The following is a 104,803-nucleotide window of genomic DNA, read 5'->3' as shown; positions in this document are numbered from 1 at the left end:
ATATGTGCTTTGACATAATAATAAACCCCAAAAGTTTTTGTCTAACTTTTGGGGGTCACTTCATATTGATACAGCCTCTCTAAGTATTTAAGTTAATTATGATATAATTAAAGCTTTCTTTTTACTTCTACGTTTTCGTAAGCCTCTACAATATCACCCACCTCAATATTATTGAAGTTATGAATGTTCAACCCGCACTCGTAACCGGTGGCAACTTCTTTCACATCATCTTTGTAACGTTTTAATGAAGCCAGTTCACCTGTGTATATTACTACACCATCACGTACGATACGGATCTTGCTGTTACGGTTAATTTTACCATCCAATACCATACAACCTGCAATAGTACCCACCTTACTAATCTTAAAGGTTTCGCGGATTTCTACATTAGCAACGATCTTCTCTTCAAAAGTTGGGGCAAGCATGCCTTCCATTGCAGCCTTAATCTCGTTAATAGCATCGTAGATGATCGAGTACAAGCGAATATCGATTTGCTCCTGCTCGGCCAGTTTGCGCGCACTTCCCGAAGGACGTACCTGGAAACCTATAATGATGGCATCTGAAGCCGAAGCTAACAATACATCCGATTCGGAGATTTGACCTACGGCTTTGGAAATAATGTTTACCTGGATCTGGTCGGTTGACAGCTTCAACAATGAATCTGACAGGGCTTCGATAGAACCGTCCACGTCTCCCTTAACAATAATGTTAAGTTCCTTAAAGTTACCGATAGCCAAACGACGACCGATCTCATCCAAAGTAATGTGTTTTTGGGTACGTAAACCTTGCTCGCGTTGTAACTGTAAACGTTTATTGGCAATTTCACGTGCTTCTACTTCGCTTTCCAGCGCGTTAAACCTGTCACCCGCAGTTGGTGCGCCTTGCATACCCAACACCTGTACCGGTGTACTTGGTCCTGCTTCGCTTACACGCATACCTCGTTCGTTAGTCAATGCTTTAACACGGCCGCTATAACTACCGGCTAATATTGGATCGCCCACGCGTAAGGTACCTGCTTGTACTAATACTGTAGTTACAATACCGCGGCCTTTATCCAAAGCTGCTTCAATTACATTACCTACAGCACGTTTATTAGGGTTGGCTTTCAGTTCTAATAACTCTGCTTCCAGCAAGATCTTCTCCAGCAGCAAACTTACATTTAAACCCGTTTTGGCCGATATTTCCTGGCTTTGGTATTTACCACCCCATTCTTCCACTAAAATATTCATAGCAGATAATTGCTCACGTATCTTATCGGCGTTTGCACCAGGTCTGTCAATTTTGTTGTAAGCAAATATGATCGGCACTCCTGCTGCCTGCGCATGGTTTATCGCCTCACGCGTTTGCGGCATCACACTATCATCTGCTGCAATAACAATAATAACAATATCTGTTACCTGGGCACCACGTGCACGCATAGCGGTAAACGCTTCGTGACCCGGTGTGTCCAGAAATGTAATTTTACCTTTATCTTCCAGCGTTACTTCATAGGCACCAATGTGCTGGGTTATACCCCCGGCTTCACCGCCAATAACGTTGGTTTTCCGTATAAAATCGAGCAATGATGTTTTACCATGATCTACGTGACCCATAATGGTTACAATAGGTGCACGTGGAATTAATGATTCGGGGCTGTCGGCTTCTTCAAGATTGATCTCTTCATCGGCCAGGGTAACAAACTCTATCTGGTAGCCAAACTCGTCGGCCACAATGCTTAAGGTTTCAGCATCCAAACGTTGATTAATGGATACGAACATACCTAAGCTCATACAGGTAGAGATGATCTGTGTAACCGATACATCCATTAAAGAGGCCAGCTCATTAGCCGTAACAAACTCAGTAACTTTCAGCACTCTTGAGAGGGCATCCTGTTCCATTGCCAGTTCTTCGGCCGTTGCAGCTACATCATCACGTTTTTGACGACGAAACTTAGCCCGCTGTGCAAATTTACCCGATTTGCCGGCACCGCTTAAACGGGCCAGTGTAGCTTTAATCTGATCTTGTATTTCTTTTTCTGTAGGTTCTTCTTTAGGCGCACCCGGTGTTGCCGGGGCATTACGATTTCCAAAAGGCGGACGACCAGCATTATTTCCACCGCCAGCGGGACGATTGCCCTGATAGCCGCCACCAGCCGGACGATTGCCCTGGTAACCGCCACCACCAGCCGGACGATTGCCCTGATAGCCGCCACCTTGCTGACCACCCTGGCTTTGACCACCCTGCTGACCCGGACCGCCTTGCCCCTGGGTTGGCTGTTGCCCCTGGTTAGGCCCATGGCCTTGTCCTGGTGCATTTTCTTTACGTTTACGTTTACGCTTATTTTCGGCGCTGTTAGGATTTGATGAAGCAACAGGCCCGTTACCACCACGACGGTTGTTATCAACCGGTAGCTGGATTTTACCTATTACGTTAGGGCCGGTAAGACGATCTGCCTTAGCGCGGATAACGTCATCTATAGGTGCCGATGCCTCGGTTTCTGCTGCCGGAACAGCCAGTGTAGCCGGAACTGCGGGCGCAGAAGTTACAGTTACTGGTGTTGAAGCCGGAGCAGCAACTGGTACTACAGGAGCAACGGTTGCTAAAGGCTCGAGTTTGGGTTCGGGTATAGCCGCCACAGTAACTGGTGCCGGTTCAGGTGCAATAGGTACCACTGGTGCCGATGCAACCGGTGCAGGTGCTACTGGTTCGGGCTTTGGATCTGGTTTAACAACTAAAGGAACAGGTGCCGGAGTTGGAGCTACCGGCGCTGGCATTTCGGCAACAGGCTCAGGCTTAACATCGGGGCGCGGTGCAGGTTTGTTCAAGTTATTCAGATCAATTTTACCTACTACTTTTACACCTGGCAATGTGCCATCGTTACGCTCCTGATCTTTTTCGGCTTCTTTGGGCCTGTTAGCCGGCGTTGGGCTATATATTCCTGCATTTTTGATAAGGATCTCTTCACGCTCAAATTCTTTAGAACGTGGCTCTGCCGGTTTAGCATCAGGTACAAAACCAGGCTCATCCCTACGGATCTTTCCGATATTGATCTGCTTGGCTTCTTCCTTAATACTTTTGTCTGCAGCAAACTGTTTTACCAGTGTGCTGTACATTTCGCCGTTCAATACAGACATAGGACTTTTATCAACCTTATAGCCTTTAGTTGCTAAAAAGTCAATAATGGTACCCATACCAATGTTCAGCTCTTTTACTGCTTTTATTAATTTTATGCTTTTGTCTTCGGACATTTAATATTTTTTTCTCTGCGTATTATATGCAAAATTACTACTTTTTATCGGCATATATTCAGCTTATTCAAACTCTGCCTGCAGAATTGATAAAACATCTTTAACGGTTTCCTCTTCCAGATCTGTACGTTTCACCAATTCGCCAATACTCAGGCTTAAAATTGATTTTGCTGTGTCTAAACCAACGCGTTTTAGCTCATCAATAATCCAGCCATCTATTTCATCTGAGAACTCTTCAATGTCCACATCTTCCTCATGTTCATCGGCCTCACGGTACACATCTACCTCATAACCGGTTAGCTTACCGGCCAGTTTAATATTATGACCTCCACGGCCAATAGCCAGTGATACCTGGTCGGGTTTTAAATACACAGCGGCTGTTTTGCGCTCATCATCTAATTTAATAGAAGTGATCTTAGCCGGCGATAACGCCCTTTGTATGTATAACTGTATATTATTGGTGTAGTTAATTACGTCGATGTTTTCGTTCTTCAACTCTCTTACTATGCCATGAATACGCGATCCCTTCATCCCCACGCAGGCACCTACAGGGTCTATACGGTCATCAAATGATTCTACGGCAACTTTAGCACGCTCACCAGGTTCACGAACAATTTTTTTGATAGTAATTAAACCATCAAAAATTTCGGGCACTTCCAGTTCAAACAAACGTTGTAAAAACTCAGGAGCCGTACGTGATATAATGATCTTAGGATTGCTGTTCAGCATATCTACTTTATAAACCACCGCTTTTACGCTGTCGCCTTTCTTAAAGTAGTCGGCCGGTATTTGCTCACTTTTAGGCAGCAATAACTCATTGCCTTCATCGTCCAGCACTAAAGTTTCTTTTTTCCAAACCTGGTAAACTTCGCCGGTAATAATTTCGCCAACGCGGTCTTTGTATTTTTTGAAGATCTCGTCTTTCTCCAGTTCTAAAATTTTAGATACCAGTGTTTGACGCGCGGCTAAAATGGCACGACGGCCAAAGCTTTCTAACGTAATCTGCTCTACATATTCGTCGCCAACTTCCAAATCAGGGTCAAGCTTAACGGCTTCGGCCAGTTCGATCTCTAAATCGTCGTCTTCCGAAAATCCATCTTCCATTACCTTACGCGTGCGCCATATTTCTAAGTCACCATTGTCGGTGTTTACAATTACGTCGCAATTTTCGTCATTACCGTATTTTTTACGGATCATGCTACGAAATACATCCTCCAACACACTCATCATGGTTGGGCGGTCGATGTTTTTGAAGTCTTTAAATTCCTGAAAGGAATCTATTAAATTAATATTGCTCATATTTATTTAAACGATATTAAAACTTTGGTTTCTGTTATAGTATCTACCGGAATGGTACTTTCTACCACTTCCGCTTTTTTACCTTTAATTTTTATTGTCTCTTCAATCAGTACGTGGTCGGCGGTTAAAGCCAGTAATTTCCCTTCACGTTTGTTACCATCGGTAGTTTTAATTTCTACCTGCCGGCCTATGTTTTTCACATATTGCCTCGGCAGGGTAAGCGGGGTGTCTATTCCCGGCGATGATACCTCCAGGTTGTAGGCATCGTCAACTACATTTTCCTCTTCCAGATGATAACCTACATGGCGGCTTACATCAACACAGTCGGTAATTCCAAGGCCGTTATCACCATCAATTAAAATGATGAGTTTGCCATTGCTATGCATTTTTAAACTAACTAAAAATACTCCCGGCTTTTCTGCAAGCTTCTCCTCAACCAGTTCTGTTGCTCTTTTTTCAACAGTTGTCATTTGCAAAAATTTGATTGATAAATAAAAAGAGGGGACATAGGTCCCCTCTTTCGATGCGCAAATATAACAATTAAATTTTGATTTTCAAGTGCTTTTGTAAATAGTCGGTGGGTCTGTTAGTCGGAAGTCCGCAAGTGGGAAAGTTGGAAATACTAATTTCGGACTAACGGACTCACCGACTTCCGACTAAAAACTAACGGACTCTAATCAAATAATCATGCGTATAGGCCTGCTTACGGGTAGCGGGGTTTAAAAACTCTTTTGTTAGGCGGGTAATGCCAAAATCAACGTCTGAGTATACCACATCAAATTTCACTCCTTCTTTTTCTAAGTTGGCTTTTGCTTCGGGTGTGGTAAAGATCCAAACTGGTTGTCCCTGTGATCTTTTTTCTTTAATCCCACTCAGGCCTATAAAAGGTGTAAGATTTTGAGCATAGAAATTAAAGCCCGAACTGTGATAGTTAAAATTATAGATGTGCTCTTTAGGGATGTGATTACGGTTAACTACCTGTGCCAGGCCAATACCACCCTGGTAATTTAACAATTGCTGATAAACATTCCCGTTAAGCAACACATTAGTGAGCGATGCCATTAGTACCGATAATACAACCAAACGGGTTAAAACCTTTTGCTCCTTTATAATTACATATACCATTGCTGCCAAAACAATAAGCGCTACCCCAATAACCGACCATGACCGTACCGGGAAACACCAGAAATTAAGCAGTATTAATATTAATACTATTATAGCGATAACCAGGTATTGCACCTTTAAATACATGTTCAAACTTTTTACCTGCTGTGCATCAAATTTAGATACCAGTAACCCTGCCGTAATTAAGGCAAAAAACGGGAACAGGATATTCAGGTAGTGCGGTAACTGGTAACCCGATGAGGAAATAATAATGAAGATAATAATAATGGTACCAACGGTTAAAAACTCATGGTGCTTTATGTACGCAAAACGGTTTTTAATAAAGAAGGCTATCTTATCAAAAAAGGCAATGTAAGTAAGCAGGCAAAAGGGCAAAAAAGCCCAAAGCAACGTATGAAAGAAAAAGAAATAATCTTTATGACCCTTACCCCAGTGCTTACCATCCAGCCGTTCAAAGTTTTGCTGCCACATAATAAATTTCACACCCGATACATGCGTCATGTTACGCACTACCTTTTCGGGGTGCAGGTCATACTGCAAATAATAGCAGTACACGCAAGGGGCGATAAACATTAGCCAAAGCACAAATACCACCAGCCATCGCCAGTTAAACATCATGCCCCAGTTGCGTTGATAAAGCAGGAAGAAGAACAAGGCGGCGCATGGCATTACAAAACCGATCATACCTTTAGTGGTAAAGGCCATAGCCAGTCCCAGCGCGGCCAACACATAATTATACCACTGTTTATTAACGGCCGACTCTACCAGTTGCCAGGTGGCAAATATGATACTGCCGGTAAGCAGGGCATCCATCCGTACATCGTTATTAGCTAAAAACTGCGCTTGGGCGCTGGCATAAATTACCGCAGCCAGCATACCGGCATTGCGGTTATAAAGTAGTTTACCCAAACGAAAAGTAGAAAATAAGCCTAAAATGGTAGCTAATAAAGCTGGGATTTTATAGGCAATAGTGTTAACGCCAAAGATGTTGAATGATAGAGCCGAAAGCCAGAAATGCAAATGAGGCTTATCGAGGTAATCTTTACCGTTATCATCTACCAGGTTCACATAATCATGGTTTTGCACCATGTGCAGGGCAATATTGGCATGATGCGAGGCATCCTCGTTCATGAGCGGCACAAATAAGCCAAATATATAGCCTGCCAGTAATGCTACAAAAAGCCAGAACCAGGTTTGATTATTAATAGGGTTTTGCGTCATGGAAAATTCCGTTTATCAACAGTTGAGCTTGCAAGGCATAGCCGAATGATGTGGTAAAATTACTCATTTTTGAAAACAAGCACACCGGCTCAATGGGAATTAGCTAAAACATTAAAAGAAACGCAGATGTTTAATAAGTATAAAAAGCAAAACTTTATGAAAATCATTAGAAATATAGCAGCCATGGCAATTATCGTAGCCGCGTTAACGGCTTGCGGAAGCAGCGAAAACAAAAGTATTGGCGGCAGTACCGATACCTCGAAAAGCGCATCGGGCCAGGGCGTAAGCAGCGTAGGCGGAGTTGATTCGACAGCGAAAGACACGACAGAAACCGACACAGCCAGTCAGGGTAATTCCACACCTACCGGCAGACCTTAAATAAGGTTTAAAAACTATTTCAGTTTGTGATGGGTAATAATGCCAACCATATTTTGTTTAGTGACTTTGTTTAGTGACAGTGCTGCGTTTTAATTTAAGAAACATTCTTTTTTTAAACAAACAAAGCCCCTCTGGCGTACCAGAAGGGCTTTTACTATAAATTCAAGTTTGTAATTGGTTAATTAAAAAGGAAGATTATCAGCTTCCGTGCTTCTGTCGTAATTGCTGTCGGCAGCTTCACTCTTAACAGTTTGTCTGCTTACATTTTCACTCTCAAAATCTGTTTTACGGCCTAAAACGGTAAAGTTTTCGGCAACCACTTCGGTGGTGTATTTTCTAATGCCGCTTTTGTCTTCAAATGAGCGGGTCCTTAATTTACCTTCAATATAAACTAGTTTTCCTTTTTGCAGGTATTTGGCAGCTACATCGGCCAGGCCTCGCCACATCACAATGTTGTGCCATTCGGTTTGTTCAACTTTACGGCCATCTTTATTAAAACTTTCTGAGGTGGCCAGTGGAAAACTGGCTACCGAAACACCTCCTTCAAGGTAACGCACCTCGGGGTCTTTGTCTAAATGACCCACTAAAATTACTTTATTTATTCCAGACATTTGTTAATTAGAAAAGAGAGAATTATTTTCAAATTTAAAAAAATTAGTTAGAAATAAAAAAACGATTTTAGGTAAAGCTAATTTTTGTACGTTTTCTATTTCAATAAAAAACCAATCCGGCTCCAAAAATTCGGGTAAATTTTTGATCTTAATAAATCGGATTGTTAGCCGCTGATGTGTTAAAATGTGCTTTTGTAATCCAAAAACCTCCTCTGTATGCACATCAGGGCCGAAATATTGTGCAGTATGAGGCAGCGTAATTACTTCATTGGCCGGAAGTAATGTACTGGTTTCCACCAGAGGTAAATCATACAAACCGGTCCATATATCATTACCGGTACGTTTATTCATTAAAATTTTACCATCATCAATTATTAAGAAATAGTTAAAAAAGCGCTCACGTACTTTAACCGTTTTTAGCTTAACAGGGAGATGGGTGGTAGCATTAGTTTTAAAGGCAACACAGCCTGTACGCACCGGGCAAATGCCACATGCCGGATTTTTAGGTTTGCACAGCATGGCTCCAAACTCCATCATGGCCTGGTTATGTGTAGCGGGTTCCTTTTTGTTAAGCACCTCATTAGCCAATTGCTTAAACTGCTTTTTACCTGTGGTGCTGTTAATGGGTTCATTAATGCCAAAGTAACGGGCCAGTACCCTAAACACGTTACCATCTAAAACCGCCCGCGCTTCGTTGGCTGCAAACGATGATATGGCCGCTGCCGTGTAATCGCCAATACCTTTGAGTTTTATTAATTCATCATAACCCGAAGGGAATTTTCCACCGTATTCTTGTTGTATGAGTTGTGCCGTTTTAAGCATGTTACGCCCCCTCGAATAGTAACCTAAACCCTGCCAAAGCTTTAAAATGTCATCTTCACTGGCGTTGGCGAAGTCGTTTACGGTGGGGTAGTTCTCTAAAAAGCGATTAAAATACGGAAGGCCCTGTTCTACCCGGGTTTGCTGTAATATAATTTCAGAAAGCCAGATCACATAAGGGTCGGTTGTGTGGCGCCAGGGCAAATCGCGCTTGTTTTGGTGGTACCACTGTACCAACTCATCGGCAAAATTCATGTGCGGTAAAATTACTAATTAGCCGGATTGTAAGCATTAAAATGTAGCATTGTTTATCATCTTATTAAAGGCTTAATAAAAAAAAACATCTTTTATTTTAAAGTTTACTTTTAAACGCATACTTTTGCAACCCCAAAACAGTTAAGTATTTACATAAATAATTAATAGAAAAACAGATATGACTAAGGCGGAAATTATAGCTGAGATATCAACTAAAACAGGGATTGAGAAAGTTGATGTTCAGGAAACTGTTGAGGCATTTTTTAAAGTAGTTAAAACTTCGATGGTAAGTGGCGAAAATGTTTATGTTAGAGGATTCGGAAGTTTTGTAGTTAAGAAAAGAGCTAAGAAAACTGCCCGTAATATCTCTAAAAACACCGCAATTATTATACCTGAGCACTTTGTACCCAGCTTTAAGCCAGCCAAAACCTTTGTTGAAAAAGTTAGAACAGGCAATAAATCTAAAACAGCCAAAGCTTAATTATGCAAATAAAACAGATAGTTGCAGTAGTGGCCGTATTTGCGGTTATGGGCTATTTGTACATGCAGCCCGTTAAAGGGTTAGTTAAGCCAAAAGAAGAGCGTACCGCTCCGGGCAAAGAGGCAGCAGCGGCCAAGCCAGTAGTTAATGTAAATGTTGATATAGCATCTACATCAGCCAAAACACTTATAAGCTCTGCGTTGTCTACCAAAATTATTTCGCTGGAAGGGTCACTTAAAAAAGCGACCTCGCCAGCTGAAAGGCAAAAGTATCAGTTAGCGCTTGCCCAATTGTGGGATAGTGCTAACCAGCCTGCGCCATCGGCCTTTTACTACCAGGCATTAGCCACTGCCAAAAACGATTTTACCAATTGGCTTACAGCTGGTAACCGCTTTAATGATGCTTACAAGTTTACGCAAGACACTACGGTACAGCCGACTTTTGTAAATTATGCCATTCAGGCATTTAAAAAAGCAAGGGTGTTAAAGCCTGATGATTTAAGTGCGCAAACCGGCTTAGGCGTAGCTTATGTAAACCAAACCAGTTTAGGTATTGCCGATGCAGAAGGTGGTAACCCTATGCAAGGTATTACCTTATTGCTGGGTGTAGTAGCTAAAGATCCTGATAACCGGGCGGCTAATCTTAACTTAGGGCAGTTTGCCATGAAATCGGGTCAGTATCCTAAGGCGGTTGAGCGTTTTAAAAAGATGATCGCCATTAAGCCTGAAGTAGAACCGTATTTTTATCTGGCCGAAAGCTATAAGCAGCTGGGCCAAAAACAAGAAGCTATTGCAGCTTACCAAAAATGTAAGGAACTAATGCCCGACCCTACTTTCGGTCAGCGCATTGATGACTATATTAAAGAATTAAAAAATTAAATAACCCTTTAAAAAAAATTTATTATGCCAAGCGGTAAAAAACGTAAAAGACATAAAATGGCTACCCACAAACGTAAGAAACGTTTGAGAAAAAACAGACATAAGAAAAAATAAGCCGTTTTAACGGTGTATTTGCCTGTTGCCACCTAAAGTAAAGCCGCGACAGGCAAATTTTTTAGTTTGTTTTTATCCTTAGTATGCGGCGCAACCAACGCCGCTTTAAAGAAATGGAGTAGCAGTTGATAAAAGAATTAATTATCGATTCGTCCCCTGCTGGAGCTACCATTGCCCTGTTACAGGATAAACAACTCGTTGAACTTCATAAAGAGCAAATTTCCAACAATTATACCGTTGGCGATATTTACCTGGGCCGTGTTAAAAAAATAATGCCCGGACTTAATGCTGCTTTTATTGATGTAGGATACGAGAAGGATGCTTTTTTGCACTACCTGGATTTAGGTCCGCAGGTGCAAAGTCTGCTCAAATTAACCAAACAGGTACGTGGGGGTAGTTACCAAACCAAATTACTGGACGATCTGAAGCTGGAAGGTGATATTAACAAATCGGGTAAAATATCTGAGGTGTTAGTTAAAAACCAGCTGATACCGGTGCAAATTGCCAAAGAGCCAATATCAACAAAAGGCCCGAGGCTCAGTGCCGATCTTTCTATTGCCGGCCGCTATGTGGTGCTGGTGCCGTTCTCTGATGTTATTTCTATCTCTAAAAAGATAAAGAGCAACACTGAACGTACTCGTCTGCGCAAAATAGTGGAAGGCATTAAGCCAGCCAATTTTGGTGTAATTATTCGTACCGTATCTGAAGGCAAAGGGGTAACCGAAATGCAAAAAGATTTGCTGGATTTAATATCCAAGTGGGAATCTTTTATGACGCGGCTACCTGCTACCGAGCCTGCCAAAAAAATATTAGGAGAAATTGACCGTACCTCAACACTGTTACGTGATATTTTAAATGCCGATTTTCAGCACATTCATGTGAACGAGCCTTCCATTTATGAAGAGATCCGTTCGTATGTGCGTGATATATCACCCGACCTTGAAAATATTGTTCGCCTGCACAAGCACCGCGACCCGATATTTGAACATTACGGCGTAGAAAAGCAGATCAAATCTGCCTTTGGTAAAACCGTAAACCTGGCCGGTGGCGCATATTTGGTTATAGAGCATACCGAAGCATTACATGTAATTGACGTTAACAGCGGCAATCGTACAGCCAACAAGGAGAATCAGGAAGATAATGCCTTCCAGGTAAATAAAGAGGCGGCAAGAGAAATTGCCCGCCAGTTACGCTTGCGCGATATGGGCGGCATTGTGGTGGTAGATTTTATTGACATGCACAAGCCAACAAACCGTAAAGATTTGTTTGACTACCTGCGCGATGAAATGTCGCACGATAGGGCTAAGCATACCATATTGCCACCAAGTAAGTTTGGTTTAGTTCAAATTACCCGCCAGCGTGTGCGGCCCGAAATGAACATTGTAACCAACGAGGTTTGCCCTACCTGTAAAGGTACCGGCACAATACGTTCGAGCATATTGCTGATGGATGATATTGAAAATAATTTCAATTACATATTGGTAGAGCAGAACGAAAAAAGTATTACGCTCTGTGTACACCCGTACATCGAAGCCTATATCAAAAAGGGCCTGGTAAGTAAACAAGTTAAATGGTATTTTAAATACGGACAATGGATTAAGGTAAAGGGCAACCCCGCTTACCAGATCACCGAGTTTCGCTTTTTAAATACTAAAGAAGAAGAGATCAAACTATAAATGTGCAGATGCCGGATGTGCAAATGTGCAGATTACTCAAAGGCTCCGTTTTGCGGAGCCTTTGTTGTTTACGAACTTTCATATAGCCTAAATATACTGGCTAATATTATTAGTATTTTTTTATCTTTATATCATGAAATCATTTGCACATTTGCATATACGCACATTTGCACATCAAATACATGGCTAAAACTAAATCAGCATATTTTTGCCAGAGCTGCGGCTTTGAGGCGCCTAAGTGGCTGGGTAAATGCCCTTCATGTGCGCAATGGAATACTTTTGTTGAAGAGATTGTGGAAAAGCCTAATGCCGCAGCCCCTAACTGGAAAAGTATCAGCAATGGTTCCACTTCGTTGCAGCGGGCCAATAAACCTGTACAGGTATCGGATATCACTTTTTCTGAAGAACACCGCATTTTAACACCCGATAAAGAATTGAACCGCGTATTGGGCGGCGGTATTGTACCGGGTTCGTTGGTGTTAATAGGTGGCGAACCGGGCATTGGTAAGTCGACCCTGATGCTGCAAATTGCCATGAGTATGCCTGCGGCTAAAATACTCTATGTATCGGGTGAGGAAAGCGACCGGCAGATCAAAATGCGGGCGGAGCGAATTAGTACAGTTGAAAGTTCGAAGCTTAACGTTCAAAGTCAGCATCCTGAAATCAAAACCGGTTGCTTTGTACTTACCGAAACCTCAACGCAAAATATTTTTAAGCAGATAGAAGAACTACAGCCCGATTTGGTTATTGTGGATTCGATACAAACACTACATTCGGCTCATATCGAATCCACGCCGGGCAGTGTATCGCAGGTGAGAGAATGTACGGCCGAATTATTACGTTTTGCCAAGGAGAGTTCTACCCCGGTTTTTCTGATCGGGCATATTACCAAGGATGGCATGATAGCAGGTCCGAAAATTTTGGAGCACATGGTGGATACCGTGCTGCAGTTTGAAGGTGACAGGCACCACGTGTACCGGATATTACGGGCCATTAAAAACCGCTTTGGTTCAGCATCAGAGCTGGGAATTTACGAGATGCTGGGTGCCGGTTTACGGGAAGTGTCTAATCCATCGGAGATCTTATTATCACAACGGGATGAGGCATTGAGTGGAATTACTATCAGCGCTACGCTGGAAGGCTTACGGCCCATGCTGATTGAAACGCAGGCCCTGGTGAGCACATCGGCTTACGGAACGCCTCAACGTTCGGCTACGGGCTTCGATACGCGCCGTATGAATATGTTATTGGCCGTATTAGAAAAGCGTTGTGGTTTCCGGCTGGGGAATCAGGATGTGTTCCTTAACATTACAGGTGGTATCAGGGTAGAAGATCCGGCAATTGACCTGGGTTTGGCTGCGGCCATTATTTCATCGCACGAGGACATGCCGATCTCTTCAAAAACCTGTTTTGCAGGTGAGTTAGGTCTATCGGGCGAGATAAGGGCCGTAAACCGGATAGAGCAACGCATTGCCGAAGCACAAAAGTTAGGTTTCGAACAGATCTTTATTTCCAAATACAACCTGCCAGGTAAAAAGGATAAAAACCAGTTAGATCTATCGCACTATAAAATCGAAATCAAAGCCGTAAGCCGGATAGAGGAGGTTTTTGGGTTGCTTTTTGGATAGTTATGGATTTAAAAAGAGTAGCATAACCGAATAGTAGAAATAATTATCCGGTATGTCGATATGGTAACTTGCCTTCGGCAATTTGTTAATGTTAAAAAACTGTTTAACTTAACCCATATAAACCTGTACTAAATTATGGCTCTTATTAATAACACTACCGGGCTGATTACCGAAACTAATACGCCTGGTAAAAAATATCTTATACCGTTCATCCTAATTACCTGCCTGTTCTTTTTATGGGGTATGGCACATAACCTGGATTCGATACTGATACCACACTTAAAAAAAGCTTGCCAGTTAAATAACCGCCAGTCAACACTAATTGATACCGCCGTTTACCTCGCGTACTTTTTAATGGCTATACCTGCGGGTATGATGTTGAAGAAATGGGGCTACAAAAATAGTATCATTGTAGGTTTGCTGTTGTTTGCGTTTGGTGCCATCTTATTTGTACCCGCTGCCGATATGCGGGCCTATACTATGTTTTTGGGTGCTTTATTTATTATTGGTTGCGGCTTAACTATATTAGAAACTGCAGCCAACCCTTATGCTACCATTTTGGGCGACCCGGCAGGGGCAACTACCCGTTTAAATTTAGCTGCGTCTTTCAACGGACTCGCAGCTTCGGTTGCCCCCGTTATTGGAGCATTATTTATATTATCGGGCAAAGAATACACATCGGACCAGTTATCAGCCATGACGGATGCAGCACGATCTGCATACCTGCAAAGTGAAGCATCGGCGGTTAAACTACCCTATATTATTTTAGCTGTTGTGCTGATGCTGGTGGCTATCCTGTTTTACTTCGTTAGTTTCCCCGAAATTAAAGGCCAATCTAAGGAAACATCTACAGGCGGTAGTTTTTTTGGCGTATTAAGGCATAAGCATTTACTCATGGGCGTTATTGCCCAGTTTTTTTATGTGGGTGCCCAAGTATGTGTAACCAGCTTTTTTATACGTATGGCTAACCAGGGCGGTGGCTTGGATGAAAAAACGGCCAGTTACTACTTGGGTTTGTATGGCTTCCTGTTTATGTTGGGGCGGTTTGTAGGTACCGCTCTAATGCGTTTTGTATCGTCGCCTAAATTACTATCCATTTATGCAGTTGTTACAGTGGCCTTGTGTGCAGTTGCCGTTTTAGGCCAGGGAGAGTTTGTAATATATGCGCTGTGCGCACTGGGCTTCTTTATGTCTATTATGTTCCCAACCATTTTTGCTTTGGGTATCAATGGCCTGGGCGAAGACACCAAACCGGCATCGTCATGGTTAGTAATGTCTATTATTGGTGGGGCCATATTACCTTATGTAATGGCCACCGTTATCGATTTTAATAAAGATCAGATCCAACCAGGATATATTATTCCGCTGTTGTGTTTCCTGTTTATCTTGTATTATGGACTGAGCGGGTATAAGATCAAGAAGCAGTTGATCGCTTAAGGTAGATTCAAGATTACAGCGTCAGGAATAAAGACTTAAATAATAACATTAAGCCTCGTTTTAATCATGCTTAAAGCAAGACTTAAATATTGCATCCTAATAATCATTGTTATTATCGTAGGGCTGTTATCGCGCAAAGTATTGTGTATGCCTCAATGGGTGGGCGATTTATTGTGGGCATTTATGGTGTACCTGATGGTAAGGGTACTGTTAATTAAAGCATCCACCAGGCGTGTGGCTATTATTAGCATAGCATTTTGCTTTATTATTGAGTTGAGCCAATTATACCAGGCCTATTGGCTCAACCAGCTACGTCAAACACTGCCGGGCCAATTAATATTAGGTAAAGGCTTTTTGTGGAGCGATCTGGTAGCTTATATAGGTGGAGTTGTAATTGGATTAGTTATCGAGCGGTATTTTATAACCCGTTATTGCCAGGTGCCAGGCCATCTTAGCGTTAAATAAACCGCCTTGTAAAACTAATTTAAAAAGTTGCTCGTTGATAATTGAGTTTTTACAGCCTGGCTTTAAATGCGTTTGTTCTCTAAACATCGGTTATATATTTTAGGCCAGTGATTTATCGGCAGCTATTTAAATACGATTTGAGGGACTTGCCTGGAAACCCATGTAAACAGAAGTTACCGGGGGAACCCGTTCACCCTTTCCTCACCTCCCATATATGCAACCTCTCGAATAACGGCTTTTTAAGATACCGTTAAATATATTGTGTTCGGGATTGAGGTAAAATTCTTATAGTAATTAATCCTTAACAACCCAATTGTCTAAATTCCTGTTATATTTATCACTATAATTCTTTAAAATATATATGAAGAAATTTTTTATGTTGTTGCTTGTTGCTTATGCCACTGGTGTTGATGCCCAAAAGCTGGAAAAGCTGACCATTGAAAAAATCATGAGCGATCCTAAATGGATGGGTACCTCGCCCGATGACGTACGCTGGAGCGATGATAGTAAAAAGATCTATTTTACCTGGAACCCCGAGAACGCAGAACGCGCCACCCTTTACAGCATTAACCCGGGAAACAAAAAAGCGGTTAAGGTTGATTTAGCCGAGCGAAAGGCAATAATGGCAACGGGTACCTGGAATAAAAAACGCAATATTAAATTATTTGAAAACAACGGGGATATTTTCCTGTCGGACCTTAAAACAGGAAACATACTCCCTATCGCCGTAACAACCGACCGAGAAAGTAACCCGGCCTTTAATGCCGATGAAAGCAAAGTGCTTTTTATGCGTAACGATAATTTGTACGCCTTAAAACTAAACGGCGGCCAACTTTTACAACTAACCAACTTCACCCGTACCTCGGCGGGTAGCACACCGGTAGCTACAGCGGGTTTAGGTGTACGGGGCGGCGGCAGTCGGCAGGGTGGTGCATTGGCCGGTGGGCCTCCAAGGCAGGGCGGCAACACCGAAACCGGCAACCCGCAGGAGCGCTGGTTGCGCAATGAGCAAACCGAACTTTTTGAAGTAATACGCCAAAAGGCTAATGACGAAAAACTGAATGCTAATGAACGTAAACTTATGCAACCGGCTAAAAAACTGAAAGACATTTCCATTGGCGATCAATCGCTGAGCTTTGTGCAGCTTAGTCCTGACGGTCGGTACGTAACCTACCGTTTAATTAAACAGGCCGAAGGCACTAAAACTACTATTGTTCCCAGCTATGTAACCGCATCGGGCTTTACCGAGGATATTCCAAACCGTACCAAAGTGGGTGTCGCTCAATCCACTTCACAATCCTATATTTTTGATATACAGCGCGATACCGTGTACAGCATCTCTACCAAAGAAATCCCCGGTATTAAAGACCTGCCCGATTATGTAAAAGATTATCCCAAACAATTAGAAGAACGCACTAAGCGCAACGAAGACCGAAAGGTGGTAATACAAGGCCCGGTCTGGAGCGAGAATGGCCAACACGCCGTGGTTATTGTAACAGCACAAGACAATAAAGACCGTTGGATCATGAAACTGGACCCGCTTACAGGCCAGCTCACCCCGTTAGACCGTCAGCGTGATGAGGCATGGATAGGTGGCCCCGGTATTGGTGGAGGCGGATTTTCGGGTGGTAATACCGGTTGGATGGATAATAGCCATTTCTACTTTCAGAGCGAAGCCAGCGGTTACTCTCATATTTACGTGGTGGATGTAACTACCGCAACTAAGAAACAATTAACCAACGGTAACTGGGAAGTATCGGGACTTAAATTATCTGCAGATAAAAAATCGTTTTACTTTACCGGTAATATGGATCATCCGGGTATAAGCCACTATTACCGCTTGCCGGTAAATGGAGGCACACCTGTTAAGTTAACCAGCATGAAAGGCGGTAACGAGGTCGATCTTTCGCCCGATGAAAAATGGCTGGTTATCCGTCACTCTTATTCTAATAAACCCTGGGAGCTTTACGTACAACCCAATAAGCCGGGTGCTAAAGCCGTGCAGGTTACCAACTCGGCCAGTGCCGAATTTAATTCTTACGCCTGGCGCGATCCTGAAGTGGTAACATTTAAAAACCGTTATGGCAGCAACGTGTATGCGCGGGTATATGCTCCGCAAAAGGCCGATGCTGCCAAGCCTGCCGTAATTTTTGTACATGGTGCAGGATACCTTCAAAATGTGCATTACTGGTGGAGTTCCTACTTCCGTGAATATATGTTCAATAACCTGCTGGCCGAGAACGGCTATACGGTAATTGATATTGACTATACCGGTAGCGCTGGTTATGGCCGCAACTGGCGCACAGGCATCTATCGCCACATGGGTGGTAAAGATTTGGATGACCAGGTAGATGGGGTAAAATACCTGGTTGATAAATATGGCATCAACCCTAAACATGTGGGCTTATACGGTGGTTCGTATGGTGGTTTTATTACCCTGATGGCCCTCTTTACCCAACCCGATGTTTTTGCAGCTGGCGCAGGCTTGCGTTCGGTGACCGATTGGGCACATTATAACCATGGCTATACCAACAACATATTGAACGAGCCATATAATGATGAAAAGGCCTACAAACAAAGCTCGCCAATTTACTTTGCCAACGGTTTAAAAGGCCGCTTACTGATGGCGCATGGCATGGTAGATGTGAATGTGAACTACCAGGATATTATCCGGTTATCGCAAAAGCTGATAGAATTACACAAAGACAACTGGGAATTGGCCTCCTACCCTGTTGAAGACCATGGATTTGTACAACCCAGCAGTTGGACCGATGAATACAAACGTATTTACAAGCTATTTGAAGAAACGCTGAAGAGGTAAAATTGTCAATCACAAGAGCCTTCTTTTACACATTAAATAAATGAAAGAGGACTTTTGTGATTTAAATAAATCAATACCAACTACAAATGAACTTTATATTTCGATATAATTTCCTGAAGCATTGGCCATACAAAGGTTATATCATATTTTTGCGCAAGCTTATCTAAATCGCCGGGTTTAGGGCGGGCGTTATTTATAAACAAATCTGCCAGATCACTCATGTAGGCTTCATGCCCTCCTGGAACATACATTTCAATAAACCGAACGGGGGCTTTGCCGCTATTCCAAAAACTGTGCACAATACTTTTAGGGCGCAGGTGCCAGTCGCCGGCATCAACTTCAAATAGCTCTTTTCCCACCATAATAGTCAGTGTGCCTTCCAGCACCCGGCATATTTCATCAAACCCTTTATGATAATGTGGTGGGGCACCCAATGTACCAGGAAGCAACACGCTTTCGGCAGTACCTAACAAACCCGAGGTTTGCTTCTTATTCAATTTAAAGAAGATATCACCATCGCCAATCTTTCCCCTTTTACCCATGGAGGCCGGGATAAATACGGGCTCGGGCTGACCATGCTCCTCTTTATTTTCAGTGGCAAACAGCGCGCTGCTTGCCACAGCCGTACCTCCCATGGTTAAAGCAAGCAACTGCATCGCTTTTCGCCTGTTTACTGGTTCAAATGCCATCTCTATTTTTTTTCAAGATACCACTATTTACAATATACTCATAACTCCTGAAGAAAATATATCTTTCTAATAATCTCTCCCTCAAATGTTTAAATAAGTGACTACTACCTACCTCCCGGAGGGCAATGTTCTTTTAAATATTTTGTATATAAAGACCGTAAATGTTGGCTGGTGCCCGCGCCTTCGGATATGCCGTGTGTACGGTTAGGGTACGACATTAACTGGAACTGCTTGTTGTATTTTACCAATTCATTGATCAGTTGTTCGGCATTGGAGTAATGTACATTATCATCGCCGGTACCATGTACATATAGCAGATTGCCACGCAGATTTTTAGCGTAAGTTATAGGCGAGCCTTTGATGAAGTACGAACGCCCCTCCTCATTAGTGGGTACACCCATGTAGCGCTCCTGATAAATATTATCATACGATAACTGGTTGCCTACCGCGGCTACGGCAATACCGGTTTTATAAATTTCGGGGTATTGAAACATTAAGTTAAGGGTAGACGAGCCGCCGCCGCTCCAACCCCAAACCGCTACACGCGAAGTATCTATAAAGGCATTCTTTTTAAACAGTTCTTTGGCAGCCATGGCCTGATCGCGAACGTTGACTATGCCAATATTGCGGTAGATAGATTTGCGCCATTCACGGCCCTTAGGCACCGGCGAACCGCGATTATCCATCGATACATAAATATAACCATCGGCAGCCATATCACCGGCGTATTCAAAATTACGACCGGCCCCATACACATCGGCAGCGGTTTGCGAAGCCGGTTCGCCGTAAACATAAAATACTATAGGGTACTTTTTAGCCGGGTCGAAGTTGGTGGGTTTCATCATCCAGCCATCCATGTTCACACCATCGGCCGTGGTAACGGTGAAAAACTCCGGCTTATTTTTAGCGGCAGAAGCATCAGGGTTAATAGTGCTCGGCTTACCATCCAGCGGTTGGTGTGCCGGCAAGCTAATGGTTTCGGTAGCGTAAGGCGTGTAGCTGTTGTTGAACGAGTGGATAGCAACTAAACCATTAGGGGCAATATCGTAACGGTGCGTACCGGGCTGACTGGCTGGTGATACCCGTTGTGCTGCACCGCCGCTTAGCTTAACCCGATACAAGTAACGCTGGGCAGCATTATCGGGCGATGCTATAAAGTAGATAAAACCGTTGGTTTCGTCGATCAGGTTAATGCTTACCACATCGTAGTTACCTTTAGTGAGCAGTTTTTCCTGACCAAAACGGTCGATGCTGTAAGCATGTCGCCAGCCGTCTTTTTCGCTCAGCCAAATAAACTTCTTACCCTTTTCAATCCATTCCCAGCCAATAGGGCTATCTTTAGCATCTATCCAGGCCTTATCGGTTTCCTGGTAAACCACGCGCGATGCATTGCTGGAGATATTGCAAATGAAAAGTTTACTTGCGTTTTGTGCACGGTTTAATTGTTGTAAGATCAACTCGTTGCCATTACCAGCCCACTCCATACGCGGAATGTAATGCTGTACGGCATCGCCCGGCACATTCACTACCATGGTTTTACCATCGGTAACGTTCACCACTTTAATTTTGCAGGAGCTGGGATCAGTACCAGCTACAGGGTATTCAACCGGCACATTAAATGAATAGGCCGAATCGGTTGTATTGAGCATTAAATAATTTCGAATTTTAGTTGCATCAATTTGCCAGTAAGCAATGTTACGGCTATCGGGCGACCAGCGGAAACCGTCGCGGCAATCAAATTCTTCCTCATAAGCCCAATCGAACGTACCATTGATCAACCGCTTGGTTCCATCGGTACTCAATGCTTTAATAGCTCCTGTAGATAAATCTTCCACATAAACGTTATGCTCACTCACATAAGCCGCCTTGGTGCCATCGGGTGATATTTTAGCGAACATCAGCGATGATTCGGGGCGACCCTTACCTAATTGGGTAAAAGTTTTGGCTTTAACATCATAAACCCAGTAGTCGCCACGAGTATCCTGCCGCCAAACGCGTTTGGTGTTGGTATTAATAAGCACCTTTTGCCTGTCGTCCGAAAAAACAAAACGCCTCACCGGGATAGCGCTTTTACCTGCTGGTGTTAAAGCTGCCCGGCTTACAATTACATTCTTTTTAGCCGCATCGCGGATGTCCAGTTCAGCTATTTCGCCATCAACTGTACGGTAATAATGGTAACCATCGGTCGCCCATTGCAGGCCTTGGGCTTTTACCTGGCTTTGTATCAGTATTATAAGCAAACTACACATCACCATTAAAAGCAGGCGGTAAAAATTCTTGTTCATACAATAAGTGTTTTTTAAAACTACCTTAGCCTCATTATACAATGAGGCTATAAAAATTGCGTTAAATTAATATTTAATACGATAGCCTTTTCCTGCATCTATGAAAAAAGTCTACCTCATTTTCGCCCTGTGCTTTTGCCAGTACACCCTGCTGGCCCAAAATGTAAACCGCAACAAGTTTATAACCGATAGTATTGATAACTATATTAACCGTGCATTAACCAACTGGCGTATACCGGGTGCTGCCGTTTGTATTGTAAAAGATGGCCGTATAATATTACGTAAAGGCTATGGTATTAAAGAGTTAGGCCAGGCCACCAAGGTAGACGAAAACACCTTGTTTATGATTGGCAGCAATACTAAAGCTTTTACCGCTACCGCCATGGCCATGTTGCAAACGCAAAATAAGCTATCGCTGGATGATAGGGTGACCAAATATCTGCCCGATTTTAAGCTGGAAAATAAATCCCTCACCGATATGGTTACCCTGCGCGATCTGCTTTGTCACCGTATTGGCTTTGCTACTTTTCAGGGCGATTTTACCTATTGGACCAGTAATTTGACCCGTAAGGAAGTGGTGGAAAAAATGAGCCATGTAAAAGCGTCCTACCCTTTCCGTACCCGCTGGGGATATAATAATGCCGCTTTTTTAACTACAGGTGAGGTGATGGAAAAAGTGACCAACAAGCCATGGGAAGTTTATATTAAAGAAACGTTGCTGGCCCCACTGGGTATGAGCAACACCGTAACACTATCAAAAGACCTGGCCACCTCTTTTAATAAAGCTGCCGCGCATACATTTATAGATGGACGGTTAGCCGCCATCCCTTACCCACAAATAGACAACCTGAGCCCCGGAGGCAGCATCAGTTCATCGGCTAATGACATGTGCAAGTGGATATTAGCCTTGTTAAACAACGGCAAGGTAGGCACTAAAGAAGTAATACCGACAGCGGCCATACGTGCCACCAGGCAGCCCCAGATATTAGTAGGCGGTGCCGATGACGGCGGCTTTAGCGCTTACGGGTTAGGCTGGTTTTTAGAAGGTTATAAAGGACACCGGTTAGTGACCCATACAGGCGGGGTTAATGGCTTCGTATCGTCCGTAACGTTAGTGCCCGACCAAAACCTGGGCATTGTGATACTAACCAACACCGATCAAAACAGCCTCATAGGATCCCTGAACCTGGATATTATTGATGCTTACCTGAAAATGCCGTTCCGTAACCACGATAAGGAGGCACTTACCGCTTCTAAAGCCGATCAGCAAAGCGAGTTAAAACACAACAAAGCGATGCGCGATAGCGTAGCCTTAAACCTGCGTCCTGCGTTTAGTTTAAATGATTATGAGGGCAAATATAATAACGAACTATACGGAAACCTAACCGTTACTAAAGGTGAGGCTAACGATCTTGAAATGCGTTTTGAGCATCATCCTAAAATGTTTGCCAAACTGCAGCCCTTAGGTGGTAACCGCTTTTTTGTTACTTTTTCCGATCCTATATTTGGCAAGGCCGTATTCACCTTCAGAACGCAAAACAACCGGGTAAGCGGCGTACAGGTTAAGGTAGCCGACTTTGTAGAGATGACCCCTTACGAGTTTAAGAAAAAGTAGGGCGAATGTGCAGATATGCAAATGCACAATGTGCAGATGAAATTCTGTCAATTCATTAGTTCAGAAAAATTCCGTTCAATACAAGCTTGTTAGAAGCTTATTGCAGTTCTTCGTCTGGCAAATGGTCGTCGTCTTCTGGGTCTGGCTCGCGCAAATCATCGCCTACCCTAATCTCGTTCAGGTCGTCGCGGTCTTCGGCCATGTCTTCAAAATCTTCATCATCGTCATCAGCTAACAATTCATCACTCAAATCGCCATCATCCGTCAGGTCGTTATCCGGCGAATTCATCATTAATATATGTTGCCATTCGGTGGCTTGCTGCAGGGTGAGTAACATAATTTTGAGGTTTGTTATGGTAATAACAGCAGGAATTTAACAAATGTTCTGCTTTTTAAAAAACAGCTACAGGTATTCTGTTAAAGCTGTGCGCAATATAGCAATCAGTTCGGGATCGTTATACTGGTAATTATCTTCAATATGCAAAACAAGAACCGGCTTTGCCGCTAATTCGTCCGCAAAACGCTGTTGCAGCAATTGCCTGTGTTTTCGTTCCATAACAATCACCACATCGGCCCAGGCCAGCAGTTTAGCGTTAACCTTAATCCTGGCCTTATCACTGGTACCCGCCGACCGCACCTGGTGAAACGCATGATTTTTAAACAGTGCTTCGGCCGTGGGGCTGCGCCATCGGTTTTTGCTGCAGATGAAAAGGAGGTTGGACAAGGGAAGTTTTTTTAGTGACTGGCAACCATTTTTCTTATATCAGGATGCACTGCATTAGGATCAATTTTTTCAGCAATTTTAAGATACTTACGGGCACTGTCTTTTTGAAGTAATTGACTATAAGCTCCGGCAAGAAATGCATTAATACTGGCATTACTTGGGTTTAACCGGTCAGCCTTTTTTAAATACAAAATACCGGTATCAAGATACTTAACATCCTTGGTTTGGTCGAACATATTGCCATAACTTGTATAAGCACTTATGTAAATTTTTGCGTTGATAGAGTCGAGTTTAATAGCTTTTTCAAATAGCGGTAAAGATTCTTTGTATAATCTTTTCATACCTGTTAAGTTTGCAAAGCCCCAATACACTTCGGCATTTAGGCTATCCAGCATCCAAGCCTGGTTAAAACGAAACATAGAAGTATCGGGCTTTTGCTGATAATAAAAATCCCAACCTCGTTTAGCAAAATATATAGCAGCGGCCTTTCTACTTTTAAAATGCTTGTCTTCTCCCTTTAAAAAGTTAGAATCTGCTTCTATCTGTGCCGTACACTTTTTTACACGGCCATACATAGGCAACTTATTAATATTTTCAATGCAATCATCCGGCAAATAACAACTTATTAACACAATGGATAAAACAGCACACAATAGTAAATACTTTTTCATCAGTTTATTTTAATTAATACTACTTAGCCAAACCCGCCTCTGCCAGCAACAGCAGTAAAGCTCGCTGGGTAGCCTCATAGCCCTTGTCATCTAAAAACCATTCGCCTAGTGCATGTGCGCCGCCCGATTTGCCGCCGCTGCCAATGGTTACCGCTGGTATTCCTTTAGAAATGGGTATGTTGGCGTTGGTAGAACTTACGCCTAAGCTTGGCGACACTTTAAAGTAGCTGGTAGCGGCAATAGCCCGCTGCACAAATGGGATAGCCGGATCTTCCACACCCGACGGACGGTCGCCTACCATTTTAACGTCTACGGTTAAATCGGGACCTAAACGCTTCATCTGATTCTCCTCTTTTAAGGCGCGTTGAACGGCTTGCTGTAATAGCTTGTCTATCCCGGTTACCCGTTCAGGGCTTTCCGAGCGCATATCTACCTCCATCCACGATTCGAACGGGATAGAGTTAACCGATGTACCGCCGCCAATAACACCCACATTGTAGGTGACCCTTACACCCGGCAGGCGCGAAAACTTATCGGCCTCCAGCACCCAGTAGTTGATAGCCCGACCCAGGGCATTATGCGGATTAGCCAACCCGAACGCGCCCGACGAATGCCCGCCTAAACCTTTAAAGGTAATACGGTACCGGTGCGAACCTAATCCGCGGTGTACAATGCCGTTCATACCTGTGCCATCTACCGCAATGTAAGTATCAATTTTACCGGGCCCCTGCGCACTAAACAGGTTTTTAACCCCGCGTAAATCGCCCTGCCCTTCCTCGCCAACCGCACCAATAAACAGTACATCGGCATCGGTTTCTATGCTGTTCTTTTCTACGGCTTTGAGCACGGTAAGTACTACGGCCAAAGCACGGGTATCGTCGGCCACGCCGGGCGCATACAAGGTGTCACCCCGGTGTTTGATCTTTACATCGGTACCTTCGGGAAAAACGGTATCTAAATGCCCTTCCAGCACTACGGTCTTTTTGCCGGTTTTGCCTTTACGTTTGGCTATTACATTGCCCACGTTATCAATCCAAACACTATCGGCACCGGCGGCTTTTAGCATCTCGGCATACTTCTTCGCCCGTTCCATTTCCTTGTAAGGAGGTGCGGGAATTTCGGTCAGCAAAATATGATCGGCCAGTGTTTCGGGCTGCAAATCAACAATAGTTTGAAATGCTTTTTTAACCGTAGGTTTGTTAGCAATGCTGCTGATCTGCTGGATATATTGCTTGCCAGCTGTGTAGGTCTTTTTAGCTTCGGACGATTCTTCCTGCGCAAATGATAGCTGGGTTGAGCTGCTGATAGCTAAGAGAAGGGCAGCTTTGAGTAGAGGTTTATTCATGTAAGTTTCAGTATGAATTATTGGGGGCGTTGTAAACGCTAAATTGTATGAATCACTCATTATAGGTGAGCGTAAGAAATCTATATTAATTGTTCATAATTCATTATCGTTTGAATTTGATTCATCAGCATCATTTTCAGTTTCCAATAGCTGATACTGTTTAAACTCAAAATTAATTCTTTGACGAAGCCGATAAATGAAATACAAAAGATAAACGGCTAAAAAATTCATACTAAAAAGAAATGATCGGTTGTTACTATTGATATCGAAATTCCATTTAGAAAACAAGCCAAAATCAACCCCCATTCTTAATCCATTTCCATCTTCTCCTACATTGTATTTGATATTGCCTGATAGTACCAAACCCGATACATACATGAAACCGTATCCTAAAAACAAAAAGCTGAATACCTGAAGCATTTGATTGATTATGGACAGCTTTAAACCAGTATCATATTGTGATCCAAGCAGCTTTTTCCCGGCAGTAATAGATAAGCCGTACAAGCAAAAAGCAACCATAAACAACAAAATAAGCAAGCCGCTAACAGCTTGGGTGCGTGCTAATAGCCATATGGTTAACAACACGCCAATAGCACCGCCTATGATTTGATACCAGCCTAAAACTTTTAATTTGATAGCAACACTCTTTGAAAATATATCCGGCATTTTTTTTATTTGATTAGTAATAAGTTATTTCAAGCGTTATAAACGCTAAACCACACGAAGCACTCATTACAAATGAGCGCAAGTTGATTTTATATATTGCGGTAAATTCTGAGGCCGACTGCAAATAAAACACCTATTATGCCGACAATGAAAATACGGCGGCCATGCTTTCTGTCGCTTTCTATGTAGCCATAGGCTTGCTCGCCATTAGGAAGTGTATTTTTATGTTTCATTAAATGCCAGCCAATAAAAAGACCCATTACGCCACCAAGCACAGCAAATATGTAGCCTACAATGATCCAGGTTGTTTGAGGTTTAGCTGGTTTTCTAAGACTGTTTAAATACTCTTGTTTTAACTCATTTAACTTATCGTCGTTTGGCATTGCTCCGCGTAGCCTTAACAGCCGTATAGCGAGGGCGTGATCTGTAGCACTCCATTCATCTGCCTTAATGAGTATATCTATCAGTTCACTGTTGTTAAATTTGAGCAGATAATGATCGGGCTCTATTGAACTCAATGTAGCTTCTTCATGATCAACCAATAATTGATTAACCTTTACAAAATCAGCAGCCGCGATCCTCACCGTATAATCTGTTAAATTTTGACTATTTACAAAGGTGGGGTCAAACGACAGTGCACTCTCTACAGCCGTGTAAGCGATGTCATTCTTTTTCAGTAATTCAATTAGCTCGCTTGCCAAGGCCAGGTCGTTATATCTTCTAAATTCTAAGAAGGTGTTTTGCATGTTATAGTTAGATTTAATTACGATTCTTTAATCTATATGACTAATCATCTGCACATCTGAATTCGCGCATCTGCACATTAATTACTTCCCTTTCCCCGCCATATAATCCAGCGTTAAATTACACAAGGCCTTTACGCCCAAACTAAAACCGCTTTCGTCAATATAAAAATCGGGCGTGTGGTGGGCGGCGGTTTTAAGCGGATCGGCTCCTTTGGGCATGCCACCTAAAAAAATGAACAGGCCAGGCACCTTTTCCTGGAAAAAGCTAAAATCTTCGGCACCGGTTACGGCAGGTTTTAACACTACATTGGCCGTGCCCGCGGTAGCTTGCAGGGTGGGCAGCATTTTGGCCGTAAGGGCCGGGTCATTGTAAGTAACCGGGTAATGCACACTTAGCGGAATTTTGACTTCAGCCGTGGCTCCGGCAGCTTCGGCTGTTTTGGTAGCAATAGTTTTTACCCGTTCAATCAGCATTTGTTCGTCGGCTGCGCTCAGCGCCCGTATGGTGCCCAGCATCACCACCTGCTCAGGAATAATATTGGAGCGGTTGCCGCCGTTTATAGCGCCTATGGTGACTACGCCGGCATTTTCGGTCACGTTTAAATTACGGCTCACAATAGTTTGCAGGCTGTTGATGATCTGTGCCGATACCACAATAGGATCGATGCTGCTCCAGGGATAAGCGCCATGTGCCTGCTTGCCCTTTACGGTGATTTGCATATCGTTAACGGCAGCCATGGTACCGCCCGGGCGGTAAGTAATTTTTCCAACTTCGGTTTGCGCATTAATATGCAGCCCAAAAATGGCATCCACCTTAGGGTTTTCCAGCACGCCTTCTTTGATCATCAATTCGGCACCGCCTTGTTCACCAAAAGGCGCACCCTCCTCGGCCGGCTGAAAAATGAACTTGACCGTACCCCGCAATTCACTTTTCATGCCCGCTAACACCTCGGCCACGCCCATTAAGATGGATACATGTGTATCATGCCCACAAGCATGCATTACGCCCACTTCGGCATTATTGTAAGTAGATTTTATTTTAGAAGCGAAAGGTACCGGCGTACGCTCTATAATGGGTAAGCCGTCCATATCGGCACGCAGGGCAACCACAGGGCCTGGCTTACTGCCTTTAAGTAAGCCTACTACGCCGGTTTTAGCCACACCAGTTTTTACTTCAATGCCTAAGGCCTTTAAGTGTGCGGCAATTATACCGGCCGTGCGAGTTTCCTGGTTGCCCAGTTCGGGGTGCTCATGCAAATCGCGACGCCAAGTTATCAGCTTGGGCTGAATGGCATCGGCTTTTTTAGCTATAGAGGCTCTAAGGGCATCGGTTTGGGCGAAAGCCGCGGAGGCACATAACAATAAAGCGATAAGGTAAGCTTTTTTCATATCGGGTATGGATTTGGCCTTTAAGATATGAAAAATGTGGAATATGGGTTTGAAGATGTTAAATAATGCTTTGAGAAATGTTGGATGCCTAAGCTATAATAACTTCGTCTGTTAGGCTGTCAGTATTGTTGAAGACTTAGCAAAGTATAATTCTTCAACATAGCTACCCATGACATAAAAACATACAGATATAAGTGCCACATTAAGGTTAAGAGCCATTTTCTCTAAACGCTTTTTTTTCGTTGGATAAGGATATTTTGATAGGCCTCCACGCCTCGTTCAACAAAGTTAGATACTTTAACAATTAATCGCCAGTATTGAGCAGCAAGTTTTATTGCCGTAACTTTTATGGCTACAGCCGGTCATTTTCTGCCTCTCAAACGCCAGGCAAACTCACCCCATCCGATGTATTTGAAGTTTAGCAAACCATGGTTTCATTGTTTGAAGATCTGTCCTACAGAGCGCAAAAGCCCTTGGGAATTGATTTCATAGCTTAGCCTGACAGGCGTATTTCAGACGCTCTTTAATGCTTTCCCCTGCTTAAAACGCCTGAATACAATCCATATAACACCCAACAGTGCCAGCGCGCAACCCGTTACTGGTAAATAATCGCCGTGGCGGGTGTAAAAAGTAAGGTCCGAATTAAGGTTAATCTCCTGTTTTAGCGCTGCCCTTACCCACCAGCCCGATTGCTGCACCACATCGCCCCGCTGGTTGATAAAAGCCGAGATACCGGTATTGGCCGAACGGCATACCCAGCGGCGGTTTTCAATGGCGCGCAGTTTGGCATAATCCAAGTGCTGGTCTTTACCCGAGGTGTTTTCCCACCAGCCATCGTTGGTAATAATGGCGATGAATTGTGCTCCTTTACGCACCGATTGCGCTACCCAATCGCCCCAAATGGTTTCATAACAAATAACCGGATCGGCACCTATGCCGCTTTGCGAGTAAAAAACATCGGCTTCCGGCTGGCTGCCATAACCGCCCGTTGCTCCACCCAAGTGCGCAAAAACCGGTTTTAAAAAGCTAAGTGCCGAACCAAAAGGCAAAGCCTCGGCACCCGGTACCAGTTTCGATTTATGATAGAACTGCAGTTTACCCGAGTTTTCGACATGTACAGCGGTATTAAACATATCATAATACTGGTTACCTTCGGACATGGAACGTGCCGTTACAGTTTGTGCATCATTATATATTTTATAGGTAGATATTCCCGTAATGAGGTTAGCATTTTTATACTTGCTAATAAACTGTTTTATTTGCTGGTATTGCGGACTCTTACCAAATTGCTCTTCGTTGATGTCTTGTGTGATGGCGGTTTCGGGCCAAATAAAATATTCGGTATCTGCCTGGGCAAGAGAGTCAGATAATTGGGTTAACGTATTAATCTCCTGGTAAACAGGAATATTGTATTTGGTGTAAGGATCAATATTAGGCTGAGCCACCACCACTTTCGATGGGCTTTCCTGTTCCTTATAACTATAATATCTGGATAAGGAAAAGGCTAAGGGAAAAATCAAAATCGCTGCAAAAGCGGCAACTACCTTAATCTGATAAGCTTTGCTTTTTGCCTCGCGCAAACTGGTGTATAGTAAAAATAGGCAAATATTGCAAAGCCATATCCAAACCGTACCGCCGTACACTCCCGTGTACTCGTACCATTGTATCCATTTATGGCTTACGGCAAAGCCATTGCCCAGCGTCATCCAGGGAAAATTAAGATCCCAGGTTTGGTGCAGGTATTCATAGCCTATCCAAAAGCAAACCAGTGCCGCCAAACCCCAGCCACGCGATGTTACCATGCGAAACCTAAAATATAACCAGCAGGCGCCAGCCATTAATAATGGCCCCAGCGCATAAGGGATAAGTGTGATAGGCACCGCAATAAGCGGCCCTATGGTTTTCAATGAATTATACACCCAATATATACTCAGGCTGTTCCATATAAAAAAGCCGGTAAAGGTGGTGCCAAAAATGAGTTTACCTTTTGTTTTAACGCCCGATTCAATGATGTTTTCTATGGTGATGAGCATAGGTACTAACCCCACAAACAACAAAAATGTATTATATGATGTAGGCGGCCAGGCTATCCACAACAACAGCCCAGAGAATATGGCAAGTAAAAGGTTTTTTCTCATGTGATACAAAGAAACGATGGACGTACATATATATTATTAACTAAAGATTATGTAACGGGCAGCGTTGTATAATAACACCCCAATTATTAACCTTACGCTGTTCATTACTACCCCTTCCCCGCCACGCATATTACAAACTCGCCCTTAACCGGGTGCGTTTCATAATACGTTTTTATTTCGGCTACGGTTCCGCGTACAGTTTCCTCAAACATTTTGGTGAGTTCGCGCGATACGGAGATCTGCCGCTCGGCACCCCAGTAGGTGATCATTTCATCCAATGTTTTCAGTAAACGGTGGGGCGATTCGTATAATATAATGGTACGTTCTTCATCGGCTAAAATTTTGTAACGGGTTTGGCGGCCTTTTTTGAGTGGTAAAAATCCCTCAAAGCAAAACTTATCGGTAGGGAAACCTGAGTTCACCAGCGCAGGTACAAAAGCGGTAGCTCCGGGTAGGCACTCTATTGAAATATCAAACTTTAATGCCTCGCGCACCAGGAAAAAACCGGGATCAGAAATGGCTGGTGTACCGGCATCCGAAATGAGGGCTATATTCTTTCCTTCCAGCAAAAACTTTACAATTTCGGTGCTCGATTGATGCTCATTATGCTGGTGGTGCGCAAAAACCTTTTTTTCGATACCAAAATATTTAAGCAGCGGTGCCGATGTACGCGTGTCTTCTGCCAAAATTAAATCGGCCTCGTTTAAAACCCTGATGGCCCTAAAGGTCATATCCTCTAAATTGCCTATGGGCGTGGGTACTAAGAAAAGTTTACCGGTCATGATTGAGTTTTCAGTTGTTGGTTTTCAGTTGTCGGAGTCGCTAATTATGTATATCAGTATGCAGGTGCCAATAAATCTTACAACTGGCAACCGCAAACAGACAACTGAATCCTATCTTTGCGAAGAAAATTTATAAATAAATGCTGCAAGTTAGTTATATCCGCGATAACAGGGAACAGGTTTTAGAACGTTTGGCTGTAAAAAATTTTAAACAGCCCGAACTGATTGACGTGATCATACAATTAGATGATAGCCGCAAACAAACACAAAACCGTTTAGATAGTACATTGGCTGAGGCCAACGCCGCCGCCAAACGTGTTGGCGAGCTGATGCGTACCGGTCAAAAAGCCGAAGCCGAGCAATTAAAATCGCAAACCGGAACCTGGAAAGAAGATATTAAACAGCTGAACGAACAGCTGAACAGCATAGAGTTGGAGTTGCAGCAAAAAATTGTAGTACTGCCCAACCTGCCGCATAGCAGCGTACCTAAAGGTGTAAGTGCCGAGGATAACGAAACCGTGCTGGAGAATGGCGAAAAGCCGCACCTGCCCGAAAACGCCTTACCGCATTGGGAATTGGCCACTAAATATAATATCATTGATTTTGAATTAGGGGTTAAAATAACAGGCGCAGGCTTCCCCGTATATAAAGGTAAGGGTGCCAAGTTACAACGTGCTTTAATTGCCTTTTTTTTAGATGAGGCAGAAAAGGCCGGTTATAACGAGGTGATGCTGCCGCTGATGGTGAACGAAGCGTCGGGCTTTGGCACCGGGCAGTTGCCCGATAAAGAAGGACAAATGTACTTTGTAGGCCAGGATAATTTATACTTGATCCCTACCGCAGAAGTGCCTATTACTAATTTATACCGCGATGTGATCCTAAAAGCTGATGAGTTACCTGTGAAGAACACCGGCTATACGCCATGTTTCCGCCGGGAGGCAGGTTCTTACGGAGCGCATGTACGTGGTTTAAACCGCTTACACCAGTTTGACAAAGTGGAGATTGTACAGGTAGTACACCCCGATACGTCTTATAAAGTATTGGAAGACATGAGTTTACATATACAGGGGTTGCTGCAAAAATTAGGATTGCCTTACCGCGTGCTGCGTTTGTGCGGCGGCGATATGGGCTTTACCTCCGCCTTAACTTACGATATGGAAACCTGGAGCGCGGCACAACAACGCTGGCTGGAAGTTTCATCGGTATCGAATTTTGAAACTTATCAAACCAACCGTTTAAAATTACGCTTTCGCAATGCCGAAGGTAAAACGCAGTTGGCGCATACCTTAAACGGGAGTGCATTAGCTTTACCACGTATTGTAGCTACTTTATTGGAGAACAACCAAACCGATAAAGGCATTAAAATACCGGAGGTACTGGTGCCTTACACTAAGTTTGAGTGGATAGATTAAATCCTGATAAATAACAAAAACACAAGGGCACCGATAGGGTGCCTTTGTGTTTTTTACTCTTCCCAGTTAATTGTTTTTAAAGCGGCCACAATACCGTTTATACAATTATTTACGTTTACCATGCTTTTAACCGGGAAAGGTGTTACGGCAATATGTTCTACCGATGTAACACCCGATAGGCTGATGGCTTTGCGTGTATATTTTTCAATAGTTTTGAGGGAAATAATGATTAAACGTGGTTTCATTTGGGCTATCTTATTGGCCAGGGGTTGAACTCCGGCCTCCCGCGCGGTCACTTGTTCTTTAAGTGGTAAATATTTAATAGGCTCTACAGTTAAACTTTCAAAGTAGCAGCCCATGTCTTTAAACACTTTCAAAAATTCATCATTACTGCTAAAATCGCCAAAAACTTGTGTGTAAGCATCTTTAACCGCTCTGAACATGCTGGAGTTTTTCAAGTAAAAGTACCGGTTGTTTACCGGCATGCCATCGGCAATAAACAGCACTTCAACGTTATTAGGCATATACTGCTCCTTCAAAGCTAAAAATTCTTCCTTTTCCATTTAGCAATTCAACAATACAAATCGCTTTTGGATTTGCGTTTTAGATTATAGTGTTTAAATTATATATAGATAAAAGCTATAGGCTATCAATTATTTGAATAACACAAAGGTTTAAAGTTAGCTATATTTGTGAAAATTATAACAAATAGCATATTATGATAACAGTTGGTGAAAAATTTCCGTCTTTTAATAAAAAAGCCGTAGTAAGCATAGAGAAAGGTAAAGAGTTTGAAGATATAACCTCCGACTTTTTAGTGAACGATGATAACGTTTGGACCGTGATGTTCTGGTGGCCGAAAGATTTTACTTTTGTTTGCCCTACCGAAATTGCTGAATTCAACAAAAACTACGGTGAGTTCCGCGATCGCGATTCCCGTTTAATTGGTGCTTCTACAGATTCTGAGTTTGTTCACGCGGCATGGAGAAAGAACCATGACGACCTGCGCGACCTGAAATTCCCGATGTTGGCCGATACTTCAAAATCATTAGCTGAAGACCTGGGTATTTTAGAGCCTACCGAAAAGATCGCTTACCGCGCTACTTTTATCATAGACCCAACCGGTGTGGTACGTTGGGTATGTGTGAACGATTTAAACGTAGGCCGTAACGTTAAAGAAGTTTTACGTGTATTAGACGGTTTACAAACCGACGAACTTTGCCCATGCAACTGGGAAAAAGGCGAAGAAACTATTACTGTATAACCTCACCCCAGCCCTCTCCAAAGGAGGGGGAGTTATAAATATACCTTTCAAAGCCCTCCCCTTTGGGGAGGGTTGGGAGGGGTTAATCTGTTAATACCCATGAGCGAAAGCACCGAAATAGTACAGGAACTGCTGCAAAGCGTTGCTGTTGATAAAGATTATCGTACCGAAAGTTTAACCCTGCTGGAAGCAGGCGAATCGCGTTACTTGCGCGATTTAAAACTAAACCTGACCAGCACCCTTACTTCCGAAAAATTAACCACTAAAGAATGTGCGTTAATTGGTTTAACCACGGCTATTAATAACAATAATAAGCCGCTAACCATTTACTTTACCAAATACGCCGAAGAGCAAGGTGCTACCCCGGCCGAAACTGCCGAAGCTGCCGGTTGCGCTTCTTTGCTGGCTTCTAACAATATCTTTTACCGTTTCCGCCATTTTACGCAAAAGGAAAAGTACACCCAGATCCCGGCGCGCATCCGCATGCAGCTGATGATGAAGCCGGTAACCGGTAAAGAGTTTTTTGAGTTGATGAGTTTAGCCATTTCTGCCGTAAACGGTTGCGAAATGTGTGTGAATGCCCACGAAGATTCGTTAATGAAATTAGGCACTACCGAAGAACGTATTTTTGATGCCGTGCGTATCGCATCGTTAGTTACTGCAACCGGTAAAATAATTTTTTAATACAAAGAGTTAAAATTAATAAAGGGTGACTATTTTTTTAGCCACCCTCAATTTTTATTTAATTTATTTGCTTTTAATTAAAAAGACGAGTAAATTTAGGGCAAGATTAAAAGCCTGTTAGTTTAAGTTATTTAAATACGCTTAATACACGCTAATGGGTAATAAAAAACAATTTAATTGTATTTAAAGCCGTTCTGCTGACTCCAGAACGGCTTTTATATTTTAATGCACATCGGCGGCTGGTTTCAAATTCTTTTTAAAAGGCTGCAGATAGAGTAAGGGTATAGAAAATAGCATGACCAGGCCGGTAAGCCAGTAAGCATCATCATAAGTAAGCAGCATGGCTTGCTGGGTTACAATACGATCCATAGAGGCATAAGCCATTTTAGTAGCATCGAGTACACTGCGGCCATGTGCCATAAAATTATGGATCATACCTTGCAAGCGCTCATTAAATGCCGGGTTATACTCGTTTATATTCACCAGTAAATTACTACGGTGCCCTTGCTGGCGAATATGGATGAGCGTAGTTAACGCCGCAATACCAAATGAACCGCCTAACTGGCGCATCATATTATTTAAACCCGCTCCCTGACCTATTTCGGCACCTTTTAAATCGGATATAGCCAGTGTGGTTAACGGTACAAACAATAATGCCATACCCACACCGCGTATAGCCAACGGAATAAAGAAATCGTGTTCGCCGGTTTGCAGGGTAGAGTTGCTGAGCATGTGGGTAAACACAAAAAACAGGAACATACCTACGGTTGCCATAAACTGCGCCGGTACACCTTTGTTAAGCATTCTGCCTACAAACGGCATCATAAATATAGTGAACAAGCCACCAGGAAATAATAATTCGCCGGTTTGCTGGGCGGTAAACCCTAACAATGCCTGGCAAAATATAGGGAAAACAAAAACGGAGCCATATAAACCAAAACCTAATATAAAGGAGGTGAACATACCTATAGAAAAGCTTCGGTGCCGCATAATACTAAAATTCACAATCGGGTGATCGGTACTTAACTCGCGCCATATAAACAGCAGTACACCAATAACAGAGGTAGCGGTTAATGCCGTAATGTACGGGGTGGCAAACCAATCTTCCGATTCACCTTTCTCTAATATGGTTTGTAAACTGCCTACGGCAAGTGCCAGCAGGCCAATTCCCCACCAGTCTATCGGCTTCTCCCGCCCCTCCTTTGGTGTGGGCCTTACATACATAATAGTAAATATGGCTGCCAAAATACCCACAGGTATGTTCACATAAAATATCCACGGCCACGAAAAATGATCGGTGATGTAACCACCAATAGTTGGGCCTACAGTTGGGCCAACTACGGCACCCAAACCAAATAATGCAGTTGCGGTACCTATCTGTTCGCGCGGCCAGGTCTCTATTAAAATAGCTTGCGATGTTGATATTAAACCACCCCCGGCCATGCCCTGCAAAATTCGGAACAGGATGAGCTCGGTTAAAGTTGTTGCATTACCGCACAAAAACGAGGCAATGGTGAATATAACGATAGAGGCTAAAAAATAATTTTTTCGCCCAAAAAAACTGCCCAGCCAACCCGACATAGGTAAAATAATTACGTTAGCTACTGCATAGCCAGTGGTAATCCAGGCTACATCTTCTAATGTGGCACCCAGGTTACCTTGTATAGTTGGCAAGGATACGTTTACAATGGTGGTATCAATCAGCTCTAATAACGAAGCTGTAATTACCGTAATGGTAATGATCCACTTTTTAAATCCTACTTCGGCCATAGAATATTAGTCTTTAATAGAAACCGAAACGTTTACGCTCATTCCTGCGCGCAGCTTATCTAAAGTTTCTTTATTTCCGTTGATTTTAATTTTAACAGGTACGCGTTGTACAACCTTCACAAAGTTGCCAGTAGCGTTATCGGGGGGTAGCAAAGAAAAACGGGCACCCGTGGCAGGAGAGAAATTGTAAACCGTTCCCTGCAATTCAAGGTCGGGGTAGGCATCTACTTCAAGCTTTACCTTTTGACCGTTACGCAAATGCTCTAACTGCGTTTCTTTAAAATTGGCGGTAACAAACAGGCTGTTATCGTTCACTACCGAAAACAAGGTTTGACCCGCTTGTACCAGTTGCCCCAATTGCACACTCTTTTTAGAAGTAATACCGCTGGCCGGGGCTTTAATGGTAGCATAAGTTAACTGTAGTTTGGCATAATCCACATCAACCTGGCGCTGGCTAACGCCTGTATTGGTAACCTTTAACTGGTTGCGGGTTGTACCAACTTGTTGCTGTGCAGCTTTGTATTTATCTTTTGATGCCTGGTAATTAGCCTGTGCTACATCCAGGTCAGATTTTGCCTGGTCAAACTGTTGCTGGGTAATAGAGCCATCTTTTATAAGGTTAGCGTAACGTGCATAATCTTTCTGCATTTTTTCCAGCTTGGCAGCGGCCGAGCTAACCTCTGCTTTCGCACTGGCCGAGTTGGCCTGGTTACTGTATATCTGCGATTCGCTTACCCCTACGTTGGCACCGGCACCTTGTTGAGCGGCCTTTGCCTGCTCTACTTTAATTTTATAATCGCGGTCATCAATTTTTACCAGCTCCTGGCCTTTGTTCACGTGCTGGTTATCTTCAAAAAATATACTGTCAACATAACCGCCTACGCGGGATACTACCGGGCTAATGTCGGCATCAATTTGTGCATCGTCGGTATCCTCGTGCTTGGTGGAGTACAGGTATTCTTTAACACCGAAAATAAGACCGACTATTACCACTATAGCCAGTATAATGGGGATAACGCGGTTGGGCTTTTTCTTAACTTCTGATTGTATTTCTTGTTCTTGTGCCATGGTATTATATAGTTGTAGCGTTTTTATTATTTAGTAAGTTTTCCGGTTGATTTTAACAGGTTGTAGTAGGCCAGTCCGGCATCGGCCTTAGCCAGTTCCAGGTTAATTTGTGCCTGGTACAATAAAGTTTCGGCATCGGCCCTGTCTGTTGCCGATGCAGTGCTGTTAGCGTATTTTGAAGTTAAGATCCGGTTGTTCTCTGTGGCCTGCGCAATAGAGGTTTCCAGCAATTTGATCTTGTTGATAGCCTTAATATAGTTTTGGTAGCTTTGGTTTACCTTGGTTTTAATATTATCGGTAACAATATCCTTATTAATTACCGATTCTTGGCGCTGTATGCGTGCCTCAATAACCTTGTTCTTGTTAGTCCATAACGAGCCGAAGTTCCACGATAGGGCTAAACCGGCTGTAAGCGGCGTAATATATTTACCGGTATTAGGAAAAGGGTTGGCCGATGCATTTACATAATACAAACCAGCGGTAGCGGCCAGGGTAGGCAACTTTTGGGCCTGTATGTTTTTAATGTTGGTTTCCGATACCTTGGTACGCAGGTCTTGCTGTCTTATTTCCTGGCGAATAACAAGGGCACTGTCGCGGTAGCTTTCTAAAGGTGCTACGTTACGCCGTGCATCGGCAATTTGGGCAATGTTAAGCTGAGTGTCTTCGGGAAGTCCTAATAAAATAAGCAAATCGTAGTTAACAATCTTGCGGTTATTATCCAGATCTATCCCGTTCAGTTCAATGTTAGCGCGTTGTAGTTGAAAGCGAAGCACATCATTTTTAGTAACCAAACCCTGCTCAAAAAAACGTTGCGCCTGATGTATCTGCTGATCTATGGCTTTTAAGTTTTGCTCAACCACGCCCTTGCTTTGTATTACGCGGTACAGGTTGTAGTACGCGTTTACTATGTTAAAAGCAATTTGCTCCCGGTCGCGGTCTGCATCCAGGCGGGCAACCTGTATCAGCAGGTCGGTTGATTCTTTGGCATAGCGTAAGCGGCCGCCGCCATATATAACCTCTTCAACTGATACGATACCTAAGTTGGCATTGGCGCTCTTAGGCAGGCTCAACGATTCTTCGCCCAGGTTAAGGGTGTTGGCCGGTATTTGCGCACGGCTATACATAAAGCTGGCGGTACCGGTTGGCAGCGCCAGGTCTTTAGCCTGGTTGTACTGCGATACCGCTTGTTCAATTTTGGTTTGCGAAAGCTTTAGGGTTTTACTGGTCTCCAACCCTAATTTAATGGCTTCTTCTAAAGTAATGGTTCTTTCCTGAGCGCTGGCTGCATTGCCCAGCAACAGGCCCGCCAAAATGACGGTAACACCCCAACGCACCGGCTTATTAAGCAAGCTTTGCAAGGCATCAGTAATAATGGTTGTATTAATTCGCGTTGTCATTTTCAATAAGTAAATAAGATCTTAGTAGTTTTTTGAGGTAATTTTTAAGCCGGGGTTTTAACTTTTCTTCCATATTAACCGGGTCTTGCGTATCGTAACCAAGTGTTTCCGATGATATATGCGGCGAGTTAATGATTTGGCCCTTAACGCCAAATACGGTTGCTACCACCATTTCAGTATCAGTATCCTGTTTAAACTCTCCCCGTTCTATGCCTTCGTACAGTATCTTTCTTAATTCTAATACATTCTGCATAATCATGTCGGTAATTTTATCGGCCAGTTCGCCGGTACGCCTAACCGTCATTTCCTGATGTATCACTTTTTGAAAGCAGTTGTTATTGAATACTCGGTTGATATAAGCATCAACATATTCGCTCACTTTTTGCCAGGAACTAATGGCATCGTTACTGCCTATATTTTGAATAAGGCTGCGGAAATTCGAGGTACGTCTTTCAAAAATAGCAACCAGTAGTCCCTCTTTCGAGCCGAAATAATAGTTGAGCATGGCCATGTTTACACCGGCCTCTCCCGAAATTAAACGGGTAGATGCGCCATCGAAACCATGTTCGGCAAATACCCTCTCGGCTACATCCATAATATGGTCTTTTTTATCAGTCTTTTCTTTTTCCATTTTTTCGTTAGGCAAAATTAATCAAACGATTGATTAGTGAAAAATATTTATGTCATGCTAATGAAAGATGTTCTCACATAATATCATATTTTTAATCAAACGATTAATTGTTTATCAGAAAGCACAGTATTACTGATTTGTTTTTAATATTTGTACATTGATAATATATTAAACACCTCCGCATAGTAATGAAGTTTTACAGCTATATTCTCGCATTTCAGTTAATATGTTCAGGTGCTTTGGCGCAAACTGCACCACCGGCCGATTTAAATACCGTTAAACAAAATTATAAGAAACTGAACGTGCTTGGCAGCGTACTTTACGTTGCCGCCCACCCCGATGATGAGAATACCCGGCTGCTGGCTTACCTCGCCCAGGAAAAAGGATACCGCACAGGTTACCTGGCTTTAACCCGTGGCGACGGCGGCCAAAACTTAATTGGTAATGAGCAAGCCGAGCTGTTAGGGCTCATACGTACCCAGGAACTTTTAGCGGCTCGCCGAACAGATGGTGCCGAACAGTTTTTTACCCGTGCTAACGATTTTGGATTTTCTAAAGGGCCAGAAGAAACTTTAAAAATTTGGGATCGCTATAAAATATTGGGCGATATGGTTTGGGTGATCCGCCAGTTTAAACCCGATGTAATGATCTGCCGTTTTCCAACTACAGGCGAGGGTGGACATGGGCATCATACCTCATCGGCTATATTGGCGCAGGAGGCATATACTGCTGCAGCCGATGCTAAGCGTTACCCCGAACAGTTGAAATATGTACAACCCTGGCAGGCCAAACGCCTGTTATGGAATACGTTTAACTTTGGCAGCGCTAATACTACCGCGCCAGACCAGTTTAAGCTGGACGTGGGCGTGTACAACGCTATATTAGGTAAAGGTTATGGAGAGATAGCTGCTGAAAGCCGGTCTAACCATAAATCGCAGGGCTTTGGTTCGGCACGGCAACGCGGACAGGCATTGGAGTATTTTAAAAACCTGCTGGGCGATGTTCCGCAAACCGATTTGTTAGATGGTGTTAACACTACCTGGAAACGGGTAAAAGGCGGCGATGACATAGCCGCTAATTTGGCCATTGTCAGCAAAGGTTTCGATGCCGAAAATCCTGAAAGATCGGTACCCGGCCTGGTGCAGTTACGCAGCAAAGTTGAAAATATTAAGGATGTTTACTGGCGCACCCAAAAACTAAAAGAACTGGATAACCTGATAGCCACGTGTGCAGGGCTTTGGTTCGAGAGCTATGCCGGCGAAGCGGCTTATGCCCTGGGCGATAGCATTGCCATTCGCTCGCAGGTAATTAACCGCTATAACAATAAGGTTAAACTGCATAGCATCAGCATTCAAAACCAGGCGCAAACCTTTGCCGGTACCGGGCTGGTAATACCCGCCAACCAGCTGCAAAGCTACACCTCAAAAGCATTAGCCGATAAAATTACACAGCCTTATTGGTTAGGTGCGCCTCATGGTATTGGCGCTTATACATTAGCGGATGATAAACTTGCCGGTAATCCCGAAAATTCTGACTTACTAAAGGTAACTTATGAATTTATTATAGAAGGAAAGCCAATTAAATATAGCCGCAACCTGGTTTACAAGTATGTTGACCCGGTACGCGGTGAGCTTTACCAGCCAATAGAAATTGCCCCGCCTGTTACGGGAACTATAGAGAACAAGGTGTACGTATATAATGGTAATAAGCCGCAAACATTGCAGGTAAAATTAAAGAGCTTTATTAACGGTAGTGGCAAGGTAAGTTTAAAACCTGTAGCGGGGTGGCAAATTAGTCCGGCCGGTATTGATTTTAGCAACAAGCGTAAAGGCGATGAATGGACAGCCGATTTTATAGTTACTCCGTTAGCCGCCGCAAAAAACAACACAGCCGAAGCGGAAGTTACCGTAAACAAACAAACTTATAATATGGGTTTGCAGCGCATCAGGTATGAGCATATTCCTAATATTACGCTGTTTCCGCCGGCCCAGGCTAAGTTGGTAAACCTGGATTTGAAAATCACCGGTAAAAAAATAGGGTATGTTACCGGCGCAGGCGATTTTGTGGCCGAGGCTTTAAGGCAAATAGGCTACGAGGTCCATTTATTAACCGAGGGCGAAATGATGAACGCCGATCTTTCTGCTTACGATGCTATAGTAATGGGTGTACGCGCTTACAATGTAGATCAACGCCTGGCTTTTGAGCATTTTAAACTAATGGAGTATGTGAAAAATGGTGGTAATTTGGTAGTGCAGTATAATATTCCGGCGGGGTTGGTGGTACAGCAAATAGGGCCTTATCCGTTCAGGCCGGTTAACGAGCGGGTAACCGATGAATTTGCAAAAGTAACGGTTACCAATCCGCAAAGCCCGTTATTAAATTATCCCAACAAAATTACGCCAACAGACTTTGACGGCTGGGTGCAGGAGCGCGGTTTGTATTTTGTAAGCGGCATAGCGCCGGAGTATCAAACCATTTTTGAAATAAACGATGCAGGCGAAGCGCCCAATAAAGGATCGCTCATTACAGCCAACTATGGTAAAGGACGCTTTGTTTATACCTCGCTGGCCTTTTTCCGCCAGTTACCAGCCGGTGTACCGGGTGCTTACAGGCTGTTTGTAAATTTATTGAGTAAGCCCAAATAAAGGCTATTTGAGTTATTAAATATAAAGGCTGAACAATGCCGGGTAAAGGTGCAAGGATTGTTCAGCCTTATTGATACAATTAAATTACAGCACTATTTTTTCGATAGCTTTATCCAAAGCGCTATCTTTTAAGTCGGGCATGTTTACGCCTTCAACACGCAAAGCGGTTATATCCGTTATTCCTAAAAAGCCTAAAACGGCACGCAGGTAGGGTTCGGTAAAATCGTATGATTTCATGGGCCCCTCGCTGTAAACACCGCCGGTAGAAATGGCCAGGTACACTTTTTTATTCTTCACCAGGCCTTCGGGCCCGTTTTCAGAATATTTAAAGGTTATGCCTGCACGGGCAATGTGATCTATCCACGCCTTTAAAGTGGAGTGGATGCTAAAGTTGTACATGGGCACGCCAATTACAATAGTATCGGCATCCATGAGTTCGGCAATGGCCCCGTCCGAATGTTTTACGGCTTCAGCCTGTTCGGGGTTACGGCTTTCGGCCGGGGTGAAGAACGAATTAAGATGTGCCTCCTCCAGGTGCGGAAATGGCGTATCTATGAGGCTATGTACTTTCACCGTGGCGGCTGCGTTTGCTGCCTGTAGCTTTTCAACAATGGCATTTCCCAGTTTTATACTGAACGATGCTGCGCCCCTGGGGCTCGATATAAGATGTAAGATCTTCATGTTTGTTTATTTGATGTTTAAACAAACATAGGCAACGTTGTTTTTAAATAACCACTACTATCCTAAAAGATACCGGTATTCTTTAGGATAGTGTGCGAATTATTTTGGATGCAATATTAAAAAATGAACCGGTTTACAGATCGTTAAAGCTTGATTTGGCGCAGGAACCGAAACCTCATAAAACAAGTAAAGCCTCCTGATGGGCAGGAGGCATTTACTAACCAATTATAAACCTAAATTATGAGAAGAGCTGTTGGGGAAGGATTCGAACCTCCATAGAGTGGTTAGCCCGCTTCGGGTTTCCCATATTCTCCGCCACCGGGACAAGGAGGTGTGTCTGCCAAAAATTTCACCACCCAACATTATTTTTTTATAAAGAACAGATAAGCATTATCTCATTTGCTTATTACAAATCTAAAGCCTTAACCAATTTCTTGCAAATATTTCAATAATTTATTTGCATTTTTATTCAAATTTTAATTATCCTTGTGTATAAATATATAAATACAAATTTATGCCGCACAGAAAAGCCCAAAATTTAGAAATTGATAATTTGGACATCCAAATTTTGTCTATTTTAATGAAAAATGCTACAACACCCTATACCGAAATTGCAAAAGACCTCATTGTTTCGGGCGGAACCATCCATGTAAGGATGAAAAAGCTGGAGGAAATGGGTGTAATTAAAGGGGCCAGTTTAGAGGTAAACCCGCAAAAACTTGGGTTTGATGTAACTGCGTTTTTAGGTATTTATCTTGAAAAAGGCTCGCAATACCATGAGGCTGTTAAAAAGCTGAAAGAAATTAACGAGATAGTTGAGTTACATTACACTACCGGCGAGTGGAGCATATTCGCTAAAATTGTTTGCCACGATACCAATCACTTGCGTGAAGTGCTTAACGAAAACATTCAGGGTGTACCCGGCATACAACGTACCGAAACCTTTATCTCTCTGGAAGAATCTATAAAACGCCAGATTAGTTTAGAATAAGCAAATAGTGGCGGCTATATTATATATAAAATAAAGCGTTTCCAGGTGGTATTTCACTTGAAACGCTTTATGCTGAATTTAAGAAAAACCTATTGAAACTATTTAGTTTGGTTAAGCCTGGCAAAATTAGAGTGATTTGTGATATCTTCATTTTCTTAGCATTTCCACATGCTCAATGCCATCTTCGTCATAAAACTCTCCAGCTGCAACAAAACCAAACGACTCATAGAAGTTAAGCGCGTAAGTTTGTGCACCAATGCGGATATTGTTATGTCCAAATAGCTCCTGGCAACTTTCAATTGCTAACTGCATTACCTTTTTGCCAAAGCCGCTACCTCTAACAGCCGCTGAAGTAATTACCCGGCCAATCGACATCTCTTTATAAGATAAGCCCGGCGGGACTAATCTGCAGTATGCAGCTAATTTACCTTCTGTAAATAACAAGAGATGGTAGCACTGCTGATCTTTATTGTCCTGATCTAAAAACACGCAGTTTTGTTCTACAACAAAGACCTCGCTGCGTAAGCGGAGCAGCTCATACAGTTCGTTAACATTAAGCTCCTGAAAAGATTTAACCTTGTGTATGAAATTCATTATTGAACGACAAAACCTACAAATTTATATTTGTTGATGCCTATGTGATGCTTTACGCGTTATAGCGCAACATTTAATGAGCGCATTTAGCTGTTGAGAAATTGTAATATTTACATGAGCCCACGCTCGCGTAACTCTTTTCGGCGTTGTTTTTCTAAACGCTTCTGCTCTTTTTTAGCCTCCTTTTCACGCTTCTTGGCAGCATCAACTGAGTCGGCTATCAATTCTTTTTTAACGTCCGAACTATCCTTGTCTTTTTTACCGAAGAGCCGCTGAAAAAAACCCGGTTTCTTTTCCTGGTCTTCAACTACGGTGCCGGGCATAATCATCCCATCTGGCGCATCGTCGGGGTTTTGTTGCAGCAGGCTATCGGCCAGGGCCGTATCAATAATAGGCATTTTTGGCCTTAACGATGGTTTGAGCCTTACGTTGTAAAAGCCATAAGCACTGCTATCGGGCTGGGCCCAACCGCGTTTGGCCATCAGGTTGCCTATGAGCCTGAAATAGCCGTGCAGCCTGTACCTGAGCGAGCCGTCGGGTTCAAAGGCGTACAAACCGTTTTTAGGGTTGGGAACAATGCTGGCCAGGTAAATGCTTTCGCCCAGGCTAAGTTCAGCCGGTGATTTATCAAAATAATACCGGGATGCCTCGCCAATGCCATACACATTGCGCCCCCACTCAATAATGTTAAAGTACACTTCAAGCATACGGTCTTTGGTCATGATCTGCCCGTTTTGAATCAACCAAACAATCAGGATCTCCTCAAACTTACGGGTAAGTGTTTTTTGGCGGCTTAAAAACGCGTTTTTAACCAGCTGCATGGAAATGGTACTACCACCACGCTTAAACCGTTTTTCCTTAAAATCTTCTGCTATAGATTTGCGTAAAGATTCCTGCACAAAACCGCGATTGGTTAAAAACGAAGGATCTTCGGCCGTCATAACCGCATAGCGCAAGTTGGGTGATATATTATTGATGGTGGTAAAATAGGGGTTTGACGAACCGATGGTTCGCGGCGGCATAGGTTTGCCCCGCTCATAAGGTGTATATACAAATTCTTTATTCAGGCGGCTCAAATCGGTTTTGCCGAATTTAAGGATCCTAAAATCCTGCTTGGCCAGGCCCGATTCAAATTGCAGGTCATCGGGGTTCGACGTATCCATAAAAAAATGCATGTTGTAGCGCAGCTTGCCGGCTACTTGTATGCCATCTAATGATTCAAACAACCCTGTAGGGAAGGAGTCGAAAAAATCCTGCGCGTCCTGCCAGTCGGTATGTACTTTTAAGGTGTACATTTTAACAGGGCTCAGCTTATACTTGATGTACGGATGTATATCCAGCTTTTTTAAATGAATAACCGATGAGCTGTCTAACGATACGTATTTATCGCCTACAAATAAATTGGCATCAACCGAACCGTTGGGAATAATGACGTTGGTAGCGGATAATGCCGGATGATTAACCAGCAAATTTTTAACTGAACAGTAAGTAAATATCTGCGTTTCGTCATCGCCATGTTCTACCTTATCTAAACGGGTAGTTAAAGTATCGAAATTTAGTTTTAGTTTAAACTTTTTCTCTATCAGTGGCATCTCCACTTTTTTGCCATCGGCATAAAGTTTTACGTCAATTTCCTTGTCCGACGGATGCATTTTACCCGCAAAGTGCCAGGTAGATTCTTGGTCATTAACATCAATGGTAGAAGTTAGATCACCATCCTTAATCAGCGCATTTTTAGCTAACAGTTTTACCGTGTTGCTATCATCGGCAAAGGTAATCCTGAAGTTTTGCAGGTCAAGGTTGTCCGGGATCTTATATAATACCTCGTTTATAAGGTTATCTGCCAGTTCGTTGAGTCCCGATTTGGATCTGGTAGTAGTGGAGTCTTTCTTTTTACGAAACAGAAAGTCGAAGTTGCGTACACCATTTTTACTGGTTAAATTAAGATAGCCGTTCTTGAGCCTCACATCTGCCAGTTTAACTTCGCCTAAAATAATGGGCATCAGTTTCACACTTACCTCAAAATCATCAATACGCAATAAGCTATCGCGTTGATAGGGCACTATGCTAATGCCGCTGAATGCTACCGTACTTAGGCCTGTAAAACGCGCCTGGCCTATTTTTACATCTAAATTATACTCGCGCCTGGCTTTTGCCGTAGCTTTGACAATTACAGTTTGAAGGAGCGATTCGCGTTTGGAATACGCTATGTACCCCCCAATTAAGGTAACAAGAAGCAGTACGCCTATAATAATGGCGGCTACACGAATATATTTGGGGTTGAGGCGACGCATCTGTAAATTTTATCCAAAACTAAATCTTATCAGCTATAAAACGATTTCGAACCGTAATTATTTCTCTAACAAAAGCAATGCGCCCCTGTTTTAGTATTTTTGCGTCAATATAAAAACATGCAGTTAAATAAAGAACAAGTATTACAAGCCCTGGGCAATGTAGAAGAACCGGATCTGAAAAAGGACCTGGTTACACTGAACATGATACAGGATATACATATTGACGGTAATAAATTAAGCTTTGCGGTAGTGTTAACCACACCCGCCTGCCCGCTTAAAGGTTTAATTGAAAATGCCTGCCGCAATGCCATCAGTCATTTCATCAGCCCTGAGATAGAGGTAACCATTAATATGACCTCGCAGGTTACTACTTTAAAAAACACCGGTGTTCCCGGCGTTAAAAATATCATTGCCGTGGCATCGGGCAAGGGCGGTGTAGGTAAATCAACTGTGGCAGCCAACCTGGCGCTGGGCCTTTCGGCTTTGGGTGCAAAAGTGGGTTTAATTGATGCCGATATTTATGGTCCTTCGGTGCCAATTATGTTCGGGTTGCAGGGTGCAAGGCCAAAGGCTACGCAAGAAAACGGTAAAACCCGTATTGAGCCTGTAGAAAAATACGGTATTAAGTTGTTGAGTATAGGCTTTTTTACCGATCCTAACCAACCGGTGCCCTGGCGCGGGCCAATGGTATCAACCGCGGTAAAGCAATTGTTTAATGATGCCGACTGGGGCGATTTGGACTACCTGGTGGTGGATCTTCCACCCGGTACAGGCGATATTCATATTACCGTTACACAAAGCTTCCCTATAACCGGCGCCGTAATTGTAACTACTCCGCAAGATGTTGCCCTGGCCGATGCTAAAAAAGGTGTAAGCATGCTCATGATGGAATCTATAAATGTGCCAATTTTAGGTGTAATAGAAAACATGAGCTACTTTACCCCGGCCGAACTACCCGAAAACAAGTATTATATATTTGGACAAGGCGGCGGCTTAAAACTGGCTAACCTGATTGGGGCACCGTTTTTAGGCGAAATACCCTTAGTGAAAAGCATTAGCGAAAGTGGTGATGCGGGTACGCCGGTTGTGCTTAGCGGCGATGGTATAATGGATATAGCTTTCAAAGACATAGCAGAACGGGTTGCACAACAAATATCTATTAATAACGCCAAGGCCAGTAACAATACCGATGTGATTAATCGTTAAAAAATTAATATCTTTACATTAATAAAATTATAAACATGAGTTTAATTGATCAGGTAGAAGCAGCTCTGGATAGCATAAGACCCTATCTGGAGGCTGATGGTGGAAACGTTTCGGTGGAAGAGATTACTCCTGATAATGTAGTAAAATTAAAAATGTTAGGTTCATGCGGCTCGTGCCCAATGAGCATTATGACGCTCAAAGCTGGCATTGAACAGGCTATAATGAAATCTGTACCCGAAATTACTGCAGTGGTGGCTTTAAACTTAACCGATATTGATGATCCTAACGCCGTACTTCCCGAAAACCTGCGGTAGGTGTTAAGTAATGTTAAAAGCAAAAGTGCTTTTTTTAAAAAGTTTATTTTTGTAACATTAAACTATTTTTATAAACCGAACGTAAATAATGCTGTACTGCTTTTAGTGTTGAATGAATAAGTGTTTGCTCATAATTTTGCTAAGCCTGTTTGCAGGGATTACCGCTTTTGCCCAAAACGCGGATAAACCACTTGTGCAGTTTACCGGCATTACTTATAATGCCGATAGCACCAAGTTCATTGTGCCTTACGTTACGGTAACTAATCTCTCTAATAAAAACACGGTTTACATAGCTAATTATAAAGGCTACTTCTCATTTGTAACCCACGAGCAGGATACCCTGCGTTTTACAGCAGTAGGTTTTGCCGCGCAGGATGTAGTAATACCGGCTAACTCCAATAAAAGTTATACCGTACAGATATTGATGAAGCCGCAGGTAATTACCCTGCCGGCTTTCCACATGTTTCCATGGGCTACTACAGATGAGTTTAAGCGCGACTTTTTGACTATGAAACTGGCCGACGACGACCTGGAGAACGCCCGTAAAAATCTGAGCAAAGGCCTTACCAACGTTTCGTACACCAGCTTGCCCCGCGATGCCAACGAAATTCAATCGGCTATTGGGCAGGATATGCACAACCGCATCCTCAACTCTCACTCACTTATTCCCAATCCGTTATTAAATCCTATTGCCTGGGGCAGCCTGATCAAATCAATTGCCGACGGGGATAAGAGCCGGAATAATTAAACGTTATTAATCAACACTCATCCAAAACTCAATATCTTTAATATTGCTAATATTGAGGTTGGGTAATCCATTTCTGATATTTACCCGTCCTTTGCCTACCAACTCATTTTTATTTGCGCCTCTAAAAGGTTTTGCCGCACTGCCGGTTAATACCATAGTCATGATTTCTTTTTTATTTCCTACTGGTGAGTAAATATGCATTATTACTGTATCCTTCAGCTCCTCTTTAAAAGAAGCATATGCAGCAACATGGGCTAATCTGCCGATATATTTATGTACATCGCGAGGTTGAATGATCAGGCTATCAGTGGGTAAAATGTTCGTGAGAGATGTGGTGTCATTTACAACAATCGTCCGCGGCTTTACCGGTGCAGACCTTTGTTTGTTGGGGGTTTTTGCTCTTGTATTTTGCCCAAATAGAGAGCAGGAACAAAGACAAGACATGATGGATAGTAATACAAAAAACTTCATATATGCAAATATAAATTTTTTAGTATCATTGTTTCAAAGTATGACACTTGCTAAATGCTTATATGAATAGGTCTTTTATTAAAAATTACAGAAATAAATCAAGAACACTTACCTATTTCATTGGTGCTTTATTTGCAATACTGGTGTATAGTTGTAAGAAAGATTTCTTGAAAAACACCGACGCTGTAAACCATTATACCGAAGGCATAACAAAGTTAAAGGAAATTTACGAAAAGGAAACGCGGTTGAATACAACATCTGGATATCAAACAAATGCGGTAAACAACACTGCTGCCGATCTTATTCATGCTAAAAGCGTTAACTGGGATAGGCCGGCATTAAAACAACGTAGTGCAAGCAAGGTAACCGAGTTCGTGGTTAATGAAGATTCTATATTTTTAGCCTTGAAGCAATTTAAACCCGGAGAGCGAATTAATTACCGCAATAAAACCAGTGCGGTATTTATTGAAAAAGCCGATGGTAGCAGGTTAAACTTTTACATGAAGGTTATAGAGGAAATTCCTGATAATTATTCAATACCGGTGATTAATGAAGTTAAGTATAATCAAATTCCATATCGTTTTAACGGTATTATCTTATATTATAATTTTAATAAAACTTTTATTAACGGCTACAGAGTAAAAAATGGAAATGCAGTTGAACCCGTTTCAATTACAACTAATCTCCCGGAAGAAAATAAAAGTACACTAAACTATAAGAAACTTACTGAACCTGCCTGTACAGTGACTGCTATCTACGATTCATGGTGCGAATGGGCAGAAAGTACGGTAAACGGGCATTATAATTATAGTTTTAATGGTTGCCATCAAACTATTGTGGGTTATGAAACGCGGTGCCCAAGCTATTATATTAACCCACCACTTCCTCCTGGAGTTACAGGCGATCCTAATTATAATCCCAATCAATATGAGCCAAGCAAAGTTATTAAAGACAACGCAACAGTTAAAGCTAATCCCAAGATAGACTGCATACTATCAAAAATTGGTGAAAGTAATAATGCTTACGCCCGGTTTTTAGCTGCCTTTATTCAGGATAATGGTTACACAGTTGAATTTGTGGTAGATGAGCATGTTTTTGATTATTATGATTCGAGTAAGGAAGTCAATGCAAGTACAAATTTTAATAGTAAATCACAATATTTGACCGTCCATCTAAATGGAACATACATGAACAATTCTTCAGCTATAGATGGTGCCCGAACGATTATCCATGAGATGGCCCACATCTATATTAGTCAAAAAGTTATACAGGCTGGGTTGTCGTCGTCGTCTTTAGCACAAACGTTGCGAAGTTCAGATCCATATTTGTATGATCTTTATTCAGGTTCAATAGACCCGGCTACAGGGTTGGCAAAAAGTGCAGCCAATAACCCAGTGCAGCACGAGTATATGGCTACCATGTTAAGCTATGATATTGCTTTAGGAATAAAAGATTTTGTACGGGATAGCACACCCGATAATCTATCACATTATTTACTAAACGTTACTATGGATGATTACTTGGCTATGGCTTTTTTTACAATGGAAGGTACACAGGGTTATAATCTGTACTTGGCTTCCACTCTACAAACTCCGGCTGATGTAGCGACTAAAGTACAAAATTTAAGAATGTACGCTCCAGGCAACTGCCCATAAAAAGCACGATATCAAAATCAATACTGCTGTAGCTTATATTGGATAAATATTGATGATTATTACTAACTGATCAACCTGTAAATATCCTTTAAATTTCTGCCCAGCTCTTTATAGTCCAACCCATAGCCTACTACAAATTCATTCTCAATTTCAAAACCTATATAGCGCAGTTCTTCAATTGATAGCTCAAGCTTACCGGGTTTAAGCAGTAACGAACATACTTTAATAGAGGCCGGGGTATGTAATTTTAATTTTTCTATCAGGTAGCTCAGCGTGTTACCGGTATCTACAATATCTTCCAAAATAACTACATGGCGGCCGTTTATATCTACGCTCAGGTCTATATCCTCGCGTATTTTAAGTGTGCTGGTGGTACCGCCGTAATAGCTGGCCAACTTAGTAAAAGTTACTTCGCAGGGTATGTTGATCTGCTTTACCAGGTCGGCCACAAATAAAAAGCAGCCGCTGAGTACGCCAATAAAAATAGGAGTTTTACCGGCATAATCATTATTTAACTGCTCGCCCAGCAAAGTAATTCTTTTGGCAATAGCTTTTTCTTCAATTAGCGGTTCAAAAGTAAGATCGGCGATTTTCATGATAAATGGGTTATTTAAGGTTGCAAAATGATAATGCGTATTTCAGCTCCCGGCCGGCCGTTACCATTTTTTTATGTACAATTATACATAATAGCGGGGTAATAGTAACACTATAACGATATAAAATTAGCTTATATTTGCATGTTGATGATAGATTACCAGGTTCATACGCTTGCCAATGGCATACGACTGTTGTATAAGCACGCGGCTACAAACATTACCCACACTTGCTTTATAGTTAACGCCGGCGCACGCGACGAGCCGCAGCATAAAGACGGGCTGGCCCATTTTATTGAACACCTGCTTTTTAAACAAACCAAACGCCGCAGTACCAACCAGATTTTAAACCGGCTGGAACTGGTAGGTGCCGACCTGAATGCTTATACCACTAAAGAATATACCTGCATCCACGCCTCGTTACTTAAACAGCATCTGGAGCGCACACTCGATCTTTTTGAAGATATTATTTTTCATTCTACCTTCCCCGAGGAAGAACTGGTGAAAGAGCGAAGTGTGATCCTGGACGAGATAGCCTCCTACCAGGACCAGCCCGAAGAAGCTATACAGGATGACTTTGAAGGCATCTTGTTTAAAAACCATGCGTTGGGCAACAATATTTTGGGTAGCGAAGAATCGGTTAACCAATTGAACCGTACCGATATTGAAGCGTTCATTACCGATACCTACAACACCCACCAAATGGTGTTTGCCGTTATTGGCGATTATGATTTTAATAAGCTAATTAAGCTTGCCGAAAAGTGCCTGGGGCACCTACCCGAAAACCATAAGCCTAAAAACCGAAAAAAACCAGGCAGCCCTCCAGGTGGCTTTTTTACCGTTGAAAAGCCCATTTCGCAAACACATGGAGTAATTGGCGCACTGGCATATGATTCATCGCACCATTATAAAAGCGGGTTACTACTGGTGAACAATTTGCTGGGCGGTATGGGTATGAGCAGTCGCTTAAATTTAGAGATCAGGGAAAAGCATGGCATCGCATACACCATCGAATCGAACTATACACCGCTTACAGATACCGGCATGTTTTCTGTTTACTTTGGTACAGATGCCGAAAAAGCGGCCAAGGCTATACGCCTGATCCATAAAGAACTTAAAAAATTACGCGATAATAAATTAGGAACCCTACAATTGCACCAGGCTAAGCAAAAGTTTGTAGGCCAAATAGCCCTGGCCGAAGAAAATCGCCTGAGCCTCATTATCTCCATGGCCAAAAGTCTGATAGATTTTAACAGCATTGATACCCTGCAACAATTGTTTGACCGCATAGAAGCAACCACAGCCGAACAGGTGCTGGAGATAAGCAACGAGATATTTGATGCAAGCCGTTTGGTAACACTGCTGTTTGAGCCAAAGGGAGATTAAGTATGGCTTTCTATAAAATTGAAGCGACACTAAAAACAGGAGATGAAAGGCTTGTCAGTAAGGATCAAAACTTAGCGTTTTCGTTACTTGATTTTTTGCGATGGAGTGTTTCAGATATTTTGAGCAATGCAACAAGAGGACGTTTTGCTGAATTTATTGTAGCTACTGCTGTTAAATTAGATATACAACAAGTAAGAGATGAATGGGGTGCTTATGATTTAGAAACCCCCGATGGGACTAAAATCGAAGTTAAGTCGGCAGCATATATTCAAACATGGTTTCAAAGGTCTCTTTCAAAAATTTCTTTTAGTATAAAAGCTGCGTTATATTGGGATAGCCTGACTAACCTGCAATCTAAAATTGCTAAACGTAGCGCAGATGTATATGTTTTTTGCTTACTACATCATGATAACAAGCAAACATGTGATCCTTTAAATTTAGATCATTGGGAATTTTATGTGCTGGCTACTCAGGAACTAAATCTATATACCAGAAGTCAACATTCAATAACTTTAAAATCTTTAAAGAAACTTACTATAGCCGTTAATTACGAAGAGTTAAACAACGAAATAATTAAGAAAAGTAGGTATAATGACTTGGATGATAATTGTGGAAACGGCGTTAATTATTATTCAAATACAATATGATCGGCGTATTAAATATTCTTAATCATAAAGTTTATGCGATCCCTGAATTGTGATCAAGTTTGACGCAGCTATAAACCAGCTTACATTATTACAAGGCGGGCGAACATTTGTATTTACCAAAGAAAAGTAAGCTGATAAACAGTTGTTTACCCCAGGAAATGACAATCAGTTAATCATTTATCAAACCCGTTAATTTTCTATCAGCGCATAATTGCGTAATTTTGCAGCATGAAACTGCCTATTGTAGCTTATGGCGATCCGGTTTTGAGAAAAAAAGCCACTGATTTTGCACCCGATGAGATAGCCGGCCTTAAACAACTGGTTGCCGATATGTTTGAAACCATGTACAACGCTCGTGGTGTTGGATTGGCCGCCCCCCAGGTAGGTTTATCAAAAAGATTATTTGTGATAGATGCCACCCCGTTCGACGACGAGGAACCTGAACTGAAGAATTTTAAAAAAGCATTTATTAACCCACAAATACTACAAGAAACAGGCGAAGAATGGTCTTTTAACGAGGGATGCCTGAGCATACCCGATATACGCGAAGATGTGTACCGCCAGCCCGTGGTGCGTTTATCATACTATAATGAAGATATGGTGCAGCACGAAGAAACTTTTAAAGGGATGGGTGCCCGTATTATTCAGCACGAATATGACCATATAGAAGGCAAATTATTTACCGATAAACTAAGTCCCCTGCGTAAACGCCTGCTTGAAAAAAGGTTGAACGATATATCGCGTGGTATGGTGAAGGTTGAATATAAAATGAAATTTCCGGCGGCAAAAAAAGGCCGGTAAGTGTTGGAAGTTCTGAAGAAACACGCTGTTATTGCGAGCAATAGTTCTATTAACAATATACATTGTCCGTATGAAGAGCCTGGGTGATCACCTGCTAAAAATATTTGATGGGCGGGATGCAACACCAAACTTCTTGAATTTACGCCATATAATTGGCTTGAATTATATGGCGAAGTAGGGTCAGACCTGAGCATGTGGCCAAATGAAAGGCATTACATCAGCTGGCTGGCTTTATCACCGTGACAAAACAGTTCGGGCAAGAAGAACAAAAAGGATCTGAGTTGGTTGAACGAGGCGTGGAGGCTTATCAAAACAGCCTTATTCAACAGAAAAAGCATTTAGAGAAAATGGCTCTTGAGCTGAATGTGGCACTTGTACCTGTGTAGCTTTTGTACTTGCGCCTTGAGATGCCACCGAAATAAAAAACCAAGACGGACAGGACAAAAATAACAACGGCAGTGGATAGAAAACCCACTTCCCTACATCTCCCTAAAACTAAAATTATAAGCTGCCCTAAAACCTATTACCGGCGTGCTATTATAAATATACCGTGCAAAGTTGCCATGTACCGATACTTCAAAGTTGCGCTTAGGTTTGTTAAAAACACGATACCCGGCACTGGCCGTAGTACCCAAGCCGGTACGAATATCACTGCCCACCCAAAAGAACGGACCGGCGGTAATAAATACCCTGTTGGCCACATAGTACTTAGCCGAAAGCCGCGCGCTTACATAATCGTTCACTTCATGAATGCCAAGGGAAGGCTCAACTGCCAGTTTATTGAAAATACGTACATTACCAACCAGGGCAATGCTGGCATTTAAGGTATGATCGTACTGGTTTAAGGTTTGGTTAGCGCCCAGTGCAAAGCCTAAAGAACTACGAGCCTGTCCAAATACAATATTCGGGCATAACAAGCTGCCGAACAAGCAAAGCATCAATATCCTGATCATCTATAATCCGTTTTTTGTTTGACTGTTAAAATATTAAAATGTTGCAGGCTAAAACAAAAAAAGAGGCTCAACGCCTCTTTGAAAATCTATCAAATAGATGTTTTACAAAATCCTTAACATATCTATTTGAAATATAAGAACTTTATTAGCGGGTATAGTCCCTCTTCCTCCAGGACCATAGGCCAAAGCCGATGGAACCATTAACAGTATCCGGCCATCTTTGTTAATCTTGGTCAGCCCTATTTTAAAGCCTTGTATAATATCGCCATTAACTGCAGTGGTAAAGTTACCTGAATCAAACTGGGTACCATCGGTGAACGTACCCTTATAATTTACATTTACAGTGGAAGTGGCGGTAGGGTAAGCGCCAGTACCCGGTGTCTGAACCTGGTAATACAGGCCCGACGGATCCTTAACCACATTTAGCAAACGGTTGGCATCTATATAAGCTTTGATCTGCGCTTCATCGACAATAGCTTGCTCGGCAGCGTAATTATCTGATGAATCCTTTTTGCAGGCCGAAACCAACAACACAAATAGCGTACACAACAGGAGTAAATTTTTCTTCATGGCATTATAACGCTTAAACGGTGGTTTTAATATTGAGCTCTTTCATTTGTGCATCGGCAATGGTGGATGGTGAATCAATCATTACATCGCGGCCCGAATTGTTTTTAGGAAATGCTATCACATCGCGGATAGAATCCAAACCAGCGAAAATAGAACACAACCTATCGAAACCTAAGGCGATACCACCATGCGGAGGGGCGCCAAACTCAAAGGCATCCATTAAAAAGCCAAATTGCTTTTGCGCTTCTTCCGGGCTAAAGCCTAAGTGCTTGAACATTAAAGCCTGCAACTTACGGTCGTGGATACGGATGGAACCGCCGCCTACTTCAATACCGTTGATCACCATATCGTAAGCATTGGCACGTACGCTTCCCGGCTCAGTATCCAGTTTGTCAATATCTTCGGGTTTAGGCGATGTGAACGGATGGTGCATGGCATGCCAGCGGCCGTTTTCTTCATCAAACTCCAATAATGGAAAATCAACCACCCAAAGCGGTGCAAAACTATCTTTACTACGCAGGCCAAGGCGGGTTCCCATTTCCAGGCGCAGTTCGTTCATTTGCTTGCGAACCTTATCGGTTTGTCCGGCCAGGATCAATATCAGGTCGCCCGGCTTGGTATCAAACGTGGCCGACCATTTTTGCAGTTCTTCTTCGTTATAAAATTTATCAACCGATGATTTTAAGGTACCATCATCGTTATGACGCATGTAAATTAATCCGGTAGCGCCAATTTGCGGACGCTTTAACCATTCAGTCAGTTCATCCAACTGTTTACGGGTGTAACCTGCACTGCCTTTGGCGTTAATACCTATTACCAGTTCGGCATTGTCGAACACGCCGAAGTTTTTTCCTTTAACCAGGTCATTCAGTTCTATAAACTCCATCCCAAAACGGATGTCGGGTTTATCGGAACCGTACAGGCGCATGGCATCGGCGTAATCCATACGGGGGAAATCACCTAATTCAATACCTTTAACGGTGTTGAACAGGTGACGGGCCATACCTTCAAATATATTAAGAATATCTTCCTGCTCAATAAACGACATTTCGCAATCGATCTGGGTAAACTCTGGCTGACGATCGGCACGTAAGTCCTCGTCCCTAAAGCATTTCACAATCTGGAAATAACGGTCGAAACCGCTCACCATCAGCAGTTGCTTAAAGGTTTGCGGCGATTGCGGCAAAGCATAAAACTCACCCGGGTTCATGCGGCTTGGCACCACAAAATCGCGCGCGCCTTCGGGGGTCGATTTGATCAATACCGGGGTTTCCACCTCGATGAAATTTTGAGCATCTAAATATTTACGAATTTCCTGGGCTATTTTAGAGCGCATTACCAGGTTATTGCGGATAGGATTACGACGCAAATCCAAGTAACGGTATTTGGCACGCAGTTCCTCACCACCGTCGGTTTCGTCTTCTATCATAAAAGGAGGTATTTTGGCCTCGTTCAATACTTCTAAAGCCTCCACAGCAATTTCAACTTCACCGGTAGGGATCCTGGTGTTCTTGTTTGAACGCTCCAAAACCTTACCCACCACTTTAATCACAAACTCGCGGCCCAAAGCACGACCGGTTTCGCGTAGGGTGGCATCGCTGTCGGTATTTAAAACCAGTTGGGTTAAGCCGTAACGGTCGCGCACGTCAATAAACGTGGTTCCGCCTAAATCGCGCGATTTTTGCACCCAACCACATAAGGTTACGGTTTGGCCTAAATGGCTGATATTTAATTCGCCACAAGTATGGGTTCTAAGCATAATACCTATTTATAAAGTTTGCAAAAATAGTTTTTTGATTTCGGAAACGGATATTCCATTTCGGTTTTTATTATCCCCGGCCCTCGCCGGTAGGGAGAACAGATTTAAAAGTCACTTGACCCAGTGGAGGATACATAAGCAGCTATCCATGATAGGTTAGAACATCAATACCTCTATATGCATACAGTTGGGTAAATCATTTCATAACAAAAATATCACATGGCATTATCATAACATTGCTGATATTTGACCTTCTTAAAAAATGCTGGAATGAAGATTAAACATTTGCTGCTGGCCGCTTTGGCTTTTTCACCCCTATTAAGTAACGCACAAAAAGCCAGGTCTGCTACAACGGCAACCGGCGTAGCCCGTCCTAAACTCATAGTAGGTATAGTGGTTGATCAAATGCGCTGGGATTACCTGTACCGTTACAACGACCGCTACCAAACCGGCGGCTTTAAGCGTATGCTTAGTGAGGGTTTTAGCTGCGAAAACACCCATATTGATTATCTGCCTACCGAAACCGGCCCCGGCCATAGCTGTATTTACACCGGCTCGGTGCCATCTATACATGGTATAGCGGCCAATAATTTTTATATCCAGTCTACCGGCTACAATATGTATTGCGTGGAAGATACAACCGTACAAAGCGTGGGCACAACCTCCAGAGCCGGCTTAATGTCGCCGCGTAACTTACAGGCCAGTACCATTACCGATGAATTAAAGCTGGCTACCAATTTCCGTTCGAAAGTGATTGGTATTGCCCTTAAAGACCGTGGCAGTATATTGCCTGCGGGCCACACCCCCGATGGCGCTTACTGGTTCGATGACGTGAGCGGCAATTGGATCACCAGTACATATTACACCAAGAGCTTGCCAGCCTGGGTACAAAAATTTAATGCTCTTAAATTACCGGGTACTTATTTAGCCAAGCCGTGGACAACACTATATCCATTAGAAAGCTATAAACAAAGTACTGCCGACAATAGTCCTTATGAAGGCCTGTTCCGGGGTGAGAAAGCGCCGATTTTTCCGCATGACATGGCCGCTATTAAAGGCGATGGATTTGTGTCGTTGCGGGTTACCCCATCGGGCAACACTTTAACGCTGGATTTTGCGAAGGCCGCAGTAGATGCCGAGCAATTGGGCAAAGGTACTCAAACCGATTTTTTAGCCGTAAGCCTATCCTCAACAGATTATGTGGGTCATCAGTTTGGCCCTAACTCTATAGAGGCCGAAGATGTGTACCTGCGTTTAGACCAGGACCTGGCTTCTTTTTTTACTTATTTAGATGCTAAAGTGGGCAAAGGCAATTATACTGTTTTTTTATCTGCCGATCACGGGGCTGCGCATAATCCCGCTTTCCTGAAAGATCATAACATACCTGCCGGCTTATTTGATAGCGGCGCGGCTACAACTGCATTAAACACCATGCTGCAAGATCAGTATAAGGTAAAACGTGCCATACTCAGTATTGATAACTACGAATTGAACTTTAATAATATTGCTTTAGCCAACGCGAGTGCTGATATAGAAAAAATAAAACAGGATTGCATTAATTACCTGCGTAAGCAAGAGGGTGTTTTATACGCGGTTGATATGCAAAAAGCGCAGGAAGCTTCCGTTCCGGCCGATATTCGTGAACGCATTATTAACAGTTACAATACCGAACGTAGTGGGGCTATTCAGTTAATCATGAAACCCGGTTACTATGCAGGCCGCGGTAAAACAGGCACCTCGCATGGCGTAAATTCACCATACGATACGCATATCCCGTTGTTATTTATGGGCTGGGGCATTAAGCACGGCAGCCTTAACCGCGATACCCACATGACCGACATTTCGGCCACGCTGGCCGCTTTGCTGCATATTCAAATGCCAAGCGGTTGTATAGGGAAGGTAATACCGGAGATGATGAAGTAGTTGCGGCCTACAAAATAATCTCAATGCCATAGGTTTAAATCACAAAAAAGTCCGGCTCTGTTTTCAGTAGCCGGACTTTTTAATTGATGAATTTTGTTTAAGAAAGCAACGATGGCTTATTGCGCCATAAAGCTGTTGCTGAAGCGAGAACCATCGGCACTGTAACCTTCAATTACCATTTGTCCGTTTTTAAGGTTGGTAATAGCTTTATCAATATCGGCAGTACTGTTAATTGCTTGTTTATTAATGCTGGTGATGATAGATCCTTCGGGTATATCGTAGTTTTCAAAGAAACCACCACGACGAACCTGGGTTACCACCACACCTGAGTTTAAGCGGAATTTACTTTTTTGAGCAGGGGTTAACGGCTGGAAGCTGGCACCCAACTTATTGTACAACTCCTCGGCCGATTTTGATACCGCTGCTGCTGCAAGTTTATTTTCTGTTGGTTCGCCTTTTAAAGTGATGGTAAAGTTCTTTTCAGCTCCGGCACGTAACACGGTTAAGCGTACTTTATCACCAGGTTGTAAACGACCTACGCGTTCTTGCAAGTCCGAAGATTCGTAGATCTTCACACCTTCTACTTTGGTAATTACATCACCTTTTTGTAAACCTGCAGCTTCGGCACCACCACCATCTACCAGTTCGCTCACATATAAACCATTGGTGGTGTTAATTTTTAGTTCAGATGCTACATCGGGGTTCAGTTCGGTAAAGCTTACGCCAATATAACCACGTTTAACCGATCCAAATTTTTCCAGGTCGTTCAATACCTTTTTAGCCAGGTTAACCGGTACGGCAAAACCATAACCTTCGTACGAACCGGTGTGCGATGCAATGGCCGAGTTAATACCTATGAGTTCACCTTTCGTGTTTACCAATGCTCCACCGCTGTTACCGGGGTTAATGGCGGCATCGGTTTGTATGAACGACTCAATAGCCTTGTTTAAGCGGGGGGCTTGTTGCTGCTGCTGATAACGGCTACGGCCAAACGGGTTTTGTTGCTCTTCGTCATCTCTGCCTAAAATACCAATGTTACGGCCTTTGGCGCTTACAATACCTGCGGTAACAGTAGAGTTTAAGTTAAAAGGGTTACCTACGGCTAAAACCCACTCACCCACACGCACATCATCCGAGTTACCTAATTTTACAATAGGCAGGTTGGTGGCGCTAACTTTGATTAAGGCAAGGTCGGTATTAGGGTCGGTACCTATAACTTTAGCTTGCAGGGTACGGTGATCGTTAGTGGTCACTTCCACTTTGCTGGCGTTGGCCACCACGTGGTTGTTAGTTACAATATAACCATCGGTGCTGATAATTACACCCGAACCCGATGCACGTTGCGGCTGGCGTTGCTGTGGTTGCGCACGCTGACCAAACATATCGCCAAACATTTCTTCAATAGGGTCGCGGCCGCTGCCACCACCGCCCTGCTGGGCCGAGTAAGTAGTACGGATATAAACCACAGCCGGTGTAACCGCTGCCGCAGCTTGGGTAAAATCAACATCACCTGCCGATGATACAATGTTTGATGACGTTTTATTGCTGGCAAAATATACTTTCTGACGATCCTCGAAAGTCATCCCATCGGCCGGATCTTTCTCCAATACTTTATAAGTACCGAGCGCCATTGCCCCGCCAGCAAAGGCAGTTAGCAAGGTTAAACCAATTTTTCTCATATTTTTATTTTATCTTTTTATTAAGGTTACTTTTACTTTTCAAATTTAATACCATTAAGACGATAGGAACAATAATAAGTTATTGACATTTTTGTTAAAAAATGTTAAAATACCGAATGGTATAGCTGCTATGTTGTTACAACGTGTTAGGCTTAGTTAATCAGAACGTAAAATGAAGCTTATTTTTTATAAATATCAAGGTGCTGGTAACGATTTTATTTTGGTCGATAATCGCACCGAGCAAATAAACCACCACAATCCTCAGTTAATCAGTCAGTTATGCGACCGTAGGTTTGGCATTGGCGGCGATGGGATGATGTTTTTACAAAATGCTGAAGGCTACGATTTTGAAATGGTTTATTATAACGCCGATGGCCAGCCCAGCAGTATGTGCGGTAACGGCGGCCGGTGCATTGTAGCCTTTGCCAAATACATGGGCGTAATTGACAGTGAGACCAACTTTTTGGCAGTCGACGGCCCGCATTATGCCAAAATTTCAGCAAGCGGCAATTGGGTAAGCCTGCAAATGATAAATGTAGACACCGTAAACCGCGATGCCGATGCGTATGTGATTAACACCGGGTCGCCGCATTATGTACAATTAACCAGTGGCTTGAAGCATAAAAACGTGTATGCCGAAGGTTACGCCATCCGCAATAATCCTACTTACTTGGCCAAAGGCATCAATGTAAACTTTGTAGAACCCTTAGATAACGGCTACTTTGTACGCACCTTTGAACGCGGCGTGGAGGACGAAACTTTTGCCTGCGGTACCGGAGTAACCGCCGTAGCCCTGGCCATGGCCCAGGAAAACAAGCAAACCGGTCATATTAGTACCCCCGTAAAAGTGTTGGGCGGTAAGCTCAACATTAACTTTAATTACGATGGGGTAAAATTTACTGACATTTTTTTAGAAGGGCCGGCAGAGAAAGTGTTTGAGGGGGAGATAGAGGTGGAGATTGATGCTGATTATACAGCGGAAACGCAAACGGTGTAACAGGATGCCTACTTGTATCTTCAAAAAATTTCTCGTTCTCTTTCGAAATAACAGTTTTTTTAAATTTAACCGGAATCTAAACTGTAATTACACACCACTTGCGCTCATCCATAATGAGTACTTACCGTAGTTTGCTATAGCAACACAAACAAATATTCCCTATGAAATTTATTGGTCACGATTCGGATATTATCAATTACCTCGTTAACGACTTGAGCCTGTTGAATGCCGTTATAAAAAACTTTAAAAAGCACGAGGTAGAAGGCAGTCCGGCTATCAGTATATTATTTGAGCTGGCTTATACTGAAGCCGATGTAATGCTGATTTTCAGAGATGTTTTTACCAATGGCTTTGAAACCAACCCTGTTGGAGGCGAGTACCAGATAGACTCCTGCAAGTTTTACCATATTGGCAGCAAGATCTATTTTTCGGCAGACCCAGATGAAAGCGAAGATGGTGTAAATGGCATTTCTGAAGATGATAACGATTTCATTCTCTGCCAAAGTGTGGAAGGTTACCTCTTTGAAGCAGGCACAGAGGATAATCATTAAGAAAAACGATCACCATTAGTGTAATCGGCTCCTATCTAATTACTTTTTAATGGAGAACACAAACGTAGTACCCTCACCATACACGGATTCGGCATGGATACTGCCCTCCAGTTTTTCAACTAGTGATTTTACCGTGCTTAGGCCTATACCGGTACCTTGCTGGTTATAGCGGTCGGTATTACCCAGGGTAAATTTCTCTTCAAAAATGCGGGTAAGGTACTGCGGCTCAATACCTAAACCGTTATCTATTACCTTAAAATTATAACGCTGCTCTTCCTCTCTGAACAATATACGGATTTGCCCCTGTGGTTTATGGTTATAACGTACGGCATTGGTTAGTAGGTTTAAAAAAATCTGCTCCAGCGCAACGCCCGAAGTCCTGATGGTATGCTCTACCAATGGTAGCTGCACTTTAACGGATTCGGGCACGTTTATGAGACGAACGATTTTAGTAAGCAGCTCGTTAAGGTTAACATTATGCTGTCCGGCCAGCAGGGCCGCGGGTGATTTGGAGTAAACCAGCATATCATCTACCATGTGGAGTAATTGCTTAGCGGCGTTTATGCTCATGTTAATGAGCTGCAGGCTTTTTTCATCCTCGTTTTTTTGCAAGCGACGCTGTAGGGCTTGTGATGTTAACAAGATGCTGCTGAGCGGGTTCTTAATATCGTGCGCGGCCATGCTGGCAAATTTCTGTATAAATACGTTCGATTCCAGCAGACTTTCGTTGGCTTGTTCCAATACCTGCATTTTACGACGCAGTTCTAATTGTGCCAATACCTGTCGGCTTAGGGCCTTGAGTGCATTTACCTGCGTTGAGGTTAGCTCTTTAACTTCGGTATCCAATACACAAAGTGAGCCCAGCGGGTAACCTTCATTGTTAACCAGCGGCACACCAGCATAAAAAACAATATTAGGATCGCCCTTTACCACAGGATTATCGGCAAAACGAACATCTGTGCGCGCATCGCTTACCACCATCATTTCATTACCAAGAATTGTATAAGTACAAAATGCTTCTTCCCTGGGCGTCTCTCTTAAAGATGTACCTATGGCCGATTTAAACCATTGCCTTTGACCATCTATCAGGGTGATAAGAGCTACGGGGGTCTGGCAAATCTCAGATGCCAGCAGGGTAATAGAATCAAAATCTTCTTCCGCCAGCGTATCCAGTATATTATAGGAAGCTAATGAAGCCTGGCGCTCATCTTCGTTTTTAGGTAATGGAACTGTAGACATATAAATCAGGGTCCGGCAAATATCAGGCAAATAAATCTACGATATATAAATGATCTTTTTGTTTAAAAAAACTTACAATATAATGTTATGCTAAACATTACTTTACCACCCGCCCTTTCCACTGGTATTTGCTGGTGTTTCCAATTAATCCTACATAAACAAAATATAAAATATGTATGGGCGATAGTATAACCAGCAAACCAATTAACCCCGAACGCTTAAAAAAAGCAGTAATGGGCAATAAAAAAGCAGCTTCAAATAAATATTTAAGCAGCAGTTGCAGGCCAAAGAGCTGCAAAAAGGCAATATTGTAAAAACTAAGACAGGCGTTTATAAGCATGCTTAAATTAAACAGCCATATACAAACCGCAAGGGCTACTACACTTTTATCTTTATACTTGGTTGATTTGGATGCCCAGCGGCGGCGCTGCTGTAAAAAATCGGCAAGGGTTGGCTTAGCATGTGTGTACACTATGGCCTCGCGCTCCTTTAAAAAACCGATGCGGTCAGGGTAACGCTCGGCAACCTTTTGCAATAAAAGTTCATCATCTCCCGATGCCAAGTCGTCTATACCGGTAAAGCCGCCAACCTCGTAAAAAACATCTTTACGATAAGCTAAATTAGCTCCGTTACAAGTAGATGCTCGCCCGTTACCTATAAAAGATGCACCAATACCTATCAAATACGAAAACTCCAGCGTTTGTAAACGTTCGAACAAACTCTTTTCCTGGAAGTAAGCTACGGGCGATGAGATCATGACCGGCTGCTCGGTTTCATAATAACTGACTACACTGCTCAACCATTGCGGCCCCATTCGGCAATCGGCATCGGTGGCTACCATGAGGTTGCCGGTAGAAAGTTTAATGGCTTCGGCAATAGCTTTCTTTTTATAAGAATTAAGCTTTTGAGCTTCGTTTAATTGCAGGAGCTTGATACCTTGCGATGCGTAGCTCAGAATTATCTCGGCAGTTCGGTCGGTTGAGTGGTCGTCTACAATAATAATCTCGAGCAGATGTTTGGGATAGTCCTGCGCCAGTATGTCTTCAATAGTTAAGGTGATGTTTTCCTCTTCGTTTCGGGCGGCAATCAGCAGGGTTACTTTGGTGCTGAGCGTAGCTGAATTAGCCCTGACTTTTGGCTTGCGTAAAGCAGCCCAACCTTTAATTAAATAAACAAGCACAACCAGGTACAAACCAGTGAGCAGCAATACAATGCAACTATAAATTATTATCAAAGATCTTTAATTTAAAAACAAACACAGAACCTAATATAGCCGGAACAATAATATTGGTGAACCAGATTAAAGCCACTGAAGCAATAACTGCAATGTGCTGTTGAGTAACGTATTCAAATAATTTATCGGCCGTGGCACTACGCACGCCAATATCCACTATATCAATAGTAGGCAAAACTGATTGAATGAAAAAGAACACAAAGGTTAACAACATGATCTTAAACATCGGTATTTCGGGCAGCAGCAGGTGCATAATTAAGTAATACTGAAACGAATAGGTAGCAAACCGAAAAACGCAATATCCCATAATGTGCAGCAGCTCTTTAAAACGGTACCTTTTCATCACATCAAAAAATCGATGATATTTTTTAAGAAAAGGTATGCTATTCAGTAAAAACACTACCCACCGTACGTTAAAGTAAAAAATGAGCATCAGTAACATAAAGCCAATGCCAGTGGTTAAAAACCCGATATACAACCACTGGTTTATACCTAAGAAATAGTAAATAAACCACAGCAACGATGCCGAACCTACCACGCTGGTTACTACCAGCTGACCAAATGTGCCCACTGCCATGGCAAAAACACCATGTACCCGCCTGCGCGACGGTAAAAACATTACCCGGCCCCCAAATTCGCCCCAGCGGTTAGGTGTAAAAATAGCCAGTGACAAGCCACAAAAAACCGACTCAATAGCCTGCCATAAAGTAATCGGCGCCCACTTATGCGTTAAGTATTGCCATTTCATGGCTTCTAATAAGTAATTAAATACCATTAAAACAACAATGAAAGCAATTACAGCAACGGCATGCACGCGTCCAACCTGGGTAATCAACTCCTGAAAATGCTGTAATCCCTCGTTATTACTGAGCCTGCGGAAAATAAAGGTAAACGTAAGCACCAAAATACCGGCCTTAACCAGCCACGAGATCCATTTTTTTGCGGTAGCAGTCAAAATCTATTGCTTAACTAATTTTGTGCAATGTTATTAAAAAAGGCAAGGTATAACCCAACGTTTTTATAATTAAGTAATATTTGGCATAAAACCAATATTAATTCTGTTTCAAAACAAAAGCCTCTCTCCGGTAAAGGAAAAGAGGCTTTGTTAAAAACTATTATTCTAATATTAATTTCCGCTTTGTTTAGCTTCTTGTTTAAGCTGATCATTAGCAACGATAACAATCTCTACACGGCGATTTTGAGCACGGCCGCTATCGGTAGTGTTATCGGCAATGGGCTCATTAAAGCCTTTACCTTGTGTGGTTAAACGGCCCGAACCAACTCCATGTGAAGAAATATAAGCTTTTACAGCTTCGGCTCTGCGAACAGATAGGTCTTGATTGTGGCTGGCACTGCCGGTATTATCAGTATGGCCTACAATTAAAATATTAGTTTGCGGGTTATTGGTTAACGAGGTTGCTAAGTTAGTTAAATTGCTTTGAGCAGCAGATTTTAACGCAGTTTTATCTACATCAAATAAAATACCTGAATCAAATTTCACCAAAATCCCTTCGCCCTGACGCTCTACTGTTGCACCTGGTACTGTTTGTTTAATTTCGGCTGCTTGTCTATCCATTTTACGGCCAATAAAAGCACCTGCGGTACCACCAACGGCGCCACCAATTATAGCACCCAATGCAGTATTACCTGCGCTTTTACCTATAATGGCACCAATAGTTCCCCCTGCACCGGCGCCTATAGCTGTTCCTTTTTGTGTTTTAGTTAATGAATCGCAACCGGCGCCAAATAATACGGTAGTAGTTAAAGCTACGGCAACAACGGCTGTTTTAAATTTTAAAGTTTTCATGTGAGTATGTAACATTTATGTGATTAATATAGGCAAAGCTAATGCCAAAGTATATAGAATACTATACAGCCCAATGGTTTAATACCATTTGAAACCTTACAGTTAAAAACTTTAATTTTCAAATTATTTTATTGTTGCTTTGCTTAATGTACGGTGTCCTTAAAAGTGTCTATTTAGTATAATATACAGGCAAGTATTGCACAACGTTTATTGCCGGCCAATCAAAAATTTCTCAATGGCGTATAAATAAACGATATTCAAACCAAAATTAACGGTCTTGATTAACATTACGCCAGCTCAGCGTACCTGGAAAATATTTAAACGCACCAAACCGGCTGTAGCTGGTTTGGTGATTATTATTATGGCTGCGTTTGCAGCAGTGTTGGGCTATTTAATTATGCCCGATGATAGTGCCAACGCCAACCACATGAACCTTGCCCTAAGTTTAAAAAAGCCGGGTACTACATTTACGCTGTTGCTTGTACCTAAAGAGGATAAGGCAGAAGCGGTTAATATACTTCATAAAATGCTGTTTGGTAAACCGTTCCGGTATCAGGAAGTACCCATCAAAAACCATCTGTTTAAAGGCGACTCTATAATTGTTGACGAATATTTAAGCGATGAAGATAAACCCGAACGCAAGGCATACGCTCTTGCTCAAATAGCAGCCAGTAAAATACCTGAAAACCAATTTGTAAAACAACATATTACCACCCGCACCTTTTGGCTGGGTACCGATATTTATGGCCGCGATATGTTAAGCCGCCTTATATTGGGCGCGCGCGTTTCGTTGGCAGTTGGCTTAATGGCCGTACTAATCAGCTTACTAATCGGTGTTACTGTAGGCGCGTTAGCGGGTTATTACGGCGGCTGGATTGATTCGGCATTGAGCTGGTTAATGAACATTTTATGGTCGTTGCCGGCATTGCTGCTGGTAATTGCATTATCGTTTGCATTAGGTAAAGGCCTATGGCAAATATTTATTGCAGTGGGCTTATCTATGTGGGTAGAAGCCGCGCGTTTGGTGCGCGGGCAGGTCATCAGCCTTAAACAAGCCGAATATATTGAGGCGGCAAAGGCCTTGGGTTATACCAACAGACGTATTATTTCCCGGCATATTTTGCCTAATATGATAGGCCCGGTATTGGTAATTGCCTCGTCTAACTTTGCCTCGGCAATTTTGCTGGAAGCCGGGTTAAGCTTTTTAGGGTTTGGCGCACAACCGCCGGTACCCACCTGGGGTGGCATGATACGCGAACATTATGGCTATATTGTTATGGATGCGGCTTATTTAGCCGTGTTACCGGGCCTCGCTATTATGCTTATAGTATATGCTTTTAACCTGGTTACTACCGGTTTGCGCGATGCTTTCGATATAAAATCACAAAACATACGCTTGTAAAATTATTTTTCTAATTTAGAACTTCTAAGAACACGAATGCAGAATAATATCCAAGAAGGTTCAGGCGAAGATGAATTAGTAAAGCTGCTGCTTAAACGGCAATGGGAATTAAATTCATTACTGGAGGTAACACAAGCCATCAATAAAAATACGGCAGCACCGGTGTTGCTGCAAATGCTTGAAGTTATTTTAAAAAATTACCTGCAGGTGGGCAAGCTCCGCTTCTTAATTGAAAAGCAGGGCGGCTATGTATGCGTATCCAAATATGGCGGCGATTTTGAAGGTGTGCCGGCATTGCACAAAGCCTGTTCTTTGCTTAAAAAAATAAAATCGCCTACGGCCCTAACCGGTTATACCGATGCCATACTCAATTCATACAATTATTTTATTCCCATATATCATAAAAACAGGCCGTTGGCTTATGCCCTTATTGGTGATTTTGCCATATCGGGCGAAATAATGAGCAATGACCTTAACTTTATGCAAACGCTTATCAATGTAATTGTAGTAGCGTTAGAAAACAAGAAGCTGTTTCGCGAACGGTTGCAGGCCGAGCGTTTTCAGCGCGAGATGGAGCTGGCCGTTGAGGTACAAAACATGCTCATTCCGGTAAAGATCCATAAAGATAAAGCCGTTGAGGCCAGTGCCAAATACTTACCGCATCAGGACATAGGAGGCGATTATTTTGACTTTTTAAGGCTCAACGAAGATGAGTTTCTGTGGTGTATTGCCGATGTATCGGGCAAAGGAATATCGGCCGCTTTATTGATGGCCAATTTCCAGGCCAGTTTAAGGGCATGGGTAACGGTAGAAAGCGATCTCTCGGCCGTAGTTAAAATGCTGAATACCATTGTAATACGCAACACCAAAGGAGAGCGATTTATTACGCTGTTTTTAGCCAAGTATAACGAAAAAACCCGCAAACTGAATTATATTAACGCCGGGCATAATCCGCCCTTGTTATTTAACGGACAAGCAGTAATCCAGCTTAAAGCCGGTACCACCATGATAGGGGTTTTTGATGATCTGCCCTTCCTGACACCCGGCGAGGTAAGCATTGAACCCGGCAGCCTCGTATTTAACTATACCGACGGCTTAATGGATTATGAATTGGAGCAGGACATCCGCTGGAATGAGGCCAAACTGGTTAACTATGTAATTGAGAACGGCCACCTATCACCCAATAAATTTAACCAGACCCTGATGGATCACCTGGGCCGGATCATTAAAGGAAAACGTATTGACGATATTACGTTATTGACTTTGAGGATAGTTTAGGATTAGAAAAAAGACACAAAATTTTTGTGTCTTTAAGCAATGGATAACAGTCAATTTTTAGAAAAAACAATGTAGAGACACAATACTTTGTGTCTCTTATAAGTTAAAAAAGTTAATGTTAGAGGCAAAGGCTATTAAAAAGAAAATCTTAACTAAAAAACCAATCCAGGAGATTATTCCGCTATTGGCCCGTTATCAGCACGAATTGATGGAGGCCGGTTGTGATGAGGCCGGGCGTGGTTGTTTGGCCGGACCTGTGTTTGCCGCGGCTGTTATTCTTCCAACTGATTTTGAACACAGCCTGCTCAATGATTCCAAGCAACTTTGCGAAGCCGACCGCTATGCCCTACGTACCGAAATAGAACAATGCGCTATAGCTTATGCCGTGGCTTCGGTGAGTAATATTGAAATTGACGAGATTAACATTCTGAACGCATCGTTTTTAGCTATGCACAGGGCCATTGATCAATTGCACATTAAACCCGAATTTTTAATTATAGACGGTAACCGTTTTAACAAATATCAAACCACGCCCCACCAATGCGTTATACAGGGCGATGGTAAGTATTTCAGCATAGCGGCAGCATCCATACTGGCTAAAACCTACCGCGACGATCACATGCAGCAATTAGCCGCAGAACATCCTGAGTATGATTGGCATACCAATAAAGGCTATCCAACCATAAAACACCGTAACATGGTAATACAGCATGGGTTTACACCCCATCACCGGCGTACTTTTAATGTCACAAATCCACAATTAAGTATCTTTTAATTTTGATTACCCCCTCAGGGTTGATATTTTTGTTACCAACCAATTAACCCTGTGAAAATACTTATCCTTACTCACCTTGCACCGTTTCCGCAAAACAGCGGATATCCTATTGTAGTGGGTAATACCATCAGGGGGTTAATTAATTCGGGGCACCAGGTTTCGCTGTTTTCCCTTAATCCTCAAAAGCAAAAGGGAAGCCATACCCATGCAGCCGACGAACTGATTAGTCAGATCAATTATTACTGTCATTATATAGATACCAGCATATCGCTCAAGCATGCTTTTTTAAGCTTATTTAACCATAAACTGTACACCGTTGACCGGTACTATAACGCCGAATTTGAACGCCTGCTGATTAAAGAAGTGCAAAGCGGCGAGTACGACATCATACAATTTGAAGGTTTGTTTGTAACACCCTACCTGCTTTCTATTAACAAGTTCACTAAGGCTAAGCTCATTTACCGCGCCCACCATATAGAGTACCTGGTTTGGGAACGCTTAGCCAAGCAAAAGAACGACCCTGTTAAAAAATTGTACCTGCGCATGATAGCTAAGCGCATTAAACAATATGAACTCCAGCAGTTTGATCTGTTTAACGCAATAGCGGTTTTTACTAATCAGGATAAGGAAACTATACAACAATACAGCTCTGCAAAAATTCCTGTAGAAATTTTACCGGTAGGGTTAGACTTATCTCGCTACCAGCCCGATTACCGCAAAACCGAATTTCCGAGCCTGTTCTTTTTAGGAGCTATGGATTGGATGCCCAACCGCGAAGGCATCGAATGGTTCTTAGATCATTTTGCTGCTGAACTCACTGATGGTGATCTGCGTGCGCGTTTCTATGTAGCAGGCAACGATATTCCCGAACGCTTTGATGATTACGAAGTAGTAGGCAAGATATATATTCACGGCGAAGTAGATGACGCGCTGGAGTTTGTGAATACCAAGGCTATCATGATTGTCCCGTTGCTCTCGGGGGGGGGAATGCGGGTAAAAATTGTAGAGGGAATGGCTATGCAGAAATGCATCATCTCTACCTCATTAGGTGCCGAGGGTATTAACTACCAGCAAGGCGAAAACATCCTGATTGCTAACACGCCACAAGAATTTTACCGCGCTATTAAACGCTGCATTACCGACGAAAATTACTGCAAGCGCATTGGCCTTAATGCCCGCAAATTGGTAGAGGAGCAGCACGATACCCACAAAATAACCGAACGCCTGGTAACATTTTACCAGCACACGCTTTCTGCCTGATATTGAGCCTATTTTTGTTACTTTTGCGGCCAAGAACACTTTTTTCTATGAAGAATACTGCTTTAACTGATATACATATTAGCGAAGGTGCTAAGATGGTACCTTTTGCCGGTTACAATATGCCCGTACAATACGTAGGCATTAATGCCGAACACGAAACCGTGCGTAAAGCCGTTGGTGTATTTGACGTAAGCCACATGGGCGAATTTATTTTAAAAGGCGATAAAGCCCTTGATTTAATTCAGCAGGTAACCAGTAACGACGCTTCTAAATTGTACAACGGTAAGGTTCAATATTCTTGTTTGCCAAATGACCAGGGTGGTATTGTAGACGATCTGCTGGTTTACCGTATAAACGAGGAAACCTACATGCTGGTGGTTAACGCATCGAACATAGAAAAAGACTGGAACTGGATTAGCCGGTTCAATACTTACGGTGTGGATATGAAAGATATCTCCGACCGTACCTCACTATTGGCCATACAAGGCCCCAAAGCCACCGAAGCCTTGCAAAGCTTAACCGAAATTGATTTAGGATCGATGGAGTACTACACTTTTGTAAAAGGCAAATTTGCCGGTGTGGATAATGTAATAGTTTCAGCCACGGGCTATACCGGTGCTGGTGGTTTCGAAATTTATTTTGACAACGAGCACGCCGAAGAAATTTGGACTGCTGTGTTTAAAGCAGGTGAGCCTTTTGGCATAAAACCAATTGGTTTGGGCGCCCGCGATACTTTGCGTTTAGAAATGGGCTTTTGCCTTTACGGTAACGATATTGACGATACTACCTCTCCATTAGAGGCGGGTTTAGGCTGGATCACCAAGTTCACTAAGCCGTTTACCAATTCTGAAACTTTACAGGAACAAAAGCAACAGGGCATTGCCAAAAAACTGGTTGGCTTTACCATGATAGACCGCGGCATACCCCGTCATGATTATGAGATTGTAGATGCTGACGGCGCTGTTATTGGCCGTGTAACCTCGGGCACCCAATCGCCATCGCTGCAAAGGGCTATAGGCATGGGTTATGTCAATAAAGAGTTCGCTAAAGAAGGCGGCGAGATCTACATCAAGATCCGCGATAATAAAATCAAAGCACAGGTAACCAAGTTGCCGTTTTTGAAATAACCCCCCAGCCCCCTAAAGGGGGAGCTTAATAGCTAAAACATGAACGATATTCAGTTCCCCCTTCAGGGGGTTAGGGGGTTAGAAGTTTGCCTTACCCCGGCATTGCTTCCGCTATATAATGTTGAAGATTTCATCGTGGTCATTATTGACATCTTCCGGGCTACTTCCTCTATATGCTATGGCATAGAAAATGGTGCCGAGGCCATTATCCCGGTATCGGAAGTAGAGGAATGTGCTGCATACCGCGAAAAGGGTTTAAATTACTTACTCGCTGCTGAACGCAATGGAGAAGTGGTGGCCGGGTTCGATTTTGGTAATTCGCCATTTGCCTATACGCCCGAAAAGGTGGCCGGTAAAACGGTAGTACTTACTACTACCAACGGTACGCATGCGCTGCATTTATCGCGTAAGGCTAAAAAGATCGTGATCGGGTCGTTTTTAAACTTAACGGCTCTTTGCACCTGGTTAAAAACACAGAACGAAAATATCCTGTTGGTTTGTGCCGGTTGGAAAAACAACTTTAACTTAGAAGATACCTTGTTTGCCGGTGCGGTTGTGGAACAACTTAAAAGTGGCAATTACAAGCTGGACGACCCTGCGCTGGCGGCAAATGACCTGTTTCAGTTAGGTAAAGATGATATTGGCTTGTACCTCCAAAAAACATCGCACGGCGAACGCCTGAAAAAGCTGGGTATAGAAAAAGACATAGCTTTTTGCCTGCAAGTTGATTTAACCACTGCTCTTCCTATTTTAAATGGCGAAAAACTTGTAAAGTTATAGGTTTACATTACCCATCAGCGCTGCTATTTAAGCTTAAAGTTTGCATACCTATTTATAGTAAGAGTTATATTAATTCAATAATTAATATATTAGAGCGCTATTTAATCCTTATATCCTTGTTAGTAAAAACCTTTGGCAGCGCTGTTTACGGTATAGAAGCTACTACCATTACCGTAGAAGTTAATATTGCTGCCGGTACCAAATATTTTATAGTTGGCCTGCCCGATGTAGCCATCAAAGAAAGCTACTTCCGCATAGAATCGGCCTTGAAGAACTGCGCTTTTAAAATGCCCCGCCAGCAGGTGGTGGTTAACATGGCCCCGGCCGATATCCGCAAAGAGGGTTCGGCTTACGACCTGACCATTGCCACAGCCGTGCTGGCAGCCAGCGGCCAGTTAGAGGCGAACGACCTGGATAAGTACATCATTATGGGCGAACTATCGTTAGATGGCGGCTTACAGCCCATTAAAGGTGCCCTGCCCATAGCCATACAGGCCCGTAAAGAAGGATTCAAAGGGTTCATCCTCCCTAAGCAAAATGCCCGCGAAGCAGCCATAGTAAACGATTTGGAAGTTTACGGTATTGATAACATAAAAGAAGTAGTAGGCTTTTTTAGCGGCGATACCCAGTTGGAACGCACCGTGGTAAATACCCGTGAAGAATTTTACAACAGCCTTTGCAATTATGCCAGCGACTTTAGCGAAGTAAAAGGTCAGGAAAACATTAAGCGTGCATTGGAAATAGCCGCTGCAGGTGGCCATAATGTAATATTGATAGGTCCGCCGGGAGCTGGTAAAACTATGCTGGCCAAGCGCATGCCATCTATTATGCCACCGTTAAGCTTGCAGGAATCCTTAGAAACCACTAAGATACATTCGGTAGCCGGTAAGCTGGCTGCAGCCGATGCCCTGGTTACTACCAGACCTTTCCGATCGCCTCACCATACCATAAGCGATGTAGCACTGGTTGGCGGCGGCAGCAACCCTCAGCCGGGCGAAATTTCGCTGGCACACAATGGTGTATTGTTTTTAGATGAACTGCCCGAATTTAAACGAAGCGTATTGGAAGTAATGCGCCAACCGTTAGAAGAACGCCGGGTTACTATATCCCGCGCTCGGTTTACGGTAGATTATCCCTCAAGCTTTATGCTGGTGGCCAGTATGAACCCCTGCCCATGTGGATATTATAATCACCCCGAAAAAGATTGCGTTTGTCCGCCGGGTGTAGTGCAAAAGTACCTGAGCAAAGTATCGGGTCCATTGCTTGATCGGATAGATCTTCATGTGGAAGTAACGCCGGTAAACTTTAACGAACTCGCATCCGAGCGCGTTTCGGAAAAGAGCGAGAGCATCCGCGAGCGTGTGATCAAAGCCCGTGAAATACAGATAGAGCGCTTTGGCGATGAAGCCGACTTGCATTCGAACGCGCAAATGAGCACCAAAATGGTGCGCGATGTTTGTAAGATAAGTGATGCAGGGCAAACCTTGTTGAAAAAAGCTATGGAAAAGCTTGGCCTATCGGCAAGGGCGTATGACCGGATCTTGAAAGTAGCCCGTACCATTGCCGACCTTGCCGGTAGCAACGATATACAACTGGAACACCTGGCCGAAGCTATACACTTCCGCAGCTTAGACCGTGAGGGTTGGGCCGGAAATTGATCTTAAAAGCAATATGATGCAACAACCCGCTAATTCAACTTTTAAAGCATTACAAATGATAACTTTGGCGTTATGCAGTGGTGTTATCCTGTTTTTATTAGTAGCCATATTTATTAACCAGCATAAGCTGGTGCTTATGCCTGCTAATGACCCAAACACTATAATTATTTATATTGCTATTGCATTAAGTATAGTATCTGTAATATCAAGTAATATATTGTTCAATATACTCCTTAAAAAAATTGACACTAATACTTCAGTTAAAGAAAAGTTTACAAAATATGTGGCAGCGTATATCACCCGGTATGCATTATTAGAAGGCGCCGCACTTTTTAATGTGGTAGCACTTTTATTAAGCGGCTGTTTAATTAGCGCCGGGGTAGCGTTGATGCTAATTATATTTATGTTAAGCATCCGTCCTCAGCGTAGTAAAACAATAGAGGATCTTAAAATATACTATCCTGATACCCTGGAGTAAATAATAAACTTATACTTTCGTGTTGTAACAGCTATCAATACATGCTTGCCGACCAATTAAAAACAGAGACACTGACCAATCATCAGCAATTAGAAAAATTGTTAGTAGACAGAATGAGAGCTATTCGCTCTCTGCAAGATTATATAGGTCTGTTACAGATTTTCTATAGCTATTTTGGTGGTTTAGAGGAGCAAATAGATCAATACATTACTGCAGCTGAACTGCCGGATTACCAGCAGCGCCGCAAGTCGGCCGCTTTAGTGAAAGATATTGAAGACCTGGGTGGAACGCCCGTAAAAAAGGCAAGCGGAGGCTCTCTTCCTACTATTAAAAACACGCTGCAGGCCTATGCCGCAATGTATGTAATTGAAGGATCTACGTTGGGTGGTAAGATCATTAGCAAAATGATGGCACAACAATTGCGCATAACCGATGATAAGGGACTTTCGTTTTTCAGCGGATATGGAGATAATACTGGTACCATGTGGGAAAAGTTTAAGCAGGTCTTAAATTTACAGTCCAAATCTGCATACGAAGAGAGCGAAATTATCAATACAGCTAACCAAACTTTTATTAAGTTTAAAAACTGGGTCGATTTGCTATCGGTTTAATCAGTATATAATGGCATTTTAACTTGGCCAAAAACTTATTATACAAATAATTAAAAATCACAAGTAAAATATATTGTAAGTTTGTAATACTTCACAACTGCATCTATGGATAATAATTACGTTAAAAAGATCGTCATATTCGATGATGATGAAGATATCCTTTCTATCTGCGCTTATATTTTGGAGGAACAAGGCTGGGAGGTGCATACTTTTACAGACTGTAACAACATTGCCGAAAAAGTATCTACTGTCATGCCAAGTGTTATTTTAATGGACAACTGGATACCCGATACAGGCGGTATTGTTGCTACGCAAATTCTCAAGAATAGCGTTGAATTAAAAAACATTCCTGTTGTGTACTTTTCGGCCAATAGCGATATTCAGTTACTGGCCGATCACGCCGGAGCCGAAACCTACCTGGCTAAGCCCTTTGATTTGGACGAATTGGAAAGAACAATTAACGAAGTTTTGCAAAAAGCATAGATAGCACGTGTTTATACACCAAGTAAAGGAACTGCATCATAAATTTATTAATTAACAATGCACGTAGAGATAGGGTTGAAGCTTTAAATTGGCAATGGCAAAAATGTTTTTAATGTGTTGGAATTTTTGTTCAATATAAAAAAGAAACATTTTCTTTATAAATTAGATAACTCTATGGGCGCATTCACAGTGCAGCTCTTTTTCTTAATATAACTTTATAACTACCTGGTATAACGATTAATAATATCCAATATCACTTTGTTTTTTTGTAACTGCGGTAAATAATCAAATAAAATATAATGCTTATCCGGGTCTGATGTTAGGGCCAGCTCCAGGTTGCTCAAAGCATCATTATAATCGCCTTTGGCAAATAAGTAAGCAACCATTCGGTAATATAATTCGGCGGCTTCGGGGTTATTCTTAATAGCGTTGGCAATTACGGCAATGGCATCAACCAGTCGTTCCTGTTCATATAAAATAGAAGAGTAATCTAACCAGGCATCAACATCAAGCGGGTTAAGTTCTACAACTTTATCATACGCAATTTCGGCTTCGGTCATATGCCCCAATTTGTACTCGGCATCGGCAATGGCAAACCAGTAATCGGCACTCAATGCATCCAGGTCGAGTGCTTTACGGTAAAAATGTAGTGCTTCAAAATATCGTTCTTCAAAATCTAATGTTACCCCAATACCAAACCAGGCATCGGCCAGTTTGCTATCCATACGGACCGCTTTCTTATAAAAAGATCTTGCCTCATCCATTTGCTCCAGCTTTTCGTAGCATTCGCCAATGGCACAATAAGTATCGGCATTGGGTTGCTCATACTCAAATGTTTGGCGGTACACTTCAATGGCTTCGGCATATTTTTCCAAATTTACCAGGGCATTACCTTTATTAAAATAAGCTGAAGCAAAACTATCTTTAATTAATATGGCGTAATCGTAAGCATCAATAGCTTTTTCAAACAGGCTTAGTTTGGTAAATGCATTACCCAAATTATACCAAGCAGCATAACTATAAGGTTCGTTATCTATATATTGCTGGTAAAACTGGATGCTCTCTTGTTGGTTGTCTATCACATCGTAACAAAAAGCCAGCTCATAAAGGGCGTCCTGGTTTTCCATATTCTGTTTCAGGCACTCTTTTAAAAAATGGATAGCCAATTCATAATCGCCCATGTTTTGATGAACATAAGCCATGTGCAACAGAATTTCGTCGGTTTCTTCGGCCATCTCAAGAGCCTTTTCATAATTTTCCAGGGCTTCGGTATAACGGTCTAAACTTTCGTATAAATTACCCCTTATAATGTAAATATCTGCATCCGATGCTTCTAATAATGCGGCTTTATCTAAAGCAGCAAAAGCCTCGGGCACCTGGTTGGTTACCACTAAGAGTTGTGCTTGCTTAATTAAAAACACAGCTGCAAAAGGATGTTGGTTACGGGCATACTCCACTACCTGAAGCGCCTTAACCGCATCGTTCTTTTCTATATAATAATCAATAATGTTTTCAAATGCCTGTGCATCAAAAAAGTACTGATCATGATTGCGGATCATCTCCTCATATCGCTCTACCGAAAATTTGGGATCTTCAGTAAAACCAAATTCATATTCATCTTCCATCTGATCGTAATTACAGGTATAATCTCAATTTACTACAATAGAGGCATAATAACAAACCTTAATTGAGTTCAAATTACAATTATAAGGCATTCGTTAACAATTTAGTTTTCAACATTAAAACTATGTGGATAAATTTCTTATTAATACACTGATTATCAGCAGGTAGTTAATAACCATATTAATCTTTCATTTTCAAAAAACAATATATGCCTTAACTGTAATTTTACATTAGCGTAGCAGTACTTTTACTGTTCGATACTTGTAAGTATTGAACGTTTAAACACACTGCTTTGTTGTAACAAGTAGTCGGCTTACAAGTAGTCGGCAATTATTGCATAAAAATGTCGTTTACAACACAAATTAAATTCGATTTATAATATCTTGCCCACAAATTAAAAAAATGACTACTTACGGTAAAAAAACAATAGGGTATGTACTATGCGGCGCAATGCTGGTTGGTTTGGAGGTTACTGCACAGGTCGCCCCGCCGCCGCCATCTCCAGAATTGCCTAAAACTTGGCATGTAATGGATCTTAAAACCGAGGGCTATTATGGCATCAGCCTCAATAAAGCTTACCTGGCATTGAAGGGTAAAAAAAGCAAACAAGTAGTAGTAGCTACTATTGATAGTGGTATTGACACACTGCAAGCCGATTTGAAACCTGTTTTATGGACCAACATTAAAGAAAAGCCGGGCAATGGCAAAGATGATGATGGGAACGGATACATTGACGATATGCATGGCTGGAACTTTTTAGGCGGCCCCGGAGGCAAATGCGATTTTACCGAAACCACCGAAGAAGTGCGCGAGTATAACCGCCTTAAAGGCAAATATGCCGCGGTTACCGAAAGCGCTGCGCCCGATAAAAAGGAGTTTGCCTACTGGCAAAAGGTGAAAGTTACGTACGATTCTACCATTGCACGCTCATCGAAAGAGAGTGTACAATTATCGCAAATGATGAATGTATTAATGGTAACCAGCGGCTATGTTAAAAAGGCATTGAAGTTACCTGCCAATGGCACCTTCAAACTGGCCGATTTAAGTAAGCTACAAGCCACTAACGATACCGTTGTACAAAGCAAAAACGTTTGGTCTTACTTTTTTACAGAGGAAGGCCCAACCGCTACTAACGATAAGATTATCAAAAGCCTGAGTGAATATTTAACCAAGCTTAACAATGACATTAATCCCGATTTGGAATCGCGTCAGCGCATTGTGGGCGACGATCCAAACGTTTGGGACACCAAGCCATACGGTAGCGGGCTACTCAAATTTGACGATGCCTCGCACGGCACTGGTGTAGCCGGATTAATTGGCGCCGTGCGCGATAACAAGTATGGCATTAATGGCGTGGCCGATAATGTGCGCATGATGGCTATTAAAGCTGTGCCTAACGGCGATGAATACGATAAAGACATTGCTAAAGCTATTCGTTACGCGGTGGATAATGGTGCTAAAATTGTAAATATGAGCTTTGGTAAAAAGATCTCTCCGCATAAAAACTGGGTAGATGAGGCCATTAAATATGCAGCCGACCATGATGTACTGCTGGTTCAGGCATCGGGCAACGATCATTTAGATGTAGACGTAAATCCCGAATTCCCGAACGATACGTTTGAAGACAGCTCTGTTACCGATATTGATAACCTGATCAGCGTTGGGGCATCGGGTGCTAAGTTTGACCAAACCTTGGCCGGTACTTTTAGCAACTACGGTAAAAAGAATGTGGATGTATTTGCACCAGGTGTAAAAGTAACTTCGGTTGATAAAGATGCCGAATTTAATACCGCTGATGGTACCAGTTTTGCATCGCCTATAACAGCCGGAGTGGCCGCCCTGCTTTTAGAATATTACCCAGACTTGAGTGCCAAGCAATTAAAGCAGATCATTTTGCAATCGGCTAAACCGTTAACCGGTACCATGGTATTAAAACCTGGCAGCACTACCGAAAAGGTTGACTTTACAACCCTGAGCAAAAGCGGGGGTATTGTTAATGCTTATGAGGCGGTGATGCTTGCTGCGAAAACAAAGGGAGAAAGAAAGAAGTAAGAAACCCCTCCAAACCCTCCCCGGGAGGGTTTGTGAATATCTTATTCTTCAAATTTGGATTGGGGTGACATTTTTTTATAAAAGCTGCTGGGTGAAGCCCTTCCTCCGGGAATGGCAATGGCATTAAATTAAGAAAGATTGCGATACAAATTAATATAGAATAATGAACTTCGAATGCCCCATATCGAATATAACACTCATTATACCATATTTAGAATTGAGGAAATATTGGCCTGAATCCTTAACTTAATGACATTGCCCGGGGAGGGTTTGTGAGGGGCTATTATTTTAAGAGCGCCAGTTGTTTTTAACACTCCAATAACTATATTTGTCACAGAAAATTTTCATTTTAACAACATAATGAGAGAAATACAATTCAGAGAAGCACTTCGTGAAGCAATGAACGAAGAAATGCGTAGCGACGAGAATATATACCTGATGGGTGAAGAAGTAGCCGAGTATAACGGTGCTTATAAAGTTAGTCAGGGAATGTTAGATGAGTTTGGTGCTAAACGCGTTATTGATACGCCCATCTCTGAGCTGGGTTTTGCCGGTATAGCTATTGGTTCGGCCATGAACGGCTTAAAACCTATTGTTGAGTTTATGACGTTTAACTTTTCACTGGTAGCTATCGATCAGATCATAAACGGCGCGGCTAAAATGATGAGTATGAGCGGTGGCCAGTTTTCGGTGCCAATTGTATTCAGAGGACCAACAGGTAATGCAGGTATGTTAAGTTCACAGCACAGTCAGTGTTTTGAGAACTGGTATGCCAACTGCCCCGGCTTAAAAGTGGTAGTGCCATCAAACCCGGCCGATGCTAAAGGTTTATTAAAATCAGCCATTATTGATCCCGATCCGGTTATTTTTATGGAGTCGGAATTAATGTACGGTGATAAAGGCGAAGTTCCTGAAGAAACATATTATACCCCAATAGGCAAAGCTGCCGTAACCAAAGAAGGTACCGATGTAACCTTGGTAGGTTTTGGCAAGATCATGAAAGTGGTTTACGCTGCCGCTGCCGAACTGGAAAAAGAAGGTATCAGTGCCGAGGTGATCGATTTGCGTACAGTTCGCCCTATTGATTATCCAACCATCATCCAATCGGTTAAAAAAACTAACCGTTTAGTATTGGTAGAAGAAAGCTGGCCATTAGGTTCAATTGCTACTGAAATTGCCTTTAAAGTACAAAAAGACGCATTTGATTACCTGGATGCTCCAATACTGCGTATTATGGGTGGCGATGTACCATTGCCTTATGCCCCAACTTTAATTGCCGAATACCTGCCCAACCCTGAGCGTGTAATTAAAGCGGTTAAAGAAGTTATGTACGTAACTAAGTAATATATTAAATTCGTTAATGTAAAGGCTTCGCGTTGGTGGAGCCTTTTTCATTTGATGCAATTATGATTAACTGCAATTAATTATACTGTTGTAATAGGTTTTGTAACATTATATTTTTCAATGAGTTATAAAATATTGTTTGCTTTCTACAAAAATGCACATTACCTTTGCAACATGTTCAAAAGATCGGGCGCATTTAGCTTAGCTTTACTATACACCATTACGGTGTTAGGATTCGCCCTGAACTTACATTACTGCGGTAGCCAGGTAGCATCGGTAAAAATTTCGGCCGTGGCAAAGGATGCAAAATCTGACGTTACCTGCGGCATCAAAATGAACTGCTGCAAAAACCATCAGGTTAAAGTAAAGGTAAAAGACGATCATCAGGCCGAACAAAACTCTTTTTTAGCTAAAGTTTTTGCTTTCGAAATTCCAAAAATACCTTTCGAAGATTTTGTGTTTTCTGCACAAAAGGCCCTGCTCGAAAAACTTTTCGACCGCGGCCCGCCTTCGAGTAAATCGGGCAGCAAAATAGCTACCTATATCAAAAACTGCATTTTCCGTATCTGATCAGTAATAATTGTTCGATGTAACTGCATGGCCTAAAAGGTTCATGCTTATTCATTTTTCCACAATTTTTTACTGATTATTCCATGAAAACTATAAAAATCTTCATAGCCATACTGGCTATCTCTATAAGCGTTGCCAAAGCCCAGTTTGTTAAAGCCGATCTACAAGTTAGCGGCCTCACTTGCTCCATGTGCTCCAAGGCAACCGAAAAATCGTTGCGTACCCTGCCTTTCATTAGTGATATTAAGCCCGACCTGAACCGCAACCTGTTTACCATAATTTTTAAACCTAACAGTCCCGTTAGCCTGGAGCAAATGAGCAAAAAAGTACAGGGTGCCGGCTTTTCTATCAACCAGTTTACGGCCACGCTCGATTTTGATAAACTTAAATTGAGCAACAACAGCTTTAACTACGCTGGCGATACCTATCAGGTATTAAATGCTTCTAACAAAAACCTGGATGGATTGGTGCCGGTAACGGTAGTTAACAAAGGGTTTGCAGCTTCTGCTGTGGTAAAAAAATACAACACTACTGCGGTTGCCGCGTCGGCCAGTGGTAAATCATATAAATTGGTTCTATAAACTGGTGTCATAATGATGAAAAGTATTGTGCTTACTATGGGTATGCTGGCTTGCCTATGTACCGCCATGGCGCAGGAACTGTACGTAAACACCGAGCCAGCCAGCAATATGGCTACCAAATCGTTAGGGATAAGGGTAGAGAACCAGGGTTATTTCAAACCAGAGTTTAAAAACCGCAGCACGCTCGAATTGATGTACGGGGTAAATAAAAACCTCATGGTACATGGAACGGCTTACCTGTCTAACTTTTATCAAAACCAGCAACGGTTTGAAGGGGTTAGCGCTTATGCCAAATATCGTTTTTATTCGGTTGATACGGTGCAACGGCATTTCAGGATGGCGGCATTTGCTAAAATAGCCAGCATTAAAAACCCGATCCCCAACCAAGAAATTGCTTTAGAGGGCGACAATACTGGCATACAAGGTGGGTTAGTTGCTACACAGCTACTACATAAACTGGCTTTATCGGGTTCGGTAAGTTACCTGCGTGCATTAGAGAACCGGGGAGGCTACCAACCTGGTACGAGTAACAGTATAGCCTATACACTATCGGCCGGGTACCTGCTTTTCCCAAAACAGTACACCAGTTACGAGCAAACTAACATAAACCTATACGCCGAATTGCTGGGTAAAACCAACCCAGGCAAAGGGCAGCATTATTTGGATATTGCACCTGCCGTACAGTTCATATTCAACAGTGTGTTCCGGGTCGATCTTTCCTATCGAACTCCGTTAACCAACCGCATGGTGCGCAATACGCAAAACATGTATTTGGTAAGGCTGGAGTATAATATATTTAACCTTTAGCCCCTCCTAAATCCTCCCCGGGAGGGAGGACTTTATAGTACTTTTTTAGCTCCCTTCCTCCCGGGGAGGGGCTTAACTTTATTACCACATGAAAAACTACAGCCTATTACTGATGGCCATGCTATCCACCACCATATCCACTGCCCAACAGCACGACCATATGCAAATGGACAGTGCCGCGCATGGCAAACAGATGAGCCCGCCCGATCACCAGTTGAAGAAACGCAGCCTGGCCGATACCATTAAACCCATGATGATGAGCAGCCAGTTCTCACTCGATTTGCCAATGAACCGCAACGGCTCGGGTACCTCGTGGATGCCCGACGAAACGCCTATGTACGCCTATATGATTCACGGTAAAAAGTGGATGAGCATGGTGCATGGCAATTTATTTGCGCGTTATACCAATCAGGATATTTTTAAAAAAGGTAGCCGTGGCGGGCAGCAGTTTGACGCACCCAACTGGCTCATGGGAATGACCCAGCGCAAAGTAGGTCGCAACGGTTTGTTTTCGGCCAACGCCATGATCTCGTTAGATCCGTTTTTAGTTGGTCTAAATGGTTATCCGCTGCTTTATCAAACCGGTGAATCGTACAAAGGCCAAAAACTGGTAGATCGCCAGCACCCGCACGATCTTTTTGCCGAGCTAAATATCTCTTACGCGCAACGCATTGCCAAAAACACCGATGTGTACGTTTCGGTGGGTTACCCCGCCGAACCGGCTTTAGGTCCACCGGTGTTTATGCACCGCAGTGCTACCATGAATAATCCTGATGCGCCGTTGCAGCATCACTATGCCGATGCTACGCACATTACCTTCGGAACGGCTACATTGGGTTTCCGCTATAAGGATGTAAAAATTGAAGGCTCGGCATTTAAAGGCCGCGAACCTGATGAAGAACGCAATGGCTTTGATGCGCCCAAATTAGATTCCTATTCCATGCGGTTATCTTACAATCCCTCCAAACACTGGGCCTTACAGATTTCGCACGGCTGGCTTAAAAGCCCCGAAGCGCTGGAGCCAGGCAATAATGTAAAATTATTTACGGCATCGGCCATGTATGCAAAAAAGCTTAATGAGGATAGTCATTTTACGGCATCGCTGGTGTACGGGCAAAACCATTACTCACAGGATGGTAAAACACTGCCTGGTGCGGTGCTGGAAAGTAACCTGCAACTGAACAAAACCGCTATATATGGCACATACACTTACGTGCGCAAAAATGCACATGAACTGGATCTGCATACTTTTGCTAACGACCCTGATTTTAACATCAACGCCATTACTTTAGGAACCAACCGCATACTAACTACCATTAAAAACACCGACCTACGGTTGGGTATGCAGGCTACGCTGAACATATCACCATTGGTTTTAAGACCATTGTATGGTACTACTCCGGTTGGTTTTGAGGTGTATTTGCGTGTTAGTCCGTCGCTTATGAAAATGGTTAGCGGGCATCAGCATAAGGCAGGAATGAAGATGGATGGGATGAATATGTAAGTGAATAGAGAACCTTTGATCGTGCTTTTTTATATATCCCCCAAGGGAGTGTGCGGTTGGACTGTGCGTTAGCGGAGAGGGGTTTAGATCGTCGCTCGGTTAATCCCCTCCCTGCCCTCCCCAGGGAGGGATGAAAAACTCACTGGATCCTACAAACCCCACTGTTTCATTGTTTCGGTAATATGCGCCAGGTGGTGGTTACTGTGCCAGGCGTACATGGCTGCTGTTTTTTGCAAATTTGATGCGCCGGGGCGTTCGGGGTGAACATACGTGCGTTGCCATTCGTCTTCGTTAAAGCTTTCAAACAAGGCAACCATGTGCAGGTGTACCCCTTCTAAAGTTTTCAGTGAGCATTCTATAGGTAAGCGGTAATCGGCTTGCAATGCCCAGCCGGCCTCATCGTACGGTTTAATGGTTGGATTTTCTTCGGTTAAGGTCAGTTTAATACGCATGAGGGCGTTCATGTGGCTATCGGCCAGGTGATGTACTACCTGTTTCAGTGTCCAGCCGCCGGGGCGATAAGGAGTGTTTAACTGCGGCTCGTTAAGACGAATTACCGCGTTGCGCAAACGACCCGGCAGTGTTTGGATTTGGTTTATAATCTGTCGCAAATCTTCGTCGGTATAAGTTAATGGCGCCTGAAAGCGGCCTGTAGGGTAGCGTAAATGTTCGTCGGTAAGTGGGGTACTTGTCATTATTTTAGTTGATAATATATATTAAGGTTATCGTAAAAGCTTTATCTCGGCAATCGTTTGTCTGCCTAAGCAAGTATGTTACTGCATGTTAATTAGTTTTCACATTCTTAAAAATTGAGTGCCGGGTGCTTTTTATGAAAATCGGTAGCATCCTGGTAAATTTTAGCGGCTTGCAGCATTTTGCCTTCGCCAAATAACTGGCCCATAAAGGTAATGCTCATGGGGCGGCCACGCTGGTTAAACCCGTTGGGCAGTACTACGCAAGGGTTACCGGTAAGGTTGGTCATGCTTAAATTGGTGCTCGATGATGGGGTGATGTACAAATCGAGTCCTTTCAGTTTTTCGTACCAGGCCTGTATCAACAAGGTGCGGGCACGGTTAGCCTGTATATATTCCGCCGCCGAAATAAACTGCGAAGCCCTGAATATATTAGGCCATGCATTTTTGTGTTGCTGTACCAGTTGATCGTCTTTATGTGATAACACCAGTTCCTGGAAGGCTGCTCCGGCTTCCGCATCCAATATAAAGATCATGGCACCCACAGGCATTTGCGGGTAATCGATAGGTACCAGTTCTGCACCTAATTCTTTCAACTTAACTAACGTTGCCGAATCGGTAGTATGGTTAGGGATCACACGTTTATTAGCCCCCGAGCCATAATAAGCACGGTCGAAGTCGGCCTTTAGGTAACCTATTTTATAGCCTTTCAAACTTTTTACAGAGCCGTCATAATTAAATGGCGCGGCAATTGCGCTCAAGTCTTTACCATCGGCTCCTTGTATGGTATTGAACACAATGGCCGCATCTTCCACGCTGCGGGCAATGGGGCCAAGCTTATCCATACTCCAGCTTAAAGCCATAGCACCGTACTTGCTCACCCGGCCAAACGATGGCCGCAAACCGGTATCGCCACACTCGGTTGAGGGCGAAACGATAGAGCCTAAAGTTTCGGACCCAATGGCATAAGGCAAACATCCGGCGCTTACCGCCGAGGCCGACCCGGCCGACGAACCGCTGGAACCACGGGTAATGTCCCAGGGATTTTTAGTTTTTCCACCAAACCAAACATCACCCATGGCTAACTCACCCAAAGTAGTTTTGGCAATGAGGATGCCGCCTGCTGCTTCCAGCTTGCTTACTACGGTCGCATCCACGTTCAATTGCTGATCTTTGTAAGCCACCGAGCCAAAGGTGGTTTTATAATCTTTTTGAGCCAGCAAATCTTTTACGCCAAAAGGGATGCCATGCAATATGCCTTTGTACCTGCCTGCCTTAATTTCGGCGTCAGCTTCGGCTGCTTTTTTAAGCGCGTGTTCTTCGGTTATGGTAACGGCAAATAATAGTTTAGGATTATATTTTTTCAGTCGCTCTATAAAAAACTGTGTAAGCTCCACACTGCTGATCTGTTTGGTGCGCACCAGTTCGGCCAGTTGGCGGATAGTATAAAAGGCCAGTTCATCTTTATTAGCAGGTATTTTTAAGCCCGACATTTTATCCAACTTAAAGCCGCTTTTAGCATCGGGCATTATAAAACCCACCGGCACCGGGTTAAAGTTAAGGGCCGGAACTACGCTATTAGGCATGTTCAGTTTATGCAGACTTTCGTAGGAAGTATTAAAGCCGTTAAGCATATTAAGCATAGAATCGGCCTCGGCCGGTGAAAAATGCTGTCCTATAATTTTTTCGGCTTCCTGCACAATACTCACCGTTAAAGGCACAGTTTCCATTTTTTTAATAACGAATGCCCCCGATACAAAGCTCACCATGCCCACGGCTGCCAACGTTAAGTATTTTGTTACACAATTTTTCATCTACAGTAAAAGGTTTGCCCTAATTTAGCGTTTTACAACTGATTTATAAACCTCATGTTGAAAAACTTACTTGCTGCCCTGTTTTGCCTGGGCTTTTTATATACTCATGCCGATACTATTAAAACCGATGTACTGGTTATTGGTGGTACGGCCAGCGGCACGGCTGCCGCCCTGCAATGCGCACGTAGTAAAGTAAAAACCATACTGGTTGAACCCGGCCAGTGGCTGGGCGGCGAGATGACCTCGGGCGGGATGTGTATTGTAGATGCTAACCGCAACCTACCATCGGGGATTTGGGGCGAGTTTCGTAAACAGGTGCTTAATTTTTATAAAAAAACTCCAGGGTACGATACCACGGCCAATGCGGTGCTGCGGTTTGAACCTTACACTGGCGCAGCCATCCTCAAAAAAATGACCGACACGGTTAAAAACCTTACAGTGAAACTTAACACGCCCTGGATCTCCGTTAAAAAGAACGGTGCGGGCTGGGAAGTTACCATTGCCGAGAAAGGGAAGACCAATATTATAAAAGCACAGGTTTTAATTGATGCCACACCAACCGGCGATGTGGCCGCTTTGGCAGGTGTGCAATTCAGCACAGGTTTTGATAGCCGCCAGGATACCGGTGAACAACTGGCCCCCGAAAATGCCATACCCGTAATACAGGATATTACCTGGTGCGCTATTTTAAAAGATTATGGCAAAGCGGCTGATAAAACCATTGCTCAGCCGGCCGGTTACGATCCTTCATTGTACGAAGCGTTGAAAGGAAAAGACCTGCTAAAAATGGTACTGGGCGGTAAACTGCCTAACGACAAATACATGTTGAAATGGGGCGAGGGGGGTAACTCCTTTAAATCGTCGGTTGAATTGCTCGACCCCAAGAACCGGGAACAATTTTATAAGGAAACCCGCCTGAAAGTTTTAGGCCTGATCTATTACCTGCAAACTGTGGGAGGCTTGAAAAACTTTGGCGTAACCGACGAGTTTGGCACACCTGATGGGCTGCCGCCTATCCCTTATATCCGCGAATACCGCCGCAGCAAAGGGCAGATCCGTATGGTGCTAGATGATATTTTAACGCCTTATAGCCGCAGCTCAAAACTATACCGTACCTCTATTGCCGTTGGCGATGCCTCACCGGGCCAGCATTTTGTGGATAAACGCGGACCGCAAACGCCTTACCCGCCATTCCCGGCTTATAGTATTCCATTGGGTTCTGTAATTATTAAGGATGTAGAGAATTTAATAGTGACCGAAAAAGCCTTATCGGCCACGCATTTGATGAGTGCCAGTGCCTTTTATCCATCGGTGCAAATGGTGTTAGGGCAGGGTGCGGGCACGGTTGCCGCTTATTGCGCTTTTTTTAAGGATAATGGAAAAACCACTAAAAATTTAGATGTGCGAACCATACAAGGCGAGCTGCTGGATTTTAAGGGCTATTTGCTGCCCTTTTCGGATGTATCGCTAACCGATCCTAACTTTAGGGCCATACAACAGGTGAGTGCTACCGGTTTATTGCAAGGCATTCAAAAAGTGACCGGTAAAAATACCGCTATATTGTTTATGCCTGATACCACCGTAACCACTGCTGAAGTAGCACCGGTTATTAAAGAAATTTATACACGGGCATTTATATGGTTTAACCGTGTTAAACCAGCCGGGCAGTTTACAGTTGGTAACCTGATTTCCTTCATCAGCGAAATTACCTTGAGCGAGCCTAAACCTCTGCAAGCCGCGCTGGAAAAGCAATGGCAAACAACCTATAAATTTAAACAGGCTTTTGATATTAATCGGCCCATAACCCGCCGCGAGTTTGCCGTACTAACCAACAAATATTTAAACCCTTTTGCAAGAACGGTTGATTTGAGTGGGAAGCTGGTGAATTAGAGACGAAAGAGTAAAAGAATATAGAATCAAGGTTACAGCATTATAACGATCATGTTCATTTCTACGAGCGATAGCATGGCAATACTTCGCTTACCGGTTTGTAGTTTAATATCAGTCTGAGCTTATTGAAAACTTAGCAAAGCGGCGAATGCTTTGACAGGTTCAGCATAAACAGTTCAAGCTATCTATCATTAAACCTTGAGCCGCCACGGATTTTATAATTTATACTGACAATAAACGTAAAAGCACCTTAGATCAAAGGTGCTTTTACGTTAGTAAAATCTTTTCAGTAAAATTAACAATATTATATCAACTTATCGGGCGTAATAGGAAGCTCACGAATCCGTTTGCCGGTAGCATTGAAAACGGCGTTGGCTACGGCAGCACTCATTCCAATCAGGGCAATTTCGCCCATGCCTTTGGCACCCATGGGGTTTACCTTAAAATCGGGTTTGTTTACAAACAGAGCTTCAATTTGAGGAATATCGGCACTGATGGGTACATGATAATCGGCAAAGTTGTTATTGGTGAAACGGCCATAACGGTGGTCTATGGTAGCTTCTTCCATTAAAGCCATCCCAATGCCACCTATGGCGCCGCCTATAACCTGGCTCCGTGCGGTTTTAGGGCTTACAATGTGGCCCGAATCGGCAACGGAAACTACTTTATTGATGCGTACAACGCCAGTTGCGGGGTGAACCTTTACCTGTACAAAATGCACCGAGTAGGAGTAACTGCTATAGTTGCGCATTTCGGGCGTACCTTGCGAGGTAATGGTAACATCAATCTGCGGCAAATTCTTCTCTTTCAGGATCTTTACGTAATCGGGGTTATCCGTACCGCCGTTGCCCAAAAGCTCCTGAAACTTTTGCTTTAATGCCACACAGGCATCATGTACGGCCGAGCCAACAGTAGAAGTAATAGTAGAACCACCCTGCGTTGGCGATGGTGGCAGCGATGAATCGCCCAGTTCAAATTTTATTTTTTGAACGGGTATATTGGTAAAAACTTCGGATGCAATTTGAGTCATGGCCGTGCCGGTACCCACGCCAATATCGGTTACAGCAGTTTGAAGGAGTAAAGTGCCGTCTCTGAGTATCGATGCTTTAACTGTAGCCCGGCCACGGCCTGCACCAAATACCCCCGAACCCACACCATAGCCAATCAACCAGCCGTCTTCCTGTACCGAGCGTGGCTTTAATTTACGGTTGCTCCAGCCTATTTTATCGGCGCCCATCTGGTAAGCTTCTTTCAGGTTTTTAGAACTAAAGGGCTTACCGTTTTCGGGGTCAACATCGGCATGGTTGCGCAGGCGCAGTTCAATAGGGTCAATTCCTAACTTATCGGCCAGCTCATCAATTGCCGATTCGAGCGCAAAAGCACCCGTAGCCTCACCCGGCCCACGCATCCAGGTTGGAGTATTTATATCAAGGGGTACAATTTTATAAACCGTGCTTATACCGGGGCAGGCATACATAAACTTAGTCATGTTCACGGTACCTTCGGTAAACTCCTCAAAGCTGGAAGTTTGTGCCGTAGCCTGATGAACAATACCAGTAAGTTTGCCGTCGGCGGTGGCACTCATGCTAATTTTTTGCCAGGTGTAAGGCCGGTAACCTACTGTATTAAATTGCAGCTCGCGGGTAAGCATCAATTTAACTGGGCGCTTAACCAGTTGGGCTGCTGCTACGGTGGCAATTTCATGCGGCCAGGTGCGCAGGGCATTGCCAAAAGCACCACCTACAAATTTAGCATTCACCTGCACGTTTTCGGGCAAAAGCTTAAACGCTTGCGCAATGGCATTTTGAGTTGATTTTACACCCTGGGTTTTATCGTAAACGGTAACCTTATCGGCAGCTGTCCAATGTGCGGTAATGGCACTTAGCTCCATAGGGTTATGCACATTAATAGGTACAGTATATTCCTGTTCCAGCTTTACGGCAGCAGTTTGCCACTCTTCGGGGTTGCCGCGTTTGTAATCGGTATAACGCGGGCCTTTAGGGGTAGCGGCTATCTCTAAAACTTTACCGGTATCGGTTTGATGCTTTTCTTTATTGTACTCGGCCTTTACTAATGATGCCGCATAGGTGGCTCGCTCAAACGTATCGGCCACAATCATGGCTACTGGCTGCCCGTTGTATTTTACCGTATTATCAACAAAAAACTTTAACGGGCCTCCACTTGCTGCTGGTTTGCCGGGCTCTGGCTGGTAGCCCGGTATTTTGGGAACGTTGAGGTAAGTAATTACAGATAGTACACCGGGCGCACGTTCGGCAGCCTTAGTGTCTATGGTTTTGATAGTGCCCTTGGTAATGGTGCTAATAGCAAATACGGCATAAGTCATGCCGGGGAGATCAAATTCGGCGGCGTATTTGGCAGCACCGGTAACTTTAAGCCGGCCATCTACCCGGTTTATTCCCTCGGTAAAAGCTGGTGGTATGTTGAGTTGTTGTTCTTCTTTCATGGTGTGAGATGGTTAAACTAAACCCGCTGCATGTTTTAGCGCCTCGGTGATGATGGCCGGGGCCATTTTTAATTTAAAAGCATTGTGCTCATAACCTTTAGCACCTTCCATTGCCACTAAAGCTGCTTGTTCAAAAGTGGCAGCGGTGGCCGGTTTACCTTTTAAAACCTGTTCGGCAGTAGTTAAACGCCAGGGTTTATGCGCAACACCGCCCATAGCTAAACGGGCATCCTTAATAATCCCATCCTGAATATCTAACGCCGCCGCAACCGATATCAGTGCAAAGGCGTAGGATGCCCGGTCGCGAACTTTTAAGTAATAACTGTTTTTGGCGAAGCGATTATCGGCAATTTCAACAGCGGTAATCAGTTCATCCTTACCCAAATTATTGTCCAACTCGGGCGTAGTACCAGCCAGGCGATGAAAATCGGTGAATTTTAAACGTCGGGTACCTTTACGGCCTTGTATTACCACGGTAGCATCAAGCGCGGCCAAGGCTACGCACATATCACTGGGGTGTACGGCTATACATTGCATGCTGGCACCAAATATGGCGTGCATGCGGTTAATGCCTTCCATAGCACCGCAACCTGTACCGGGTACGCGCTTGTTACAGGGCATGGTAGTATCATAAAAATAAGTACAGCGGGTGCGCTGCATCATATTACCACCCACCGTTGCCATATTACGCAACTGGGGCGATGCACCAGCATTTAACGCCATAGATAGCAGCGGGAAGTGTTGCTTAATAGCAGTATCCTCGGCTACCTGGCTATTTAAAGCTAACGCGCCTATGTGGTAACCGCCTTTATAAGCGCTGATGTTCTTTAAAGGCAGCTTATTAATATCCACCAGTTTATCGGGCGACATTACACCACGCTTCATCAAATCTACCAGGTTACTGCCGCCCGCAATAATTTTGCTGCCGGGTTTGGCAATGGCATCTAAAACCAGTTGCTGGGTTGAGGGGCGTATGTATTGAAACTGTTTCATACCTGTTGTCCTCCGTTCTTCACTTCCTGTATGGCATTTACAATATTGGGGTAAGCGCCGCAGCGACAAATATTACCGCTCATATATTCTCTGATCTCGCTCTCCGAACCGGCATGCCCTTCACGGATACAAGCCACTGCCGACATGATTTGTCCTGGTGTACAATACCCACACTGAAAACCATCGTGTTTAATAAAGGCTTCCTGCATGGGGTGTAGCTCATCGCCTTTGGCCAAACCTTCAATAGTGGTAATCTTTTTACCGTCCACCATCATGGCTAACGTTAAGCAGGAGTTTACCCGCTGACCATCCACATGTACGGTACAGGCACCACACTGGCCGTAATCGCAGCCTTTTTTGGTGCCGGTTAAATGCAGTTGCTCGCGCAGCAAATCAAGTAGCGTAACACGGGGTTCTATTAAAAGCTTATGGGCTGTGCCGTTTACATTCAAGCTAACCGGCAGTTTTTCAAAAACTGCAGCTATTTGCTCGTCCAGGTGGTTTTCGGCAGCTTTAACGGCTACACCTGGAGTTAGAGCCACGGCTGTAAGCAGCGACGATTGCTTTAAAAAATTTCGCCTCGGGTTCTCTTTTTGCTGATCGTTTTCATCAGTTAAGAAACCATTATTCAGGTCTTCCATAAAGTAATTGGATTAACTATACCAAACTACCTGTTTTTTTGAATAAGGTGTTATAAAATGCTTATTTATACTGATTCCAGAAAGCTTCTTATTAATGTAGTGCCACGCTACTCTCGCTGGCTACCACCGGTTGTTTAATAAACCTGCGGCCGGTAAAGTACACCAAGGTTCCGGCGGCGGCAGTCCCAGCCATAATAGCAGCTAAGGGAACGGCGGTTAAGGCGTTAAAGTAGCTTACGCCGGTAGAAGCCAAAGCACCCAAGCCTAACTGCAATGCACCCATTAAGGCCGATGCCGTACCTGCGTTTTTAGCAAACGGCGCCAGTGATAGAGCTGAAGCATTGGGCGCGATAATGCCGATACAACACAAGAACACAAACAGCATAATTAAAATACCGGTTAAGCCCATCCAGCTGTTAAGGGCTACGATGACGAATACAAACCCGGCCACCACCTGTACCAGCAGAGCTACCGGCACTATTTGCTGACTGGTAAAGCCTTGTTTCAGCAGCCAGCTATTTACCTGGCTCGACCCTATAAAACCAACCGATAGCCCGGCAAAGATCCATCCGTAATTTTTTTCGCTTACGTGGTAAAGTTGCATAAACACCAGCGGCGAACCGGCCACATAAGTAAATAATCCTGCAAACGATAATGCTCCGGCAAAAACGTAAGTGAAAAATTGAGGCTGTTTAAGCACCTGCCAAAAGCTGTGCAGCATGGGTCCGGGTTTTAACGACAGGCTGTGGTCTGGCACATAACTATCGGGCAGGAAAAATATAACGCTGAGCAAAATAACCACCGCTATAATAGCCAATATTAAAAATATGGCGTGCCAGCCCAAAGCCGCAGTTACATAACCGCCTACGGTAGGCGCTATCATGGGCGAGGCACCTACTACCAGCATTAGCAGGGCAAATACTTTGGCATTATCTTCTACCGGAAACAGGTCGCGCACCATAGCCACGGCGGCAACGGCGGCGGCGCAACTGCCAATGGCCTGTAAAAAGCGCAGGCCAATCAGCATTTCTACCGTACCGGCTGCCATGCAGCCAAACGAGGCCAGCAGGTAAACGGCCAGGCCTATATACAGTGGCTTTTTGCGTCCGTATTTATCCAGCAAAGGCCCGTAAAGCAACTGCCCGGCCGATATGCCTACAAAGTAACTGGATAGGGAAAGGGTAACCTTGTCTATGGTAGTATGCAGGTCTTTGGCAATTACCTTAAAGCTGGGCAAATACATATCAATGGAAAACGGTCCCAGTGCGGTAAGAGATCCCAAAATGAGGATGAGGAAAAAATATCGTTGTTTGGTCATGAGCGAATTGTAAGCCGTGTAGGCGCAAAGATAAGATTACCCAAACCCGATACCTCTGTTAAGTTTGAAAATGACGACACATACATACTCGCATAGCATGCCTTCCTACTATATAGGGGTTTATTTATATTACCAGGCAAACAAGTATTTACCCGTTTTTTCGTTATAAGCGTGATTAGCCCTACATGATTTTTATACCACCTCATTTTGCTTTTACATAAAGTTTATGCCTTTTAAAAACGCTTTACATAAGCTTATTTTGCTAATGATGCTGATAGTTCTGTTTGGGTGCGGTATGGTACGGTCGTTAGGTAAAAACCCGAAGGGCGAGGATCTGCTTAAACTTCAGCAACTTCCTAATTACCTAAGCGGCTCTTTTCAAAATATGGATGGAGAAGACAGCAGCGGGGTAAACAGGGGCAACGCGTTAAAATCAATATTTAACAAGCCAGAGTCGGTTACGCCATTGGCACCGGTGCCCTGGGTTAAAACCGATGTAAAAAAGCTGGCTGTAACCAGCCCTACGGTGGTATGGTTCGGGCATTCATCGGTACTCATTAAAACAATAAGCGGTAATATATTAATCGATCCTATCTTCAGCAACCATGCAGGGCCCATACCCGGAATGGTAAAGGCTTTTAAAGGCACAAAGCACTATAACGCTGATGATATGCCTGATATTGATGTGTTAATTATTTCGCACGATCATTACGATCACCTGGACTACCGCACCGTAAAAAAACTACGTCACCGTATAAAAATGGTGGTGGTGCCCAAGGGTGTAGGGTCGCACTTTAAATACTGGGGATTTAAGCCCGAAAACATCACCGAGCTCAACTGGAACGAAAGCTACACCTTGCCAGGCGGCCTCAAAGTTACCGCCACCCCTGCTCACCACCGCAGCAACCGTACTTTTGCCCAAAACAAAACCCTTTGGGCATCGTACGTGATACAGGCAGGGGCTTATCGTCTGTTTTACAGCGGTGATGGGGGGTATGGCAGCCACTTTAAACAGATAGGCCAGCAGTACGGCCCATTTAACCTGGCGCTAATGGAATGCGGCCAGTATAACAAGAACTGGGCGCATCACCACATGCATCCTACGCAAACCGCCCAGGCCGCTTATGATTTACAGGCCCGGATGATACAGCCCGTGCATTGGGCTAAATTTGCCGAAAGCACCCACCCCTGGAACGAACCTGCAAGCCTGATTATACCTGCGGCCGGGCAGTTGGGCATACCAGTAAATACCCCACGCATAGGAGAGCCTTATGTACTTGGCACCGCTGTTAAAAACACAGTATGGTGGGCGTTTGAGTAAAAATAGATGGCAGAGGTTTGGCGAAAAACGATCAAGCATTTAATAATTAACCAGTTATCTTGCAAAGGAATACAGCATACCCATGCAAACCATAAAGAGTGTACGGGGTTATATTACAAATTTACAATATTGAAAAATCAACAACCCGTTGTTTTAACCGGAGGCCTGAAATGGGCCGAACGTATCGCCTATTTATTCGACAGTCAGTTTCGCATTCCGGGTACTAACTTCCGGTTTGGGTTAGATCCCATTGTAAATTTGTTTCCGGTAGCTGGCGATGCCGCAGGCTTTGTGGTAGGTGCTGCGCTGGTGCTTACTATGGCTAAACATGGGGTAAGCCGCAAGGTGCTCATTCTAATGATGTTCAATTTATTAATAGATGGGTTAATTGGCGCCATTCCGCTTATAGGAACCATATTCGATTTTTACTATAAAGCAAATAACCGTAATATTCAGCTACTCAAAGAACATTATGTTGAGGGCAAGCACCAGGGCAGTGGTACGGGTGTACTCATTTTAATTACCTTGATATTACTGCTGTTTTTAGCGTTGTTCCTGTTTTTGAGTTACCAGGTCATAGCATACATTGTCCATCTTTTTTAAAATCTTATCATTAGCCAATAGCTTATAGCGTTTAGCAAACGATTGCGTAAATTTTTTGCCGTATTAATGTTGTTTCAAAGGCAATTTCTTTCAAAAACTCAATAATTATTGTTTAGTTTGTGTATTACCGTACATTATGTAATAAGTGCTTTTTTACGGTAAAATATAAACACATAAACCAACTGCTAATACCAGTATTATTGAACACCGGCTGCTTTTAAGTAGTTGCCAACATTTGTTATGAAAAAGTTTTTAGATGAGAATTTTTTGCTGCAAACCCCTACAGCACAACGCTTGTACCATGAGTACGCCAATGGTCTGCCTATTATAGATTATCATTGCCATTTGCCGCAAGACCAAATTGCAACTAATCTTAACTTTAATAACCTAACGCATATTTGGTTACATGGTGACCATTATAAATGGCGTGCCATGCGTACCAATGGAATAGACGAAAGTTACATTACCGGTACAAAGCCTGATGCTGAAAAGTTTGAGCAATGGGCTGCTACAGTACCTTATACTTTGCGCAACCCTTTATATCACTGGACCCACCTGGAGCTACAGCGTTATTTCGATATCCACGATATTTTATCGCCTGATACAAGTAAGCAAATTTATGATGATTGTACCGCCAAGTTGCAAACACCTGAATTTTCGGTACAAAGCCTCATCAAAAAAATGAACGTGGAAACCATTTGTACTACGGATGATCCGTTGGATAATTTGGCCTATCATCAGCAACTGGCCGGTAACGATGTGGTAAAAGTACTCCCGGCTTTCCGGCCAGATAAGGCCATGAACGCCGACGATACCGAAGCCTTCAATGCTTATGTAAACAAGCTGGAAGAAGTAGCCAATGTAAGCATCGGCGATTACGACAGCTACCTGCAAGCGCTTAAAGACCGTCATGATTTCTTTGCCGCCAATGGTTGCTCGGTATCCGACCACGGCTTGGAGCACATTTATGCCGATGATTATACTGAGGAAGAAGTAAGAACTATTTTTAACAAGATCCGTGGTGGAGCAGCCTTATTGCCGGGCGAAATTCTTAAATTAAAAGCCGCTTTATTATTCCAGTTCGCTATTTGGGATCACGAAAAAGGATGGATCCAGCAATTTCACTTAGGTGCCTTGCGCAACAACAATACCCGTTTGTTAACTCAATTAGGGCCCGACACCGGTTTCGATTCCATGGGCGATTTTAGCCAGGCACGTGCCTTGTCCAAGTTTTTTAACAAGCTGGATACCGAAGATAAACTGACCAAGACTATTATTTACAACCTTAACCCGTCGGACAATGAAATGATGGCTACCATGATTGGTAACTTCAATGATGGTTCGGTTGCCGGTAAGGTTCAATTTGGTTCGGGCTGGTGGTTTAACGATCAAAAAGATGGTATGATTAGGCAAATGAACGCCCTGAGTAACATGGGCTTGCTAAGCCGCTTTATTGGTATGCTTACCGATTCGCGCAGTTTCTTGTCTTTCCCTCGTCACGAGTATTTTCGCCGTTTGGTTTGTAACCTGCTGGGCGATGACATTGAGAACGGTGAATTGCCTAACGATATTGAATGGACCGGTAAAATTGTACAGGATATTTGCTACTATAACGCTAAAAACTACTTCAACTTTTAAGAATGAATGGTATTTTAGATAAAGATTACAGCAGCGGTTCGGTACTGAATTTTGGCGAACTGCTGCTGCGTATTACCCCCGATGCCGGGGGCGACTGGCTGCAGGAAAACAGCATTCCCGTTTTTGTGGGTGGTGCCGAACTGAATGTAGCTACGGCGCTTGCCCTTTGGGGTGTACCATCGCGCTACTTCACCGCGTTGCCTAAAAACGGCATGTCGGAGCAGTTGGTTTCTTTTGTACAAGAGAAGAACATCGATACCTCATCTATTTATTACCATGGCAACCGTGTAGGCCTGTACTTTTTAACCAAGGGTCAGGATCTCAAAAATGATGCCTTAATTTACGATCGAGCAAATTCAGCCTTTGCCGAGTTAACTCCGGGCCAGGTAGATTGGGATAAAGTGCTGGATGGTGTAACCTGGTTTCACTTTAGTGCTATTTGCCCCGCTATTAGTCAAAATGCGGCTGATGTTTGTAAAGAAGCATTAGAAGCGGCATCTAAGAAAGGTATAACCATTTCGGTTGATTTAAATTATCGCGCTAAACTTTGGAAATACGGCAAGGAGCCTATTGATGTAATGCCCGAACTGGCGCAGTACTGCGACCTGATTATGGGAAACATTTGGGCTGCCGAACGTATGCTGGGTGTTAAGGTAGAAGAACTGGTAACCGAATCGGGTCAAAAGAGCCTGTATGTAAAAGAAGGGCAAAAAAGTTCGGAAGGTATTATAAAACAGTTTCCTAAGTGTAAAGCCGTAGCTAACACGTTTAGGTTCACTGCCAACGATAATACCAATGTAGAATATTACACAGTTTTGTACACGGGCGATAAATTGTATCTTTCGGGCGAGCATAGGGCCGAAACCATTATAGATAAGGTGGGCAGTGGTGATTGTTACATGGCCGGTTTAATTTACGGCTTCTATAACAACAACGATCCGCAGCAAATAGTGGATTTTGCTACCGCCGCCGCCTTTACCAAGCTGTTTGTAAACAGCGATGCTACCAATAAAAGCGTAGAGGAGATTCAAAAAGCAATTAAACAATGAAAAGCAAACAGGAAGTTTTAGATAGTATTATTACACAGGGCATGTTGCCCCTGTTTTTTTATGAAAATGCAGAAGTAAGTGTGGAAGTTACCCGCACTTTATATAAGGCTGGTATCCGCGTTTTTGAATATACCAACCGTGGCGAAGCTGCTTTGGAAAACTTCAAAAAAATGAAGTCCCTGCAACAAGACGAAATGCCCGACCTGCATTTAGGTATAGGTACTATAAAATCGGTAGATGAGGCCGATGCCTTTATTAATGCCGGAGCCGATTTCCTGGTATCGCCCATAGTAAACCCCGAGGTAGCCAAAATGGCACACGACCGCAATATGCTGTGGATACCGGGTTGTATGACCCCAACCGAAATTTATACCGCCCAGTGCAATGATGCTGCTTTAATTAAGCTTTTTCCGGCTAATATTTTAGGCCCCGATTTTTTAACATCCATTAAAGAACTGTTCCGCGGACAGCTTTTTATGCCTACCGGCGGCGTAGAGCTGGACGCAAAAAACATTGCTACCTGGTTCAGGGCCGGCGTTTGTGCCGTAGGTATGGGTAGCAAACTCATCAGCAAAAAAGTACTCGAAGATAAATTATACGACCAATTATTTACCGATACACAAACTGCGATAAACCTGGTACAAACTAGCCGATAAATCAATAAACCTAAAAATGAAAGATGTAAAATTTAGCAACTACCGCTGGACCATTTGCGCCCTGCTGTTTTTTGCCACAACCATTAACTACCTCGACAGGCAGGTGCTGAGCTTGCTGCAACCAACTTTGGCTAAAGAGTTTGGCTGGACCAACAGCGATTATGGAACCATAGTGGGGGTGTTTTCGTTAGCTTACGCATTTTCGATGTTGTTTGCAGGCCGCGTGGTTGACTATTTGGGTACTAAAATGGGCTATACCTGGTCAATTATTTTATGGTCTATTGGTGCTATGCTGCATGCTCTGGCACATTTAGTGCCCGGAAAATTATTGGGCTTTTCATTAGGTCGTACGGTTTTAGCCGCGGGCGAATCGGGTAACTTTCCGGCTGCTATTAAAGCTACCGCCGAATATTTCCCTAAAAAAGATCGTGCATTGGCTACCGGTATTTTTAATTCGGGTTCAAACGTAGGCGCTATTTTGGCCCCAATTGTGGTGCCCTGGATAGCTGAACTTTACGGCTGGAAATGGGCATTCATCCTTATTGGAGCATTAGGCTTTGTATGGTTAATCTTCTGGTTAATATTTTACGAAATTCCTTCTAAAAACAAAAAATTAGGTCAGGCCGAATATGAATACATTCATAGCGATGAAATTTTAAACAAGCAGGGTATTGTTATTGAAACGGAAGATGAAGGGAAGAAGTTTACTTATGCCGAGTGCTTTAAATTTAAACAAACCTGGGCGTTTGCCTTTGGTAAGTTTATGACCGATGGTGTATGGTGGTTCTTTCTGTTTTGGCTACCTGCTTACTTTAAAGCGCAGTACGGTATGACGGGGACTGCCATATCATTACCTATAGCAGTTTTATATACGGCAACCATGTTTGGCTCTATTGGTGGCGGCGCCTTCCCGACGTATTTTATAAACAAGGGATACGATGCCTATACCGGCCGTATGAAAGCCATGCTTATTATTGCCTTGTTTCCCTTGGTGGTGCTGTTAACGCCTTATCTAAGTCAGTTTAGCTATTGGTATGCTGTATTGTTAATTGGTATAGGTGCATCGGCTCACCAGGCCTGGAGCGCAAATATATTTACTACCGTGGGCGATATGTTCCCCAAAAAAGCTATAGCAACCATTACTGGTATTGGCGGCATGGCTGGTGGTATTGGTTCGTTTTTGTTAAGTAAGGGTGCCGGTGCATTGTTCGATTATTATGACAAGCAAGGCAGCATACAAACAGGCTATTCCATTATGTTTGTAGTTTGTGCCTTAGCTTACGTTATTGCCTGGGTTGTAATGAAAACACTGGTACCTAAAATGAAACCTATTGAATTGTAGGTTAATTTTTGTGCGGGTAACGGAGTATGATGAAAACCTGTTGAGAGAGCCGTTGCCTTAAATACATCATTTAAGTTAAACAAAAACAGAACATAAATCAACACACAATATCATGAGTTTCAAAGACGAGCTTAACAGCTTATTTGTTGAAGAAAGCCAGATACCGGAGGAATACCGGATAGCCGAACTCCACCAGCGCGAATACTTGTCTAACGGCGAGATGAAGCAATGGGATGGTGAAGTAAGCGAGGTATATTCTCCTATTTGCATACCCACGCCCGAAGGATTGCAACGTAAGCTAATCGGCAGTTACCCCTTGGGTACCGAAGTTGAAGCCATGGAAGCCTTAACAGCTGCTGAAACCGCTTACAATAATGGCCGTGGCGAATGGCCCACCATGAGCATTGACGGGCGCATTAAGTGCCTCGAGAAGTTTGTGTATAAAATGGTTGAACAACGCAATCTGGTTATTAAATTGATTGTTTGGGAAATAGGCAAATCGGTTGCCGATTCTACCAAAGAGTTTGACCGTACGGTTGAATATATCAATTTGACTATTGACGCGTTGAAAGATATCGACCGTCAATCATCACGCTTTGAAATTGCGGAAGGCGTGGTAGCCCAAACTCGCCGTTCGCCTATTGGAGTGGTGTTATGCATGGGCCCGTTCAATTACCCGTTGAACGAAACATTTACCACGCTGATTCCTGCCATAATTATGGGGAACACTGTTCTTTTCAAACCACCAAAACATGGCACCTTGGTTCACTACCCTTTGTTAAGGGCTTTCCAGGAATCTTTTCCTAAAGGGGTGGTGAACACAGTATATGGCCGTGGAGCTAACGTAACACCAGGCTTAATGGCTACAGGCAAAATAAATGTGCTGGCCTTTATTGGGTCGAGCAAGGTAGCTAATGATCTAAAGAAACGTCACCCTAAAATTAACCGCTTACGTGCGGTATTAAGTTTGGATGCCAAAAACGCAGCAATTGTAACAAAAAGTGCCGACCTGAACATAGCTGTGGCCGAATGTATCTTAGGTTCTTTATCGTACAACGGGCAGCGATGTACGGCTATCAAGATTATTCACGTGCATAAATCAGTAGCCGATGAGTTTTTGAAACTATTGAGCGAAGGCATAGCCAAACTCAAATACGGTATGCCTTGGACCCAAGGTGTAAACCTTACCCCAGTGGCCGAGCCAGGTAAACCCGCTTACTTAAAAGAGTGTATTGATGATGCCATAGCCAACGGTGCAAGCGTAATTAACGAAAATGGCGGCGAAACAGTAGCTTCTTTTGTTTACCCTGCAGTGGTTTACCCTATTAACAAGAAAATGAAGCTATATCGTGAAGAGCAGTTTGGCCCGGTTATACCGGTATTGCCTTTCGAGTCTATAGAAGAGCCTATCCAGTACCAGATCGATTCGCCACACGGTATGCAGGTAAGTATTTTTAGTACCGATGCCCAGGAAACTGCCGACCTGATAGATCCGTTTGTGAACCTGGTAAGCCGCGTAAACATCAACGCCCAATGCCAGCGTGGGCCCGATGTGTTCCCATTCACCGGTCGTAAAGACAGTGCCGAGGGTACACTTTCGGTTCATGATGCGCTGCGTTCGTTCTCTATCCGTTCGCTGGTTGCTACTAAAATGAACGAGAGCAACAAGCAATTGCTGAACGAGATCATTAATAAACACGATAGTAATTTCCTGAGCACTAATTATATTTTTTAAAGTTGATATAGAACATAGATATATACGCGGTGGCTTTTCAAGTTGCCGCGTTTTTTATTGGCATGGCACAAAGTCAGGCTTTTTATCTAGGGTCGGAAGAAATTCCGGCTATTTTTATTTTAAAAACAGTCCCGGATCTCCTCCGTATTGTACCACGATCAGTGCGATAGCCAAATCTCTTATTTCCATAGCAAAACGGCGTTTTGATGTTTTATAACCCTATTTGTTCTCTTTTTTTTAGATTAATACCAGCATACTGGTGATCAATGTCATATACAGCATCACTTGTAAACCGTTTTTAAGCGGCACCAGATAGCTTACATTAAGTTCCTGTTTGAGGAAGCGAAAGAAACCGATGTCTCAGCGCCTGCAGTAGGCTTGTGCGATTTCTTTGGCTGGTAAGTGGAAATCATTGGTTAATAGCCAGTATTCTTTCTCTGCCTTACTTTTCACAATGACTAAACGAAAGGGGCGGTCACCAGTTCATAGATCTGCCTGAAATAGTGGGGATCAACTTTGGGCAATCTTTCTGAAATTGAACTCCTGCGTATCATTTCATCTTCATCAAAGTTAAAAAAAGCATCTTGAACAGCGAATCATGGAATTTGTCCTCAAGGCTTCGCTTGGCTAAGCTTGTCATTGTCTAAAAATGCCATAGAGCAGCAAATAAAAAAGCTTGTTACCATGAAGAACCTTTGTGTAATGATCTATCTTGGTCGTCACAGACAAATTGTTATCTGTCCCTCTGGAATGAAGCTTAAGAGCTGCTTTACAATAACGGTATGATCTTTAAATATGGTGTGACCCCAAAAAGTTAGACAGTTTACAAAATTAAGTTTTTTGTATCAGAGCTCGGTATACCACC

Annotated in this window: 91 protein-coding genes and 1 tRNA gene; 49 read left to right on the top strand and 43 right to left on the bottom strand. The window is 43.1% G+C overall.

The window, feature by feature from the left end; translation table 11 throughout:
* Nucleotides 1-107: 107 nt before the first annotated feature.
* The 4 genes from infB to ACFQ3S_RS08535 all read right to left on the bottom strand — a co-directional run bounded on the left by infB (nt 108) and on the right by ACFQ3S_RS08535 (nt 6,872).
* Nucleotides 108-3,227 (bottom strand): translation initiation factor IF-2, encoded by a 3,120-nt coding sequence (gene infB, locus ACFQ3S_RS08550; RefSeq protein WP_377163311.1) that lies wholly within the window; start codon nt 3,225-3,227, stop codon nt 108-110.
* Nucleotides 3,228-3,290: 63 nt separating this feature from the next.
* The gene (nusA, locus tag ACFQ3S_RS08545) at nt 3,291-4,526 is read right to left on the bottom strand and encodes a transcription termination factor NusA (RefSeq protein WP_377163309.1); all 1,236 of its coding nucleotides are present in this window, start codon (nt 4,524-4,526) and stop codon (nt 3,291-3,293) included.
* 2 nt (nt 4,527-4,528) lie between these two features.
* Complete coding sequence (gene rimP, locus ACFQ3S_RS08540) at nt 4,529-4,996, bottom strand: ribosome assembly cofactor RimP (RefSeq protein WP_377163307.1); 468 nt, start codon at nt 4,994-4,996, stop codon at nt 4,529-4,531.
* A gap of 193 nt (nt 4,997-5,189) precedes the next feature.
* Nucleotides 5,190-6,872 (bottom strand): ArnT family glycosyltransferase, encoded by a 1,683-nt coding sequence (locus ACFQ3S_RS08535; RefSeq protein WP_377163305.1) that lies wholly within the window; start codon nt 6,870-6,872, stop codon nt 5,190-5,192.
* Between the two features lie 69 nt (nt 6,873-6,941).
* Here ACFQ3S_RS08535 and ACFQ3S_RS08530 point away from each other — a divergent pair, with 69 nt between their 5' ends.
* Nucleotides 6,942-7,250, top strand: a complete 309-nt coding sequence (locus ACFQ3S_RS08530; protein WP_377163303.1) for a hypothetical protein — start codon at nt 6,942-6,944, stop codon at nt 7,248-7,250.
* A 182-nt stretch (nt 7,251-7,432) separates the two neighbouring features.
* On the opposite strand, the gene ACFQ3S_RS08525 is transcribed toward ACFQ3S_RS08530, so the two are convergent.
* Nucleotides 7,433-7,861, bottom strand: a complete 429-nt coding sequence (locus ACFQ3S_RS08525; protein WP_377163301.1) for a single-stranded DNA-binding protein — start codon at nt 7,859-7,861, stop codon at nt 7,433-7,435.
* A 3-nt stretch (nt 7,862-7,864) separates the two neighbouring features.
* On the bottom strand, nt 7,865-8,935 hold the full coding sequence (gene mutY / locus ACFQ3S_RS08520) for an A/G-specific adenine glycosylase (protein ID WP_377163299.1): 1,071 nt from the start codon (nt 8,933-8,935) through the stop codon (nt 7,865-7,867).
* 178 nt (nt 8,936-9,113) lie between these two features.
* On the opposite strand from mutY, the gene ACFQ3S_RS08515 reads away from it, so the two are divergent.
* From ACFQ3S_RS08515 to ACFQ3S_RS08485, 7 genes are all read left to right on the top strand, one after another.
* The gene (locus tag ACFQ3S_RS08515) at nt 9,114-9,416 is read left to right on the top strand and encodes an HU family DNA-binding protein (protein WP_377163297.1); all 303 of its coding nucleotides are present in this window, start codon (nt 9,114-9,116) and stop codon (nt 9,414-9,416) included.
* Between the two features lie 2 nt (nt 9,417-9,418).
* Nucleotides 9,419-10,294 carry a tetratricopeptide repeat protein gene (locus ACFQ3S_RS08510; RefSeq protein ID WP_377163295.1) on the top strand — a complete coding sequence of 292 codons (876 nt, stop codon included), beginning with the start codon at nt 9,419-9,421 and terminating at the stop codon, nt 10,292-10,294.
* A gap of 239 nt (nt 10,295-10,533) precedes the next feature.
* Nucleotides 10,534-12,084 carry an Rne/Rng family ribonuclease gene (locus tag ACFQ3S_RS08505; protein WP_377163293.1) on the top strand — a complete coding sequence of 517 codons (1,551 nt, stop codon included), beginning with the start codon at nt 10,534-10,536 and terminating at the stop codon, nt 12,082-12,084.
* 182 nt (nt 12,085-12,266) lie between these two features.
* Nucleotides 12,267-13,712, top strand: coding sequence for a DNA repair protein RadA (gene radA, locus ACFQ3S_RS08500; protein ID WP_377163291.1), 1,446 nt, complete (start codon nt 12,267-12,269; stop codon nt 13,710-13,712).
* 135 nt (nt 13,713-13,847) lie between these two features.
* The gene (gene fucP, locus ACFQ3S_RS08495; RefSeq protein ID WP_377163289.1) at nt 13,848-15,149 is read left to right on the top strand and encodes an L-fucose:H+ symporter permease; all 1,302 of its coding nucleotides are present in this window, start codon (nt 13,848-13,850) and stop codon (nt 15,147-15,149) included.
* A 66-nt stretch (nt 15,150-15,215) separates the two neighbouring features.
* Nucleotides 15,216-15,614 (top strand): ribosomal maturation YjgA family protein, encoded by a 399-nt coding sequence (locus ACFQ3S_RS08490; RefSeq protein ID WP_377163287.1) that lies wholly within the window; start codon nt 15,216-15,218, stop codon nt 15,612-15,614.
* A 361-nt stretch (nt 15,615-15,975) separates the two neighbouring features.
* Nucleotides 15,976-18,435 carry a S9 family peptidase gene (locus tag ACFQ3S_RS08485; RefSeq protein ID WP_377163285.1) on the top strand — a complete coding sequence of 820 codons (2,460 nt, stop codon included), beginning with the start codon at nt 15,976-15,978 and terminating at the stop codon, nt 18,433-18,435.
* 80 nt (nt 18,436-18,515) lie between these two features.
* Here ACFQ3S_RS08485 and ACFQ3S_RS08480 read toward each other — a convergent pair whose 3' ends face one another.
* Both ACFQ3S_RS08480 and ACFQ3S_RS08475 read right to left on the bottom strand, forming a co-directional pair.
* The gene (locus ACFQ3S_RS08480; protein ID WP_377163283.1) at nt 18,516-19,124 is read right to left on the bottom strand and encodes a cupin domain-containing protein; all 609 of its coding nucleotides are present in this window, start codon (nt 19,122-19,124) and stop codon (nt 18,516-18,518) included.
* A 104-nt stretch (nt 19,125-19,228) separates the two neighbouring features.
* The gene (locus ACFQ3S_RS08475) at nt 19,229-21,409 is read right to left on the bottom strand and encodes a S9 family peptidase (RefSeq protein ID WP_377163281.1); all 2,181 of its coding nucleotides are present in this window, start codon (nt 21,407-21,409) and stop codon (nt 19,229-19,231) included.
* Nucleotides 21,410-21,509: 100 nt separating this feature from the next.
* Between ACFQ3S_RS08475 and ACFQ3S_RS08470 the strand changes: the two genes are divergently transcribed.
* The gene (locus ACFQ3S_RS08470) at nt 21,510-23,024 is read left to right on the top strand and encodes a serine hydrolase (protein WP_377163279.1); all 1,515 of its coding nucleotides are present in this window, start codon (nt 21,510-21,512) and stop codon (nt 23,022-23,024) included.
* A 97-nt stretch (nt 23,025-23,121) separates the two neighbouring features.
* Here the strand turns inward: ACFQ3S_RS08470 and ACFQ3S_RS08465 are convergent, their stop codons facing one another.
* From ACFQ3S_RS08465 to rsmI, 9 genes are all read right to left on the bottom strand, one after another.
* The gene (locus ACFQ3S_RS08465; RefSeq protein WP_377163277.1) at nt 23,122-23,361 is read right to left on the bottom strand and encodes a hypothetical protein; all 240 of its coding nucleotides are present in this window, start codon (nt 23,359-23,361) and stop codon (nt 23,122-23,124) included.
* A 66-nt stretch (nt 23,362-23,427) separates the two neighbouring features.
* A complete protein-coding gene (locus ACFQ3S_RS08460) occupies nt 23,428-23,748 on the bottom strand; it encodes a low molecular weight protein tyrosine phosphatase family protein (RefSeq protein WP_377163275.1) in 321 nt (106 codons plus the stop codon).
* A gap of 11 nt (nt 23,749-23,759) precedes the next feature.
* Complete coding sequence (locus ACFQ3S_RS08455; RefSeq protein ID WP_377163273.1) at nt 23,760-24,419, bottom strand: tetratricopeptide repeat protein; 660 nt, start codon at nt 24,417-24,419, stop codon at nt 23,760-23,762.
* Nucleotides 24,420-24,438: 19 nt separating this feature from the next.
* The gene (locus tag ACFQ3S_RS08450; RefSeq protein WP_377163271.1) at nt 24,439-25,764 is read right to left on the bottom strand and encodes a M20/M25/M40 family metallo-hydrolase; all 1,326 of its coding nucleotides are present in this window, start codon (nt 25,762-25,764) and stop codon (nt 24,439-24,441) included.
* A 93-nt stretch (nt 25,765-25,857) separates the two neighbouring features.
* Nucleotides 25,858-26,430 (bottom strand): hypothetical protein, encoded by a 573-nt coding sequence (locus ACFQ3S_RS08445; RefSeq protein WP_377163269.1) that lies wholly within the window; start codon nt 26,428-26,430, stop codon nt 25,858-25,860.
* A gap of 89 nt (nt 26,431-26,519) precedes the next feature.
* Complete coding sequence (locus tag ACFQ3S_RS08440; RefSeq protein ID WP_377163267.1) at nt 26,520-27,176, bottom strand: hypothetical protein; 657 nt, start codon at nt 27,174-27,176, stop codon at nt 26,520-26,522.
* Between the two features lie 81 nt (nt 27,177-27,257).
* On the bottom strand, nt 27,258-28,565 hold the full coding sequence (locus tag ACFQ3S_RS08435) for an amidohydrolase (protein WP_377163265.1): 1,308 nt from the start codon (nt 28,563-28,565) through the stop codon (nt 27,258-27,260).
* Nucleotides 28,566-29,077: 512 nt separating this feature from the next.
* Nucleotides 29,078-30,703: an apolipoprotein N-acyltransferase gene (lnt, locus tag ACFQ3S_RS08430; protein WP_377163263.1), complete on the bottom strand. Its 1,626-nt coding sequence runs from the start codon at nt 30,701-30,703 to the stop codon at nt 29,078-29,080.
* Nucleotides 30,704-30,810: 107 nt separating this feature from the next.
* Nucleotides 30,811-31,485 carry a 16S rRNA (cytidine(1402)-2'-O)-methyltransferase gene (gene rsmI, locus ACFQ3S_RS08425; RefSeq protein ID WP_377163261.1) on the bottom strand — a complete coding sequence of 225 codons (675 nt, stop codon included), beginning with the start codon at nt 31,483-31,485 and terminating at the stop codon, nt 30,811-30,813.
* A gap of 140 nt (nt 31,486-31,625) precedes the next feature.
* Here rsmI and serS point away from each other — a divergent pair, with 140 nt between their 5' ends.
* Nucleotides 31,626-32,897 carry a serine--tRNA ligase gene (serS, locus tag ACFQ3S_RS08420; RefSeq protein WP_377163259.1) on the top strand — a complete coding sequence of 424 codons (1,272 nt, stop codon included), beginning with the start codon at nt 31,626-31,628 and terminating at the stop codon, nt 32,895-32,897.
* 53 nt (nt 32,898-32,950) lie between these two features.
* On the opposite strand, the gene ACFQ3S_RS08415 is transcribed toward serS, so the two are convergent.
* Complete coding sequence (locus ACFQ3S_RS08415; protein ID WP_377163257.1) at nt 32,951-33,460, bottom strand: hypothetical protein; 510 nt, start codon at nt 33,458-33,460, stop codon at nt 32,951-32,953.
* 155 nt (nt 33,461-33,615) lie between these two features.
* On the opposite strand from ACFQ3S_RS08415, the gene ACFQ3S_RS08410 reads away from it, so the two are divergent.
* Together ACFQ3S_RS08410 and ACFQ3S_RS08405 are read left to right on the top strand one after the other, a co-directional pair.
* Entirely contained in the window at nt 33,616-34,161 is a 546-nt protein-coding gene (locus tag ACFQ3S_RS08410; protein WP_377163255.1) for a peroxiredoxin, read from the top strand.
* Nucleotides 34,162-34,260: 99 nt separating this feature from the next.
* On the top strand, nt 34,261-34,845 hold the full coding sequence (locus tag ACFQ3S_RS08405; protein WP_377163253.1) for a carboxymuconolactone decarboxylase family protein: 585 nt from the start codon (nt 34,261-34,263) through the stop codon (nt 34,843-34,845).
* A 222-nt stretch (nt 34,846-35,067) separates the two neighbouring features.
* On the opposite strand, the gene ACFQ3S_RS08400 is transcribed toward ACFQ3S_RS08405, so the two are convergent.
* From ACFQ3S_RS08400 to ACFQ3S_RS08385, 4 genes are read right to left on the bottom strand one after another with little or no spacing between them, the layout of a single operon-like run.
* Nucleotides 35,068-36,615 (bottom strand): DHA2 family efflux MFS transporter permease subunit, encoded by a 1,548-nt coding sequence (locus tag ACFQ3S_RS08400; protein WP_377163251.1) that lies wholly within the window; start codon nt 36,613-36,615, stop codon nt 35,068-35,070.
* A gap of 6 nt (nt 36,616-36,621) precedes the next feature.
* Nucleotides 36,622-37,683: an HlyD family secretion protein gene (locus ACFQ3S_RS08395; RefSeq protein ID WP_377163249.1), complete on the bottom strand. Its 1,062-nt coding sequence runs from the start codon at nt 37,681-37,683 to the stop codon at nt 36,622-36,624.
* A 26-nt stretch (nt 37,684-37,709) separates the two neighbouring features.
* Nucleotides 37,710-39,080 carry a TolC family protein gene (locus ACFQ3S_RS08390; RefSeq protein ID WP_377163247.1) on the bottom strand — a complete coding sequence of 457 codons (1,371 nt, stop codon included), beginning with the start codon at nt 39,078-39,080 and terminating at the stop codon, nt 37,710-37,712.
* A complete protein-coding gene (locus ACFQ3S_RS08385) occupies nt 39,064-39,711 on the bottom strand; it encodes a TetR/AcrR family transcriptional regulator (RefSeq protein WP_377163245.1) in 648 nt (215 codons plus the stop codon). Before ACFQ3S_RS08385 ends, ACFQ3S_RS08390 begins: the two co-directional genes overlap by 17 nt.
* Before the next feature lie 188 nt (nt 39,712-39,899).
* On the opposite strand from ACFQ3S_RS08385, the gene ACFQ3S_RS08380 reads away from it, so the two are divergent.
* Nucleotides 39,900-42,356, top strand: a complete 2,457-nt coding sequence (locus ACFQ3S_RS08380; protein WP_377163243.1) for a PIG-L family deacetylase — start codon at nt 39,900-39,902, stop codon at nt 42,354-42,356.
* A gap of 84 nt (nt 42,357-42,440) precedes the next feature.
* Here ACFQ3S_RS08380 and ACFQ3S_RS08375 read toward each other — a convergent pair whose 3' ends face one another.
* The gene (locus ACFQ3S_RS08375) at nt 42,441-43,037 is read right to left on the bottom strand and encodes an FMN-dependent NADH-azoreductase (protein ID WP_377163241.1); all 597 of its coding nucleotides are present in this window, start codon (nt 43,035-43,037) and stop codon (nt 42,441-42,443) included.
* 250 nt (nt 43,038-43,287) lie between these two features.
* A tRNA-Asp gene (locus ACFQ3S_RS08370) sits at nt 43,288-43,399 on the bottom strand.
* A gap of 152 nt (nt 43,400-43,551) precedes the next feature.
* On the opposite strand from ACFQ3S_RS08370, the gene ACFQ3S_RS08365 reads away from it, so the two are divergent.
* Nucleotides 43,552-44,028: an Lrp/AsnC ligand binding domain-containing protein gene (locus ACFQ3S_RS08365; RefSeq protein ID WP_377163239.1), complete on the top strand. Its 477-nt coding sequence runs from the start codon at nt 43,552-43,554 to the stop codon at nt 44,026-44,028.
* Between the two features lie 147 nt (nt 44,029-44,175).
* Here the strand turns inward: ACFQ3S_RS08365 and ACFQ3S_RS08360 are convergent, their stop codons facing one another.
* Nucleotides 44,176-44,622 carry a GNAT family N-acetyltransferase gene (locus ACFQ3S_RS08360; protein ID WP_377163237.1) on the bottom strand — a complete coding sequence of 149 codons (447 nt, stop codon included), beginning with the start codon at nt 44,620-44,622 and terminating at the stop codon, nt 44,176-44,178.
* Between the two features lie 110 nt (nt 44,623-44,732).
* Nucleotides 44,733-46,916 (bottom strand): transglycosylase domain-containing protein, encoded by a 2,184-nt coding sequence (locus ACFQ3S_RS08355; RefSeq protein WP_377163235.1) that lies wholly within the window; start codon nt 46,914-46,916, stop codon nt 44,733-44,735.
* 117 nt (nt 46,917-47,033) lie between these two features.
* Between ACFQ3S_RS08355 and ACFQ3S_RS08350 the strand changes: the two genes are divergently transcribed.
* The 3 genes from ACFQ3S_RS08350 (at nt 47,034) to ACFQ3S_RS08340 (ending at nt 49,184) form a co-directional block, all read left to right on the top strand.
* Nucleotides 47,034-48,122, top strand: a complete 1,089-nt coding sequence (locus ACFQ3S_RS08350) for an Mrp/NBP35 family ATP-binding protein (RefSeq protein WP_377163233.1) — start codon at nt 47,034-47,036, stop codon at nt 48,120-48,122.
* Nucleotides 48,123-48,157: 35 nt separating this feature from the next.
* Nucleotides 48,158-48,436: a NifU family protein gene (locus tag ACFQ3S_RS08345; protein ID WP_377163231.1), complete on the top strand. Its 279-nt coding sequence runs from the start codon at nt 48,158-48,160 to the stop codon at nt 48,434-48,436.
* A gap of 112 nt (nt 48,437-48,548) precedes the next feature.
* Nucleotides 48,549-49,184 carry a hypothetical protein gene (locus ACFQ3S_RS08340; RefSeq protein ID WP_377163229.1) on the top strand — a complete coding sequence of 212 codons (636 nt, stop codon included), beginning with the start codon at nt 48,549-48,551 and terminating at the stop codon, nt 49,182-49,184.
* A gap of 6 nt (nt 49,185-49,190) precedes the next feature.
* Here ACFQ3S_RS08340 and ACFQ3S_RS08335 read toward each other — a convergent pair whose 3' ends face one another.
* Nucleotides 49,191-49,655, bottom strand: a complete 465-nt coding sequence (locus tag ACFQ3S_RS08335; RefSeq protein ID WP_377163227.1) for a hypothetical protein — start codon at nt 49,653-49,655, stop codon at nt 49,191-49,193.
* 62 nt (nt 49,656-49,717) lie between these two features.
* Between ACFQ3S_RS08335 and ACFQ3S_RS08330 the strand changes: the two genes are divergently transcribed.
* The gene (locus ACFQ3S_RS08330; RefSeq protein ID WP_377163225.1) at nt 49,718-51,310 is read left to right on the top strand and encodes a hypothetical protein; all 1,593 of its coding nucleotides are present in this window, start codon (nt 49,718-49,720) and stop codon (nt 51,308-51,310) included.
* Between the two features lie 62 nt (nt 51,311-51,372).
* On the opposite strand, the gene hpt is transcribed toward ACFQ3S_RS08330, so the two are convergent.
* Complete coding sequence (gene hpt, locus ACFQ3S_RS08325; protein ID WP_377163223.1) at nt 51,373-51,906, bottom strand: hypoxanthine phosphoribosyltransferase; 534 nt, start codon at nt 51,904-51,906, stop codon at nt 51,373-51,375.
* A gap of 150 nt (nt 51,907-52,056) precedes the next feature.
* Between hpt and ACFQ3S_RS08320 the strand changes: the two genes are divergently transcribed.
* From ACFQ3S_RS08320 to ACFQ3S_RS08305, 4 genes are all read left to right on the top strand, one after another.
* Nucleotides 52,057-53,289 (top strand): M16 family metallopeptidase, encoded by a 1,233-nt coding sequence (locus ACFQ3S_RS08320; RefSeq protein ID WP_377163315.1) that lies wholly within the window; start codon nt 52,057-52,059, stop codon nt 53,287-53,289.
* Between the two features lie 2 nt (nt 53,290-53,291).
* On the top strand, nt 53,292-53,936 hold the full coding sequence (locus tag ACFQ3S_RS08315) for a hypothetical protein (protein ID WP_377163221.1): 645 nt from the start codon (nt 53,292-53,294) through the stop codon (nt 53,934-53,936).
* Between the two features lie 228 nt (nt 53,937-54,164).
* Nucleotides 54,165-54,737 carry a peptide deformylase gene (def, locus tag ACFQ3S_RS08310; RefSeq protein WP_377163219.1) on the top strand — a complete coding sequence of 191 codons (573 nt, stop codon included), beginning with the start codon at nt 54,165-54,167 and terminating at the stop codon, nt 54,735-54,737.
* 239 nt (nt 54,738-54,976) lie between these two features.
* Nucleotides 54,977-55,123, top strand: coding sequence for a hypothetical protein (locus ACFQ3S_RS08305; protein ID WP_377163217.1), 147 nt, complete (start codon nt 54,977-54,979; stop codon nt 55,121-55,123).
* Nucleotides 55,124-55,216: 93 nt separating this feature from the next.
* Here the strand turns inward: ACFQ3S_RS08305 and ACFQ3S_RS08300 are convergent, their stop codons facing one another.
* The 3 genes from ACFQ3S_RS08300 to aspS form a co-directional block, all read right to left on the bottom strand.
* The gene (locus ACFQ3S_RS08300; protein WP_377163215.1) at nt 55,217-55,690 is read right to left on the bottom strand and encodes a hypothetical protein; all 474 of its coding nucleotides are present in this window, start codon (nt 55,688-55,690) and stop codon (nt 55,217-55,219) included.
* A 102-nt stretch (nt 55,691-55,792) separates the two neighbouring features.
* Nucleotides 55,793-56,260 (bottom strand): FKBP-type peptidyl-prolyl cis-trans isomerase, encoded by a 468-nt coding sequence (locus ACFQ3S_RS08295; protein WP_377163213.1) that lies wholly within the window; start codon nt 56,258-56,260, stop codon nt 55,793-55,795.
* 13 nt (nt 56,261-56,273) lie between these two features.
* Nucleotides 56,274-58,019 carry an aspartate--tRNA ligase gene (gene aspS, locus ACFQ3S_RS08290; protein WP_377163211.1) on the bottom strand — a complete coding sequence of 582 codons (1,746 nt, stop codon included), beginning with the start codon at nt 58,017-58,019 and terminating at the stop codon, nt 56,274-56,276.
* Between the two features lie 270 nt (nt 58,020-58,289).
* Between aspS and pafA the strand changes: the two genes are divergently transcribed.
* A complete protein-coding gene (gene pafA / locus ACFQ3S_RS08285; RefSeq protein WP_377163209.1) occupies nt 58,290-59,942 on the top strand; it encodes an alkaline phosphatase PafA in 1,653 nt (550 codons plus the stop codon).
* A 116-nt stretch (nt 59,943-60,058) separates the two neighbouring features.
* Here pafA and ACFQ3S_RS08280 read toward each other — a convergent pair whose 3' ends face one another.
* Nucleotides 60,059-61,621, bottom strand: a complete 1,563-nt coding sequence (locus ACFQ3S_RS08280; protein WP_377163207.1) for a Do family serine endopeptidase — start codon at nt 61,619-61,621, stop codon at nt 60,059-60,061.
* Nucleotides 61,622-61,793: 172 nt separating this feature from the next.
* Between ACFQ3S_RS08280 and dapF the strand changes: the two genes are divergently transcribed.
* Nucleotides 61,794-62,618 carry a diaminopimelate epimerase gene (gene dapF, locus ACFQ3S_RS08275; RefSeq protein WP_377163205.1) on the top strand — a complete coding sequence of 275 codons (825 nt, stop codon included), beginning with the start codon at nt 61,794-61,796 and terminating at the stop codon, nt 62,616-62,618.
* A gap of 161 nt (nt 62,619-62,779) precedes the next feature.
* The gene (locus ACFQ3S_RS08270) at nt 62,780-63,169 is read left to right on the top strand and encodes a hypothetical protein (protein ID WP_377163203.1); all 390 of its coding nucleotides are present in this window, start codon (nt 62,780-62,782) and stop codon (nt 63,167-63,169) included.
* A 39-nt stretch (nt 63,170-63,208) separates the two neighbouring features.
* Here ACFQ3S_RS08270 and ACFQ3S_RS08265 read toward each other — a convergent pair whose 3' ends face one another.
* The 4 genes from ACFQ3S_RS08265 to ACFQ3S_RS08250 all read right to left on the bottom strand — a co-directional run bounded on the left by ACFQ3S_RS08265 (nt 63,209) and on the right by ACFQ3S_RS08250 (nt 67,449).
* Entirely contained in the window at nt 63,209-64,408 is a 1,200-nt protein-coding gene (locus ACFQ3S_RS08265; protein ID WP_377163201.1) for a sensor histidine kinase, read from the bottom strand.
* Nucleotides 64,409-64,505: 97 nt separating this feature from the next.
* Nucleotides 64,506-65,588 carry a glycosyltransferase family 2 protein gene (locus ACFQ3S_RS08260; protein WP_377163199.1) on the bottom strand — a complete coding sequence of 361 codons (1,083 nt, stop codon included), beginning with the start codon at nt 65,586-65,588 and terminating at the stop codon, nt 64,506-64,508.
* 37 nt (nt 65,589-65,625) lie between these two features.
* Complete coding sequence (locus tag ACFQ3S_RS08255; RefSeq protein WP_377163197.1) at nt 65,626-66,597, bottom strand: lysylphosphatidylglycerol synthase domain-containing protein; 972 nt, start codon at nt 66,595-66,597, stop codon at nt 65,626-65,628.
* Nucleotides 66,598-66,768: 171 nt separating this feature from the next.
* A complete protein-coding gene (locus ACFQ3S_RS08250; RefSeq protein ID WP_377163195.1) occupies nt 66,769-67,449 on the bottom strand; it encodes an OmpA family protein in 681 nt (226 codons plus the stop codon).
* Between the two features lie 277 nt (nt 67,450-67,726).
* On the opposite strand from ACFQ3S_RS08250, the gene ACFQ3S_RS08245 reads away from it, so the two are divergent.
* The 10 genes from ACFQ3S_RS08245 to ACFQ3S_RS08200 all read left to right on the top strand — a co-directional run bounded on the left by ACFQ3S_RS08245 (nt 67,727) and on the right by ACFQ3S_RS08200 (nt 77,301).
* Entirely contained in the window at nt 67,727-68,851 is a 1,125-nt protein-coding gene (locus ACFQ3S_RS08245; protein WP_377163193.1) for an ABC transporter permease, read from the top strand.
* Nucleotides 68,852-68,887: 36 nt separating this feature from the next.
* A complete protein-coding gene (locus tag ACFQ3S_RS08240) occupies nt 68,888-70,129 on the top strand; it encodes a PP2C family protein-serine/threonine phosphatase (RefSeq protein WP_377163191.1) in 1,242 nt (413 codons plus the stop codon).
* Between the two features lie 208 nt (nt 70,130-70,337).
* A complete protein-coding gene (locus tag ACFQ3S_RS08235) occupies nt 70,338-70,904 on the top strand; it encodes a ribonuclease HII (protein ID WP_377163313.1) in 567 nt (188 codons plus the stop codon).
* 51 nt (nt 70,905-70,955) lie between these two features.
* Nucleotides 70,956-72,164 carry a glycosyltransferase family 4 protein gene (locus ACFQ3S_RS08230; RefSeq protein WP_377163189.1) on the top strand — a complete coding sequence of 403 codons (1,209 nt, stop codon included), beginning with the start codon at nt 70,956-70,958 and terminating at the stop codon, nt 72,162-72,164.
* A gap of 47 nt (nt 72,165-72,211) precedes the next feature.
* The gene (gcvT, locus tag ACFQ3S_RS08225; protein ID WP_377163187.1) at nt 72,212-73,291 is read left to right on the top strand and encodes a glycine cleavage system aminomethyltransferase GcvT; all 1,080 of its coding nucleotides are present in this window, start codon (nt 72,212-72,214) and stop codon (nt 73,289-73,291) included.
* Between the two features lie 39 nt (nt 73,292-73,330).
* Nucleotides 73,331-74,071, top strand: a complete 741-nt coding sequence (locus ACFQ3S_RS08220) for a 2-phosphosulfolactate phosphatase (protein ID WP_377163185.1) — start codon at nt 73,331-73,333, stop codon at nt 74,069-74,071.
* A 116-nt stretch (nt 74,072-74,187) separates the two neighbouring features.
* Entirely contained in the window at nt 74,188-75,729 is a 1,542-nt protein-coding gene (locus tag ACFQ3S_RS08215; RefSeq protein ID WP_377163183.1) for a YifB family Mg chelatase-like AAA ATPase, read from the top strand.
* A gap of 13 nt (nt 75,730-75,742) precedes the next feature.
* Entirely contained in the window at nt 75,743-76,207 is a 465-nt protein-coding gene (locus ACFQ3S_RS08210) for a hypothetical protein (protein ID WP_377163181.1), read from the top strand.
* A gap of 41 nt (nt 76,208-76,248) precedes the next feature.
* Nucleotides 76,249-76,818 (top strand): biliverdin-producing heme oxygenase, encoded by a 570-nt coding sequence (locus ACFQ3S_RS08205; protein ID WP_377163179.1) that lies wholly within the window; start codon nt 76,249-76,251, stop codon nt 76,816-76,818.
* Nucleotides 76,819-76,923: 105 nt separating this feature from the next.
* Nucleotides 76,924-77,301, top strand: a complete 378-nt coding sequence (locus tag ACFQ3S_RS08200; RefSeq protein ID WP_377163177.1) for a response regulator — start codon at nt 76,924-76,926, stop codon at nt 77,299-77,301.
* A 221-nt stretch (nt 77,302-77,522) separates the two neighbouring features.
* Here ACFQ3S_RS08200 and ACFQ3S_RS08195 read toward each other — a convergent pair whose 3' ends face one another.
* Nucleotides 77,523-78,926: a tetratricopeptide repeat protein gene (locus ACFQ3S_RS08195; RefSeq protein ID WP_377163175.1), complete on the bottom strand. Its 1,404-nt coding sequence runs from the start codon at nt 78,924-78,926 to the stop codon at nt 77,523-77,525.
* A gap of 400 nt (nt 78,927-79,326) precedes the next feature.
* Between ACFQ3S_RS08195 and ACFQ3S_RS08190 the strand changes: the two genes are divergently transcribed.
* The 6 genes from ACFQ3S_RS08190 to ACFQ3S_RS08165 all read left to right on the top strand — a co-directional run bounded on the left by ACFQ3S_RS08190 (nt 79,327) and on the right by ACFQ3S_RS08165 (nt 85,782).
* Nucleotides 79,327-80,976, top strand: coding sequence for a S8 family serine peptidase (locus ACFQ3S_RS08190; RefSeq protein WP_377163173.1), 1,650 nt, complete (start codon nt 79,327-79,329; stop codon nt 80,974-80,976).
* Between the two features lie 360 nt (nt 80,977-81,336).
* Nucleotides 81,337-82,320 carry a pyruvate dehydrogenase complex E1 component subunit beta gene (locus ACFQ3S_RS08185; protein ID WP_377163172.1) on the top strand — a complete coding sequence of 328 codons (984 nt, stop codon included), beginning with the start codon at nt 81,337-81,339 and terminating at the stop codon, nt 82,318-82,320.
* Between the two features lie 174 nt (nt 82,321-82,494).
* The gene (locus tag ACFQ3S_RS08180; RefSeq protein ID WP_377163170.1) at nt 82,495-82,890 is read left to right on the top strand and encodes an HYC_CC_PP family protein; all 396 of its coding nucleotides are present in this window, start codon (nt 82,495-82,497) and stop codon (nt 82,888-82,890) included.
* Between the two features lie 83 nt (nt 82,891-82,973).
* The gene (locus ACFQ3S_RS08175) at nt 82,974-83,471 is read left to right on the top strand and encodes a heavy-metal-associated domain-containing protein (RefSeq protein ID WP_377163168.1); all 498 of its coding nucleotides are present in this window, start codon (nt 82,974-82,976) and stop codon (nt 83,469-83,471) included.
* Nucleotides 83,472-83,483: 12 nt separating this feature from the next.
* Nucleotides 83,484-84,278, top strand: a complete 795-nt coding sequence (locus tag ACFQ3S_RS08170; protein ID WP_377163166.1) for a hypothetical protein — start codon at nt 83,484-83,486, stop codon at nt 84,276-84,278.
* 88 nt (nt 84,279-84,366) lie between these two features.
* Complete coding sequence (locus ACFQ3S_RS08165) at nt 84,367-85,782, top strand: hypothetical protein (protein ID WP_377163164.1); 1,416 nt, start codon at nt 84,367-84,369, stop codon at nt 85,780-85,782.
* 149 nt (nt 85,783-85,931) lie between these two features.
* Here the strand turns inward: ACFQ3S_RS08165 and ACFQ3S_RS08160 are convergent, their stop codons facing one another.
* Together ACFQ3S_RS08160 and ACFQ3S_RS08155 are read right to left on the bottom strand one after the other, a co-directional pair.
* On the bottom strand, nt 85,932-86,477 hold the full coding sequence (locus ACFQ3S_RS08160; protein WP_377163162.1) for a YfiT family bacillithiol transferase: 546 nt from the start codon (nt 86,475-86,477) through the stop codon (nt 85,932-85,934).
* Nucleotides 86,478-86,584: 107 nt separating this feature from the next.
* The gene (locus ACFQ3S_RS08155; RefSeq protein ID WP_377163160.1) at nt 86,585-88,288 is read right to left on the bottom strand and encodes an amidase; all 1,704 of its coding nucleotides are present in this window, start codon (nt 88,286-88,288) and stop codon (nt 86,585-86,587) included.
* A 54-nt stretch (nt 88,289-88,342) separates the two neighbouring features.
* On the opposite strand from ACFQ3S_RS08155, the gene ACFQ3S_RS08150 reads away from it, so the two are divergent.
* On the top strand, nt 88,343-90,178 hold the full coding sequence (locus tag ACFQ3S_RS08150) for an FAD-dependent oxidoreductase (protein ID WP_377163158.1): 1,836 nt from the start codon (nt 88,343-88,345) through the stop codon (nt 90,176-90,178).
* A gap of 304 nt (nt 90,179-90,482) precedes the next feature.
* Here the strand turns inward: ACFQ3S_RS08150 and ACFQ3S_RS08145 are convergent, their stop codons facing one another.
* From ACFQ3S_RS08145 to ACFQ3S_RS08130, 4 genes are all read right to left on the bottom strand, one after another.
* Nucleotides 90,483-92,642: a xanthine dehydrogenase family protein molybdopterin-binding subunit gene (locus ACFQ3S_RS08145; RefSeq protein ID WP_377163156.1), complete on the bottom strand. Its 2,160-nt coding sequence runs from the start codon at nt 92,640-92,642 to the stop codon at nt 90,483-90,485.
* A 12-nt stretch (nt 92,643-92,654) separates the two neighbouring features.
* Entirely contained in the window at nt 92,655-93,635 is a 981-nt protein-coding gene (locus tag ACFQ3S_RS08140; protein ID WP_377163154.1) for an FAD binding domain-containing protein, read from the bottom strand.
* A complete protein-coding gene (locus ACFQ3S_RS08135; protein ID WP_377163152.1) occupies nt 93,632-94,276 on the bottom strand; it encodes a (2Fe-2S)-binding protein in 645 nt (214 codons plus the stop codon). The genes ACFQ3S_RS08140 and ACFQ3S_RS08135 overlap by 4 nt, the downstream gene beginning before the upstream one ends.
* A gap of 91 nt (nt 94,277-94,367) precedes the next feature.
* The gene (locus ACFQ3S_RS08130; RefSeq protein WP_377163150.1) at nt 94,368-95,594 is read right to left on the bottom strand and encodes a multidrug effflux MFS transporter; all 1,227 of its coding nucleotides are present in this window, start codon (nt 95,592-95,594) and stop codon (nt 94,368-94,370) included.
* Between the two features lie 226 nt (nt 95,595-95,820).
* On the opposite strand from ACFQ3S_RS08130, the gene ACFQ3S_RS08125 reads away from it, so the two are divergent.
* The 7 genes from ACFQ3S_RS08125 to ACFQ3S_RS08095 all read left to right on the top strand — a co-directional run bounded on the left by ACFQ3S_RS08125 (nt 95,821) and on the right by ACFQ3S_RS08095 (nt 103,938).
* Entirely contained in the window at nt 95,821-96,915 is a 1,095-nt protein-coding gene (locus ACFQ3S_RS08125) for an MBL fold metallo-hydrolase (RefSeq protein ID WP_377163148.1), read from the top strand.
* Nucleotides 96,916-97,044: 129 nt separating this feature from the next.
* On the top strand, nt 97,045-97,518 hold the full coding sequence (locus ACFQ3S_RS08120; RefSeq protein WP_377163146.1) for a DUF4112 domain-containing protein: 474 nt from the start codon (nt 97,045-97,047) through the stop codon (nt 97,516-97,518).
* 240 nt (nt 97,519-97,758) lie between these two features.
* Nucleotides 97,759-99,156: a glucuronate isomerase gene (uxaC, locus tag ACFQ3S_RS08115; protein WP_377163144.1), complete on the top strand. Its 1,398-nt coding sequence runs from the start codon at nt 97,759-97,761 to the stop codon at nt 99,154-99,156.
* A gap of 2 nt (nt 99,157-99,158) precedes the next feature.
* Complete coding sequence (locus ACFQ3S_RS08110) at nt 99,159-100,205, top strand: PfkB family carbohydrate kinase (protein WP_377163142.1); 1,047 nt, start codon at nt 99,159-99,161, stop codon at nt 100,203-100,205.
* Nucleotides 100,202-100,861, top strand: a complete 660-nt coding sequence (locus ACFQ3S_RS08105) for a bifunctional 4-hydroxy-2-oxoglutarate aldolase/2-dehydro-3-deoxy-phosphogluconate aldolase (RefSeq protein WP_377163140.1) — start codon at nt 100,202-100,204, stop codon at nt 100,859-100,861. Before ACFQ3S_RS08110 ends, ACFQ3S_RS08105 begins: the two co-directional genes overlap by 4 nt.
* A 16-nt stretch (nt 100,862-100,877) precedes the next feature.
* Nucleotides 100,878-102,203: an MFS transporter gene (locus ACFQ3S_RS08100; RefSeq protein WP_377163138.1), complete on the top strand. Its 1,326-nt coding sequence runs from the start codon at nt 100,878-100,880 to the stop codon at nt 102,201-102,203.
* Between the two features lie 112 nt (nt 102,204-102,315).
* Entirely contained in the window at nt 102,316-103,938 is a 1,623-nt protein-coding gene (locus ACFQ3S_RS08095) for an NADP-dependent glyceraldehyde-3-phosphate dehydrogenase (RefSeq protein ID WP_377163136.1), read from the top strand.
* The last annotated feature ends 865 nt before the right edge of the window (nt 103,939-104,803 follow it).

Origin of the sequence: Mucilaginibacter terrae (genome assembly GCF_042679325.1) — a bacterium.
GTDB classification, from domain to species: Bacteria; Bacteroidota; Bacteroidia; order Sphingobacteriales; family Sphingobacteriaceae; genus Mucilaginibacter; species Mucilaginibacter terrae.
Note: the sequence above shows the minus strand (reverse complement) of the source record. Positions and strands in the feature narration are given on the sequence as shown.

What these genes read in the sequence shown, in the direction of transcription:
- ACFQ3S_RS08265 (WP_377163201.1), bottom strand. Translation starts at nt 64,408, where the DNA reads ATGTCTACAGTTCCATTACCTAAAAACGAAGATGAGCGCCAGGCTTCA.
- ACFQ3S_RS08125 (WP_377163148.1), top strand. Translation starts at nt 95,821, where the DNA reads ATGCCTTTTAAAAACGCTTTACATAAGCTTATTTTGCTAATGATGCTG.
- ACFQ3S_RS08335 (WP_377163227.1), bottom strand. Translation starts at nt 49,655, where the DNA reads ATGAAGTTTTTTGTATTACTATCCATCATGTCTTGTCTTTGTTCCTGC.
- ACFQ3S_RS08315 (WP_377163221.1), top strand. Translation starts at nt 53,292, where the DNA reads ATGGCTTTCTATAAAATTGAAGCGACACTAAAAACAGGAGATGAAAGG.
- ACFQ3S_RS08485 (WP_377163285.1), top strand. Translation starts at nt 15,976, where the DNA reads ATGAAGAAATTTTTTATGTTGTTGCTTGTTGCTTATGCCACTGGTGTT.
- ACFQ3S_RS08380 (WP_377163243.1), top strand. Translation starts at nt 39,900, where the DNA reads ATGAAGTTTTACAGCTATATTCTCGCATTTCAGTTAATATGTTCAGGT.
- ACFQ3S_RS08295 (WP_377163213.1), bottom strand. Translation starts at nt 56,260, where the DNA reads ATGAAGAAAAATTTACTCCTGTTGTGTACGCTATTTGTGTTGTTGGTT.
- ACFQ3S_RS08235 (WP_377163313.1), top strand. Translation starts at nt 70,338, where the DNA reads ATGGAGGCCGGTTGTGATGAGGCCGGGCGTGGTTGTTTGGCCGGACCT.
- ACFQ3S_RS08195 (WP_377163175.1), bottom strand. Translation starts at nt 78,926, where the DNA reads ATGGAAGATGAATATGAATTTGGTTTTACTGAAGATCCCAAATTTTCG.
- ACFQ3S_RS08445 (WP_377163269.1), bottom strand. Translation starts at nt 26,430, where the DNA reads ATGCCGGATATATTTTCAAAGAGTGTTGCTATCAAATTAAAAGTTTTA.
- ACFQ3S_RS08140 (WP_377163154.1), bottom strand. Translation starts at nt 93,635, where the DNA reads ATGAAACAGTTTCAATACATACGCCCCTCAACCCAGCAACTGGTTTTA.
- ACFQ3S_RS08160 (WP_377163162.1), bottom strand. Translation starts at nt 86,477, where the DNA reads ATGACAAGTACCCCACTTACCGACGAACATTTACGCTACCCTACAGGC.
- ACFQ3S_RS08200 (WP_377163177.1), top strand. Translation starts at nt 76,924, where the DNA reads ATGGATAATAATTACGTTAAAAAGATCGTCATATTCGATGATGATGAA.
- ACFQ3S_RS08450 (WP_377163271.1), bottom strand. Translation starts at nt 25,764, where the DNA reads ATGAATAAACCTCTACTCAAAGCTGCCCTTCTCTTAGCTATCAGCAGC.
- ACFQ3S_RS08375 (WP_377163241.1), bottom strand. Translation starts at nt 43,037, where the DNA reads ATGAAGATCTTACATCTTATATCGAGCCCCAGGGGCGCAGCATCGTTC.
- ACFQ3S_RS08175 (WP_377163168.1), top strand. Translation starts at nt 82,974, where the DNA reads ATGAAAACTATAAAAATCTTCATAGCCATACTGGCTATCTCTATAAGC.
- ACFQ3S_RS08440 (WP_377163267.1), bottom strand. Translation starts at nt 27,176, where the DNA reads ATGCAAAACACCTTCTTAGAATTTAGAAGATATAACGACCTGGCCTTG.
- ACFQ3S_RS08405 (WP_377163253.1), top strand. Translation starts at nt 34,261, where the DNA reads ATGAGCGAAAGCACCGAAATAGTACAGGAACTGCTGCAAAGCGTTGCT.
- ACFQ3S_RS08410 (WP_377163255.1), top strand. Translation starts at nt 33,616, where the DNA reads ATGATAACAGTTGGTGAAAAATTTCCGTCTTTTAATAAAAAAGCCGTA.
- ACFQ3S_RS08350 (WP_377163233.1), top strand. Translation starts at nt 47,034, where the DNA reads ATGCAGTTAAATAAAGAACAAGTATTACAAGCCCTGGGCAATGTAGAA.
- ACFQ3S_RS08470 (WP_377163279.1), top strand. Translation starts at nt 21,510, where the DNA reads ATGAAAAAAGTCTACCTCATTTTCGCCCTGTGCTTTTGCCAGTACACC.
- ACFQ3S_RS08475 (WP_377163281.1), bottom strand. Translation starts at nt 21,409, where the DNA reads ATGAACAAGAATTTTTACCGCCTGCTTTTAATGGTGATGTGTAGTTTG.
- ACFQ3S_RS08400 (WP_377163251.1), bottom strand. Translation starts at nt 36,615, where the DNA reads ATGGCCGAAGTAGGATTTAAAAAGTGGATCATTACCATTACGGTAATT.
- ACFQ3S_RS08110 (WP_377163142.1), top strand. Translation starts at nt 99,159, where the DNA reads ATGAATGGTATTTTAGATAAAGATTACAGCAGCGGTTCGGTACTGAAT.
- ACFQ3S_RS08385 (WP_377163245.1), bottom strand. Translation starts at nt 39,711, where the DNA reads ATGGAAAAAGAAAAGACTGATAAAAAAGACCATATTATGGATGTAGCC.
- dapF (WP_377163205.1), top strand. Translation starts at nt 61,794, where the DNA reads ATGAAGCTTATTTTTTATAAATATCAAGGTGCTGGTAACGATTTTATT.
- rsmI (WP_377163261.1), bottom strand. Translation starts at nt 31,485, where the DNA reads ATGACCGGTAAACTTTTCTTAGTACCCACGCCCATAGGCAATTTAGAG.
- nusA (WP_377163309.1), bottom strand. Translation starts at nt 4,526, where the DNA reads ATGAGCAATATTAATTTAATAGATTCCTTTCAGGAATTTAAAGACTTC.
- ACFQ3S_RS08145 (WP_377163156.1), bottom strand. Translation starts at nt 92,642, where the DNA reads ATGAAAGAAGAACAACAACTCAACATACCACCAGCTTTTACCGAGGGA.
- radA (WP_377163291.1), top strand. Translation starts at nt 12,267, where the DNA reads ATGGCTAAAACTAAATCAGCATATTTTTGCCAGAGCTGCGGCTTTGAG.
- ACFQ3S_RS08240 (WP_377163191.1), top strand. Translation starts at nt 68,888, where the DNA reads ATGCAGAATAATATCCAAGAAGGTTCAGGCGAAGATGAATTAGTAAAG.
- fucP (WP_377163289.1), top strand. Translation starts at nt 13,848, where the DNA reads ATGGCTCTTATTAATAACACTACCGGGCTGATTACCGAAACTAATACG.
- ACFQ3S_RS08165 (WP_377163164.1), top strand. Translation starts at nt 84,367, where the DNA reads ATGAAAAACTACAGCCTATTACTGATGGCCATGCTATCCACCACCATA.
- ACFQ3S_RS08480 (WP_377163283.1), bottom strand. Translation starts at nt 19,124, where the DNA reads ATGGCATTTGAACCAGTAAACAGGCGAAAAGCGATGCAGTTGCTTGCT.
- serS (WP_377163259.1), top strand. Translation starts at nt 31,626, where the DNA reads ATGCTGCAAGTTAGTTATATCCGCGATAACAGGGAACAGGTTTTAGAA.
- ACFQ3S_RS08465 (WP_377163277.1), bottom strand. Translation starts at nt 23,361, where the DNA reads ATGTTACTCACCCTGCAGCAAGCCACCGAATGGCAACATATATTAATG.
- def (WP_377163219.1), top strand. Translation starts at nt 54,165, where the DNA reads ATGAAACTGCCTATTGTAGCTTATGGCGATCCGGTTTTGAGAAAAAAA.
- ACFQ3S_RS08365 (WP_377163239.1), top strand. Translation starts at nt 43,552, where the DNA reads ATGCCGCACAGAAAAGCCCAAAATTTAGAAATTGATAATTTGGACATC.
- ACFQ3S_RS08210 (WP_377163181.1), top strand. Translation starts at nt 75,743, where the DNA reads ATGATGCAACAACCCGCTAATTCAACTTTTAAAGCATTACAAATGATA.
- ACFQ3S_RS08170 (WP_377163166.1), top strand. Translation starts at nt 83,484, where the DNA reads ATGATGAAAAGTATTGTGCTTACTATGGGTATGCTGGCTTGCCTATGT.
- ACFQ3S_RS08105 (WP_377163140.1), top strand. Translation starts at nt 100,202, where the DNA reads ATGAAAAGCAAACAGGAAGTTTTAGATAGTATTATTACACAGGGCATG.
- ACFQ3S_RS08095 (WP_377163136.1), top strand. Translation starts at nt 102,316, where the DNA reads ATGAGTTTCAAAGACGAGCTTAACAGCTTATTTGTTGAAGAAAGCCAG.
- ACFQ3S_RS08220 (WP_377163185.1), top strand. Translation starts at nt 73,331, where the DNA reads ATGAACGATATTCAGTTCCCCCTTCAGGGGGTTAGGGGGTTAGAAGTT.
- hpt (WP_377163223.1), bottom strand. Translation starts at nt 51,906, where the DNA reads ATGAAAATCGCCGATCTTACTTTTGAACCGCTAATTGAAGAAAAAGCT.
- ACFQ3S_RS08155 (WP_377163160.1), bottom strand. Translation starts at nt 88,288, where the DNA reads ATGAAAAATTGTGTAACAAAATACTTAACGTTGGCAGCCGTGGGCATG.
- ACFQ3S_RS08515 (WP_377163297.1), top strand. Translation starts at nt 9,114, where the DNA reads ATGACTAAGGCGGAAATTATAGCTGAGATATCAACTAAAACAGGGATT.
- ACFQ3S_RS08490 (WP_377163287.1), top strand. Translation starts at nt 15,216, where the DNA reads ATGCTTAAAGCAAGACTTAAATATTGCATCCTAATAATCATTGTTATT.
- ACFQ3S_RS08270 (WP_377163203.1), top strand. Translation starts at nt 62,780, where the DNA reads ATGAAATTTATTGGTCACGATTCGGATATTATCAATTACCTCGTTAAC.
- uxaC (WP_377163144.1), top strand. Translation starts at nt 97,759, where the DNA reads ATGAAAAAGTTTTTAGATGAGAATTTTTTGCTGCAAACCCCTACAGCA.
- ACFQ3S_RS08150 (WP_377163158.1), top strand. Translation starts at nt 88,343, where the DNA reads ATGTTGAAAAACTTACTTGCTGCCCTGTTTTGCCTGGGCTTTTTATAT.
- ACFQ3S_RS08525 (WP_377163301.1), bottom strand. Translation starts at nt 7,861, where the DNA reads ATGTCTGGAATAAATAAAGTAATTTTAGTGGGTCATTTAGACAAAGAC.
- ACFQ3S_RS08390 (WP_377163247.1), bottom strand. Translation starts at nt 39,080, where the DNA reads ATGACAACGCGAATTAATACAACCATTATTACTGATGCCTTGCAAAGC.
- ACFQ3S_RS08360 (WP_377163237.1), bottom strand. Translation starts at nt 44,622, where the DNA reads ATGAATTTCATACACAAGGTTAAATCTTTTCAGGAGCTTAATGTTAAC.
- aspS (WP_377163211.1), bottom strand. Translation starts at nt 58,019, where the DNA reads ATGCTTAGAACCCATACTTGTGGCGAATTAAATATCAGCCATTTAGGC.
- ACFQ3S_RS08435 (WP_377163265.1), bottom strand. Translation starts at nt 28,565, where the DNA reads ATGAAAAAAGCTTACCTTATCGCTTTATTGTTATGTGCCTCCGCGGCT.
- ACFQ3S_RS08395 (WP_377163249.1), bottom strand. Translation starts at nt 37,683, where the DNA reads ATGGCACAAGAACAAGAAATACAATCAGAAGTTAAGAAAAAGCCCAAC.
- ACFQ3S_RS08330 (WP_377163225.1), top strand. Translation starts at nt 49,718, where the DNA reads ATGAATAGGTCTTTTATTAAAAATTACAGAAATAAATCAAGAACACTT.
- gcvT (WP_377163187.1), top strand. Translation starts at nt 72,212, where the DNA reads ATGAAGAATACTGCTTTAACTGATATACATATTAGCGAAGGTGCTAAG.
- ACFQ3S_RS08300 (WP_377163215.1), bottom strand. Translation starts at nt 55,690, where the DNA reads ATGATCAGGATATTGATGCTTTGCTTGTTCGGCAGCTTGTTATGCCCG.
- ACFQ3S_RS08340 (WP_377163229.1), top strand. Translation starts at nt 48,549, where the DNA reads ATGAATAAGTGTTTGCTCATAATTTTGCTAAGCCTGTTTGCAGGGATT.
- infB (WP_377163311.1), bottom strand. Translation starts at nt 3,227, where the DNA reads ATGTCCGAAGACAAAAGCATAAAATTAATAAAAGCAGTAAAAGAGCTG.
- ACFQ3S_RS08250 (WP_377163195.1), bottom strand. Translation starts at nt 67,449, where the DNA reads ATGAAAACTTTAAAATTTAAAACAGCCGTTGTTGCCGTAGCTTTAACT.
- ACFQ3S_RS08180 (WP_377163170.1), top strand. Translation starts at nt 82,495, where the DNA reads ATGTTCAAAAGATCGGGCGCATTTAGCTTAGCTTTACTATACACCATT.
- ACFQ3S_RS08345 (WP_377163231.1), top strand. Translation starts at nt 48,158, where the DNA reads ATGAGTTTAATTGATCAGGTAGAAGCAGCTCTGGATAGCATAAGACCC.
- pafA (WP_377163209.1), top strand. Translation starts at nt 58,290, where the DNA reads ATGAAGATTAAACATTTGCTGCTGGCCGCTTTGGCTTTTTCACCCCTA.
- ACFQ3S_RS08415 (WP_377163257.1), bottom strand. Translation starts at nt 33,460, where the DNA reads ATGGAAAAGGAAGAATTTTTAGCTTTGAAGGAGCAGTATATGCCTAAT.
- ACFQ3S_RS08185 (WP_377163172.1), top strand. Translation starts at nt 81,337, where the DNA reads ATGAGAGAAATACAATTCAGAGAAGCACTTCGTGAAGCAATGAACGAA.
- ACFQ3S_RS08280 (WP_377163207.1), bottom strand. Translation starts at nt 61,621, where the DNA reads ATGAGAAAAATTGGTTTAACCTTGCTAACTGCCTTTGCTGGCGGGGCA.
- ACFQ3S_RS08455 (WP_377163273.1), bottom strand. Translation starts at nt 24,419, where the DNA reads ATGAAAAAGTATTTACTATTGTGTGCTGTTTTATCCATTGTGTTAATA.
- ACFQ3S_RS08135 (WP_377163152.1), bottom strand. Translation starts at nt 94,276, where the DNA reads ATGGAAGACCTGAATAATGGTTTCTTAACTGATGAAAACGATCAGCAA.
- ACFQ3S_RS08100 (WP_377163138.1), top strand. Translation starts at nt 100,878, where the DNA reads ATGAAAGATGTAAAATTTAGCAACTACCGCTGGACCATTTGCGCCCTG.
- ACFQ3S_RS08190 (WP_377163173.1), top strand. Translation starts at nt 79,327, where the DNA reads ATGACTACTTACGGTAAAAAAACAATAGGGTATGTACTATGCGGCGCA.
- ACFQ3S_RS08535 (WP_377163305.1), bottom strand. Translation starts at nt 6,872, where the DNA reads ATGACGCAAAACCCTATTAATAATCAAACCTGGTTCTGGCTTTTTGTA.
- mutY (WP_377163299.1), bottom strand. Translation starts at nt 8,935, where the DNA reads ATGAATTTTGCCGATGAGTTGGTACAGTGGTACCACCAAAACAAGCGC.
- ACFQ3S_RS08205 (WP_377163179.1), top strand. Translation starts at nt 76,249, where the DNA reads ATGCTTGCCGACCAATTAAAAACAGAGACACTGACCAATCATCAGCAA.
- ACFQ3S_RS08130 (WP_377163150.1), bottom strand. Translation starts at nt 95,594, where the DNA reads ATGACCAAACAACGATATTTTTTCCTCATCCTCATTTTGGGATCTCTT.
- lnt (WP_377163263.1), bottom strand. Translation starts at nt 30,703, where the DNA reads ATGAGAAAAAACCTTTTACTTGCCATATTCTCTGGGCTGTTGTTGTGG.
- ACFQ3S_RS08355 (WP_377163235.1), bottom strand. Translation starts at nt 46,916, where the DNA reads ATGCGTCGCCTCAACCCCAAATATATTCGTGTAGCCGCCATTATTATA.
- rimP (WP_377163307.1), bottom strand. Translation starts at nt 4,996, where the DNA reads ATGACAACTGTTGAAAAAAGAGCAACAGAACTGGTTGAGGAGAAGCTT.
- ACFQ3S_RS08510 (WP_377163295.1), top strand. Translation starts at nt 9,419, where the DNA reads ATGCAAATAAAACAGATAGTTGCAGTAGTGGCCGTATTTGCGGTTATG.